Raw genomic sequence first — 115343 nt, forward strand, 5'->3', positions numbered from 1 at the left:
GAACTGACCCTCTCCGGCGCCCCGCTCGGCGTCAGTGACGGACTCACCTTCCGCGCGGGCCTCGCCGCCTGGCAGAACCCGTCGTTCGACAACGGCCTCGGGCACGCCCTGCAGCCCACGGCCCCGACCGGGCTCATGCGGGGTGTCACGCGCCCGGCCGCCGCACAGCCCACCCACACCGGCGGTGGGCCGCTGCTGCTTCGGGCCCTGCGCCCCGAGGCAGCGGAGGGGCCGCAGGGCGACGGGACCACGGACGGCACGGCTCGGACGCCGGACGGCCGGACACCACAGGTCCAGCGCCGGGCGCGGACGGGGACGGGGACGCGGGCGTCAGGTCCCGCACCGTCCGCCTCGGAGCCGCGCGTCTCGACGGAGTCCGGTCCGGTCCCGTCCGGCCCGCTGCCTTCCGCCCCCGCCCTTGCCGTACGGCCCACCGCCGGCGGCTCCGGCGGCTCCGGCGGTACGGGAGCGGCGCAAGCGGGTTCGAGCCCGGAGCCCGTACCGGCGCGTCCCGGCGGCAACAGCGTGGCGGGGGAGGGGCGTTCGAGTGGCGCTCCGCGGGCCCGTGGCCTCACGTCCGGTGATTCCCCGGCCGTGCTCTCCTCGTCACCTCCCTCCGTCCAACGCGTCGCGGTGCCGGACGCGGCCCCGGTCGTGACTCCCACCGACACCGGCCGCCCGCCGGCCGCTCGGGAGATTCCGCCGGTACGACGTGTGGCGGTGCTCCCGGACACAGCGGTCGGCGGAGGTGTGGCCCGCTCCGCGTCCGACGGGTCCGCCCCGGCGAGACGGGCCGGCGCGCCCGAGCGGGACTCCGGGAGCGCATCCCGGCCGGCGGCAGGTTCAGGAGGCCGTACGCCCTCCGGCCCCACCGTCCGGACGACGGCTCCTCCGTCCGCTCGGGGAGCCGGAGAGCCGGAGGCATCCCGCGCCTCCGCCGCCGAGGCGTCCCAACCTGCCGTCCGACTACGCTCGGTGGGGACCCGGCTGACCGTCGCACGGCGCCCGGCCGGACCCGCGCGCCGCATCTCCGCCCTGCGGCCCACCGGCACCCCGGCGACCGCGGGCGGCACCGCTCCTGACGCGCCCGGTCCCACCTCCGCCACGACCGAACCGGCCGGTACGGGCGTTTCCCCGACCGCCCCCGTACAGCGTGCCGCCACCCGTACGGCGAGCCGCGCGCCCCTCGGCGCCCCGCTGAGCGAGTTGCCCGCCACGGCCGCACCGCCGGCGCGGGCCGCCTCCGCCCCACAGCCCCCGTCCGGCACCGGATCCGTGCCCGGTCAGGCACTTCCCGTCGTCCAGCGGCATGCCGAAGGCGCAGGCGAGGCCTCGCGCCCGGCCGACGGAGGTGCGAGCGGGACGGAGCGGGGTGCCTCGCGGCCGGCTGACGGCGGCGGGAGCGGGAGCGGGCGCGGGACGAGCCAAGGCGCCCCGCGCCCGAGCGGCGCACGTGCGCGAGGTGGTCTGGGCGCGCCGCTGCCCGCGTTGCCGCCGAGCGCCGACCTGACCGGTTCAGCCGCGTCCGGCGCCCGCGCCGCTCGTACGGCACCCGGCCCGGACGTCCAGCGTGCCCCGGCCCACCGGGACAGGGGTGCTCCCGCCCACCGGGACAGGGGTGCCGGAGCCGATCCGGCGCCGTCCGCGACGGATCGCGACCGGACTCCCGGCGAGGCCGTACCCCTCGGGCGAGGAGAGGGTGGAGCGGACGCGCCGCTGCTGGGGGCCGTCGACGTCCAGCGCAGCCTCGCGGACCAGCCGACCACCGCGGGCACCACGTCACCCCGCCCCGCGAGCCATGGAGACGCGCCGGCCACACCGTTGGTGACGCCTTCTGCGGTCGCAGTGCCGGAAGGCGTTGCGGGTACGGCAGGTTCGGCAGTCCCGGCAGGGAATGCGCCACGCTCCGGTGCGACCCCCGGCGGGCCGGTCCCGGTCGCCGTGTCCCGGGCCCTGGCCGAAACAGGCGCCGAACGCACTGACCGCACCGAACGCACTGAACACACCGAGCGCAGCCGGACCCCTGCCGCCGGACCGCCGTCGGCACCGGCGGTGCCCCCCTCCCCCGGCGCCGCGGGCGACCGGCGCCGGCCCCGCGGCGCGGCCGCCCCGCGCGCGCTCACCGCGACCGGGTCCGCAGCGCACGCCGTCCCTGCGGCGTCCCGCAGCCTCCAGTTGCTCCACGCGCGCCCGCTCACCGTGAACACCCGTGCTCCGGAAGGGGTGGCACAGCCCACCGCCTCCCGCACCGGCGGCCGTCCCGTCGTGGCCGCGCGCTGGCCCGGCGCGGCTGCCGCCCCGCAGGGCGAGCCCGCGCCGCCCACCGGGGCGTCCGCGCGGCCGTCCCGCAACGCGAGCCCGTCCGCAGGCACCCCGGCGACGTCTCAGGCGCAGCGGGCCGTGACCGTGCACGGACCGGAGAACTCGGCGGCACGAGACACCAGTTCCCCGGCGACGCCCCAGGTGCAGCGGGCCGCGACCGCGTACGGGCACGGGCCGGGCGGCTCGGTGGTGCGAAGCACCGGTTCTCCGGGGAACGTCCAGCGCGTACCGGTCGTACGGCCTGCACCGCCGGGGTCGCAGACCTCCGGGGCGCCGGCAGGGGCCACCGCCGTACCGGGGCGACCCCTGCCGGTGACCGCCCCGCAGGCGCCTCCCCTCCCGGACCGCCCGCAGGCCACGTCGGCACCGGCACCGGAAGGGACTGTTCCAGTGGTCCGGCCGAGGAACGTCGCGCCAGGCCCCCGAGCGACGGCGGGAGGCCACGGGAACAGCCCGGCGGCACCCGCGGTCCAGCGCGAGGTCTCCGGCTCAGGGAAGAGCGTGCCCAAGGGCGTACCGGCCAAGGCGGCACCGTCGCGCGGCAAGCAGCAGCCGCCCGGCACGTCCGCCACGTCCTCGACGTCCACCGCCTCCTCCAAGCGCACGCCCCACCGCGCCGAGGCACCGCAGGACCCCGGCATCGACCTGGACGACCTGGCGCGCCGTCTGCTGGACCCGATGGCCCGGCTGCTGCGCACCGAGCTGCGGCGCGGCCGGGAACGCACGGGCCGCCCCTACGACGGACGCCGCTGAGGGCACGGAACGGATCGGACGGATGACGGACGAATGACGGACAACATCTTCGCGACGAGCGTGTTCTTCCGGCTCGCGATCGGCGGCAACGACCTGGGTGCCTTCCACACCTGCTCCGGCATGGGCGCCGAGGTCGAGATGGAGAGCTACGCGGAGGGCGGCAACAACGACTTCACCTGGCAGCTTCCCGGCCGCGTGACCTGGTCGAACATCACGCTCACCCGGCCGGTCACCGCCGACACGGCGAAGATCGCCCGCTGGCTCGACGAGACGCTGCGGAGGGTGGAACCCAAGGACGGCGAGATCGTGGCGCTGCGGCCCGACCTGACCCGGATCATCAGCTGGCAGGTGTTCGGGATCGTCCCGGTGCGCTGGCAGGGCCCGTCCTTCGACCCCAACAGCTCGCAGGCCGCGGTGGAGACCCTGGAGATCGCCCACGAGGGGCTTCGCCCGTCCTGACCCGCCCTCACACACCGCCCCGCTCCTCGGTTTCGCCCTCCGTCCCGGAAAGGAAGTCCCGGCATGTCCCCAGCGTCCCGCTCCAGTCGGGCCAGGGCCCAGCTGACGCTGAAGGAGCCCCCGGCCTCCGTCGGCGCCAAGCCCGGCGGGACGATCGCGCGGCTGAACCTGCAGTTCAACCCCTCCACCCTGGAGCTGCGCAAGACCACCGAGTGGCGGCGCTCCCCGTCCCGGATGGCGGGGCAGTCGGCGCTGCCCGAGTTCGTCGGCAGCGGCCCGCGCGAGCTCAGCCTCGAGGTGTTCCTGGACGCCACCGCCACTCACGACAACTCCGTGGAACTGGCGGTGGAGAAGCTGATGAAGGCGTGCGTGCCGACGCCGGCCAGCCTGGGCCGCAAGAAGCCGGCCAGCCCGTGGGTGCGGTTCGAGTGGGGCACCGCGCGGACGACCTCGTTCGACGGGGTGCTCTCCAGTCTGTCGGTGACGTACACGCTCTTCGACGTGGACGGCAAGCCGCTGCGGGCCACCTGCGCGCTGTCGATCGAGGAGGCGAGCGTCGACCCGCCGGGCCAGAACCCGACGTCCGGCGCGCGCACCGCCCGCAGCACGCACACCGTCGTGGCGGGCGACAGCCTGGCCCTGCTGGCCTGGCGGGAGTACGGCGACGCGACGGCCTGGCGGGCCATCGCCGAAGCGAACGAGATCGACGACCCGATGGCGCTCGTACCCGGCACCGAACTGGTGGTGCCGGCGCTGCGGGACGCGGGCGCTGAGGAGGAGCGGTGAGCACATCCGGGGAACAGGGCGGCCGGTCGTTCGCGGCGGACCCGATCGTGGAGGCGCCCGGCGAACTTCCACCGATCTGGGCCGCCCAGCTGGTGAGTTGTGTGGTGGACGAGAACGTGGGCCTGCCGAACGCGGCGGTGCTCACCTTCCGCGACCCCGACCACGAGTTCCTGACGGCGACCGGCATCACCATCGGCACCCCGCTGCGGGTGTCGGTCGTGACCGTGAGCGGACAGGCACGCGAGCGGCTGTTCGACGGCGAGGTGACGGCCCTGGAGGTGGACCGGGACCGCACGGGCTCGTTCACGGTGGTGCGCGCCTACTCCAAGGCGCACCGCCTCCAGCGCGGCCGGAAGGTGGTGGCATACCGGAACATGACCGCGGCGGCCATCGTCCGCAAGGTGGCCGCCGGGGCCGGACTGGCCTGCGGAACCGTGCAGGCCGCGCCCGTCACGTACCAGCAGCTCTCGCAGGCGAACGTGTCCGACTGGGACTTCCTGCAGTTCCTGGCGGCCGAGAGCGGCGCGCAGGTGCGCGTCGACGACAAGGGGCTGCTCCAGTTCACCAGGCCGGAGAAGGCGTCCGGCGCGCCCGCGCCGTCGACCTCGGCCACCCGGAACCCGATGGTGCTGGAGTACGGGCGGAACCTGCTGGCGCTGCGGGCCTCGCTGTCGGCCGCGGACGGCGCGCAGCAGGTGGAGGTGCGCGGCTGGGACGTCACCACCAAGCGGCCGCTGGTGTCCCGGCAGCCGTCGGTGAACAGTGACACCGTGGTGCCGGGCCTGAGCCCGGCCGCCGCCGCCCGGCTCGGCAAGTCGTCGAAGCTGACCGTCACCGACACCCCGTACCGCACCCAGGCCGAGACGACCGCGGTCGCCGACGCGGTGGCCGCCCAGGTAAGTGCGGGCTTCGGCGAGCTGGAGGTGGTGGCCGAGGGCAACCCCAAGCTGCGGGCGGGCAAACCCGTGGCGCTCGGCAACGTCGGGCCGGCGTTCTCCGGCAAGTACACGGCGACGGCGGTGCAGCACGTCCTCGAACCGCAGGGCGGATACCGGACGACGGTGTGGGTCAGCGCGAGTCCGGACCGCTCGCTCACCGGCCTGGTGACCGGGGCCAACGCGCCGTCCCGCGGCCCGCGCATGCCGGGACTGGCGATCGGCGTCGTGACGGACGTACGCGAACCCGGCGGCTCCCAGCGCGGCGCGGTGAAACTGAAGTTCCCCTGGCTGGACGACACGTACGTCACCGACTGGGTGCGCACCGTGCAGTGGGGCGGCAAGGGCGGCGGCGGTGTGGTGAGTCCGGAGGTCAACGACGAGGTCCTGGTGGGCTTCGAACAGGGCCTGCTGGACAGCCCGTACGTCATCGGGGGCCTCTACAACGGCGTGGACGAGCCGTCGCCGCACGACGTCCCGCTGATCGACAGGACCAGCGGGAAGGTCAACCGCCGCTCCGTCGTGTCGCGTTCGGGACACCGGGTGGAGCTGCTGGACGCGAGGGCGCCGGGACCCTCCGGGGTGCGGCTGATGACCGGTGACGAGCGCCTCGAAGTGTTCCTCGACGACCGGCAGAACCGGATCGAGCTCACGGTGTATGCCGGGAAGGGCAGATCCGTCACCTCCGTCGTGCTCGACCGGAGCGGCATCACGCTGGACGCGAAGCAGGGCGACGTGACCGTGAAGGGCCGGCAGGTGGACATCACCGGGACGAACAAGGTGCAGATCGACGGCCGTTCGGTGGGCGTCAACGGCAAGTCGGACGTCACCGTCGACGGCGGTCTTCTCGGCGTCCTCAAGGCCAAGCTCATCCGGATCAACTGACCTCGTTCCCCCCCGGGATCTCGAAAGGAGCGCCGTATGCCCGCCGCAGCCCGTACCGGCGACCCCACCAACCACGGCGGGGTGATCGCCACCCCGCCGCCCGGCGCCGCCACGGCGGTGGCGACGGTGCTGATCGGCGGCCGCCCCGCCGCCGTCGTGGGCAGCCTGCACGCCTGCCCGATGCCACCGCACGCCGCCCTGGGACCGGCCAACGTGGTCGTGCCCAACCCGGCCGGGCTCGTGTCGGGCGCCGTCCTCATCGGCGGCCTGCCCGCCGCCAAGGCGCGCGATCAGACGGCGTGCGGCGCCATGATCATGACCGGCGCCCCGAACGTCCTGATCGGCGGTGTGTGATGAGCGAGCGGTTCATCGGCCGTGGCTGGGCGTTCCCGCTGCGGGTCGGGCCGACCGGCGGGATCGCCATGGTCGAGCGGGAACGGGAGATCGAGGAGGCGATCCGCCTGGTGCTCGGCACCGCGCCCGGCGAGCGCCCCATGCGCCCCGAGTTCGGCTGCGGCATCCACGACTACGTCTTCGCCCCCGGTGACGGCGCCACCGCCGGCCGCATCGCGCAGCAGGTGCGCGAGGCCCTGGAGCGGTGGGAGCCGCGCATCGCGGTGGACGACGTGGTGGTCGCCTTCGACGCGGTCGAGGACGGCACCCTCTACATCGACGTGCACTACACGGTGCGTTCCACCAACGACCGGCGCAACCTGGTCTTTCCCTTCTACACGATCCCCTCCGAGGAGGGGGCCGAGGAAGCGGGCGCTCACTGATGGCCCTGCCCTCCCCGAACCTGGACGACCGGCGGTTCCAGCAACTCGTCGACGAGGCGAAGCGGTACGTGCAGCAGCGCGCCCCGGAGTGGACCGACCACAACGTGTCCGACCCGGGCGTCACCCTGATCGAGACGTTCGCCTACCTCGTGGACCAGTTGCTGTACCGGCTGAACCGGGTTCCGGACAAGAACTACTCCGCGTTCCTGGACCTGTTGGACATCCGTCTGTTCCCGCCGACCGCGGCCCGTGCCGACGTCGACTTCTGGCTCTCGGCGCCGCAGCCCGACACGGTCGCGCTGCCTGCGGGCACCGAGGTGACCAGCGCGCGCGGCGAGAGCGACGAGGCCGTGGTGTTCACGACCACGGACGAACTGCGGATCGTTCCCAGTGAGTTGATGCACCTGGTGACCGCGCCCCGGTCCGGCCGGCAGACCGACCGGACGGCCGTGCTCGCCGAGGGCCACGACATCCCCTGCTTCCAGGCGGCACCGGAGCCGGGCGACGCGCTGCTGTTCGGCCTGCCGACGGCGGTGCCGCGCTGCGTCGTCGCGGTGCGCCTGGACAGCCGCGTGGAGGGTGTCGGCGTGGACCCGCGCCAGCCCCCGCTCGTGTGGGAGGCCTGGGACGGCGGCGGCTGGCAGCGGTGCGAGACCGGCACCGACACCACCGGCGGGCTGAACCGGCCCGGCGAGGTCATCGTGTACGTACCGGCCGGGCACACGGCGTCGGTGATCGGCGGAACCCGGGCCGGCTGGCTGCGCTGCCGGGTCACCGAGGCGGAGCCGGGCCAGCCGTTCTACTCGGAGTCCCCGACGGTGCGCGAGGCGGCCGTGTTCACCGTGGGCGGCACCATGTCCGTCGAGCACGCGGAGACCGTGACCGATGTGCCGCTCGGCACCTCGGAAGGGGTCTCGGGGCAGACGTTCCGGCTCGCCCGCCCGCCGGTCCTCCTCGACGGCGAGCCCCCCGTGGTCGAGGTCTCCTCGGCCGAGGGGTGGCAGCGCTGGGAGGTGGTGGAGCACTTCGGCCGCTCCGGCCCCGCCGACCCGCACGTCCGCGTGGACGCCACCACCGGGGAGTTCGCCTTCCCCCCGGCGCTGCGCGAACCGGACGGCACCCTGCGGCACTGCGGCGCCGTACCGCCCAAGGGATCCCGGATACGGGTGACCCGCTACCGCACCGGCGGCGGCCCGGCGGGCAACGTCGCCCGCGGCGCGATCTCCGTGCTGCGCAGCTCCGTTCCGTACGTCGCCCGGGTCACCAACAGGGAGGCGGCCCGGGGCGGCGTCGCCGGGGAGAGTGTCGCCAACGCCAAGCTGCGGGCGCCCGAGGTGCTGCGGATGCAGGAGCGCGCGGTGACCGCGGAGGACTACGAGATCATCAGCCGCCAGGCCGCGCCCTCGGTGCGCCGGGTCCGCTGTCTGCCCGCCGCGGACGGTCCGGGCGCGGTACGGGTCCTGGTGGTGCCGGACGCGGTGGCCGACGAGGGCGACGACCGGCTCCGCTTCGAGCAGCTGATCCCCTCGGACCAGGTGCTCGAAGCGATCACCACGAGCCTCGACGAGCGCCGTCTGATCGGCACCCGCCTCGTGGTGGAGCCGCCGGTGTACCAGGGCGTCACCGTGGTGGCCCGGCTCGCGGCGGCGCCGGGCGACACCGACCGGGTGCGCGACGCGGCGCTCGACGCGCTGTACCGGCACCTCAACCCGCTGAACGGCGGCCCGGACGGCACCGGTTGGCCGTTCGGGCGGCCGGTGCAGTACGGCGACGTCTTCGGCGTCCTGCAGCGCGCCACCGGCAACGCGCTGGTGGAGGAGATCCGGCTGTTCCCCGCCGACCCGATCACCGGCCGGCGCGGCGCCCCGGCGGACCGCATCGACGTGGTCCCGGGCGCGCTGGTCTTCTCCTACCAGCACCAGGTGGTCGTCACGGCCGTCGATCCGGAGGCGCGGGGATGAGCCGCGCCGCCGTGCCCGGCCTGCCGAGCAGGTACCCGATCGGCGAGCAGCTGCCCGCCCTGTACGCCGACGACGACTTCGCGCAACGGTTCACCGCCGGTCTCGACACCGTCCTCGCCCCGGTGTTCGCGACCCTCGACAACCTGCCCGCCTATCTCGACCCCCGGCTGACCCCGACCGACTTCCTGGCCTGGCTGGCGTCGTGGGTGGGCGTCGCGGACGACCCGCAGTGGCCCGTGGAACTGCGCCGTGAGGCGGTCGCCCGCGCGGTGGAGCTGCACCGGTGGCGCGGCACCAGGCGTGGCCTGACCGAGGCCCTGCACCTCGCGCTCGGCGTGCACGCCGAGGTGACCGGCGACGGCGGTGCGACGTGGTCGAGCACCGCGGGCGCCGACCTCCCGCCGGAGCCGGACGCCGAGATCCTGGTCCGGGTGTGGCCGGCCCGCGAGGCGCGGGTGGACAGGGTCAGGCTCCGCGAGATCGTCCGGGCCATGTGCCCGGTGCACACGGCCTTCCGGGTGGAGGTCCTGCCCGCCCCGCCCGCCGACGAAGGGAGGTGACGTCATGCGCGCGTGTCCCGCGTGCGGGGCGTCCAACGACCCCACGGACGACTTCTGCGGCAACTGCGGCGCGTACCTGGGCTGGTCCGACTCCAGCACCCCCACGCCCACACCACCGGAGCCGTCCACACCGAGCACCCCTCCGGCACCGGAACCGTCGGACTCGGGCGCACCTGCGGCGGCGGGGCGGTCCGCACCGGGCACACCCCCGGCACCGGAACGGTCCGCACCGCGCACCCCTGTGGGGCGGTCGGCCTCGGATGCACCCGCGCCTGCGGGGCGGCCGAACCCGGGCGCACCGGCGACTCCGGTGCGGTCGGCCTCGGGTACGCCCACAGCACGGGAGCCGTCCGCACCGGGCACTCCACCGGCACTGGGGCGGTCCGCACCGAGCACCCCTCAGACACCGGAGCCGTCGGACTCGGGCGCACCTGAGGCGGTGGGGCGGTCCGCACCGAGCACCCCTCCGGCACCGGAGCGGTCGACCCCGGGCGTACCTGTGGCGCCGGAGCGATCGGCGCCGTCCTCGGAGTCCCCGGAATCCCGGTCCGTGACCGCCCCCACCCCGGCGCCCACCTCACGTCCGGTGGACGAGCCGGCGTCCGCCGCGCGCACCCGCACCTCATCGTTGCGAGGGCGGCTGACCGGCCGCGGCCGCGCCGGGGCGAGGGAGCCGAGCGGCGCCCCGGACACCGGGGGCTCCGGTGCCGCCCCCGACCGGACCGAGACCGCCCCTCCGCGCCGGTCCGCCGCGGACGAACCGCGTGCAGCCCGTGGCCCTGCCGCTGCCACGACGGGCGGACCGGTGGCCGCCGACGGCGAGGACGCCCCACAGGGGCCACCCGCACCCGACGACGAAAGCCGCACGGGTGGTGCGGGTGGGAACAACCCGGCCGAAGGCGCAGCCGAGGCCGCCGTACCCCCCACCCCACACGCCCCGACCATCCAGCCCCGCACGCCGCAGGCGCCCGCACCGGCCCCGGCCCGGATCGGCCCCGTACGCCCCGCGAAGCCCGTGGCCCCCCGCCCCGTCGTACGAGCCGTCGCGGCGCCGGACGAGGGGACGGGGCGCCCCTGCCCCGCCTGCGGGACCCTCAACCAGCCGGAACGCCGCTTCTGCCGCCGCTGCGCCGCCGAACTGACACCCGCCGCGAAGCCCGCACCGCTGCCGTGGTGGCGGACGGTATGGCCGTTCCGCCGCCGCACCCGGGCGGGCTCGGGCCGGGCGTTCCGGTTCTTCGTGATCCTGGCCGTGGTGCTGGCCCTGTGCGCGGGAGCCCTCCTGCTGCTGCCGGCCGGCCGCGCCCTGTTCGAGGACACCCGGGACAAACTGGGCAAGGCCAGGCCCGTGACCCCGGCCGACGTCAGGGCGAGCGCGGAGGTGCGCGGGCATCCGGCGACGGACACCACGGACGGACTGAGCAACCGCTACTGGGGCGCGCCCGGGCCGGGCGCCTCGGTGACCTACACCTTCCGCAGACCGTTCCGGCTGGTCGACGTGATCATCACCAACGGCGCGTCCTCGTCCCCGGAGGCGTACGCCGCCCAGGCACGCGCGCTCCAGCTGGACATGGAGGTGACGACACAGGACGGCGAGAAGCACCACAAGGAGGTAACCCTCAGCGACAAACCGGGCCCCCAGACGATCTCCACCGGGATCAGCGACGCGAAGACGGTACGCCTGGTGCTCGGCTCACCCGTCGGTCTGACCCGGGGCCGTCACCTGGCCCTGGCGGAGGTGGAGTTCTTCCAGCGGAACTGACGGCCACCGGGCCCGGTTCGACGGACTGGTTCGTGCCGCAGCCGGAAAGGAGCGGTCCTGAGGGTCGTCCGTACGAAGATGATCGCGGACCACGAGGGCAGGAACCGTACGACAGGGAGCCGTCAATGACCGACAAGCCGACCGTCAGTGTCCTGGGCACCGGCATCATGGGCGCCGCCATGGCCCGCAACCTCGCTCGCACCGGATTCGAGGTCCGGGCGTGGAACCGCACCCGCGAGAAGGCAGAGCCGCTGGCCGCGAACGGCATCAGGGTCATGGAAACGCCCGCCGAGGCCGTCGAGGGCGCCGACGTCGTGCTGACCATGCTGTACGACGGCAACGCCGCCCTGGAGACCATGGGCGAGGCCGCCCCGGCGCTCCGCCCGGGCATGGTGTGGGCGCAGTGCACCACAGCCGGGATCGAACTGATCGCCGACCTGGCCGCGTTCGCGGGCGAGCACGAGCTGGTGTTCTACGACGCCCCCGTCCTCGGTACCCGCCAGCCCGCCGAGGCCGGTCAGCTGACCGTGCTGGCCGCCGGGCCCGAGGAGGGCCGGGAGACGGTCACGCCCGTGTTCGACGCGGTCGGCGCCAGGACCGTGTGGACCGGTACGGACGGGGCGGCGGGCAGCGCCAGCCGGCTGAAGCTGGTCGCCAACAGCTGGGTCCTGACGGCCACCGCGGCGGCCGGTGAGGTGCTGGCGCTCTCCCAGGCCCTCGGTGTCGACCCGCAGGACTTCTTCGAACTGATCCGGGGCGGGCCGCTCGACATGGGGTACCTGCGGGCCAAGGCCACTCTGGTGCTCGACGGGAAGCTGACCCCGGCGTCGTTCGCCGTGGGCACCGCCGCGAAGGACGCCCGGCTCATCGTGCAGGCGGCCGAGCGGGGCGGGGTCCGGCTCGACGTCGCCGCCGCGACGGCCGAACGGCTCGCCCGGGCCGCCGCGCAGGGGCACGCCGACGAGGACATGGCCGCCGCCTACTTCGCCAGCTTCGACGAGAAGCCGGCCGGCTGAGCCGGTCCAAAGGCCGCGACCGGCCTCCGCATGACGTTCCGCGCGCGCGGGAGCACCCTGGTATCAGTGGTTCTCCGGAGGTGGTCGACATGATGCACACCGCTGTGGGTTGGCACGTGGAGCTGGAATTCCGGGAGGACGACACGCACACGCGTGCCGTCGCCCTGGTGCGCTTGCCCGACGGCAGCGAGGTCCGGGCCCATGGGAGCGCGAGCCGTCACCGTATCGACTCGAACCAGCCACGGGTCGGCGAGGAGATAGCGGGCGCCCGCGCGCTCAACGAACTGGCCATGGAGTTGCTGACCAAGGCACACGGGGAGATCGACGCGGCGTCCGGCCGGATCTCGCACCCGATCAACGTGTGAAGCCCGAGGGGCGCGTGCGGCGCCGCACGCGCCCTGAGCACGCGCCCTGCACGGGCGGCCTACGCGAGCGCCGTACGCACCGCCCGCACCAGCGCCTGCGCCCTCGGGTCCGCCGTCACGCTCTTCCTGAAGCCGTTGGTGACATAGCCGAAGGAGACGCCCGACTCCGGGTCGGCGAACGCGAGGGCGCCGCCCCGGCCCGGGTGGCCGAAGGAGCCGGGGGAGAGCAGCGGGGACGCGCTGCCGTGCAGCATGTAGCCGAGGCCGAACCGGGTGCCCACGACGAGGATCCGGTCGGGTCCGGCGGACTGTTCCGCGCGGGCCAGTTCCATGGTGCCGGGGGTGAACAGACGGGTGCCACCGTCCACTTCACCGATGAGCGAGCCGTAGAAGCGCGCCAGGCCGTCGGCGGTGGCGATGCCGTTGGAGGCGGGCAGGGCGGCCGCGCGGTAGGCGGGCGCGTTCTCGTCCGGGAGCGGGGTGATCGCGGCGAAGGCGCGCCGGGTGAGGGAGTCCGGGTCGGCGTAGGCCTCGGACACGGACCGCTTCGGGCGGGTCTTCAGCGCGCCCGACGTAAGGGATGCCTCCACGGGGCCGACGCGGCCCACGCGCGCCTGCTCCGCCTCGGGCAGGCCGAGCCACAGGTCGGCGCCGGCCGGCGCGGCCAGCTCGTCCGCCACCCATGTGCCCACCGGCCGCCCGGTGATCCGCCGGACCAGCTCGCCGGTGAGCCAGCTGTAGGTCTGCGCGTGGTAGCCGTGGTCCGTGCCCGGCTCCCACACCGGCGCCTGCGCGGCGACCGCCGCCGCCCCGAGGTCGGGGTCGGCCGCCTCCTCGGGGGTCAGCGGGCGGTCGAGGACGGGCACGCCGGCGCGGTGTGCGAGCAGGTGCCGGACGAGTGTGCGCTCCTTGCCGGCCGCCTTGTACTCGGGCCAGTACGTGCCGACCGGGGCGTCCAGGTCCAGTTCGCCGCGCTGGTGCAGCAGCAGGAGCGCGGCCGCGGCGACACCCTTGGTCGCGGAGCGCACGATCTGTGCGGTGCCGTGCTCCCAGGGGGCCGTACCGTCCACGTCCCTGGTGCCGCCCCAGAGGTCGACGACCTTACGGCCGTCCCGGTACACGGCGACGGCCGCGCCGCGCTCCCCGAGCAGCGCGAAGTTCGCTGCGAACGCCTCCCTGACCGGCTCGAAGCCATCGGCCACCGTGCCGTTCACATCCACATCCACGCCCGGTCCCTCCACTCGCTTGCGGCCATGAGTGAAACACGGGTGTGCGGCCTTGGATTCCTCGGCAGACGGTGATGTCCGCTACGGCCCGGCGTCCTCGGGCCCCTCCTCGTACCCGGCCGGGACCGCGTCCTGCGGCCCGCGCGCCGACCGGACGAGCTTCTCGAGCCCGGACGGGTTCCGTTCGTACCGGTAGACACGAGCCCCGTCGAGGGTGCGCAGCTCCAGCTCCTCGCGCCAGACCCGGTACTCGAACTTGTCGCCCTCCTCCGTCCAGTACCCGTGCCTCTCGGTGGTCAGTTCGGCCCAGGTGTAGGCGCGGCAGGTCCAGAACTTCCGGAGCACGACGCCCCGGCGGAAGCGGTAGAGCGCGCCCCGGTACCAGCCGATACGGAAGCCGAAGACGATCGGCAGCAGTACGGCCGGCGTGTACAGGCCGCCCGTGACGGTGCGTTCGTCCCAGTACCCCATGCACAGGCGTACGAGCACGACGACCGGCACGACCAACCAGAACGGACTGGTGGCCTCCAGGAAGAGCAGCACCGGCGGCGGGACGGTGCGTTCGCACTCGACGTACGCGCCCAGCTGCCGCTCCCGAGCGCGTGCGGTCACCCTGCGCGGCATCAACCAGTGCACGGCACCCCCCCTGCCCCGCCCGGAAAGGCGACACCGGCGTTGTACCCGGGAGGGGGCGCCGTCACCCGGCGTGGGGGCTCAGCCCAGCAGAATCGTCACGTCGATGTTCCCGCGCGTGGCGTTCGAGTACGGGCACACCTCGTGCGCCGCGTCCACCAGCTTCTCGGCGATCTCGCGGTCCAGGACCGGGAGGGAGATGCTGAGGGCGACCGCGAGGCCGTAGCCGCGGTGCTTGTTCGGGCCGATGCCGACCTTCGCGGCCACCGTGGAACCGGTGAGGTCGAAGCCCGCGCGGTTGCCGACCAGGATCAGCGCGTTGTGGAAGCAGGAGCTGTAGCCGGCCGCGAACAGCTGCTCCGGGTTGGTGCCGTTGCCGTCCCCGCCCAGCGCCGGCGGCATCGCGACCTTCAGCTCGATCTGGCCGTCCTGACTGGTGACATAGCCGTTCCGGCCGCCGTGGGCGGTTGCCTCGGCGACGTACATGATCTTCGTCGGACGGGTGTCGACAGCGGTGTCGGCGACGACATCGGTCAAGGCGGGCCTCCCCCGGAACAAGTGGCGCACAAGTACATTGCGCACAAGGTACCGGCCGGTAGGTCGGTCTGTCCCGGCAGGGGGTGGCAACCGCGGGTAACGCGAGATCAGCGCCGGTCGGCGGCCCCGTCGGCGCGCTCGGTGAGCTTCCACAGCTCCTCGCGCAACCGCGTGATCTCCTGCGTCTCCAGCCCCGTGGTCGTGAGCAGCGCGCCGGGTACGCGAGCCGCGCGCTCCTTGAGCTGCTCCCCGCGCCCGGTGCACGCGACGAGCACCGAGCGCTCGTCGTCCGCCGCGCGCTCCCGGTGCACCAGACCCGCCCCCTCCAGCCGCTTCAGCAGCGGCGAGACGGTGCCGTAGTCCAGGCGCAGGGCGCCCGCCAGCTCCTTCACGCTGGTCTCACCGCGCTCCCACAGGACCAGCAGCACGAGGTACTGCGGGTAGGTGAGACCCAGGTCGTCGAGGAGCGGGCGGTACGCGGCGGTCACGGCGCGCTGTGCGGCGTACAGCGCGAAGCACAGCTGGTCGTCCAGCAGCAGCGACCCGGCGGCCCCTTTGTCGTCTCGGTCGTCTTGACGCGTCACGCGCCCATTGTCACGGACTTCGGGTCGAAGCCGAACGGCAGCTCCAGACGGTGCGCCCGCATCAGGGCGTCGTCGGAGAGCAGCGCGCCGGTCGGGCCGTCCGCCGCGATCGCGCCGTCGCTCAGGATCAGCGAGCGCGGGCACAGCTCCAGGGCGTACGGCAGGTCGTGCGTGACCATGAGGACCGTCACGTCCAGGGAGCGCAGGATGTCGGCGAGTTCACGCCGGGAGGCCGGGTCGAGGTTGGAGGACGGCTCGTCCAGGACCAGGATCTCCGGCTCCATCGCGAGCACGGTCGCGACGGCGACCCGGCGGCGCTGGCCGAAGGACAGGTGGTGCGGCGGACGGTCGGCGAAGTCCTGCATGCCGACCCGCTCCAGGGCCGTGCGCACCCGCTCCTCCAGCGCCGCCCCCTTGATCCCGGCGGCGGCCGGCCCGAACGCCACGTCCTCCCGCACGGTCGGCATGAACAGCTGGTCGTCGGGGTCCTGGAAGACGATGCCGACCTTCTGCCGGATCGCCGCCATGTGCTGCTTGCCGACGGGCAGCCCGGCCACGGTCACCGTGCCGGTGCCGCCGCCCAGGATGCCGTTCAGGTGCAGGACGAGGGTGGTCTTGCCGGCACCGTTCGGGCCGAGCAGCGCGACCCGTTCGCCGCGCCCGATCGAGAAGTCCACGCCGAACAGGGCCTGATGGCCGTCGGGATAGGCGAACGCGAGGCCGGAGACCTCCAGGGAAGCAGTACTCACAGGACCCATCCCAGCAGACAGATGACGAGGGCGGCGCAGGGGAGTGCGAAGGCGTACGACCACTGCGCCCGGGACGCGGTCACCTCGTCGATGACCGGCATCGAGCCGGCGTACCCCCGGCTCACCATGGCGAGGTGTACGCGCTCCCCGCGTTCGTAGGAGCGGATGAACAGAGCGCCGGCCGACTTGGCCAGCACGCCCCAGTGCCGTACGCCCCGCGCCTCGAAGCCGCGCGACTCGCGGGCGATCCGCATCCGGCGCATCTCGTCGGTGATGACGTCGCCGTAGCGGATCATGAACGAGGCGATCTGCACGAGCAGCGGCGGCAGCTTCAACCGCTGCAGTCCGAGCAGCAGTTCGCGCAGCTCGGTGGTGGCGGCCAGCAGCACGGAGGCGGCGACGCCGAGCGTGCCCTTGGCGAGCACGTTCCAGGCGCCCCACAGCCCGTTCACGCTGAGCGAGAGGCCCAGCACATGCACCCGCTCGCCCTGCGCCACGAACGGCATGAGGACCGCGAACGCCACGAACGGCACCTCGATCAGCAGCCGCCCGAGCAGGAATCCGGCGGGCACGCGCGCGCGGTACGCGACGTACCCGAGCAGGACGGCGTAGGCCGCGAACGCCCACATCGCCTCGCGCGGGGTGGACACCACGACCACGACGAAGGCGAACGCGGCCGCCAGTTTGGTGTGCGGCGGCAGGGCGTGCACGGGGGAGTGCCCGTGCCGGTAGAGCCGGTGCGCGTGTCCCGCTCCCACGTCACACGCCCGTGTTCACGGGCGAGACGTCCGCGCCGCGGCGCCTGCGCACGGCCCAGAACACCGCGCTGCCCGCGACGACCGTGACGCCGACGCCGATCACGCCCGCGAGGCCGCCGGACAGCCGGGCGTCCGAGACGTCCTTGACGCCGTAGCCGGCGAGCGGGGAGCCGGCCGCCGCGTGCTGCCCGGTCTTCTTGTCGATGCCCTGGTCGTGCGCGACCTTCTCCAGGCCGTCGGGGTCGGCGGAGGCGTAGAAGCTCACGAAGCCGGCGAGCGCCAGCGACGCGACCAGTCCGGAGATCCACAGGGTGCGCCGGGAGGTGCGCGCCGCGACGGGTGCCGTGGGCGACGGAGCGTCCACCAGTGCACCGTTCACGCGCAGCTTGAGCCGCTGCTGCAGGCCGCGCGCGCCGTGCACCAGGTCCGGGCGCACGGCTATCACGGCGCTCACCGTGAGCGCCGTGATCACGGCCTCGCCGATGCCGATCAGCACATGGACGCCGATCATCGCGGTCGCCACCTTGCCGATGGCGACGTCCGTGGTCCCGCCGATCGCGTACATGAGCGTGAAGGCGACGGCGGCGGCCGGCACGGAGACCAGCGCGGCGACGAAGGAGGCGATGGTGACCGAGCGCCGCTTGCGCGGCAGCACGGCGAGCAGCGCACGGAAGAGGGCGTACGACACCACGGTCGTGACGATCGCCATGTCGGTGATGTTCACGCCGAGCGCGGTCAGCCCGCCGTCGGCGAAGAGCACGCCCTGCATGAGCAGCACGACCGACACGCACAGCACGCCCGTGTACGGGCCGACCAGGATCGCGGCCAGTGCCCCGCCCAGCAGATGGCCGCTGGTGCCGGCCGCCACCGGGAAGTTCAGCATCTGTACGGCGAAGATGAACGCCGCCACCAGCCCGGCCAGCGGCGCCGTCCGCTCGTCGAGTTCGCGGCGGGCGCCGCGCAGGCTCACCGCGAGGGCGCCGGCGGCGACCACTCCGGTGACCGCGGAGGTGGGGGCGTCGATGAATCCGTCAGGTACGTGCACCGTACGATTTTAGAGGCTTGTTGCGAACCTTTTGCAAGAGAGACGTAGTCTCGCTTCCCGTCGGGCGCGGAGGGGAAAATGTGGCACATTGGATGGAAAGCGGATGCACGACTTCCGCGTAGGTCACAGAACGTGAGAGGGCGGTCCGATGTCTGTAGTCGAGCAGTACGCGCGCGCCCATATCGTCACGGACGAGGAGGACCCGGGGACCGTACCCGTCATGCTGCGGTACGACTCCGACGACGATCCACGATCGGTCCGGGTCGGCCTGCCCGGACCGCACGAATGGACCTTCTCCCGCGCGCTGCTCGAGCAGGGGCTGCGGACGCCGGCCGAGAGCGGCGACGTACGCGTGTGGCCCTGCGGGCGCGTCCAGGCCGTCGTGGAGTTCCACTCCGCGCACGGCGTGGAGGTGGTGCAGTTCGAGTCGAAGGCGCTGCTCCGGTTCCTGCGCCGGACGTACACCGCCGAGCCCGTCGGCCGCTGACGCCTCCCGGACCGCCCGGCCGCCCGGCTCAGCCGCCCATCTTCAGCAGCGCCGCGACGATCGGCCCGGCCGTGTCGCCGCCGTGGCCGCCCGCCTGGACCACGCCCGCCGCGGCGAGGTCGCCGCGGTACGCGGTGAGCCAGCCGTTCGGCTTCTTCTGGCCGTCGACCTCGGCGGAGCCCGTCTTGGCCCCGTAGTCCGGGCCGAGGCCCGACATCGCCTTGGCCGCCGTGCCGTACGCCGCCGTGTACTGCATGACGTCCTTCAGCTGGGCCTGGGTCTTCGACGACATGGTGCGCGAGGCCTTCGCCGGCGTGCGCCGGTCCACCGTCGGGGCCACCAGGTACGGCTGGCGGAAGACGCCCGACTCCACCGTCGCCGCCACCGACGCCATGTTCAGCGGGTTCATGCGCACCCCGCCCTGCCCGATCAGCGAGGCGCCCATCTGTGCGCCGCTCTGCACCGGGACGGAGCCGTCGAACGACGGGACGCCGATGGCCCAGTTGTTCAGGCCGAGGCCGTAGACCTCCTGGGCCTCCTTCGTCAGGTCGCTGTTGGACAGCTTCGGCGCGAAATTGATGAAGGCGTTGTTGCAGGAGGCCCCGAAGCTCAGCTTGAACGTGCCCTTCTTGATCTCGGAGTCGGCGTCGTTGTGGAACGTCCAGCCGGCGAGCTTGTACGTCTTGGGGCAGGGGTGCGACGCGTCGGGCGTGACGAGCTTCTTCTCGAACAGCATCGTCGACGTCACGATCTTCATCGTGGAGCCGGGCGCCAGGGATCCCTGGAAGGCGGTGTTGAAGCCGTGCCCGCTGTTGGCCACCGCGAGGATCTCACCGGTCGACGGCCGCAGGACCACCACCGAGGCCCGCGGCCGCTTGCCGACCTGGCTCTCGGCGGCGGCCTGCAGCTTCGGGCTCAGCGTCGTCTTCACCGTGCCCGGCGTGCCCTTGCTCAGCTCCACGAGCGTCTTGTCGGACAGCTTGGCCGCCTCGGACGCCTTGCCGCGCACCACGCGCAGCTCCACGCCCGCCTTGCCGCCCGCCTTCTTGCCGTACTTCTCCCGCAGCCCGTCCAGGACCGTGCCCAGCGACGGGTACGCGGCGGTCGTCAGCTCCCCGCCGTCGCGGTCCAGCGCCTTGATCGGCGGGGTGCCGGACTCGCCGGTGACGAGCTCGTCGCCGTCCTTCAGGTCCGGGTGGACCACCGAGGCGTGCCAGTCGACCAGCGGCTTTCCGTCGCTGTGCCGCCGCACCACGGTGAGTGAACTGCTGTACGCGAGCGGCTTGCTGAGGCTCTGGTACGACACCGTCGCCTTGACCGAGAACGGCACCTTGGCGCCGGTGGCGGTGCCGGCGGTGAGCGTGACGTCCTTCAGGTGGGCGTCCTTGGTGTACCCGGCGAGCAGTGCGGTGGCGGCGGACGGGTCGTCGGTGGCGGCCGCCGCCTCGGCGGGACGGCCCTGCCGCCAGGCGGTGAGGAAGCGGGTCGAGGCCGTGCGGACCTCGGCGGCGGTGAGCGGGCCGGTCTTCACGGCCTTGTGGTCGGACGCGGACGTCCGCTCGTCGGCCGCCGCGCCGCCGTCGGTGAGCGCGTAGACGCCGAACCCGGCGCCGCCGACGACCACGGCGATCATCCCGCCGAGCACGGCGGGGTTGGTCTTCCGTCGCTCGGCGACGCGCCTTCTCTTGCCCACTTCCTCAGTTCCTCCGCGTCTTCCCCAGGGTCCCCGCAGCCCCCACACTCCCCAACGACGGCACCCACACTAAGGTCCCCGCCTTTGTGGGTGATATCAGCCCGCATTCCGTAGCACGCTTGCGACAATCGGCCCGGCTGCGTCGATGCCGTGACCGCCGTCCTGGACCATGGCCGCCGCGGCGACGTCGCCCCGGTACCCCGTGAACCAACTGTCCGACTTCGCCTGCCCGTCGGCCTCCGCCGAGCCGGTCTTCGCACCGATGTTCCCGCTGAGCCCGGACATGACACCTGCCGCGGTACCACTGGTCGCTGTGCGATTCATCATGGCGCGCAGCTGCTGGACCGTGCTCGGGGACAGCCCGCGCGCGCGTGCCGGTTCGCGGTGGTCCAGGCCCAGTGGCACGATCACGGGCTGCCGGAAGGTGCCGGTCGTCGCGGTCGCCGTCACGGAGGCCATGTTCAGCGGGCTCATCTGGACCTGGCCCTGGCCGATCAGTGCGGCGGCGGTGTCGGGGCCGCCGGCGGCGGGGACCCGGCCGTCGAAGGACGGGACGCCGATCTGCCAGTTGTTCTGCCCCAGCCCGAACCGCTCCTGGGCCTCCTTGGTGAGGGTGTCCACCTCGACCTCGTCCGCGAACTTGATGAACGCCGTGTTGCAGGAGCGCGCGAAGCTGTCGGAGAGCGTGGCGTGCTCGTCCGGGGCGAGGTCCTTGAGGTTCTGGAAGGTCTGGCTCTGCCAGACGGCGGACGGCGGGCAGGGTGCCGGTCCGTTCGCGGTGGTCAGGCCTTTGTCGATGAGGGCGGCCGCACTGATGATCTTCATGGTGGAGCCGGGCGGGCGCTCACCCAGGAGGGCCGCGTCGAAGCCGTCCTCGCGATGGTTGGCGACGGCCAGGATCTCGCCCGTGCTGGGCTTGACGGCCACGAGGGAGGAATCGGCGTACTTCTCCACGGCGGCCTCGGCCGCCGCCTGCGCGCTCGCGCTGAGCGTCGTGTGCAGCTTGCCGGGCCGCCCCTTGGCGAGGGTCAGGAGGGTGGTGTCGGCGGCGCCACTCCCTGTTTCCCCTGATCCGTCCGCTTCCCCGGCTCCTGTGTCCCCGTGGCGTATCACCAGCTCCACACCGGCCCGGCCGCCCGTCTTGTCGCCGTACCGTTTGCGCAGCTCGTCCAGGATCGGGCCGAGGGACGGGTACTTCTGCGGCGTGAGCACCTTCCCGTCCCGGTCGACGGCCTCGATCGGCGGGGTCGAGGACTCGCCCGTCGTCAGCGTGTCCCCCTTCCGCAGCCGCGGATGCACGACGGAGGGCTGCCAGTCGACCAACGGCCGGTACGAGGTCTTTCCGCGCACGACGTCCAGGCGGCTCTCGTAACTGAGCGGCCGGCTCTTCCCCCCGTACGACACCGTTGCCCTGACCGTGAAGGGAACGCTCGTGCCGGTGGCCGTACCGGGCGTGATGTGCACCTTGGTGATGTGCGCGTCGCCCCCGTACGCCGTCAGCAGCTCTCGCGCCGCCTCGGGGAAGTCGGTGTAGGCCGCCGCGGTCGAGGCGTCCCCCTTCTCCCAGGCGGCGAAGAACTTCGCGGCCGTCTCCTCGACCTCCGTGCCGCTCGGCGGACCGCTCTTCACGACGGCCGGGCCGCCGCCCGTGCCCCCGCCGCCGTTCAGCGCGGACACGAAGTTGTACGCGCCGTACCCGGCACCGCCCAGCACGACCGCACACACGCCGCCTATGACGGCACCCTTGGCTCCCCTGCGCATTGCGCGAATCCTCCCCGTTTTCCCCGTTGAACGCGTTCAAAAACACGTCGCAGAGGAACTGTAAGCGGTTGTGGGGCGCCTGTGGCCGGAGTTGCCGATTGTTGTCCGAACAGAGACGTCGGCGAAGCGGCCGCTCGGCCGCGTGCGGTGGCGACGAGGAAAAGTCGATATTCCAGGCAGCAGTGTTATCAAGGGTGTATGGAAGTATTTTCCGGGCACCCTCGGGGTCCGGAACGGCATCCGCCCGTCGGGGGCCCGCGCGCACGTCGCGCCTCCCTGCTGGACCCGCGCACCGCGGCCGGTCAGGTGTTCCTTCTCCAGGTCCTGATCGTGGTCCTGCTGGTCGTCGCCGCGGTGGTGGCCATGGCGCTCCAGGCGGCAAATGACGCCCTGCAGCAGGGGCGCAGGGAGTCGGTCATCGCGGCGCAGTCGTTCGCGAGTGCTCCAGGCGTGGCCGAGGCGCTGCAGAGCCCGGACCCGACGGCGGTGCTCCAGCCTCGGGCCGAACAGGCGCGCAAGCGCGCGGGCGTGGACTTCGTCATCGCCATGAACACGGAGGGGATTCGATATACGTATCCCTACCCGCGGGAGATCGGGAAGAAATTCGTCGGCACCATCGGACCGGCTCTGCAAGGCCGTACCGTCGTCGAGCAGGCCGGCGGGCCGCCGCTGCCCGCAGGCAGGGGGACGGACGTGCAGGCGGTGGTCCCGGTGACCGACTCGCACGGCAAGGTGGTCGGCCTGGTCTCCGCCGGAATCACGGTCAGGAACGTGGCCGGGCTGTGGCTGCCGGAGCTGCCGATCATCCTGGGCAGCGGCGTGGCCGCGCTGGCGCTGGCCGTGACCGGAACGACGCTGGTGTCCCGGCGGCTGCGGCGGCAGACGCACGGCCTGTCCCCGGTGGAGCTGGCGGAGCTGTACAGACACCATGACGCGGTCCTGCACGCGGTGCGGGAAGGAGTGCTGATCACCGACGCCGACGGACGACTGCTGCTGGCCAACGACGAGGCGGCACGGCTGCTCGGACTGCCGGCGGACGTGCGGGGGCGCCCGACGGCGGAGCTGGGACTGCCGGAGCCGATCATGCGTCTGCTGTCGTCGCCGGAGGCGGTCACCGACGAGGTCCGTCTCGCGGGGGACCGGCTGCTGGCGGTGAACAAGCGGCCGACGTACCCGCAGGCCGGCCTGGACGGCAGTGTGGTGACCCTGCGGGACACCACGGAGCTGGCGGCGGTCTCGGGGCGGGCCGAAGTCGCGCGGGAGCGGCTGCAGCTGCTGTACGAGGCCGGGGTGGGGATCGGGACCATGCTGGATGTGGAGCGTACGGCCCAGGAGCTGGCCGACGTGGCGGTGCCGCAGTTCGCCGACCTCGTGACGGTGGACCTGCTCGAAGCGGTGCTGCGGGGCTGGGAGCCCACGGCGGAGGGCTGGCGGCATCTGCGCCGGACGGCGATCGGCGGCGACCAGCGGATGCTGCCGGTGTATCCGCTCGGCGAAGTGATCACGTTCTCGCACCGCACGCCGCAGATGCGGTCGCTGCAGGAACGACGGGTCGTGCTGGAGGAGGACCTGCGGCTGGCGCACGGCTGGCGGGGACAGGATCCGGAGCGCGCCCGCAAGGCACTGGAGTCCGGGTTGCGTTCGCTGGTGGCCGTGCCGCTACGGGCGCGGAACGTACCGCTGGGCGTGGCGAACTTCTACCGGACGGCGGACTCCCCGGCGTTCGAGCCGGAGGATCTCACCTTCGCGGAGGAACTGGCCGCCCGGGCCGCGGTGGCCATCGACAACGCCCGGAGGTTCACCCGGGAGCACGCGATGGCGGTGACGCTGCAGCGCAGCCTGCTGCCGCGGCGGCAGCCGGAGCAGGACGCACTGGAGGTGGCCTGGCGCTACATGCCCGCGGAGGCGGGGGTGGGCGGGGACTGGTTCGACGTCATCCCGCTTCCGGGCGCTCGCGTGGCTCTGGTGATGGGTGATGTCGTCGGCCACGGGTTGCACGCGGCGGCGACGATGGGCCGGCTGCGCACCGCGGTGCACAACTTCTCCACCCTGGACCTGCCCGTGGACGAGGTGCTCGGGAACCTGGACGACCTCGTCGTCCGCATGGACAACGAGGAGGGCGCGGGCGATGCGGCAGAAGGCCACGAGGGGGAGGGCGTGACCGGAGCGACCTGCCTCTACGCGGTATACGACCCGGTGACGGAGGTCTGCACGATGGCCCGTGCCGGGCATCCGGAGCCTGTGGTGGTGCGCCCGGACGGGACGGTCACCTGCCCCGGGGTGCCGGCCTCGGCACCGCTCGGCCTGGGCGGCTACCCCTTCGAGACCGTGGAGCTGTCCCTGCCGGCGGGCTCGCAACTGGTGCTGTACACCGACGGCCTCGTGGAGGACCGCACCCACGACATCGACGTCGGGATGGAGCGGCTGCGCCGGGCGTTGGGCGGGTCCGGGGACCGCACGCCGGAGGAGACGTGTCAGGCGGTGATCGACTCCTTGAAGCCGGCACACACCTCCGACGACATCGCGCTGCTGGCGGCACGTACCCGGAGGTTCCCGCGCTCGGACGTGGCCATGTGGGACGTGCCGCAGGACCCGGCGGTGGTGCCCTCGGTGCGGGCGCGCTGCCGCGACACGTTGCTGGAGTGGGGGCTGGAGGAGACCGCATTCGCCACGGAGCTGATCGTCAGCGAGCTGGTCACGAACGCGATCCGGTACGGCTCGCCTCCGGTCGGCATACGGCTGCTCCACGGGCGCGCTCTGATCTGCGAGGTCTCGGACGGAAGCGGCACCTCGCCGCGCATGCGGCGGGCGGCGACCACCGACGAAGGCGGGCGGGGGCTGTTCCTGGTGGCGCAGTTCGCCCAGCGATGGGGGACGCGGTACACCACCCGCGGCAAGGTCATCTGGACGGAGCAGTTCCTTCACGACGGCGCGTCCGCTGCCGCGGGCCTCACACCGGTCGACTTCCTTCTCGAACAGTTCGATGATCCCGGCTTGTGAACCAGGTGCTCCCACGGGTCTGTGAGGGGTGCGCACTCCTTGCTCCGGGACGAATCACCACGAGACAATACGAAGTGGCGAACCGTCAGTTCTGTGATGTCGGGCGCGCCGGGGTGAGGGAGGGGTGGCACATGCCGGCATCGGGTGCCAGGGGCTGGCAGGCCCTGCGGCTGGAGGTCAAGGACTGGGCGGGCCCGTCGCGGTGGCGGTGGCTGCTGTCGGGACCGGGGGGCGAGTTCCTGGCGGATCACGAGGTGGATCTGGAGGCGCCGGGAGGACGGGACGCGCCGGGGTGGGAGGGGTTCACGGACCTGGAGTGGTTCCTGCGGTGGCGCGCCGCGATCGATCGGCGGCTGGAGCACGAGGCCGAGCTGCTGACCGAGGTCGGAGAGTGGATCACCCAGTGGGCACTCGGCCCCAGCGTGGCGCAGGAGCTGGCACGGCGTCCGGGACCGGTGCACCTGGTGGTGCCGCCGGGGCCGGGGCAGATGCTGGCGTATCGGCCGTGGCAGGCCGCCCGGGTGCACGGCCGGACGCTCGCCGAGTCGAAGGTGACGTTCGTGACCGATCCGCTCGGACGGCCACCGACGGTGAAGCGTCCGGTCGGCGAGAAGCTGCGGATGCTGGCCGTGTTCAGCCTGCCCGAAGACACCACCGCGTTGAATCTGCGCCGGGAGCGGTATGCCCTGGCTCGCTTGGTCAACGACATCGCGAAGGTGAACGACCGGGCGGTGGAGTTACGGGTGCTCCAGTACGGCGCCACCCGGCGCAGGCTGGAGGAGGCCCTGCTGGAGGCGGAGGGCTGGGACGTCCTGCACATGTCCGGGCACGGCCTGCCGGCCGGACTGGTGCTCGAGGACGACACCGGCCGTCGCGATCTGATCGAGACGGACGACCTGGTCGATCTGATCGGCGCGGCGAGTGACCATCTGAAACTGATCACGCTGTCGGCGTGCGAGTCGGCGGCACTGACCGCTGAGGATCATCTGCGCCTCCTCGGCCTGACACCCCCTGGGGACGCCGAGCCGGGGCGGGGCCCGGACGGGACGCCTCCGGGCGGCGGTGCGGAGCGCAGCTGGGGTGTCCCCGGGCATGGTCTGACCGGTTCCCGACCACCGACAGCGTCTCCGACTCATCCCGCCGATGGTCCTGGGGAGAACCCCTGGCAAGGTGACGACGCGGGGTTGTCGGTGCTGGCCACCTCGTTGGTGGACCGCGTCGATGCCGCGGTGCTGGCGATGCGCTACCCGGTCGTGGACGACTTCGCGATCGGACTGGCGGAGCGGTTCTACGACCTGGTTCTGGGCAAGGGGCAGCCGGTCGACCGGGCGCTCGGGCTGACCCTGACCCGGGTGGTCCCCCGGGAACCGACGGCAGGAGTGCCGGCGTTGTCGGCGGCCACTCCGGCGCTGTTCGGGAACCGTGCGCTGGGCCTGGAGCTGATCGCCCCGGAGGGCGAGCCGCTGGTGTTCCAGGCCGAGCGGGAAAAGCTGGCGCGGTTCCCGGACCAGCCCGCCCGGTTCGTGGGCCGGGTCGGGCCGATGACCCGGGCCGCCACCGCCCTGGCCCCGCGCTCGCAGGTGGCAGGGGTGCTCTTCCACGGGATGGCCGGGGCGGGCAAGACCGCCTGCGCGGTGGAGTTGGCCTACGCCCACCAAGAGGCCTTCCAGCTGCTGGTCTGGCATCAGGCCCCGCAGCAGGATCAGGACATCGCGGCGGCGTTCACCACCCTGGCGGCGGACCTGGAGGCGCAGATCCCCGGCCTGAAACTGCTGCACCTGGCCGACAGCGCTCCCCAGCTGACGGCGTTCCTGCCCACGCTGACCGAGTTCCTCGAACAGAACCGGGTGTTGCTGGTGCTGGACAACCTGGAGTCCCTGCTCACCAGCGATGGGAAATGGCGGGACGAGCGGTGGGGGCTGCTCATCGAGGCGGTCACGGTCCCGGGCGGCCTGTCCCGGGTGATCCTGACCTCCCGGACCTGCCCCGCCGGCCTGCCCGCGGGGGTGAGGACCGAGCCGGTGCACGCGCTGGCGTTGCAGGAGTCCGTACTTCTGGCCCGCGAGTGGCCTCACCTCAGAGCCCTGATCGACACCCCCACCCAGGGCCGTCGTGACCCGCGGTCCGGGCGGGGCTTGGCCGCTCGCGTCCTGGCGGTGGTGCAGGGGCACCCGAAGCTGATCGAACTGGCCGACGGGCAGGCCGCCGACCCGGTGACGTTGGCGGCCCGGCTGGACGAGATCGACACCGCCTGGCTGACCCGCGGCATCCGGCTGCAGGACTTCCTCGACACCGGCCACCCCCAGGCCAGCGATCAGGACTACTACCAGGTGCTGTCCACCTGGACCCGGGCTGCCGCCCAGCGGTTGCCGACGGCATCGGGGGCGTTGTTCACGCTGCTGGCCGGGCTGGAGGACGACGACCGGAACCCGGTCGTCGTCGACACGGTGTGGCCAATTCTGTGGCGGGAGTTGGGGCATCCCGACCAGCCTCCCTCCGTCGACGTGACGGTGGGGCCGTTGCTGAAGCAGGCCCTGGTCGCCGTCGACCACAGGCCCGGCACGAACGAGGTGATGCGGTATCGGATCCATCCCGGGGTCGCCGAAACCATCCGCAGCCAGACCCCACCCGACACCACACACCTGATCGACACCAAAGCGGCCAGTCTCTGGCAGCTCATACTCGTAGGGGGGTTGGAGCGGGAGCGGGAGGGATTGGGGGAGGTCATCCTGCACGCCGCCAAGGCGGCGGCCCCGTACCTGGCTCGTCACGGCGACTGGGGCGCTCTCGTCGACGTCCTGGACGAGGTGCTGATCCGTGACTTGTCGCCGGACACCGCGGCCGCGCTGCTGCCGTTCTTGCAGGCCGCTGCCGAGGCCACCGTCGGTATCGACCCTCACCTTGAGGTCCAGTGCAGGTTCACCCACGCCCGTGCCCTGGCCCGGCTGCGGCCCACCGACGCCGAACCCGAGCTCCGTCGCCTGCACGACCTGGTCCGGCAACGCGGTGAGCACGACGCCGCTGCGGTCATCGCAGGCGAACTGGCCAACCGGTACCTGGAAATGAGCCGGTTCGAGGAGGCGCTCACCCTGCTTGATCAGATGCAGGAAGACAGCGGTGCCGCCGGATACGGGCCGTGGAGCCAACTGTCGATCGAGGGTCGGCAGTTGCAGATCCGCTTGCTGCAGGGGCACAGTCGGCAGGTCCTGGACGCCATCGAGCACATCCGGGCCCACATGGCCACCCTGCCCGACCCGTCCGACGAAGTCGAGACTACCCAGCCGTGGAACGTCCGCGAGGCCGTCCTCGACACCGGCCGCTCCGCAGCCAGCGACCTGAAGAAGTGGCAGCTTGCGCTGGACCTCAACGCTGAACACTTACGGGTCATGAAAGAGCGGGGCGCCACCGAATGGAAAGTGGCCCAAGCCGCGTTCAATGACTACGGCCCGCTACGGGCCCTCGGTCGCCTGGATGAAGCCCGTGCTCTGCTGCTGTGGTGCCGAGACATCGACGAGGCCCACCACGACATCATTGGCCTCGCCAAGGACCTCGGCGCCTTGGCCGATATCGAAGACAAACTGGGACATGGTCAAGCCGCAATCGCCTTGCAAAGCGACGCTCTACGCCTGACATACACGACCGGCGACATCATCACCATCGGGGTCAGCCACCACAACCTGGCGAACTTCCTCGACAGACACACCCACCAGGCCGAACAGGCATGGGCGCACCGACTCGCCGGCGCCGTCATCGTCTATCAGACCAATTCCGGCCTGTTCCACGGACAGCTCTCCACCATCGCGAGGCTGTTGCACCGGTCCGATCCGCCACCACTGCCTGCCTCCTTCGACCAGGTATGCGCAATCGTGGACCAGATCGACGGGGTCCACCTTGCCGCCCTCTCGGCCCAGCTTCCCCGTCGCGCAGCCGATGAACAGGCCGCGCTGGACGAGGTACTGGCTCTGGCCCGTGACATACCTTCCGAGCAGGTGCTCGATGTGCCCCGGTACCTGCAGCTGTGGGAGCGGGTCATCTCCGCATTGGCGGCTACCGTCGGCACTCCCGGAAACAGGAGGGGCGAATCGGGCAGCGCCGAGGGCGACCAACGCGAGCAGGCAGCCACGTTCTTGGACCAGGCCTTGGACCTCTTTGCGCAGACCCACGACTGGGCCGGTCTGGCGGCAGTCCTGCGGCGAGTGTGGACCGGGGACCGCGACCAGGCCGTGCTTGCCGCAGGCTTGGACGAGATCGACACCGCGATCCTGGCCCGGACCCTGGCCGCGCTGGACGGCTCCGACCCGATCGACCCCATGCTCTGGGCCACTGGCGACTCCGTCGACGAGAGCGACGGCTCGAGGATGCCGGAGTTCCTGGCTACCGTGGTGGCCGCCGCCCAAGGAAGTCGGCCGGCAGCGGAGTTCGTCGGCCCGATCATCGATCAGATGAGCGAGCACGCCGAGCTGGTGGCGATGGCCGGCGCCCTGCGGGCGATCCTTGACGGTGATCGCAGCCCGACGTTGACCGCCGGACTGGATCCGGAGATGCGTCCGCTGATCGACGCAGTGCTGTCGGTGTTGGCCGAATGAGCCGTTGCGTCCCGCACCCTCCCCTGAGCAATTCCAGATGCAGGCCCTGAACCCCGCACAGGAGGCCCCTGATGCACGTGTCCGAGGTTGACGCACTCACCGATGACCAGGCGATCGCCGTGCTCGCCCTGGTCCTGGACCGCGACCGGCGGCTACCGGATCTGGCCCGGGCACGGCAGCTGGACGCCCAGATCGGCGAGGCAGCCGGGGAACCCGTCGAGGTCGAGGGGGCGACCGGGCCGAGCGTCGCCGCGGCCGACGGGCCAGTGGCTCCGGGCGCGTTGGCGCGGGACACCCTGGCATACCTGGTCGCAGAGAGGCCCGACGTGGCACCGGTGGTCGAGCGGGCGATCGCGATGACGCGGCAGGGCTTCAGCGCCCCGTCGCGGTTCGACCCGGTGACGGTCGGGGTGGGCGCGTTGGTGGTGCTGGCCCTGCAGACCGACCTGGAGCTGGAGCGCACCACCGCCGGGAAGTGGCGGTTCAAGGTCCACAAGAAGGCGCTCAGCGACAGCGTCCTGGGCAAGCTGCTGGGCAAGCTGATCGCGACGTACACCGGCGGCGGTGGCCAGTAGGCCTTCAGGGCGATGGGGAGCGGCATTCGTGGACGGCAACGGGACCGCAGGCGTACGCCAACGCCCCGCAGCCCGTGCGACCAGCCCCTCAGGCTCGGGGACGGCGTCGGGTCCCGTCGGCCTTCAGGCGGGAGGTGTCTCGCCTGCCTTCCCCTGCCAGTAGGCGAGGTTGTGGCGGGTGGTCCGGGTGTCGGGGTGGTCCTCACCCAGCACCCGCAGCCGGTCTGCCAGCAGCTCCTCGAACGCGGCTGCGGCACCGGCCGCGTCCCCCGCCTCCCCCCGCCAGTAGGCGAGGTTGTTGCGGGTGGTCAGGGTGTGGGGGTGGTCCTCACCCAGCACGCGAACTCGGTCGGCCAGTAGCTCCTCGTACGCGGCTGCGGCACCGGCCGCGTCCCCCGCCTCACCCTGCCACCGGGCGAGGTTGCTGCGGGTGGTCAGGGTGTGGGGGTGGTCCTCACCCTGCACCCGCAGCCGGTCTGCCAGCAGCTCCTCGAACGCGGCTGCGGCACCGGCCGCGTCCCCCGCCTCCCCCCGCCACCGGGCAAGTTCGTTGCGGGTGGTCAGGGTGTGGGGGTGGTCCTCACCCTGCACCCGAACTTGGTCGGCCAGTAGCTGCTCGTACGCGGCTGTGGCACCGGCCGCGTCTCCCTCCTGCCCCCGCCACAGGGCGAGTTCGTGGCGGGTGGTCAGGGTGTGGGGGTGGTCCTCACCCAGCACGCGAACTCGGTCGGCCAGTAGCTCCTCGAACGCGGCTGCGGCACCGGCCGCGTCCCCCGCCTCCCTCCGCCAGTAGGCGAGGTTGTGGCGGGTGGTCAGGGTGTGGGGGTGGTCCTCACCCTGCACCCGAACTTGGTCGGCCAGTAGCTCCTCGAACGCGGCTGCGGCACCGGCCGCGTCCCCCGCCTGCCCCCGCCACAGGGCGAGTTCGTGGCGGGTGGTCAGGGTGTGGGGATGGTCCTCGCCCAGCACCCGCAGCCGGTCGGCCAGCAGTTGCTCGTATGCGGCTGCGGCACCGGTCACGTCTCCGGCCTCCCCCCGCCAGTAAGCGAGGTTGTGGCGGGCGGCCAGGGTGTCGGGGTGGTCGGGGCCGAGGCGGTGGCTGGTGGTCTCGGACAGGCGATGGAAGTGGGCTGTGGCGGCGGTGACCTGCCCGGCTCCGCCGAGGCTTCGTCCGGCCAGGTACAGCACGGTATGCGCGTCGGGCCGGTAGAGGGCGTCTTCGGCGGTGCGGGTGAGGGTGGTGGCATTGGCGCGCAGGGCCTGGGCGAGTTCGGTGTCGCGTTCGTTGGCGGGCCAGGCGGTGGTGAGGGCGTCGGCGGTGGTGCGGGCGAGGTGGTCGTGCTGGTCGGGGGTGAGCGTGTCACGGGTGGCGCGCTGGATGAGCTGGTGGACGCGGACGGCCTGACGCGGGGTGGCGGGAGTGTGGTCGATGAGACTGAGCCGAGCCAGCGCCCGCAGCGCACCGACCGCCTCATCCGCAGTCACAGACACGGGAGTCTTACGGTGCCGGGTCAGGTGAGCGAGGGCGGGTGCGCTGGTCAGGGCGGTTTCGGGGATGCCGTTGGGGCTGAGGAACGCGGCGAGCTGGAGCATCGGGCGGGCCAGACCGGCCGGTCGGAGGGTGTCGGCGCGGTCGACGGACAGTGACCAGGCTGCAGCTGCGGTCTGGGTCTGGCCGTCGGGGAGGACCTCGGGGGCGGCATCGGTGAGAGAGGCACTGCGGTCGGCCAGCAGGCTCCGGTAGGCGGCGGCGCTGATGCCGGCGTCGATGAGGTAGGCAGCGGCTTGCGACAACGCGAGCGGCAGGTGCCCTAAGTCCTGGGCAAGCGCGGCGAGTTGTTGCTCGGGCTCACAGCGCTCGCGTGCGCCCAATGTGGCGGTGAGGTAGGCGAGGGACTCGGCCTCGGTGAACAGTCCGACCCTGATCAGGCGGCCGGCCAGGGCGGCATCCTGGCGGCGGGTGGTGACCAGGGTCCGGCCGTGCGGGCCCGCCGGCGGCCACAGCCCGTTCAGGTCGGCGGGGTCGATGACGTCGTCGAGGACGACCAGCCACCGGCACGGCTCGGCGTTCGCCTTGGGTTCCAGCCAGGCCAAAAACGCGCCCGCGGCCGCTTCCCGGTCCGCCGGGTCGGCGCCCAGGATCTCCACGGCGGCCTGCGCATACCCGGACGCGGCCGCGGTGGCGTTGCTCGCGGTGATCCACACCAGCACGTCCAGCTCACCGGCCTGCCAGGCGGTGCGGGCGTAGTCGGCGGCCAGCTGGGTCTTGCCCACCCCGCCCATTCCCGCCAGCACCTGACCGTGGACCGTGTCCTGCCCCACCAGGACCGCCGCCCGCCCACCCGTGAGCGCCTCACGCAGCCGCACCACCTCGGCCCGGGTCTGGAAACAGCCCGCCCGCGGCGGAATCACCCCCACCTGATGCGGCCACCCGGCCATGGGCCGCCGGGCCCCGTAGTAGTGGTGGTCGACCTTGCCTGCGACCGGGCCGCTGAACGAACCGCCACGGAAATCGACGTGGTCCCCACCCTCAGCGCCGTACCGCGCCTCCCCGCCCGCCACCAAAGCCCCCTCGAACACGGCCGGAATCCAGCATCCCGACCGTACCCGCGCACCCACCCCCGCCACCGGCTGTTCACGACACAGAGCAGCTGGGCCAGTCCTCGTACTGCCCAGGGCGGCGGCTGACTGGGTGGAGCCGTGGGTTTCAGCGAGGCACCCTTGGTGCATGGGGTCGCTCTTGCGCTCACCCTCGCTGCCAGGAGCAGGCGGTCATAACAGGGTCCTCTTCACACTGATGCAGTGTGTGCCCTATCTGATCGCGCTGTCCGTGCTGGTCATCGAGCTCACGCCTGCGCACTTCATCTATACCGGCCCCTTTCTCACCGCGGTGCCGGCGCTGGCGGCAGTGACGCTGGGGCCCAAGGGCACCACCGCGGCGGCGGTCCTGGCGCTGGCGATCAGTGTGACCACTGCGACCTATAACGGGGCGTGGGGCACCTTGCAGGTCTACAGCAACTTCCTTGCTCTGATCCTGGTCTCCGTGGCCGGCTTCATCACCAGCCGCGCTATGCAGGAGCGCAGGCAGGAAGAGCTCGACCGGGTCCGCCGCATCGCCGTGGCGGCCCAGGAGGTCGTGCTGCGGCCCGTGCCCGCGTGCCTGGGTCCGCTGCGGATCGGCAGCCTTTGCCTTGCGGCCGGGACCGGGGCACGGGTGGGCGGTGATCTGTACGAGGCCGTGCAGACGCGGTACGGCGTCCGGATGATCGTCGGTGATGTCCGGGGCAAGGGGCTGTCCGCGGTGCGAGCCGTCGCGGTGGCGCTGGGCGCGTTCCGGGAAGCCGTGCACTACGAGGAGGACCTGGTAGAGGTCATGAACCGCTGCTCGGATGCGCTGCGACGGGAGGTCGCCGTGCCGGGTGCGTACGGTCAGGAAGTTCTGCTGGAAGGGTTCACCACGGCGCTCATCGCGCAGGTGCCGGACGAACCCGTGGTGCAGCTGGTCAACCGTGGACATCCGCCACCGCTGCTGCTGCACCAGGGCAGGGCTACGCCGCTGATGCCGAGCTTGCCGTCGCCACCTCTTGGCCTCGAAGACCTCGTCGCAGGTCTCCCCGAGAAGCCTGAAAGCCATGCGTTCATCCCTGGTGACCGTTTGCTGCTGTACACCGACGGTGTGATCGAGGCCCGCAACCGCGACGGCGAATTCTTCGCTCTGCCGGAGGCCATGGAGGGGCTGGGCGTCGGCCCCACCCCGCCGGAATTTCTGGAGCAACTGCACCAGGCGTTGATCCGCCACACCGGCGGCGACTTGGCGGACGATGTGGCGATGATCCTGGCTGACCGGCTCAACGGCCTACCAGAGTCACCTTCCGGTGGGCCAGACGTGGGGTGACCGTCGTTGTCCGCCGCGAAACCGCAGCTCGAAGGTCGTCCCCTGCATAGTCTGTAAATCTGCCTACGCAGCTAGACCCAGGTGTCCAGCCACATCCGCGACCGCCAGCTGTCGATAGGAATCGCGGTCCCCGTGTACAGCGGCCAGAAGTAGATGAAGTTCCAGGCGATCAGCAGGACCAGGACGCCCGCTGCCGATGCGCCGATCACGCGGCGGGTCTCGGTGGAGCCCGGTGGGCCGATGATCGCGCCGATCAGCATGGCCACGGCAAGGCACAGGAACGGCAGGAAGACGACTGCGTAGAAGAGGAAGATCGTCCGCTCCTGGTACATGAACCAGGGCAGGTAGCCGGCCGCGATCCCGCAGGCGATGGCGCCGGCCCGCCAGTCGCGGCGCAGCAGCCACCGCCACAGCACGTACAGGAGCGCGAAGCAGGCCGCCCACCACAGCAGCGGTGTGCCGATGGCCAGTACCTCCCGGGCGCACTTCTGGCCGGCGTCGGCCGGGCAGCCGTCGGCGCCGGGGGAGGGGGACTCGTAGAAGTACGACACCGGGCGGCCCAGCACGATCCAGCTCCACGGGTTGGACTGGTAGGTGTGCGGGGACGACAGCCCGATGTGGAACTTGTACACCTCGTGCTCGTAGTGCCACAGGCTGCGCAGCCAGTCCGGCAGGAAGGTCCAGGTGCCGCCCCTGCCGTCGGTCGCCGCCCAGTTGCGGAAGTAGCCGCCGGTGCCGTCGGTCGGGGAGAGGATCCAGCCGGTCCAGGAGACCAGGTAGACGGTGAGCGCCACCGGCCAGGTCGCGAGGAACGTGATGCCGGTGTCGTACTTGAGCGCCGCGAGGTACGGGTGCCGGGCGCCGGCCGTCCTGCGGGCGCCCGCGTCCCAGAGGACCGCCATGACGCAGAACGCGGCCAGGATGTAGAGGCCGTTCCACTTCGTGCCGATGGCCAGGCCCAGCATCAGCCCGGCGCCCCAGCGCCAGGGCCGCCAGCCGAAGCGGAAGGTGTCGCCGACCTGGTCGTCGGGGCGTACCCGGCCGTCGGGTCCGGCCGGCAGCGCGGCGGCCAGTTTCTCCCGTGACCTGTCCCGGTCGACGACCAGGCAGCCGAACGCGGCCACGACGAAGAACATCAGCACGCCGTCGAGCAGCGAGGTCCGGCTCATCACGAAGTGCAGGCCGTCCACCGCCATCAGCGCGCCCGCCAGACAGCCGAGGAACGTCGAGCGGAACATCCGGCGGCCGATCCGGCACAGCAGCAGGACGGAGAGCGTCCCGAGGAGCGCCGTCATGAACCGCCAGCCGAACGGGTCGAACCCGAACATCAGCTCGCCCAGGCCGATGACGTACTTGCCCACCGGCGGGTGCACGACGTACGCCGCGTCCGTGGGGATCGTGAGATGGCCGTGGGTCTGCAGCACCAGGTCGTTGGCGTTCTTGTCCCAGTTGACCTCGTACCCGCGGTGGACGAGCGCCCAGGCGTCCTTGGCGTAGTACGTCTCGTCGAATATCACCGCGCGTGGGCTGCCCAGGTTCCAGAACCGCATCACGCCCGCCATCAGCGTCACGAGCAGCGGACCGATCCAGCCCGACCAGCGGGTGATCCGTTCCGCCAGGACGGGCGGGACGCCCAGCGCCTGCCACAGGCGCGGACTCGGCTCGGCGTACGGCGGCACCAGCCGGTCGCGTACGTCGCCCGAGGGAGCGTCCTCGGCGGGCGCGTAGCCGAATCGGCGCAGCCGCTGCTGCCACGACGGCCGCTGGTCGTGCGGTGCCTGGCCCTGCCGGAAGTCCGTGGAGGACGCGGTACTGGTCACCGCGCCATCGTAGGGAACCGTTCTGTGTGAGTCCCGTGCATGTGAGGTACCGGTCGGGATGCGGTCGCTTTCTCCGCTCCTCGCCGGCCCTGGGAGGATGGGGGTGTGACTGGAACCCTTGTCCTGGCAGGTACCCCCATCGGTGACATCGCGGACGCGCCGCCCCGGCTGGCCGAGGAGCTGGCGGGCGCCGACGTCGTCGCCGCCGAGGACACACGGCGGCTGCGCCGGCTCACCCAGGCGCTGGGGGTGACTCCCAAGGGCCGCGTGGTGTCGTACTTCGAGGGCAACGAGGCCGCCCGGACGCCCGAGCTGGTCGAGGAGCTGCTCGGCGGCGCGCGTGTGCTGCTCGTCACGGACGCTGGGATGCCGTCGGTCTCCGACCCGGGGTACCGGCTGGTCGCGGCCGCCGTGGAGAAGGACATCCGGGTCACCGCCGTCCCCGGGCCGTCCGCCGTGCTCACCGCCCTCGCCCTGTCCGGGCTGCCCGTCGACCGGTTCTGCTTCGAAGGCTTCCTGCCGCGCAAGGCGGGGGAGCGGCTGTCCCGGCTGCGGGAGGTGGCCGGCGAGCGGCGGACGCTCGTCTACTTCGAGGCCCCGCACCGGCTCGACGACACCCTCGCCGCCATGGCCGAGGTCTTCGGCGCCGAGCGGCGGGCCGCCGTGTGCCGTGAGCTGACCAAGACGTACGAGGAGGTGCGGCGGGGGCCGCTGGACGAGCTGGCGCGATGGGCCGCCGAGGGGGTCCGCGGGGAGATCACCGTCGTGGTGGAGGGTGCGCCCGAATCCGGTCCCGAGGAACTCGACGCGGCGGAGCTGGTCCGCCGGGTGCGGGTCCGGGAGGAGGCGGGGGAGCGGCGCAAGGAGGCGATCGCCGCGGTGGCGGTGGAGGCCGGACTGCAGAAGCGGGTTGTTTTCGACGCGGTCGTTGCTGCAAAACGCTCCGCCGGGTGACGCGGCTGTCCGGGGAGCGCCGCGGGGGTTCGGTTCGTGGCGGCCGACGGTATGCCGTAGCTGGTCGCGCCCATGTGGCGGAACCGCATATCGATACAGCCCCGCGCCCCTTTCGGGGCGCTTCCCCCGGCCTGTTGAATAGGCCCTCTGAGCAGGGGCGTTCTCGGTTGAGCATGCGCCCCATGCGAGGGCAAAAGGCCGGCGCCGAAAGCAAAGACCAGACCCCCCGACCGGGCCGATTTGGCAAGCGGCGACCAAATCGCCTCCAACACTCGACAGGCCTGATGCATTCGCTCCGGTGAAGGCGTCCACTGGTCGAAGGGACGCACCCGTCCCGTGTCCAGCGGACAAGAGGAGCTGGCATGAGTGAGATCGCAGGACAGACCGGCCTCCGCGGTACGGCCACAGCCGTCGTTCACGAGTCGTACTCGTTCGCCTGCATGCGATGCGGGCACGGCTGGGAGCAGTCGTACGAGATAGAGCACCACACGGACGCCGACGGCCATGAGTTCGTGAGGTACGTGGCCGACAAGCAGGTCGTGCCGTCCCCGCTGAGCCGGCCGACGTGCCAGAACTGCGACGGTCACGTCGTCCGGATCATGCGGCCGGGGCAGGTGTCGTCGGTGCGCAGCGCGGCGCAGCACCACCAGGCACCGCGGGCCGACGCGCCGCGGGCCGAGGCGCCGCAGGCGGCGGAGACGGCCGCGCCGGCCACGGAACACCACCACTGGCATCTGTCCGATCTCCTGCACCCGTTCCACCGCAGGGCGAGCTGAGCACATCGCCGACGTTCGAACGCATGCTCCTTTCGTAGGATCGGGGCATGCCTTCGAACGCCGACAAGAACGCGGCACCGCCGCTCCCGGCGCCCCTCCGGGTGCCCGTGGCCGACTCCCACACCCACCTCGACATGCAGTCCGGCACCGTCGAGGAGGGCCTCGCGAAGGCCGCGTCGGTGGGTGTGACGACGGTCGTCCAGGTCGGCTGCGACATCAAGGGCTCGCAGTGGGCCGCCGAGACGGCCGCGACGTACGAGAACGTCCACGCGACCGTCGCCCTGCACCCCAACGAGGCCCCGCGGATCGTCCACGGCGACCCCGACGGCTGGTCCCGGCAGGGCGCAAGGCAGCCGGGCGGTGACGCGGCGCTCGACGACGCCCTCGCCGAGATCGACCGGCTCGCCGGTCTGCCCCAGGTGCGGGGCGTCGGCGAGACGGGGCTGGACCACTTCCGCACCGGGCCCGAGGGCAAGGCCGCCCAGGAGCGGTCCTTCCGGGCCCACATCGAGATCGCCAAGCGGCACGGCAAGGCCCTCGTCATCCACGACCGCGACGCCCACGCCGACGTCCTGCGCGTCCTGAAGGAGGAGGGCGCCCCCGAGCGCACCGTCTTCCACTGCTACTCCGGCGACGCCGAGATGGCCGGGATCTGCGCCCGTGAGGGCTACTTCATGTCCTTCGCCGGCAACGTCACCTTCAAGAACGCCCAGAACCTCCGGGACGCCCTCGCCGTCGCCCCGCTGGAACTGGTCCTCGTGGAGACCGACGCGCCCTTCCTGACCCCGGCGCCGTACCGCGGACGGCCCAACGCCCCGTATCTGGTTCCGGTCACGGTGCGCGCGATGGCCGCCGTGCGCGGCATCGACGAGGACACCCTGGCGGCCGCCCTGGGGGCGAACACCGCACGCGCCTTCGATTACTGACCGCAGGTTCGGCGCGCAACAGTACGTAGTCGCGTCGCTTTGGACAGTGACATCCGCTCCGCTAGGTTCTGGGGGCCCGATCCGGACCCCTCTGGCCTTCTGGAGCGTGTCGGCGTGAGCAAGCCGCAGTACGAGACGTACGACCCGTACGGCCATGACGCCTCCGTGCACACCGCGGAGACGCTGCCCTACGGGATGTACGAGGACACCTACCGGCCCGCCTACGAGGCCCAGGCGTACTTCGTCACCGAGCCGGTGCTGCCGTTGCCGCGGCAGGTGGCGAGCGTGCACCGCGTTCCCGAACCGGTGATCCCGGAGCCCGCCGCGCCCGAGGAGGCGGTCGGGCGTGCGATGCGCCGGCGCAGGGCGCGCTCCGCCGAGCGCCCGGAGTCCGCGATGCGCCGTCTGCTGCCGCAGGCGCTGGTCGTCGCCTTCCTGGCCGGCGGCACCACCGCCTTCGTCGCCAAGGACAAGGCGATCGAGCTGAGCGTCGACGGCGAACAGCGCACGCTGCACACCTTCGCCGACGACGTGTCGGAGCTGCTGGCCGAGGAGGGCGTGCGCGTGGGAGCCCACGACGTGGTCGCCCCCGCCCCCGGAGCGGCGCTCGCCAGCGGCGACGAGGTCGCGGTGCGCTACGGGCGCCCAGTGCAGCTCACGCTGGACGGCCGGCGGCGCGAGGTGTGGACGACGGCGCACACGGTGGACGAGGCGCTCAGGGAGCTGGGGGTGCGCGCGGAGGGCGCGTACCTGTCGGCCGCGCGTTCCCGGAGCATCGGGCGTGCCGGGCTCACGCTGGACGTGCGCACCGAGCGCGCGGTCACGATCATGGCGGACGGCCGCACCCGCACGATCCGCACCAACGCGGCCACCGTCGGCGAGGCCGTCGAGGAGGCCGGCATCACCCTGCACGGCCAGGACACCACCTCCGTCCCGGCCGACAGCTTCCCGCGCGACGGGCAGACGGTGACCGTGCTGCGGGTGACCGGTGTCAGGGAGGTGCGCGAGGAGCAGATCCCCTTCGCGGTCGAGCGGACCGAGGACCCCTCCCTCTTCAACGGCACCGAGGTGATCGAACGGCCCGGACAGCCCGGGCTGCGCCGGATCACCTACCTCCTGCGTACCGTCAACGGCGTCCGGGAGAAGCCGCGCAAGGAGAAGTCCGAGGTGGTGCGGGGGCCGAGCAAGGAGCTGGTGAAGGTGGGGACCAAGCCCCGGCCGAAATCGGTGCAGGGCGCCGACCACCTCGACTGGCACGGGCTGGCCGCGTGCGAGTCCGGTGGCCGTCCGCAGGCGGTGGACCCGTCGGGGAACTACGGCGGGCTCTACCAGTTCGACACACACACCTGGCACAGCCTCGGCGGCAGCGGGCGCCCGCAGGACGCCCCGGCGGAGGAACAGACGTTCCGCGCGAAGAAGCTGTACGTACGCGCCGGCGCCAGTCCCTGGCCGCACTGCGGGGCCCGCCTGCACAGTTGAGTGCGGCTGCGGCCGGCACCGATGCCCTGGCAACCCCCGCATCCACACCCCCGTACCCTTGTCCCGTGACCAGCCCCACCCCCGACGCCCTCCTCGGCCCCGCCGACATCCGTGAGCTCGCGGCAGCGCTCGGTGTCCGTCCCACCAAGCAGCGCGGCCAGAACTTCGTGATCGACGCCAACACGGTCCGCCGTATCGTCCGAACCGCCGAGGTCCGCCCCGACGACGTGGTCGTCGAGGTCGGCCCGGGGCTCGGCTCCCTCACGCTCGCGCTGCTGGAGGCCGCCGACCGGGTCACCGCCGTCGAGATCGACGACGTGCTGGCCGCCGCGCTGCCCGCGACCGTCGCCGCGCGCATGCCGGAGCGTGCCGAGCGGTTCGCGCTGGTGCACTCCGACGCCATGCACGTGACCGAACTGCCCGGACCGCCGCCGACGGCCCTGGTGGCGAACCTGCCGTACAACGTGGCCGTACCGGTGCTGCTGCACATGCTCGAGACCTTCCCGAGCATCGAGCGGACCCTCGTGATGGTGCAGTCCGAGGTCGCCGACCGGCTGGCCGCCGCACCGGGCTCCAAGGTGTACGGCGTCCCGTCCGTGAAGGCCAACTGGTACGCCGAGGTGAAGCGGGCCGGCGCCATCGGGCGCAATGTCTTCTGGCCCGCGCCGAACGTCGACAGCGGGCTCGTCTCGCTCGTCCGGCGGGCCGAGCCGCTCACGACGACGGCCTCGAGGCGCGAGGTCTTCGCGGTCGTCGACGCGGCGTTCGCGCAGCGGAGGAAGACCCTGCGCGCGGCGCTCGCCGGATGGGCCGGGTCCGCCCCGGCCGCCGAGGCGGCGCTGGTCGCCGCCGGGATCTCGCCGCAGGCGCGCGGGGAGTCGCTGACGGTCGAGGAGTTCGCTCGGATCGCCGAGCAGAAGGAGGCGGGCAAGTGAGCGTGACGGTACGGGTACCGGCGAAGGTCAACGTCCAGCTGGCGGTGGGTGCGGCCCGCCCCGACGGGTTCCACGACCTGGCCAACGTGTTCCTCGCGGTCGGTCTGTACGACGAGGTCACCGTCACGCCGGCGGACGAGCTGCGCATCACCTGCGAGGGGCCGGACGCGAGCGAGGTCCCCCTGGACGGCACCAACCTCGCCGCGCGCGCGGCCGTCGCGCTCGCCGAGCGCCGGGGCATCGAGCCGGCCGTGCACATCCACATCGCCAAGGACATCCCGGTCGCGGGCGGCATGGCGGGCGGCAGTGCGGACGGAGCGGGCGCGCTCGTCGCGTGCAACGCGCTCTGGGGCGCCGGTGCCTCCCGTGGCGAACTCCTCGCCATCTGCGCCGATCTCGGCAGCGACGTGCCGTTCAGCCTGGTCGGGGGCGCGGCCCTCGGCGTCGGGCGCGGTGAGCGGCTGACCGCCCTCGAGGTCGGCGGCACCTTCCACTGGGTGTTCGCGATGGCCGGGCGCGGGCTGTCCACCCCGGCCGTCTTCCGCGAGTTCGACCGTCTCGCCGAGGGCCGTACGATCCCCGAGCCGACCGCCTCCGCCGACCTGCTCGACGCGCTCGCCAAGGGCGACCCCGAAGCGCTCGCGGCCGCCGTCTCCAACGATCTGCAGCCCGCCGCGCTCTCCCTCTTCCCGGAGCTGGCCGACACCCTCGACGCGGGTCGCGGCGCGGGCGCACTCGCCGCGCTCGTCTCCGGTTCGGGCCCCACGACGGCCTTCCTCGCCCGTGACGCGGAGTCCGCGTCGAAGGTCGCCGAGGTCCTGCGGGCCTCCGGCACCTGCCGCACGGTGCGCACGGCGACGGCGCCCGCGTCCGGCGCGACCGTACTGCCTGTCTGAAGGCGCTGACCTGCGGCGGGAAGGGGCACGGCCGCCGCCGACTACGCTGGAAGGTCGATCCGTCCCCCTTGGCAGGAGTGAAATGGCCGTCAACCTGGTCAATGTCGAGAACGTCAGCAAGGTGTACGGCACCCGTGCCCTGCTCGACGGTGTCTCGCTCGGTGTGTCCGAGGGCGACCGGATCGGTGTGGTGGGCCGCAACGGCGACGGCAAGACCACGCTCATCCGGATGCTCGCCAAGCTGGAGGAGGCCGACACCGGACGCGTCACCCACTCCGGCGGGCTGCGCCTCGGCGTGCTCACCCAGCACGACTCCCTCGACCCCGCGGCCACCGTCCGCCACGAGGTCATCGGTGACATGGCCGACCACGAGTGGGCCGGCAACGCCAAGGTCAGGGACGTGCTCACCGGGCTGTTCGGCGGGCTCGACCTGCCCGGCTTCCCGAAGGGGCTCGACACCGTCATCGGGCCGCTGTCCGGTGGCGAGCGGCGCCGTATCGCGCTCGCCAAGCTGCTCATCGAGGAACAGGACCTGATCGTCCTCGACGAGCCCACCAACCACCTCGACGTCGAGGGCATCTCCTGGCTGGCCCGGCACCTGCAGAACCGCCGCTCGGCGCTGGTCTGCGTGACGCACGACCGCTGGTTCCTCGACCAGGTCTGCACCCGCATGTGGGACGTGCAGCGCGGCGACGTCTACGAGTACGAGGGCGGCTACTCCGACTACGTCTTCGCGCGCGCGGAGCGCGAGCGGATCGCCGCGACCGAGGAGGCCAAGCGGCAGAACCTCGTCCGCAAGGAGCTGGCCTGGCTGCGCCGCGGTGCGCCCGCGCGTACCTCCAAGCCGCGCTTCCGGGTGGAGGCCGCCAACGAGCTGATCGCGGACGTGCCGCCGCCCCGGGACAGCAGCGAGCTGATGAAGTTCGCGTCCTCCCGCCTCGGCAAGACGGTCTTCGACCTGGAGAACGTCACCGTGCAGGCCGGGCCCAAGGTGCTGCTCAAGCACGTCACCTGGCAGCTCGGCCCCGGCGACCGCATCGGCCTCGTCGGTGTCAACGGCGCCGGCAAGACCTCCCTGCTGCGGGCCATGGCCGAGGCGGCGCGGACCGAGGGCGAGACGCAGCCGGCGGCCGGCCGGGTCGCCGTCGGGAAGACCGTCAAGCTCGCCTACCTCTCCCAGGAGGTCGCCGAACTCGACCCCGCCGTGCGGGTCCTGGAGGCGGTGCAGCAGGTCCGGGAGCGCGTCGACCTCGGCAAGGGGCGCGAGCTGACCGCCGGCCAGCTGTGCGAGACGTTCGGCTTCAGCAAGGAGAAGCAGTGGACGCCGGTCGGTGACCTGTCCGGTGGTGAGCGCCGGCGCCTGCAGCTGCTGCGTCTGCTCATGGACGAGCCCAACGTCCTGTTTCTCGACGAGCCCACCAACGACCTCGACATCGAGACCCTCACCCAGCTGGAGGACGTCCTCGACGGCTGGCCCGGCTCGATGATCGTCATCTCCCACGACCGGTTCTTCGTGGAGCGCACCACGGACCGGGTGTTCGCCCTCCTCGGCGACGGCGCCCTGCGGATGCTGCCGCGCGGTATCGACGAGTACCTGGAGCGGCGTCAGCGGATGGAGGAGGCGGTCGCCGCACAGTCCGCCGCCACGGCGCCCAAGCCGGACACGTCGGAGAAGAGCGCCGCCGACCAGCGTGCTGCCAAGAAGGAACTCCAGCGGATCGAGCGCCAGTTGGACAAGGTCTCCGAGAAGGAGTCCAAGCTGCACGCCCAGATCGCCGAGAACGCAACGGACTTCGCGAAGGTCGCCGAACTGGACGGCCAGTTGCGCGATCTGGCCACGGAGCGCGAGGAACTGGAGCTGCGCTGGCTGGAACTGGCGGAGGACGCCTGATCCCGCCCGCATCTCACGCAGGGGGCGCGTGCGCTGCGTGAAGGGGGCGTGAAGGCGCATAACGACGGCGTCACGGGCCGGTCCTCCCTTGGGAACAGGGGAGGGCACGGCCCCGTCTGCTGTCTGTCCTTGGTGATAGAAAGAGCCGTCTGAGAACTGTCTGAGTACGACCTTGGGTCCGTGAACGAACCTCAGGGCGTGGCTAAAAATCAGTGAACGAGGGGGAAGAGCGCTGATGACTCAGCCGCCCAACCAGCCGCCGCAGGGCGGCTTCGGAGCACCGCAGGACCAGCCGCCGTACGGTGGCGGATTCGGGGCACCGCAGCCGCCGCCGCCTCCGGCGGCCCAGCCGCCCCAGGCACCGGCCCAGCCTCCTCAGCCACCGCAGCCCCAGCCCGGCTACGGCTACCCGCAGCAGCCCGGCCCCTACGCCCAGCCCGGCCCGTACGGAGCCCCCGGCGCACCAGGAGCCGGCGCACCGGGCCCGTACGCCCAGCCCCAGCAGCCCGGCCCGTACGCCGCCCAGCCCGGCTACGGCTACCCGCAGCAGCCGCCCCAGTTCCCGGGCGCGCCCGGCACCGTGCCCGGTGCCCCCTACGGCGGGAAGCCGGCGTCCAAGGGGCGGACGGCGCTGATCATCGGTGCCGCGGTGGCCGCGCTGGCCGTCATCGGCGGCACCGTCTACGCGGTCACGAGCAGGGACGGCGGCGACAAGAAGCCGGTCGCCCACAAGAGCGACGACGGCAAGAAGTCCTCCGGCGATCCGGTCAACCCCGGTGACGGCAGCGGCGACGGCGGTGCGGACCCGGAGAACCTCAACGCCGGCCGCAAGCCCGGCGAGGCGAAGGTGCTCTGGTACAAGACCGCGCCCGACGCCCCCGGTTCCGGCGCCGACGCGCCCGGCATGTGGATCACCGGCAAGACGGCGGTGAAGGCGGCGTACAAGCAGCTCGTCGCCTACAACGTCGGCAACGGCAACCCGACCTGGAACCCCATCTCCTTCCCGCAGAAGATCTGCGCGGTCACCCCGGAGAAGTCCGCCGACGACAAGATCGTCGTGGCGTACATGAGCGGCGTCAGCGACCGCGCCAAGTGCAACCAGATCCAGCAGATCGACCTGAACACCGGCAAGAAGGGCTGGAGCGGCGAGGTCGCCGACGGCGCGCTGTTCGACAGCGCGATCAGCATCGAACTGAGCATCAGCGGAAAGACGCTGATGGTGAGCCGTTCGCAGTCGGGCACGGCGTACGACCTCGAGACCGGCCACAAGCTGTTCGACAAGAAGAAGTACGGCACGGACTGCTTCCCGACCGCGTTCGCGGGCGGCACGGGCCGGCTGGTCCAGGTCGCCTCCTGCGGCGCCGGCGGCAGCAACGAGCACGACGAGATCCAGGAACTCGACCCGGCCAGCGGCAAGGTGAAGTGGACGCAGCCGGTCAAGAAGGGCTGGACGGTCGCGCGCACGTACTCCCTCGACCCGCTCGTGGTCTACCTGACCAACGAGAGCAAGAAGGCCTGGAACATCTCCACCTTCACCAAGAGCGGCAAGTTCCGCTCGGAGGTCAAGGTGAACGAGAAGTTCGCCCCGCGCTGCGGCTGGGCGATCCTCGAACGCGATCTGCAGGGCTGCCAGGGCGTCGCCGTCGACGGCGACACGCTCTACCTGCCCACCGACACCACGAGCGGCGCCAACGAGATCGTCGCCGTCAGCCTGGCCAACGGCAAGCAGAAGTGGCGCGTCAAGTCCCCCGTGGACGAGTCGATGTCCCCGCTGCGGACCGAGGGCGGCAAGCTGATCGCGTATGTGCACCCGTCGTACGACGCGGGCGGCCAGATCGTGTCGATCCCGACCTCCGGCGGTTCGCACACCCCGGCCAAGGTGCTGCAGAACCCGGCGGGCACCGCGCAGATCGAGGACGGCTTCTTCGACGGTGACGTCCAGTGGGCCGACGGGCGTTTCTTCATCTCCTCCACCCGGCTGTCCGGCAACGACGACTCGAAGGAGAAGCTGATGATGGCCTTCGGCAAGTGAGTCCCGGCCCGTCTCCCGTCCTCCTTCCGCCGTCCGGCCCCGACAGCTTCACCGAGGTACCTCCGTCATGACCCAGCCGCCTCCGCCGCCCCCGAACCAGCCGCCGAACCAGCCCCCGCAGCAGGGCGGCTTCGGCCCGCCCCAGCCTGCGGCACCTCAGCCGCCGCAGCCCCAGCCCGGCTACGGCTACCCCCAGGCACCCCAGCCGCCCCAGGCACCGCAGCCCGGCTACGGCTACCCGCAGGCACCCCAGGCCCCGCAGCCGCCCCAGCCCGGCTACGGCTACCCGGGCGCGCCGCAGAATCCGTACACCCAGCCGCAGGGCTACGGCTACCCGGGCGCTCCCACGGTGCCGATGGCTCCGCAGCCCGCGCAGTCCGGCGGCGGGAAGAACAACAGCGCGCTCGTCATCATCGTGGCGGCGCTCGTCGTGATCGGCCTGATCGTCGGCGGCGGAGTCTGGTACGCCAAGTCCTCCGGGGGCGACGGCAAGAAGGACGACACCGCGAGCTCCAGCGGGGGTTCGGGCGGCAAGGACGGCTCCGGGGGCACGACCTCGGGCGGCGGCAAGGAGAAGGTGCCGGCCAACACCGCCGCCAAGGTCCTCTTCAAGGTCCCGATGCCCAGGACGAACGACTCCGTCGTCACCGCGGGCTCCTGGCTGACCGACACGGTGTACGCCAAGAGCGGGATCGCGGAGATCGTCGGCTACGACCCCGCCAAGGGCTCCAAGCTGTGGACGCTCAAGCTGCCCGGCCCGGTGTGCACGGCCAGCAAGAACGTCACCGCGGACGGCAGGACGGCGATCGTCTTCCAGCCGAAGATGCCCGCGAAGGGCTCCACCGCGGGATGCAGCCAGGTCGCGGCCGTCGACCTCGCCAAGGGCACCAAGCTGTGGACGAAGACGGTCAAGACCGGTGACTCCCTGATCAGCCTGGAGAACGTGACGGTCTCCCAGCACACCGTCGCGGTCGGCAGCACCAACGGCGGTGCCGCGTTCGACATCGACTCCGGCAAGCCGCTGTGGCAGCCGAAGCCGACGGACTCCTGCTACGACAGCGGGTACGGCGGCGGCCCCAAGCTGGTCGCGGTGCGCAAGTGCGGCAGTTACGGCAGCCGCCAGCTGCACATCCAGACCATCGACCCGGCCTCCGGGAAGGTGATCTCCGACTACCGGATGGCGACCGGCATCGAGTACGCCAGCGTCGTCTCGACCGACCCGCTGGTGGTGGCCGCCGACGTCGGCAACAGCGCGGGCGACGGCAGCGGCATCTCGGACTACTTCTCCATCGACAACAAGACCGGCAAGCTGCTCACCCGCATCTCCGCGCCCGGTGACACCTACGGCGGCCGCTGCGACGGCATCACCCGCGTCGAGGACTGCCGCGAGGTCGTCGCCGGCGCCGGCAAGCTGTACGTGCCGACCGAGCAGCACGACGGCACCGGCCAGTACAGCAAGACCAACGAGATCGTCGCCTTCGACCTGACCACCGGCAAGCAGACCGGCCAGCGCGCCGAGGCCGGTGACGGCTACACGATCTCCCCGCTGCGCATGGACGGCGGCAACCTGCTCGCCTACAAGCAGCCCCCGTACAACAAGGGCGGCCAGGTCGTCAGCATCGACGGCGGCTCCTTCAAGGCGACCAAGCTGCTGGAGAACCCGGCCGCGCAGGACGTGCGGCAGGCGGAGGCCACGATGGCCCCGGACTACGCGGAGATCCGGTACGGGCAGGGACGGCTGTTCATGTCGGCCGCGTACGCGCACAAGGTGTCGTACGGCAAGGAGTTCCTGCTGCTCGCGTTCGGCGCGGGCGGCTGATCGCACGCCCCCGGGCGCTTCGGAGCGCCCGGGGTGAATGCCAGGTATTACCAGGGAGTGCCCCGGATTTCGTCGATCCGGGGCACTTCTCCTTCATAGGGGCAGCGCGACGTCGAACAAGCGTGTAGCTTCCGGGGGGCATGAAGGCAGGGGCGCCGGGGGGCGGCCCTCTGTCGTGGTGGACCGGTGGGCGTCCATAGTGGGGCATCCATGGGGGGGACTGGGGGGTTGCTCTATGGGAGTGCGGCTCATGGTCGTCGACGACCATCGCCTGCTCGCGGAGGCGTTGGCGTCGGCGTTGAAGCTGCGCGGGCACCGGGTACTGGCGGCGGCGGCGCCGGCCGCGGGAGCGGCGGATCTGGTGATCGCGCGGGCGCCGGAGGTCTGCCTGCTGGGGACGGCGGCGCCGGCCGAACCGGGGGCCTTCGACCCGGTGGTGAAGATCAAGCGGGACCGTCCGCAGGTGGCCGTGCTGGTGCTCGGCCCGGTGCCGTCGCCGCGGGGCATCGCGGCGGCCTTCGCGGCCGGTGCGTCGGGGTACGTACGGCACGACGAGCGGATCGAGGGGGTCGAGCGGGCGATCATGAAGGCCCGCGCGGGGGAGGCGGCGGTGGCACCGCAGCTGCTGCAGGGCGCCTTCGGCGAGCTGCTCAATCCGGCGGCCCAGCCCGATGACGAGGGGCAGCGGCTGCTGCAGATGCTGACGCCGCGGGAGGTGGAGGTGCTGGTGCGGGTGGCCGACGGCGAGGACACCCGGCTGATCGCGGCGGGCATGGGCATCGCCCCGAGCACGGCCCGCACGCATGTCCAGCGGGTCCTGATGAAGCTGGGCGTGGGTTCGCGCCTGGAGGCGGCGGCACTGGCGGCCCGCACCGGCCTGCTGGACAGGGCGGGCCCCCTGACGGATCCAGGGGGGCCGGAGCTGTAGCCGGGGCACGATCCGCAGGGCAACGGCGTTACTCCGCCTGCTTCTCCTCCTGCTCCTGCGCCGGAGGCAACGGCGGGGGAGTCGGGCGCAGCTTCAGCCACGCCAGGAAGAAGATGCCGAGGAGCAGCATGCCGATGCCGGTCCACAGGTTGATGTTGATGCCCTGGGCCTTGTCGATGGCGGCCTGGGAGTCGGTGATGCCGACGATCGTGACCATGACGCCGTAGACGACGAAGAGGCCACCGATGATGCGGCGCAGGTCGAAGATGCGGGCCGCGGTCGCCGACTTGCCCTGCAGCTCGGTGACCTCCCGCTGGACGTCCTCCTCCGAGTAGTGGAAGTGCTCGTGCTCGGGACGGCGAGAGTGCTCGGTCATGGTTTCCTCATCCTCCCGCGGTCAGAACGAGAACGGGATGTAGCAGGCGGCGGCCAGTACGATCGCGCCCCAGCCCAGCAGGGCCGGCCTGCGGTACCAGGCGTCGTCGCCGGCGGCCGGCGGTTCGGCCATGCCGGGGGAGCGGGTGCCGTAGACCAGGCCCTGCAGCTCGTGGGCCGGCTTCGGCCGGGTGAACAGGGACACGATGAACATGACGACCGCGCCGGCGACGAAGCCCGCGATCGCGGAGACGAAGTTCGCGCCCTGGTCGGTGGGGATCGAGATGATGCCCTTCTTGTAGAAGACGAAGTAGTTGACCATCGCCGTGACGGTGCCGGCGAGCAGGCCCCAGAAGCCGGACTTGGCGGACGCGCGCTTCCAGAACATGCCGACGATGAAGACGACGAACATCGGCACGTTGAAGAAGGAGAACAGCGTCTGCAGGTAGGCCATGATGTTCGAGAACGACGAGGCCAGGAACGCCGTGCCGATGGAGGCGACGACGCCGATCGCGGTGATCAGGCGGCCGAAGCGCACGTAGTACGAGTCCTCGCGGCCGCGCACGACGTAGCGGCCCCAGATGTCGTTGGTGAACACCGTGTTGAACGAGGACACGTTGGCGGCCATGCCGGCCATGAACGCGGCGAGCAGACCGGTGACCGCGATGCCGAGCACGCCGTTGGGCAGCAGCTCCTGCATCAGGAAGGGGATGGCGTCGTTGTACTGGTAGCCGGAGGCGGGGGTGCCGAACCTCGGGACGATCGCGGCGGCGACCAGCCCCGGGATCATCACCAGGAAGACGATGAAGATCTTCGGGTAGGCGGCGATCAGCGGGGTGCGCTGGGAGGCGGAGAGGTTCTTCGCGGACAGGGCGCGCTGCACTTCGGCGAAGTTGGTGGTCCAGTAGCCGAAGGAGAGCACGAAGCCGAGGCCGAGGACGATGGTCAGCCAGTTGGCGCCGAGCGGGTTGGCGCTGCCGATGCCGGTGCCGCCCCACGCGGTGGTGAAGTCGTGGCCGTGGGTGACGGTGAGCTTGTCGGTCAGGCCGCTCCAGCCGCCGACCTTCTTCAGGCCGAGGACGGTGATCGGGATGAGGGCCGCGAGGATCACGAAGAACTGCAGCACCTCGTTGTAGATCGCGGAGGACAGGCCGCCCAGCGTGATGTAGGCGAGGACGAAGGCGCCGGCGACCACGATGGCCACCCACTGCGGCCAGCCGAGCAGGGCCTCGACGACGATCGCGAGGGCGTAGAGGTTGACGCCTGCGATCAGGATGGCGGCGAAGGCGAACAAGATCGAACTGAGCAGGTGGGCGCCCCGGTCGAAGCGCAGCAGCAGGAACTCGGGGACCGAGCGGACCTTGCTGCCGTAGTAGAAGGGCATCATCACCAGGCCCAGGAAGACCATGGCGGGGATGGCGCCGATCCAGTACCAGTGCACGGTGTAGGCGCCGTACTGGGCGCTGTTCGCGGCCATGCCCAGGATCTCCGTGGCAGCCAGGTTCGCCGAGACGAAGGCGAGGCCGGTGATCCAGGCGGGCAGCGAGCGTCCGGAGAGGAAGAAGTCGAGGCTGGTCTTCACCGAGTGCCGGGCTGCGAAGCCGATGCCGAGGACGACGACGAAGTAGATCGCCAGGATCGCGTAGTCCAGCCCGTTCGTGGGGAGCCGTAGCTCCGCCGCCAGTTCTGTGGGGGCATATGTAGGGGTTTGCATGAGAACTCGCTTCGTTGCGCGAACTGATCCGGAGCGGAACCTACGCCTCCGCGTTCAGCAATTGAACACTTCTGTTGATGTCCTTTGTTTGATTGTGATGGTCCAGGGTGTTGTCGGGTTGTGGTTTGTTATGTTTGGTTGTGTTGAGTGATTGGGTGCGGACACGCCCCGCGGGCTGTTCCCCGAGGGGCGCTTGATCAAGGAGTCCGGCGTGAAGAAGACCTCGACCCGGCTGGCCGACGGTCGTGAGCTGATCTACTACGACCTTCGGGACGACACCGTGCGGGACGCTGTCGACCGCCGCCCGCTGGACCGTACGGTCACCACGGCCGAGATCCGCTGCGACGTGCTGCTCGGCGACTCGGTGGCGATCGCCTCCCACCGGCAGGGCCGCACGTACCATCCGCCGGCCGACGAGTGCCCGCTGTGCCCGACGCGGGGCGAGCGGCTGAGCGAGATCCCGGAGTCCTCGTACGACGTCGTCGTCTTCGAGAACCGCTTCCCGTCGCTGGCGGGCGACTCCGGCCGCTGCGAGGTCGTCTGCTTCACCTCCGACCACGACGCCTCCTTCGCCGACCTCACCGAGGAGCAGGCCCGCCTGGTGCTGGACGCCTGGACGGACCGCACCTCGGAGCTGTCCCACCTGCCCTCCGTCGAGCAGGTGTTCTGTTTCGAGAACCGGGGTGAAGAGATCGGCGTGACCCTCGGACACCCGCACGGTCAGATCTACGCCTACCCCTTCACCACGCCCCGCACCGCACTGATGCTCAGCTCGCTCGCCGCCCACAAGGAGGCGACCGGCGGGGAGAACCTGTTCGACGCCGTCCTGGAGAAGGAACTCGCCGGGGAGCGGGTCGTCCTTGAGGGTGAACACTGGGCGGCCTTCGTGCCCCACGCCGCGCACTGGCCCTACGAGGTCCACCTGTACCCGAAGCGCCGCGTCCCCGATCTGCTCGCGCTCGACGAGGCGGCACGCACAGAATTCCCCCAGGTCTATCTGGAACTCTTGAGGCGCTTCGACCAGATCTTCGACGGGCGGGACGGAGGGAAGGAAGGGGCGCGGGACGGAGGGAAGGAAGGGGCGCGGGACGGAGGGAAGGAAGGGGCGCGGGACGGAGGGAAGGAAGGGGCGCGGGACGGAGGGGAAGAAGGGGCGGGTGAGCCCCCCACGCCCTACATCGCGGCCTGGCACCAGGCCCCGTTCGGCGCGCTGGAGGAGTTCGACGGTGTGACGCGGGACGACTTCGCGCTCCACCTCGAGCTTTTCACCATTCGCCGCACTTCCGGCAAGCTGAAGTTTCTCGCGGGTTCCGAGTCCGGCATGAGCGTGTTCATCAACGATGTGCCGCCGGAGCGCGCGGCCGAGCGACTGCGAGAGGTAGCGAGTTGATGAAGTACCTGGTGACGGGCGGGGCGGGATACGTCGGCAGCGTGGTGGCCCAGCACCTGCTGGAGGCCGGACATGAGGTCACCGTCCTCGACAACCTCTCCACCGGCTTCCGCGAGGGCGTGCCCGCCGGTGCCGCCTTCGTCGAGGGCGACATCCGCGACGCCGCCAAGTGGCTCGACGCCTCCTACGACGGCGTGCTGCACTTCGCCGCCTCCTCGCAGGTCGGCGAGTCGGTGGTGAAGCCGGAGAAGTACTGGGACAACAACGTGGCCGGCAGCATGGCCCTGCTCGGGGCCATGCGCGAGGCGGGCGTCCGCAAGCTGGTCTTCTCCTCCACCGCGGCCACCTACGGCGAGCCGGAGCAGGTCCCGATCGTGGAGAGCGCCCCGACGAAGCCGACCAACCCCTACGGCGCCACCAAGCTCGCCGTCGACCACATGATCACCAGCGAGGCGAACGCCCACGGCCTGGCCGCGGTGTCCCTGCGCTACTTCAACGTGGCCGGCGCCTACGGGGCGTACGGTGAGCGCCACGACCCCGAGTCGCACCTGATCCCGCTCGTCCTCCAGGTCGCCCAGGGCCGCCGCGACGCGATCTCCGTCTTCGGCGACGACTACCCGACCCCGGACGGCACCTGCATCCGCGACTACATCCACGTCGCGGACCTGGCCGAGGCCCACCTGCTGGCCCTCACGGCCGCACGGCCGGGCGAGCACCTGATCTGCAACCTCGGCAACGGCAGCGGCTTCTCCGTCCGCGAGGTCGTCGAGACCGCCCGCAAGGTCACCGGCCACCCGATCCCCGAGGTCGTGGCCCCGCGCCGCGGCGGGGACCCGGCGGTCCTGGTCGCCTCGGCGGACACGGCCCGCGAGAAGCTGGGCTGGAACCCGTCCCGCGCGGACCTCGCGGGGATCGTCGCGGACGCGTGGGAGTTCGCGCGGCACATCGCAAGCACGGCAAGGGAGCAGTAGTGGGGGCACAGCAGGTCCGGGAGCGCTTCGCCGAGCTGTACGGGGCCGAGCCGGAGGGAGTGTGGGCGGCGCCCGGCCGGGTCAACCTGATCGGCGAGCACACCGACTACAACGACGGCTTCGTGATGCCCTTCGCGCTGCCGCACCAGGCCACCGCGGCGGTCTCCCGCCGCACCGACGGCGTGCTGCGCCTGCACTCGGCGGACGTCGAGGGCGGGGTCGTGGAACTGCGGCTCGACTCCCTGGCCCCCGGGAGCGACGGGAACTGGACGGCCTACCCGGCGGGCGTGGTCTGGGCGCTGCGCGAGGCCGGGCACCCGGTCACCGGTGCCGACGTCCACCTCTCCTCCACGGTCCCGACCGGCGCGGGCCTGTCCTCCTCCGCGGCCCTGGAGGTCGTGATCGCACTCGCGCTGGACGACCTGTACGGCCTCGGTCTGCAGCGCTGGCGGCTGGCCCGGCTGTGCCAGCGCGCCGAGAACGTCTACGTCGGCGCGCCGACCGGCATCATGGACCAGACGGCCTCGGCCTGCTGCGAGTCCGGGCACGCCCTCTTCCTCGACACCCGCGACCTGTCCCAGCGGCAGATCCCCTTCGACCTCGCGGCCGAGGGCCTGCGCCTGCTGGTCGTCGACACGCGGGTCAAGCACGCCCACAGCGGCGGCGAGTACGGCAAGCGCCGGGCCGACTGCGAGAAGGGCGCCGCCCTGCTCGGCGTGGACGCCCTGCGCGACATCGCCTACGCCGGCCTGGACGCGGCCCTCGCCCGCCTCGGCGACGAGGAGGAGGTCGTCCGCCTGGTCCGGCACGTCGTCACCGAGGACCAGCGGGTGGAGCGGGTCGTGTCCCTCCTCCGCGCCGGCGAGACCCGGGCCATCGGCCCGGTCCTCACCGAGGGCCACGCCTCCCTGCGCGACGACTTCCGCATCTCCTGCCCGGAGCTGGACCTGGTCGTCGACACCGCCCTCGCGAACGGCGCGCTGGGCGCCCGCATGACCGGCGGCGGCTTCGGCGGCTCGGCGATCGTCCTCGCGGAGGCCACCGACGTGGACACCCTCACCAAGGCGGTCGAAGAAGCCTTCGCCGCGGCCGGGTTCACGTCCCCACGCGTCTTCGAGGCGGTGCCTTCGGCGGGGGCGCGCCGGGTCGGCTGAGTCTGCGACAGCCTCGTCGGCCCGCACGACTGTGCGGGGCCGACGGGCTTTCACGGGAGGCGTGAGCCGGATGGACGCCGACGACATACGGTCCCGCTTCGACGGGCGGGGGCAGGTCGAACTCCGGCTCGGCCCGGGGCAGAAAGCGCTGGCCGAGGAGATCGCTCACGCGCTCGGGTACCAGTTGGTCTCTGTCGAGCGGCACGGCGGCAGAATCATCCAGTTCCCTTCCTCCACGTATCGCACCCCCTCGGGCGTCGGGCTGCTCTTCCGGCGCGACGACGACCCCCGGGCCCGTCGCCGGGCCGAGCGGACCATCGAGCGGCTGCGGGCGGGCGGCCCGGTGCCGGCGGACGATGAGCCGCTGTTGCCTCCGCCGCCGGCCCCGGCCCCGGCACCGCCCCTGACGCCCCGGCCACCGGCACCCCGTCCCCGGCGGTCGATGGAGCCTCAGCCGCCTCCGCCCGCACCGGCGGGGCCGCCCGCGCCAAGGATCCCGCCCCGGCCGTCCTACCCGCCGCCGCCTCCACCGCCCCCTGCGGCGGAGTGACTCCCCGTCACCTCAGCCGCTTCGTCAGAGTGAACTCCGTGATGCCCGGCGGATAGTCGGGGATCACGCACACCACGTCGTAGCCCTGCTTCTTGTAGAACTCCGGAGCCTGGAAGTCCCATGTCTCCAGCCGGGCACTCGTGCAGCCGCGGTCCGTGCGGGCGACGTTTTCGGCCTCGGCGAGGAGACGGGAGCCGAGGCCCGTGCCGCGGTGCGCGGAGTCGACCCACAGATAGGTGACGTGCATCCAGTTCGTCCAGGTGTGGCCGACCAGACCTCCGGCCAGATCTCCCGCCGAGTCCAGTGCCCAGACGTGCAGCGGGACTTCGCGCTCCCCCGGCGTGCCCCGGAGCGCCGCCAGCACCGGTGAGGCCGCCGTGTTGGTGTCCCGCAGCCGGGAGCGGAGCAGATCACGTCGGGCTTTGTCGACTTCCGCCTCAATACGAAACATGCGGCACACCATAAACGTGCCGGACGGCCAGTTCTGCAAATCGGCTTCCGCTCTCTGCTCCCATCCGTACTCTGATGAACAGCACCGGTGGGGGCCGGTGCATATCAGGGGGCGAGACAGGCGGGTACGGCGCCTGCGGTGGGGGTAGCAGTTTCCGCAACGGCGGCGGTCGTGCGGTCGGCGTTCCTTCCGCAGGTGTCGTGCCCGCGCGAGTCGTCGTGCTCCGAACCTTGGTCATCCCCTGCTCCATGCGGAGCCCGGGGAAGGGGGTTTCGTGGTTCGTATCCGAGTCCTGGTCGTCGACGACCACCGTATCTTCGCCGAGTCGCTGGCCGCGGCGCTGGCCGCCGAACCCGACGTCGACGTCTCGGCTGCCGGCAGCGGCCCCGCCGCGCTGCGCTGCCTGGAGCGCGCGGCCGCCGAGGGCCGCCGTTACGACGTCCTGCTCGTCGACGCCGACCTGGGCGGAAATCTGCCCGGCGTGCGCCCGGCCGTGCCGGTGCAGGAGGGCAACGAGGACGGCCTGGTCGACGGGATCTCGCTGGTCGCGGGCGTTCGCACGGCGCAGCCCGCGGTGCGCACGGTGGTCCTCGCCGAGAAGGACGACCCCCGGCGCGCGGCCCTCGCGCTGCAGGCGGGTGCCTCCGGCTGGGTCGCCAAGGACTGCTCGCTCTCCCGGCTGCTCACGGTGATCCGCGGGGTGCTGCGCGACGAGACCCATCTGCCGCCCGCCCTGCTCACCGGCGTCCTCAAGGAGCTGACGGCCGCGCGCAAGCACCGCACCGAGAGCGAGCAGCTGGTGGAGTCGCTGACCCCGCGCGAGCGGGAGGTGCTGCGCTGCATGGTCGCGGGCCTCGGCCGCAAGGCCGTCGCCGAACGGCTGTTCCTCTCCCCGCACACCGTGCGCACCCACATGCAGAACGTCCTCGGCAAGCTGGGCGTCCACTCGACCCTGGCCGCCGTCGCGCTCGCCCGGCGGGCCGGAGTCGGTCCGGTGGACCTGGGGTCTGCCGGGCGGGTCATGCCGGAGGAGACCAACAGCGCCTGATCGGCCACGTGTGCGTGCCAGACCCCGCGTCTCCGGCCGGAGACGCGCGGCAAGTCCCTAGCCGGGGATGTTGTCGAACGGGGCGGTCAGCTGGCGTAGCAGGCCGGCGAGTTCGGCGCGCTGGGCCCGGGACAGCTCGGCGAGGATCGCCCGCTCCTGCTCCAGCAGTCCCGCCAGGGCCTGGTCCGCGCGGTCCCGGCCCGTGTCGGTCAGCCGGACCAGTACGCCCCGCCGGTCGCTCGGGTCGGGCAGCCGTTCCACCAGGCCCTTCTTCGCGAGCCGGTCGATCCGGTTGGTCATCGTGCCCGAGGTGACCAGGGTCTGCGTCAGCAGCTGCCCGGGGGAGAGCTGATACGGCGTCCCCGCGCGCCTGAGCGCGGTCAGCACGTCGAACTCCCAGGGTTCGAGCTGGTGCTCGGAAAAGGCGAGCCGGCGTGCGCGGTCCAGGTGCCGGGCCAGTCTGCTCACCCGGCTGAGCACTTCCAGCGGCTCCACGTCGAGGTCCGGACGCTCCCGGCGCCACGCTGCGACCAGCCGATCGACCTCGTCCTCCATGGAGATCAGTGTAGTGGTTGTGTCGACATGAAGTCTCTTGATCTCAAGTCTCTTGACATCAAGATATGCGCGACGGGAGAGTGGAGCCATGACGACGCCCACCTGGGACCCCGCCCAGTACCTCCGCCACGCCGGCCACCGCGCCCGCCCCTTCGCCGACCTTCTCGCCCGCGTCCCCGCGCTCCCGGCGGAACCGCCCGCGGGGCGACCGCGCATCGCCGACCTCGGCTGCGGCCCCGGCAACGTCACCGCCCTGCTCGCCGAACGCTGGCCCACCGCGCACATCACCGGCTACGACAACTCGCCCGAGATGCTCGACAAGGCACACGTCGACCACGAGGGCGCCACGGCCGGCGGCGGCCGCCTGGACTTCGCCCACGCCGACGCCCGCGTCTGGACCCCCGAGGGGCCGCACGACCTGATCCTCTCCAACGCCACCCTCCACTGGGTGCCGGGTCACGCCGACCGCTTCGCCGACTGGATCGCCGCCCTCAAGCCCGGCGGCACCTTCGCCTTCCAGGTCCCGGACAACATCGACGCCCCGCTGCACGCCCTGATGCGGGAACTGGCCGCCACACCCCGCTGGAAGTCCCGCCTCGCCGACGTCCTGCGCCACGAGGACTCCGTCCACACCCCCGGCACCTACCTGGACCGCCTCGCCCGCCTCGGCTGCGCGGCCGACGTGTGGCAGACGACGTACTTCCACGTCCTGGAGGGCGAGGACCCGGTCCTGGACTGGGTCAAGGGCACCGGCCTGCGCCCCGCCCTCACCGCCCTCGCCGACGACCCCGAGGCCCGCGACGCCTTCGTCACCGAGTACCGGGACCTGCTCCGCGAGGCCTACCCGAGCGCGCCGTACGGCACGGTCCTGCCCTTCCGGCGCCTGTTCGCGGTGGCTGTGAAGGGGACGTGAGGTGATCACCGCCGTGGATCATGTGCAGCTGGCCGCACCGCCCGGCTCCGAGGACGTCCTGCGGGCGTACTACGCCGACGTCCTCGGCATGACGGAGATCCCCAAGCCGCCGGTGCTCGCCGCGCGCGGGGGCTGCTGGTTCCGGGCGGGGGCCGTGCAGCTGCACCTGGGCATCGAGCAGGACTTCAGGTCGGCGAAGAAGGCGCACCCGGGACTCCGGGTGACGGACATCGAGGCGTACGCGGCCCGGCTGACGGCAAAGGGTGCGCCGGTCACCTGGGACGACAACCTCCCGGGCCACCGACGCTTCTACTCGGAGGATCCGGTGGGGAACCGGTTGGAGTTCCTGGAACCGGTCACAGTTCGTTGAGGGCGTCCAGCGTGATGTCGATGTCGATGTCGTAGGGCACACCGACTTTGAGCCGGTCATGGTACGTGCCTGTCAGGCCGTACGTCCTGTTGATCGGGTCGAGCTCGTAGACCCTGATCACCGGACGCGGGTTCGTGTCGGTCATCTCCACCAACCAGAAATGCGGGATGCCCGCGGCGGCGTACTTGCGGGGCTTGGTGTCGTGATCCCGTTCCTCGGAGTCGGGGGACACCACCTCGACGGCCAGCACGACGTCACGTGCCGCGTACCGCGTCTGATCCAGGTCTCCCTCGGCTTCCGCGCGAAGCACACTCACGTCCGGTTCCGGTCCGTTGCGTCGGTTCAGGACGACTGTCATCTCGCGGCGGACCTTCAGATGCTTCGGCACTGTGCTTCGCAGGCCCGCCATCAGCAGGTCGATCATGAGGCTGTGAAATCGCCGCCGCGGACTCACGAAGACGAGGCTCCCGTCGATCAGCTCGGTGTGCGGCGGGAGGTCGGGCAGCGTGAACAGGTCGTCCACCGTGTAGCCATCGGGCGGTGGCACGGGCCAACGGGTGCCGGGCTCGTCGACGGGCTCGGCAGTCATGGTGATTCCTCCCATGAAGGGGATTCTCGGCCTGAGTACCCACGGTAGCCGCCGGGCCCGACAAAGGTCATCACATCGGGTGATCAACACCCTGTGCTGGACCCTTCTAGCTCTTGCGGTGCCCTATCAGCCGGGGCTTCGGCTCCAGCCCGTCCAGACCGTGCCACGCCAGGTTCACCAGATGCGCTGCGACCTCCGCCTTCTTCGGGCGGCGCACGTCCAGCCACCACTGGCCGGTCAGGGCGACCATGCCGACCAGGGCCTGGGCGTACAGCGGGGCGAGCTTCGGGTCGAAGCCGCGCGACTTGAACTCGCGTCCCAGGATGTCCTCCACCTGGGTGGCGATGTCGGAGATCAGCGAGGCGAAGGAGCCCGTCGACTGCGGGATGGGGGAGTCACGGACCAGGATGCGGAAGCCGTCCGTGTACTCCTCGATGTAGTCGAGGAGGGCGAAGGCGGCCTGCTCGCACAGCTCGCGGGGATGCCCGGCCGTCAGCGAGCCGGTGACCATGTCCAGCAGCCGCCGCATCTCGCGGTCCACCACCACCGCGTACAGCCCCTCCTTGCCGCCGAAGTGCTCGTACACCACCGGCTTGGACACCCCGGCCTTCGCCGCGATCTCCTCCACCGAGGTGCCCTCGAAGCCCTTCGCGGCGAAGAGGGTGCGACCGATCTCCAGCAGCTGCTGGCGGCGCTCCGCACCGGTCATACGGGTCCGGCGCGCTCGCCGCGGCTTGTCGGTGCTGGGGGTGCTGGAGTCGGTCGCCACGGCGTCAATCATGCCGCCTTCGCGGGTTCCTTCCGGCGTCGGGAGCCGCCTTCGTCGGTGTTACGGCGCGAATCGATACGTGAGCGTGACGGCCAGCGCACGTCGTACGCCCAGCCGAGCATCTCGAACCAGCGGATGATCCGCGCCGAGGAGTCGATCTGGCCGCGCATCACGCCGTGCCGCGCCGAGGTCGGGTCGGCGTGGTGCAGGTTGTGCCAGGACTCCCCGCAGGACAGCACCGCCAGCCACCACACGTTGCCCGAGCGGTCCCGCGACTTGAACGGCCGCTTGCCCACCGCGTGACAGATCGAGTTGATCGACCACGTCACATGGTGCAGCAGCGCCACTCGTACGAGTGAACCCCAGAAGAACGCGGTGAACGCACCCCACCAGGACATCGTCACCAGACCGCCGACCAGCGGGGGCAGCGCGAGGGACAGGACCGTCCACAGGACGAACTGGCGGGAGATCGCCCGGATGGCCGGGTCCTTGACCAGATCCGGCGCGTACTTCTCCTGCGGAGTCTGCTCCTCGTCGAACATCCATGCGATGTGCGCCCACCACAGGCCCTTCATCAGCGCGGGCAGCGTCTCCCCGAACCGCCACGGCGAGTGGGGATCGCCCTCGGCGTCGGAGAACTTGTGGTGCTTGCGGTGGTCGGCCACCCAGCGCACCAGCGGGCCCTCGACCGCCAGCGACCCCATGATCGCCAGCGCGATCCGCAGGGGCCGCCTGGCCTTGAACGAACCATGGGTGAAGTACCGGTGGAAACCGATCGTGATGCCGTGGCACCCCAGGAAGTACATGAACACCAGCAGGCCCAGATCGAGCCAGCTCACCCCCCAGCCCCAGGCCAGCGGCACGGCCGCCACCAGTGCCAGGAACGGCACGATGATGAACAGGAGCAGCGTGATCTGCTCGATCGAGCGCTTCTGCTCGCCACCCAGAGTGGCGGAGGCGATGGGAGTGTCGTCGGCCGTACGGGATTCATCGATCACATCGGAACGTGAGGTCATGCGTGTCCCCTGTGGGGTTCGAGGGTCGGGACAATGTGCCGGGCCGACCGGACCGAGCGGGACTCCAGCGGTGTTTCCCTACGGTTCCGTAACCTACGGCGACGTAAGTATGGCAGCGTGCCGAGCTGCGGCAAGAGCCCCAGAGCCTGCGCGTCCGCATCGACACCTATCCTTGAAGTCGGTCGGACAGCGCGGTCCGCTCTGATTCCTTCCCGGACGTCCCGGCCCGTATGCGGCACTCTCGCCGCGTGGTGGATGGTGCCCCGGGTTCCCTCCCAGACGAGCTTCAACACTGCAAGGAGCCGCACCTGTGAGCAGTGCCGACGACCAGACCACCACGACCAGCACCGAGCTGCGCGCCGACATCAGGCGGCTGGGCGACCTCCTGGGCGAGACCCTCGTCCGCCAGGAAGGTCCCGAACTCCTCGACCTGGTCGAAAAGGTCCGCCGCCTCACCCGCGAGGACGGCGAGGCCGCCGCCGAGCTGCTGCGCGGCACCGAACTGCAGACCGCAGCCAAGCTGGTCCGCGCCTTCTCCACCTACTTCCACCTGGCCAACGTCACCGAACAGGTGCACCGCGGCCGCGAGCTGCGCGCCCGCCGCGCCGCCGAGGGCGGCCTCCTCGCCCGCACCGCCGACCGCCTCAAGGACGCCGACCCCGAGCACATCAGGCAGAGCGTCGAGCACCTCAATGTTCGGCCGGTGTTCACGGCACACCCCACCGAGGCCGCGCGCCGTTCGGTCCTCAACAAGCTCCGGCGCATTGCCGCGCTCCTGGACACCCCCGTCCTCGACTCCGACCGCCGCCGCCACGACGTCCGCCTCGCCGAGAACATCGACCTCGTCTGGCAGACCGACGAACTGCGCGTGGTACGCCCCGAGCCCGCAGACGAGGCCCGCAACGCCATCTACTACCTCGACGAGCTGCACGCCGACGCCGTCGGCGACGTCCTCGAGGACCTCACCGCCGAACTGGAGCGCGTCGGCGTCAAGCTCCCCGACGACACCCGCCCGCTCACCTTCGGCACCTGGATCGGCGGCGACCGCGACGGCAACCCCAACGTCACCCCCCAGGTCACCTGGGACGTCCTCATCCTCCAGCACGAGCACGGCATCAACGATGCCCTGGAGATGGTCGACGAACTGCGCGGCCTGCTCTCCAACTCCATCCGCTACGCCGGCGCCACCGAGGAACTCCTGGAATCCCTCCGCGCCGACCTGGAGCGGCTTCCCGAGATCAGCCCCCGCTACAAGCGCCTCAACGCCGAGGAGCCCTACCGGCTCAAGGCCACCTGCGTCCGGCAGAAGCTGGAGAACACCAAGCAGCGCCTCGCCAAGGGCACCCCGCACGAGGCGGGCCGCGACTACCTCGGCACCGGCGAACTGCTGACCGACCTCCGGCTCATCCAGACCTCCCTGCGCGAACACCGCGGCGCCCTGTTCGCCGACGGCCGCATGAGCCGCACCATCCGCACCCTGGCCGCCTTCGGCCTCCAGCTCGCCACCATGGACGTACGCGAACACGCGGACGCCCACCACCACGCCCTCGGCCAGCTCTTCGACCGCCTCGGCGAGGAATCCTGGCGCTACGCCGACATGCCCCGCGACTACCGGGCCAAGCTCCTCGCCAAGGAGCTGCGCTCCCGGCGCCCGCTGGCCCCCAGCCCGGCCCCCGTCGACGCGGCCGGCACCAAGACCCTCGGCGTCTTCGAGACCGTCAAGCGCGCCCTCGAGGTCTTCGGCCCCGAGGTCATCGAGTCCTACATCATCTCCATGTGCCAGGGCGCCGACGACGTCTTCGCCGCCGCCGTCCTCGCCCGCGAGGCCGGCCTCCTCGACCTGCACGCCGGCTGGGCGAAGATCGGCATCGTCCCGCTCCTGGAGACCACCGACGAGCTGCGCGCCGCCGACACCATCCTCGAGGACATGCTCTCCGACCCGTCCTACCGGCGCCTGGTCGCGCTGCGCGGCGACGTCCAGGAGGTCATGCTCGGCTACTCCGACTCCTCCAAGTTCGGCGGCATCACCACCAGCCAGTGGGAGATCCACCGGGCACAGCGGCGCCTGCGTGACGTCGCGCACCGCTACGGGGTCCGGCTGAGGCTCTTCCACGGCCGCGGCGGCACCGTCGGCCGCGGCGGCGGCCCCTCCCACGACGCCATCCTCGCCCAGCCCTGGGGCACCCTGGAGGGCGAGATCAAGGTCACCGAGCAGGGCGAGGTCATCTCCGACAAGTACCTCATCCCGTCCCTGGCCCGGGAGAACCTCGAACTGACGGTCGCGGCCACCCTGCAGGCCTCCGCCCTGCACACCGCCCCCCGCCAGTCCGACGAGGCCCTCGCCCGCTGGGACGCGGCCATGGACGTCGTCTCCGACGCCGCCCACGCCGCCTACCGCAGGCTCGTCGAGGACCCCGACCTGCCGACGTACTTCCTCGCCTCCACGCCCGTCGACCAGCTCGCCGAACTGCACCTGGGCTCGCGGCCCTCCCGCCGCCCGGGCTCGGGCGTCTCGCTCGACGGTCTGCGCGCCATTCCGTGGGTGTTCGGCTGGACCCAGTCCCGGCAGATCGTGCCCGGCTGGTTCGGCGTCGGCTCCGGCCTCAAGGCGCTGCGGGAAAGCGGTCTGGACACCGTGCTCGGCGAGATGCACGGGCAGTGGCACTTCTTCCGCAACTTCATGTCCAACGTCGAGATGACCCTCGCCAAGACGGACCTGCGGATCGCCCAGCACTACGTCGACACCCTCGTCCCCGACGAGCTCAAGCACGTCTTCGACACCATCAAGGCCGAACACGAGCTGACCGTCCGCGAGGTACTGCGCGTCACCGGCGAGAAGGAACTCCTCGACGCCCAGCCCGCCCTCCGGCAGACCTTCACCGTCCGCGACGCCTACCTGGACCCGATCTCCTACCTCCAGGTCACCCTGCTCAAGCGCCAGCGCGACGCCGCGGCCGCCGGAGCCGAACCCGACCCGCTGCTCTCCCGCGCCCTGCTCCTCACCGTCAACGGCGTGGCAGCGGGCCTGCGCAACACCGGCTGACCGCCACCGCACAACGAAGGTGCCCCCGAGGTCCGTACGACCCCGGGGGCACCCGCGCGTCCAGCCGCCTCAGCCCTGCCCGGTCCTGCGCCGCCGGGCCACCAGCCAGCCCCCCGCACCGGCCAGCGCGGCAGCGACGGCCGACAGCAGGCCCACCGGGGCACCATTACCGGTCTCGGCGAGGTCACCGGAGCCCTGGGCGGACGGCGCGGAGGACGGTGCCGACGCCGAGCCCGGCGACGCGGCCTGCGACGGCCTTGTGGACGGGGGCGCGGACGCGCCCGTCGCAGTACCGGGCGACGACGCCGACGGCGACGCCGAACCGGACGGGGTCGCCGCACCGCCCCCGCCGCCCTGCGAGCCGGCGCAGTCCGTCCAGAACACCTTGTGCTTGGCCGCGCCCTTCTCGCCCTCGAAGTTCCAGAACAGCTTGTAGTGACCGTCCGGCAGCGACAGGTCCTCGCTACGACCGTGACCGTCCGCGTCCAGCGTGAGGGCGCCCGACTTCACCGTCGCGCCCTTCGTCGCAGCCGTCGGCGCCCAGGCCTCGATGTGCCAGTCCACCTGCTGCACCCCGTCGAAACCGAAGGCGTCCAGGTAGAAGGTGCACACGTGCGGCTCGTTGCGGCGCAGCTCCGCGCCGGTCCGGGCGTCATGGATCTTGACGGTGCCGTTGTCACCAGGGGCACTCGCCTGGGCGGCGGGGGCGCACACGAGCGCCGCCGCGACACCGGCGGACAGCGCGCCGGCGCGGATGAGGGTACGCATGGGGTGATCCATCTTCGAGTGGCGAACAGGGAAGATGTGGAGGGGGCGGTTCAGCATCCGGTCCCGCCCGGCGGCCGGTCAATCACGAACAGGCAACACACGAGCCCCCCACAGACGTGAAGAACGCCCCAACCCCTCAGCGGGTCACGAAAACAGACGGACGCGAAACCTGACGGGCGCCAAATCGGACGAGCGGACAATCAGAGAGTCGCGACAAAAGCACCCGTCAGCAGCGCGATCCCCGACCCCGCCAGCACCCACGCCGCCCGCGTCAGACGCATACCGCCCGCCACCACCACCGACGCCAGCAGCAGCGCACCGCCCAGCGGAATCCAGGCGTACAGAATCCCCGCCGGCCCCGACCGCACCACCTCGTCGGTCCCCGCCTTCACCACCACGGCGTACGTCAGCCCCTTGCGCACCGCGACCGACTGCGAGATCTCCACGCTCGACCGCGCCCGCGCCCCCTCGGACACCGGCGTGAACGGGCCCCGGCACGTGTCCCCGGCACAGCTCGTCACCCTGATCGTGCCGCGCTCGCGCCCCTTCGTCAGCATCACGTGCTGCGCGGTCCCCCAGGAACCCCACACCCCGGTGAACACGATCAGCGCGGCGAACACACCCATCGTGGCGACCCGCCCGAACCGCAGCGCGGTCGCGGAGGCCTGGCGAGCGTTGGCAGCTGTGGCAGGCATGGCCGGGATCATTGGCCATACGCCCACGACCGGTCAACTCCAGCGGGCTCCAAGGCCGGACAAGTCAGGAGTTGTACGCGCTCTGCGCCTGCTCCAGGCCCTCGATCACCAGACACTCCACCGCGTCCGCCGCACGGTCCACGAAGTAGTCCAGCTCCTTGCGCTCCGCCGACGAGAAGTCCTTCAGCACGAAGTCCGCCACCTGCATCCGCCCCGGCGGCCGGCCGATCCCGAACCGCACCCGGTGGTAGTCCGCCCCCATCGCCTTCGTCATCGACTTCAGACCGTTGTGCCCGTTGTCGCCACCACCCAGCTTCAGCCGCAGCGTGCCGTGATCGATGTCCAACTCGTCATGCACCGCGACGATGTTCGCCACCGGCACCTTGTAGAAGTCCCGCAGCGCGTTCACCGGACCGCCGGACAGGTTCATGAACGACATCGGCTTGGCCAGGATCACCCGCCGGTTCGCCGGCCCCATCGGACCGATCCGTCCCTCCAGCACCTGCGCCTGCGCCTTGCCCGCACGCTTGAACTTCCCGCCGATCCGCTCCGCGAGCAGATCCACCACCATGAACCCGACGTTGTGCCGGTTCATGGCGTACTCCGGCCCAGGATTACCCAGCCCGACGACGAGCCAGGGGGCACTTGCGGGGGTAGTCACGTCCATGTCTCCTCACGTGCAACAGCCGCTGCTCCCCCGAGGGAAGCAGCGGCTGGAGCGTACAGCTACCGCTTTGGCGGTCGTACCAATGCGGCCGAACCGCCGGTCAGGCAGGCTCAGGCCTCCGCGGCCTCTTCGCCCTCGACGGCCTCGCCCTCGACGGCCTCCTCGACCTGCGCCTGCAGGACCTGCAGGACGACCGCGTCCTCGTCCACGGCCAGGGTCACACCGGAAGGCAGCTTGATGTCCTTGGCGAGGACGGAGGCACCGGCCTCCAGGCCCTCGACGGAGACGGTCAGCGCCTCGGGGATGTGGGTGGCCTCGGCGTCGACCGGCAGGGCGTTCAGCACGTGCTCGAGCAGGTTGCCGCCGGCGGCCAGCTCACCCTCGGCGTGCACCGGAACCTCGACCGTGACCTTCTCGCCACGCTTGACCAGCAGCAGGTCGACGTGCTCCAGGAAGCCCTTCAGCGGGTCACGCTGCACGGACTTCGGGATCGCCAGCTCGTTGGTCTTGCCGTCGATGTCCAGGGAGATCAGGACGTTCGGCGTACGCAGCGCCAGCAGCAGCTCGTGGCCCGGCAGGGTCAGGTGCAGCGGGTCCGAACCGTGGCCGTACAGGACACCGGGAACCTTGCTGTCACGGCGGATACGGCGGGCGGCACCCTTGCCGAACTCGGTGCGCGTCTGGGCGGCGAGCTTCACCTCGGACATATTGATCACTCCTCGTAGGAATCGCGAACGGACAGGGTCACCCGGCCACGAACGGCCTGCTACGAAGAGCGCGTCGATAACGGACAGCCGATACCCGTATGAACAGGTACGGCCTCCCTCGCCGAGCAACTGGAGCAGTCTACTCGGCAGGGGAGGCCATACCCAAAAGGATCTTCAGCTAGCCCGCCCGGCGGGCCTGCAGAAACCTCACTGCTCGTCGAAGAGGCTGGTCACAGACCCGTCCTCGAACACCTCACGCACCGCACTCGCGATCGTCGGAGCGATCGACAGCACCGTGATCTTGTCCAGATCCCGGCCCAGCTCCGCCGGCGTCGGCAGCGTGTTCGTGAACACGAACTCACTCACCCGCGAGTTCTTCAGCCGGTCCGCAGCCGGACCCGACAGCACACCGTGCGTCGCCGTCACGATGACGTCCTCCGCACCATGCGCGAACAGCGCGTCCGCAGCCGCACAGATCGTGCCACCCGTGTCGATCATGTCGTCCACCAGCACGCAGACCCGGCCCTTGACCTCACCCACGACCTCGTGGACGGTCACCTGGTTCGCCACGTCCTTGTCACGCCGCTTGTGCACGATCGCCAGCGGCGCACCCAGCCGGTCACACCAACGGTCCGCCACCCGCACCCGGCCCGCGTCCGGAGACACCACCGTCAGCTTGTCCCGGTCCACCTTCTGGCCCACGTAGTCCGCCAGCAGCGGAAGCGCGAACAGGTGATCCACCGGCCCGTCGAAGAAACCCTGGATCTGGTCCGTGTGCAGATCCATCGTCAGGATCCGGTCGGCACCGGCCGTCTTCATCAGATCCGCGACCAGTCGCGCCGAGATCGGTTCACGACCCCGGTGCTTCTTGTCCTGCCGCGCGTAACCGTAGAACGGCACGATGACCGTGATGGACCGCGCCGACGCACGCTTCAGCGCGTCGATCATGATCAGCTGCTCCATGATCCACTTGTTGATCGGAGCCGTGTGGCTCTGGATCAGGAAGCAGTCCGCACCACGAGCCGACTCCTGGTAACGGACGTAGATCTCGCCATTGGCGAAGTCGAAGGCCTTCGTCGGGACAACCCCGACACCCAGCTGCTGGGCGACCTCCTCGGCAAGCTCGGGGTGGGCGCGGCCGGAGAAGAACATCAACTTCTTCTCGCCGGTCGTCTTGATCCCGGTCACAGCACTATCTCCTCAGAGGTGTCTCAGCAGCGGATATGCACTCGTGCGGGTGTGCACTTATCACGGTACGCCGTGTTTGGCGCACCCGTTTCCGGTCAGTCCTCGCCCTCGCCCTTCCGGGTCGCGGCCTCAGCCGCCTTCGCGGCAGCACTCCCAGGACGCTTACGGGCCACCCAACCCGCGATATTCCGCTGCTGACCACGGGCCACAGCCAGCGAACCGGGCGGCACATCCTTCGTGATCACGGACCCGGCGGCGGTGTAAGCACCGTCCCCGACCGTGACAGGAGCCACAAACATGTTGTCCGAACCCGTCTTGCAGTGCGACCCCACGGTCGTGTGGTGCTTGCTCTCACCGTCGTAGTTCACGAACACACTTGCGGCACCGATGTTCGAGAAGTCACCGATCGTCGCATCACCGACATACGACAGATGCGGAACCTTCGTCCCCTCACCGATCGACGAGTTCTTCGTCTCCACGTACGTACCGATCTTGGCCTTCAGACCGAGACGAGTACCCGGCCGCAGATACGCGTACGGCCCCACCGACGCCTGCTCACCGATCCGCGCACCGTCCGACACCGTGTTGTCCACACGAGCCCCGGCACCCACCCGGGTGTCCTTCAGCCGGCTGTTCGGCCCGACCTCCGCACCCTCACCGAGGTACGTCGACCCCGTCAGCTGCGTGTTCGGATGCACAACGGCGTCCTGCTCGAAGGTCACGGTCACGTCGACCCAGGTCGTCGCCGGGTCCACGACGGTCACCCCGTCCAGCATCGCCCGCGTCAGCAACCGGTCGTTGAGAATCCGACGGGCCTCGGCCAGCTGCACACGGTTGTTGATACCGGCGATTTCGCGGTGGTCCGCAGCCACGGAAGCCCCGACCCGATGCCCCGCCTCCCGCAGGATCCCGAGCACGTCCGTCAGGTACTCCTCACCCTGACTGTTGTCCGTCCGCACCTTCTTCAGCGCGTCCGCGAGCAACTGCCCGTCGAAGGCGAACACCCCGCTGTTGATCTCCCGGATCGCCCGCTGGGCCTCGCCGGCGTCCTTGTGCTCCACGATCGCGGTCACGGCACCGCTCGCATCGTCACGGACGATACGGCCGTAACCGGTCGCGTCCGGGACCTCGGCCGTCAGCACCGTCACGGCGTTGCCGTCCGCGTGATGGGTCGCGGCGAGCTGCTGCAGCGTGTCGGCCGTGAGCAGCGGCGTGTCCCCACAGACGACCACGACGGTCCCGTCGACACCCCCGCCCAGCTCTTCGAGCCCCATGCGTACGGCGTGCCCCGTGCCCTTCTGCTCCGCCTGCACGGCCGTCCGCACGCCGGGATCGATCTCGGTCAGGTGCGCAGCGACCTGCTCACGGGCGTGGCCCACGACGACCACCAGGTTCGCGGGGTCCAACTCGCGGGCGGCGGCCAGCACATGGCCCACCAGGGAACGGCCGCAGATCTGGTGCAGGACCTTCGGTGTGGCCGACTTCATACGGGTGCCCTCACCCGCTGCGAGAACGACGACGGCTGCCGGGCGAATGGCGCTCACGGGGTTGCCCTTCGGCTCTGGATGGGTGGGGGTGACAGCCGAAGGATACCGGGGTGGGGTTGGCGGGATATGAGAGCGGGCCCCGACAGTGCAGTCGGGGCCCGAACCTGGGTCTTGTGTGCTGTGCGCTCCCGGAGAAGGATTCGAACCCTCATTCAACGGACCAAAACCGTTTGTCCTACCCTTAGACGATCCGGGATGGCTTGCGTGCTATGTCCGATTTGATTGATCGGCTTCGCGTGCGGCCTCCACTATGCCGTACCAAGACCCTTCGATGCGACGGTACAAGTCGGCTCCTTTCAGGACTTTGATCACGAGGTAGCCGCGGTAGCTGTCGCCGGTGTTCTTGCGGACAGTCTTGGGGTTGTGCTTCTTGAGGGTCGTCTTGTTGAAGGCGGAGGGGGCGGCGCCGACCAGGTCGGCCCAGTACCGTTCGGTGCCGGGTACGTCGGCGGATTCGTGGATCATGACTGTGTATCGGATGCGCTCCCGCTCGACGCCGAGAAGGTCGAGCCACTTCAGGAACACCTCGATCATTCCCGGGTCGCTGTTGACGAAGGCGACGTTCTCTCGGCGGTCGTACGGTTTGTCCTTGCCGCCTTCGGCCCAGTAAAGGCTCACGCCCACCAGGAAGAGTTCGCGGGCGGAGAGGCCTCCGATCGCCTGCTTGGCCGCATCCTTGGTCTGTTGTCGCTCCTCGTCGCGAATCCGCAGCTTCGCCTCCCATCCCCGCCTGGCGATCGCTGCGGCTTCTTCGGGGCTCCGCCTGCGTTCCGGCTTCGGCAGATCCCGTACCCACAGCGAGATGGAACTCTTCGAGCACCCCAACGCCACCTGGATCTGGTCGTACGTCCACCCCTGGAGCCGTAGCTCCCGCGCCTTCTCCCTGAGGTCGTCCTTGGCGTTCGGCCGCTTCGTCCACTCGGGCGGCGGCTCACCTTCCAGTAGTCGGTTGAGGATGTCGTGGTTGTCGACGTGCAGTCGGTCCCGGATCTGCCGCCGGCTGAGCCCCTCCCGTCGCAACGCGACCGCTCGCTCCCGCAACCCCTCGAAGTCCTCGTACTTGCCGCCCTTGCCGGGTGAATGTGTCATACGCATACCGTCCGGGCGGAATGTTCGGCTCCGGGTGTGAACGGGTGACGTTCAGTAGTTCGAGGGATACCGGCGGGTTTCGATGCCATTCGATTACGGAGTGTGGTCCGCGCCGGTAGGCGAAAGTCACCGGAAATGCCGTTGCCCGCGCCCGTAGGCTGGAGGCATGACCGCGACGGGGGAAGAGCATGCCAGGGCCCTGACCGGCCCATGGTGGTGGGGCAGGCGGCGCAGTGCGGTGCTCGACGGGAGTCTCGCGCTGGTGTCCGCGGTGGAGTGCGGCGCGGAGGGTATTCCGTTCGCGAGGGATGCCGGGATCCCGGTGTCGGTGGGGATCGTTTTCGGTCTGATCGCCGGTTCGGTTCTGCTGGTGCGCAGGAAGTGGCCGATCGCCGTGGTGCTGGTCGCGATCGCGATCACGCCGGCCCAGATGGGCTTCCTGATGGGCATCGTCGGGCTGTACACGCTGGCGGCGTGCGAGTTGCCGCGGCGGATCATCGTGGCGCTGGCGGGGATGTCGTTGCTGGGCACGATGATCGTGACGTTCGTGCGGGTGCGGCAGGACATGGCGCGGGGTGATCTGACCCTGGGTGACTGGTTTGTGCCGTTCGCTTCGATCACGACGTCTCTGGGGCTGACGGCGCCGCCGGTGCTGCTCGGGTTGTACGTGGGGGCGCGCCGTCGGTTGATGGAGAGTCTGCGGGAGCGGGCGGACAGTCTGGAGCGGGAGCTTCAGTTGCTCGCGGAGCGGGCGGAGGAGCGGGCCGAGTGGGCGCGTAACGAGGAGCGGACGCGGATCGCCCGGGAGATGCATGACGTGGTCGCGCATCGGGTGAGTCTGATGGTGGTGCATGCGGCGGCGTTGCAGGCGGTTGCGCGGAAGGATCCCGAGAAGGCCGTGCGGAATGCGGCGCTGGTGGGTGACATGGGGCGGCAGGCGTTGACCGAGTTGCGGGAGATGCTCGGGGTGCTGCGGGCGGGTGACGGTGCGGGGCGGCGTGCGGCGTCGGTGTCGTTGGCCGTGGTGGGGGTGGCGGCCGCGGAGGCGGTGTCGGAGGCGGTTTTTGAGGAGGCGGCCGGGGACGGTCCGTGTCTGTCGGAGCTGGAGGAGCTGGTCGGGCAGTCGGCGGCGGCCGGGATGGTGGTGGATCTCTCGGTCGAGGGGGAGGTGCGGCTGTATGCGTCGGAGGTCGAGCAGACGGCGTACCGGGTGGTGCAGGAGGCGTTGACGAACGTCCACAAGCATGCGGCGGGTGCGAAGACGTATGTGCGGCTGGCGCATCGGGGGGTGGAGATCGCGATGCAGGTGGAGAACGAGCCGCCGGAGCCCGGGTCGGGGTCGGCGGCGCGGTTGCCGTCGGGTGGCAACGGCCTGGTGGGGATGCGGGAGCGGGTCGTGGCGCTGGGTGGTGTGTTTGTGTCGGGGCCGACGGATGCGGGCGGTTTCCGGGTGTCGGCGGTGATTCCGGCGGCGTAGCCCGGGGCGTGGCGTGGGTCAGGCGACGGTGAGGCGTACGGGTTCGGTGCCGGCGATGAGGGTGGACAGGGCGTGGTCGATGTCGGGGCCGGCGTACCAGTCGCCGGTGTGGTCGAGGGTGTAGACGCGGCCTTCGCTGTCGATGGCGAGGAGGGCCGCGGTGTCGGCTTCCTCGCCGAGGGGGCTGACTTCGGTGCCGAGGGCGCGGCCGAGGTCGCCGAGGGTGCGGGCGTGGTGGAGGCCGTGCAGCGGGTCGAGGTGGAGGGTGGCGGGAGCGACCTGGCGGCCGGGGCCGCCGGGTTTGATGTGGAGTCCGCCGAATTCGGCCCAGGCTTCGACGGCGGCGGGGAAGACGGTGTGCCGGTGTCCGGCGGGTGAGGTGTGTTCGCGCAGGGCGTCGGCCCAGATCTCCGCCTGCTTTATGTCCCAGCGTCCGGGTTGCCAGCCGGCGGCGCGCAGGGCGGCGTCGACGGGTACGGGGAAGCGGGTGGACGAGGTGCGGTCGGGGTGCATCGGCCCTTCGATCGTCGTGCCGGTTCGTGCCGGCTGGGTGGTTCTGGTCGGTGCCGGGGTGGGCCGGGGTGTCAGTCGGTGGTGGCCGGGTCGACGATGTGGACGCCGAAGTGGGCGCTGAGGGCGGTGCAGGCGCGGCAGGGGGTGGCGAAGCTGCCGTGGAGGGGGTCGCCGTCCTCGCGTATGCGGCGGGCGGTGAGTTTGGCCTGTCGGAGGACTTTGCGGGCTTCGCCGTTGGTCATGGGTTTGCGGGCGGCGCGTCTGCTGCGGGTGGCGTCGGCGGCGGCGATGTGCCGGGAGATGAGGATGGTTTCGGCGCAGCGGCCGGTGAAGCGGTCGCGTTGGGTGCTGGTGAGGGTGTCGAGGAAGTCCTGGACGAGGTGGTGGAGGGGTGGGGGCTGGTCGCCGCGAGCAGCGGTGCCGGTGAGGGTGGAGCCGCGTACGGAGAGGGCTGCGGCGACGGTGGGGAGGATGCCGTCGCGGCGGTGCAGGAGGGTGGGGGCGGGGGGTGTGTCGGTGCCGCTCCAGCCGATGCGAGGGTCACCGGCCCGCACGTCGTTGCCTCCGGTCTGCAAGGTATTCATGATCGTCTTCCCCTCCCCGGGCATCCCCCCGAAGGACACAGAGTGCCAAATGCCGTGGCTGGTGCGGAAGCTGGGGCGGCGCGACACGCCCGGGTTTGGGCGGGCTGTCACGAGGGGGTGACGGCTGGTCACGAAAGGGGAGGCGGGAAGTGCAGGTGTGGGGTGGAGGGCCGGTGACCGGGGTTCGTGTACCGCATAGGCTGTGGCCATCCGCGATCGACACCGCCGTTCAGGCCAGAGAGAACGCCGCAGGGGGCAACCGCCATGACGACAGGTCGGCTCGGGCAGCAAGCCGCGCCGCCGAACGCGGCCTACGCCGGGCAGGTCGTGCACTTCCCGGATCCGGTCCGGGCGGCACGTCACCCGAGAGGGGTACGGATCGACGAGCGCGGTTACCCGGATTTCTCGCCGTACGCGCGCGCGGCGGCGGAGATCGCCGATCCGCCGGAGGGTTTCGGCGTCGACGAGTTGCGGCTGACGGACTATGTGTCGGCGAACGCGGTTCTCGCGGCGTCGGGGCACGAGTTGTGGGACACGGTGCCTGCGGTGGCGACGCCGCACGGCTGGACGTGGCATCACGTGGTGGGTTCGCGGCGGCTGGAGTTGGTTCCGGTCGAGGTGAAGGCGTTGCTGCGGCATCACGGTGGTGTGGCGACGGCTCGGGTGGACCAGGGCAAGCGTGGTACGCGGCCGTTGCAGGAGACGCGGCCGGCGCACTTCGGGCTGTCGAAGTCGGGTGTGGCGGTGACGGAGTCGCAGGTTCAGGGTGTGGAGGAGGACCTGGGCTATCGCCTGCCGGGTGCCTACCGTTCGTTCCTGAAGGCGGCGGGTGGTGCCGCGCCGGTGGGTGCCGCGCTGGACGCCGAGTTGGGGCTGTTGCTGGATCAGCCGTTCTTCACGGTGCGGGACGAGGCGGCGGTCAATGACCTGGTGTACGTCAACAAGTGCCTGCGTGACCATCTGACGAAGGACTATCTGAGCGTCGGTTTCGTACAGGGTGGTCTGCTCGCGGTGAAGGTGAAGGGCGAGCGGATCGGTTCGGTGTGGTTCTGTGCGTACGACGATGCGCGGGACGTGGATCCGTCGTGGTCCCCGGCGGAGCGGGTCGAGCGCCTGTTGCTGCTGTGCGGTGACGACTTCGACGCGTTCCTGTCGCGGCTGGCGGGCAATCCGCCGGAGTTGGAGACGGTGGCGAATCTGATGGTGGACGGCGGTTTCGCGCGTGCCGTTCCGGTCTCTTCGGCTGGGGAGTGAGCTTCGCGATGGTGACGTTCGCACAGGCGCAGGAGCGCGCCGAGGAGTGGATCAACGGTGATGTTCCCGCATATCAGCATCGTGAGGTGCGGGTGCGGGAGTTCGAGCTGGGCTTCGTGGTCTGGGGTGAGGACCGTGCGGAGGGCCCGCGTTCGGACGCGGGTGCGCAGCGGCTGGTGATCGCCCGGGACAGTGGTGAGGCGACGCTGTGGCCTGCGTTGCCGGTGGGTGAGGTGATCCGCCGGTACGAGGAGGAGTACGGCCGCGCCGAGGTCGAGGACGCGGTGCCGGTGCCGGCGGCTGCCCGGGTGGACCTGAACCAGACGTCGTTCCTGCTGAGTCCGCCGGAGTGGTTGCAGGAGGCGGCGGACAAGCTGGGGATTCCGGACCGTCGGGCGGGGTCGGCGCAGGACGCGGATGCTGCGGCTGCTCCCGGCTCCGGTGCCGGTGGCGGGTCCGGTTCTTCGGGCGGGGGTTCCGTCGGGGGCGGGGCGCTTGCCGAGACGCAGGCCGGGGTGCCTGCGGCTGCCGACGCGCGGGCCGGGGCCGATGGTGCGGGTACGGCCGGTGGGTCCGGGAGCGGTAGCGGTGCGTCGTGGCCGGCTGCCGGGGCGGCGGCCGGTGCCGGTGCGCCGGGCGTGGGTGCGCCCGGTGGGGTGCCGGGCGTGGCGGAGGTGCCGGACGGGGCTACGCCGTGGGCCGGTACGGACACCAACGGGGATGCGGGTGAGGACCGTTCGGTGCCGTTGCCCGCGACGGTGTTCGCGCCGCCGTTGAGCGATGTGGACGTCGAGCCTTCGCGGCCGCCGGCGGTGGCGCCGGACGCGAAGACGGCGCTGATGTCCGGGGGCAGCCAGCTGCCGCCGACGGCGGTCGCGCCGGTGCTCGGCGGTTCGAACGGGCCGGGTGCGCAGAACTTCCCGTCGGGAGCGCAGGGCGGTGCGCCCGCTCCGGGTGCTGCTCCGGGAGCGCCCGGCTTCGCGCAGGCGCCGGGCGGGCCTGGCATGGCGCCCGTTCCGGGTGCGTCCGGTGTGCCCGGGGCGCCCGCTGCTCCTGGTGTGCCGCAGTACAGCACGCCGCCGCCTCCGGGTGCGTCGTCGTACGGCTATCCGCAGGGTCCGGCGGGCCAGGGCACGCCCCCGCCGGGTGCGCCTGCCTACTCCCCGGCGCCGGGCACTGCGCCCGCGCCTCCTGCAGCGCCTGGTGTGCCGGGTGTTCCGCAGGGCAGCACGCCTCCGCCGCAGCCTCCGGGCGCTCCGCAGTACGGCTATCCGCAGGGCCCGGGCGCGCCGGGTGCTCCCGGTGGTCCGCAGGGTGTCCCCGGGTACGGGTATCCGCAGGCGCCGGGCGCCGTCCCGAACGCGCCGCAGCCGCCGGCCGGCCCGGGTGTCCCGGGGCGTCCGCTCGCGCCGCATGCCGGGGACATCGCGGACGCCGCGACGAGCAAGGCCGCGCCGCCGCCGCGCAAGGGGCGCGGTGGACCGGGTGCGCCGCCTCCGCCGCCGGGTGTTCCCGGTGCTCCGGGTACGCCGGGAGCACGCCCGGGGAGCACGCCTCCGCCGCCCGCGCCGGGTGCTCCGGGTGCGCCTGCGGGCGGGTACGTGCCGACGCAGCTGATGTCGTCGCTCGGGCCCCAGGGGCCTGAGGCGCCGGGTGCTCCGGGCGTTCCCAGTGCGCCGGGGGGCGTGGATGCGCCGCAGGCGCCGGGCGCCGTCCCGAACGTGCCGCGTGCCCCCAACCCGCCCGGTGCGCCGGGCGTTCCCGGTGGCACGCCTCCGGGCAACGTGCACCACGCGGCCACGATGCTGGCCGACCCGAATCAGATGGGAGGGGGCGCGCCGCAGCCTCCGGGCGTCCCGGGCATGCCGTACCCGCCCGGCGCTCCCGCGGCACCGGGCGCCCCTGGTATGCCTCCGGCCCCCGGCGCACCGCAGTCCCACGGCGCCCCCGGCGCACCCCAGCCCCCGGGTGCCCCGGGCATGCCCGGCGCCCCCGGCGTTTCCGGAGGCGGGCGTGGTGCTGTGCACCATGCGGAGACCGTGCTGGCCGCGCCTCCCGTGGGCGGTCCGGGCGTGCCCCCGCCGCCGCCCGCCCCCGGCGCACTCGGCGCGCCGGGCGCTCCCGGCATGCCGCCCGGCGTCCAGGGTGCCCCGCAGCCGATGCCGCCGGGTGCCGTGCCGCCGGGTGCGATGCCGCCGCCGGGCGGGCCCGTGCCGGGGCAGCCTCCGGCGTACGGCTACCCGCAGCAGGGGCAGCCGACGGTGGGCCCGGGCTATCAGGCCGTGCTGCGGTACCGCGCGCAGGACGGTTCGGAGCAGCAGCTGATCCGGCGTTCGGCGCCGGGTACGCCGCACCCGGAGTGGCAGATCTTCCACGAGCTGCGGGCCATGAACGTGCCGCCGGACCAGGTGCTGGAGCTGCACACGGAGCTGGAGTCGTGCGAGCTGCCGGGTGCGTACTGCGCGAGGATGATCCGGGAGCAGTGGCCGCAGGCGCGGATCACGAGCATCGCGCCGTACGGCACGGATCACGCGAGCCGGCAGCAGGGCATGCAGCAGTTGCTGGCGCACCAGGGCGAGCTGCACCAGGTGGCGGACGGTCCCGCGCGGCCAGCGCCGGTGCGGGCGCCGCTGGCGCCGGTGCAGGCCGTGCCGCCCGTCCCGCCGGAGGGCATCGCACAGGAGCTGGCGGCGGCGTTCGGACCGGGGGTCTTCCGGTTCGAGCAGCAGGCGGTCTCGCGCCAGGGTGTGCCGCCGGTCGTGGCGCACACGCTGGTGGTGGCCGGACTGCCGACGGACATGGCCCCGTTCTTCTGGGCGCAGGCCCAGCCGGGCCGTCCGGTGCCGACGCTGGCGGAGCTGGCGGCCGAGCGTGGGGTGCAGCCGGCCTCGGACGCGGGCTCGTACCTGGTGATGGGCACGGACTTCGGCCGGGCGATCTGTGTGCAGTACGGGACGGCGAACATCGTCGCGGTGCCCGTGGAGGCGGGCCCGGGCGGTGCGCCGGTGCCGCCGCAGTTCGTGAACACCGGACTGCCGGAGTTTGCGCGCTGCCTGGCGCTGCTGGGCCGGATGTGGCGGCTCAGGTTCGGGCTGAACCAGGAGCAGGCGGGCCGCTGGACCGTCGACTTCCAGGCCCAGCTGGCCTCCCTGGACCCGGCGGCGCTGGGTTCGCCGGAGAGCTGGTGGTCGGTGCTGCTCGAGCAGATGTGGGACGGGCTGCTGTAGGGCCTGTCCGAGGAGTCCGACGCATCATGCCCTTCACGCGCGCGTGAAGGGCATGATGGGCGGGTGGACTTGGAGCCGTTCCGGGGTGAGCTGGTGGCGTACTGCTACCGCATGCTGGGCTCGTTCCACGAGGCCGAGGACGTCACGCAGGAGACGATGCTGCGGGCCTGGAAGGCCCGGGACCGGTACGACCCCGCGCGCGCCTCGGTGCGGACCTGGCTGTACCGGATCGCGACCAACGCCTGCCTGACCGCCCTCGAGGGCCGCGCCCGCCGCCCGCTGCCGTCGGGGCTCGGGGCGCCGGGCGAGGATCCGGGCGCACCGCTCACGCCGGCGCTCGACATCCCCTGGCTGGAGCCGTTCCCCGAGGCCCGGTTCGACGTGGAGGCGCGCGCGGATCTCAGGCTCGCGCTGGTGGCCGCGCTGCAGCTGCTGCCGCCCCGGCAGCGGGCCGTCCTGGTGCTGCGCGAGGTGCTGGAGTTCTCCGCCGCCGAGGTCGCGGGCCAGCTGGAGACGTCCGTTGCCGCCGTGAACAGCGCACTGCAGCGGGCGCGCGCCGCGGTCGCGGGCGCCGGTGGGGCGGGTGAGGTCACCGAGCCGGACGATCCCGAGGTGCGGGCGGTGGTGCAGCGGTATGTGCGCGCCTTCGAGGCCGCCGATGTACCCGCGCTCGTCCGGCTGCTCACCGAGGACGCGGTCCTGGAGATGCCGCCGGTGCCGCTGTGGTACCGGGGCGGCCGGGAGTACGGCCGGTTCATGGAGCGGGTGTTCGTGCTGCGCGGCACGGGCTGGCGTGTGCGCCCGGTGGCGGCCAACGGGCAGCCGGCGTTCGCGGCGTACGCGCCGGCGCCCGAGGGCGGCCATGTCCTGCACACCGTGCAGGTGCTGACGGTCACCGGCGGCCGGGTCGCGCGCAACGTGGTGTTCGCCGACCCGCGCGTGCTGGCCGCGTTCGCGCCGCCCGCTCCGTAGCTTTCTTCGGCCTTCTCCGGCTTTTTCGGAGCAGTTCCCTTCGGAGCGATGAGTCCCGTGGACGGCGCCGGTACGTACCGGTGAAGCATCCGAGCGAAGGGACAAGCGCCGTGAGCGTGATCGTCATCGAGTTCATCACCCTGGACGGGATCGTGTCCGACCCGGACGGGTCCGCGGGCACCGCCTACGGCGGCTGGATCTTCCGGGACGGCCCCGAGGCGGTCGCCGGGGACAGGTTCCGCCTCGGCCGCCTCCTGGACGAGGGGGTCCTGCTGCTGGGCCGTACCACCTGGGAGCTTTTCGCGGGGCTGTGGCCCGGGCGGGACGATCCGTTCGCCGCGCGGATGAACGCCGCGCCGAAGCTGGTCGCCTCCCGCACGGCGCCCGACGTGTCCGCGTGGTCCGGCTCGCGCCTTCTGGAGGGCGATCTGCTGGAGGCCGTACGGGCCGAGCGGCGGGACGTGGTCGTCAGCGGGAGCCTGGCGGTCGTCCAGGCGCTGAGGGCCGCCGACCTGGTCGACGAGTACCGGCTGATGACCTTCCCGGTCGTCCTGGGCGAGGGGCGGCGGCTGTTCCCCGCGGGGAGTCCGCCCGCCGACCTCGAGTGTCTGTCGGCCGAACAGGCCGGGACCGCCGTCCTCACGCGGCACCGGAGGGTGAAGCGATGACCGTCCGCTTCCTCGCCCTCTACGACAGGCCGGCCGACCCGGAGGCGTTCGAGCGGCACTACCGGGAGGTCCACATCCCGCTCGCCCGCGACCTGCCCGGGCTGCGCCGCTACACGGTCGGACGCGACCTCGCCCCCGTTCGCGGCGGTGAACCCTACTACCTGGTCGCGGCGCTGGAGTGGGACTCGCTCGACGATCTGCGCGCCGCGTTCGCTTCTGCCGAGGGAAGTGCGACCGCCGCCGACGCGGCGCACCTCCAGCGGCTGGCGCCCGTCCGCAGCATGATCGTCCCCCTGGAGGAGGACGTGCTCTAGACACCCCGCCCCGTGCCCCGGACGGCCGCAGACATCGAGAAGTACGGCATGCCGCGAGATTCCGACCGTGACATGTCTGCGGAGTGTCGCGTTATGCCCACTTACATCCGATCCATCAAGATGTGCGCCACATCGTCCTGTCGTGTATGTCCGGTGGAGAGGGGTTCCCAGGGTGAGCAGCGCATCGATGACGCCGCACGGCTTCCCGACCGTGCGGGGGCGCGCCTACCGCCCCGGCCAGGTCGACGCGTTCATGGAGGTGTTGTCGCTGGACCGGGACGCCGCGTGGGAGCGCGCCGCGCGGCTGACCGTGCTCGCCAAGGACATGGGTGCGCAGGCCGCGCGGCTGCGTGAGGCGGTCGCGCGGCTCGCTCCCCAGACCTACGAGACCCTCGGAGAGCAGGCTCAGCACCTCCACCAACTCGCGTTGCAGGAGGAGGCGGACGTCCGTGACCGTGCGCGGCGCGCGGCGGGCGAACAGGTCGCGCAGGCCGAAGCGGAAGCCCTCGGCCTGTGCCAGGAGGCGCAGGAAGCGGCGGACGCGCTCCGCGCGGACGCGGACGAACGTGCCCGCCAGCGCCTCCTCGCGGCGCGCGCGGAGGCCGACGACCTGCGCGTCGGTGCCCGGCTCGAAGTGAAGGAAGCGCGCGGGGAGGCGCTCGCCGCGCTGCGGGAGGTACGGCAGCGCACCGCCTGCATGCTCGGCGAGCAGTCCCGGGAGCTGGCCGAGCGGTGGGAGGCCACGCAACGCGAGGACGCCGAGCGGGCGGCCGCGCTGGAGGCCGAGGAGGCCGAGCGGCTCACCCGCGCCGAGTCCGCCCTCGCCGAGGCGGAGCACGCCCTCGGCGAGGCGGAGGAGTTCGGGCGCCGCTGCCAGGAGGAGGCGCGCGTGCGGGCCGCGGACATCGTCGCCGAGGCGCACGCGCGCGAGGAGCGCATCGCCCTGGACACCGAGCGGGTGCTGCGCGAGCACAGCGAGACCTGGGACGACGTCCAGGCGCACATGGACTACGTGCGCAGCAGCCTCATCTCGCTGACGGGCAGGGCGACCCTGGAGTAGCCCCCCCCGCGCGGACGTCGTCAACCGCCTCTGCGTACCGCCCCGGCGAGGATCCAACCCTCCACGGCCTCGTACTGGCGCCGCTGTTCCTCCGCCTTCCGGCGGCCCGAGACGACCGTGCCCAGCCAGCCGAAGAAGAAGCCGGCCGGGATGGAGACGATGCCCGTCGTGGTGAAAGGGAACCAGTTGAAGTCGGCGTGCGGGAACGCCGACACGGGCGAGCCGGAGACGAGGTTGGTGCCCGGCATGAGCAGCAGCACGGTCAGCGACCCCCCCAGGAGCGTGCCCATCAGCCCGCTGCGGGTGTAGCGGCGCCAGAAGAGGCCGTACACCAGGGCAGGTGCCAGGGCGGAGGCACCCAGACAGAAGGAGAGGGTGACCAGGGGCTGCAGGCTGTACTTCTGCACCCTGGTGGCCAGCAGGATCGTCGGGACGCCTATGGCGAGCGCGGACAGCCGGGCCAGGGTCATCTCCCTGCGGGCCGGCATCTCCTGGACCCGGGCGGCGAACACGTCGTGGGCGAGGGAGTTGGCACAGGCGAGGATCATCCCGGCCACTGAGGCGAGCAGGGTCAGGAAGATCGCCGTGGTGACCATGGTGAACAGAAAGGTCTCCGCGGTCGACACGCCGGCACCGAACGCCGCCCGCGAGCCCAGCAGGTAGGCCGTGTTGCCCTGCGGGTCGGCCGCCGCGATCGCGCCGCGGCCGACGAGCGCCGTGGCGCCGAACCCGATCACCGTGATGACCAGGACGAACAGCGCCACGATCGACACCGCCCAGGACAGCGAGCGGCGCACCTGGCGGGCGCTGGAGGCGGTGTACATGCGCATGGTGATGTGCGGCAGGCAGGCGCCGCCGAGCACGATGGTCAGCTCGGAGGTGATCATGTCCAGGCGGGCGCGCGGGTGTCCGGCGAACTCGAGCCCGGAGTGCAGGAAGGCCGGTCCGGCCCCGCTCTGCCGGGCCGCGGCGCCGAACAGGGCGCCCGGGTCCCAGTCGAAGCGGCGCAGGATCAGTACGGCGATCACGGCGCCCGATCCGACCAGCATCACGATCTTCAGGATCTGGATGAGGGCGGTGCCCTTCATGCCGCCGATCGCCGCGTAACTGATCATCAGCCCGCCGAGGCCGACGACGCAGCCGGTCTTCAGCGACTCGTTCGAGAAGCCGAGGATGAACGCCATCAGCTGTCCGGTGCCCGCGAGCTGGACCAGCATCAGCGGCAGCAGCGAGGCGATCGTGACCGCACAGATGGTGATCCGCACGCTGCGGCCCGGCATCCGGCGGGCCAGCGCGTCACCCATGGTGAACCGGCCCGCGTTGCGCAGCGGTTCGGCCAGCAGGAACATCAGCAGCATCAGCGACAGCGCCGTGCTGAGGGCGAGCACGACACCGTCGTAGCCGCACAGGGCGATCACCCCGCTGGTGCCCAGGACGGTCGCGGCGGAGATGTAGTCGCCCGCTATGGCCAGGCCGTTGCGCAGCGGGGACAGGGAGCCGTAGCCGGTGTAGAACTCGTCGAGGTCGTCGCGGTCCGGACCGGCCATCACGCACAGCAGCAGCGTGAGGGTGGCGACGGCGGAGAAGGCGACCAGCGACATGGTCTGCGCGGAGCTGCTGAAACCGGTGAAGCCGGAGAGGTCCGGGGCGGCGCCGGCGGTCATCGGGCCGCTCCTCGCCGTGCGTCCAGTTCGGCCTCCTTGCGGATGCGGTCCGCGAGCGGGTCGACATGGCGGCGTGCGGTGTGCTCGTACAGCGCGATCGCCAGCCAGGTGACCGGGAGTTGGAGGAGGGCGAGCAGCAGGCCCGCCGGGATGCCGTCGACGGCCGTTTTCGTCATGACGTCCGGTGCGAACGCGGACAGGACGAGGAACAGGGTGAAGTAGCCGAGCGCGGTGAGGGCGGCGGTGCGGCGCTGCCAGCGGTAGGCACCGCGCAGGATGCGCAGGTCGCTGTGGTGGCCGAGGGGTTCGCGGGGCGGAGTGCGGCGTGGGCGGGGCGGTTCGGGGGGCGGGGGCTGCCAGGGGTAGGTGAGGTACGACGGAGGGTGCGGCGGGTCGTAGGACATCCCGGGGCTCCTTGCGTGGCTCGGGTCCGTGGCGGCGGACCGCAGGGAGGTGGGGGGTGGGGGGAAACGGAGTCACGCACGTTACTCGCCGGTCCCGAGGCGCGCGGGGTTTTCGCCAAACTGGACGGTCGGTATGCGCTTACTGCACGGAAACGCGTCCGACCTCGGGTGTCACCCGCGTTAACCGAGCGGGTCGGGGAGGGCCGCGCCGCTTCCCGTGCGGTTACTCCTGCCGCACCGGGAACTTCCGCGGCGCCACCACCAGCAGCACCAGGAAGGCCAGCGCAGCGGCCCCGGCCGCGCCGAAGTACACCGCGTGCACCGCCGCGGCGATCGCCCGCCGCGTCGCCTCCGGAGCCGTACCGCCGTCCCACGCGCGCGTGACGGACTCCAGGTCGCCCGCCCCGCCCAGCCTGGCCGCCAGCACCCCGTTGGCGACCGCGCCGAACAGGGAGGCGCCCAGGGTCTGCCCGGTCTGCCGGCAGAACAGCACCGACGCGGTCGTCGTCCCCCGCTCCGACCAGCCCACCGTCGACTGCACCCCGATGATCAGCGGCAGCTGGAACAGCCCCAGTACGGCGCCCAGCGCCAGCATCAGCAGCATTGGCTGCCACCAGGACCCGGGATACGGCAGGAACGGGAACGCGAGCAGGACCAGCGTGCCCATGCCGATGCCGATCAGCGCGGTGTCACGGAAGCCGATGCGCCGGTACACGTGCTGACTGAGCGCCGCCGACCCGGACCAGGTCAGCGTCCACACACACAGCACGAGACCTGCGGCCGCCGGTCCGAGCCCGAGCACCGACTGGGCGTACGTGGGCAGGAACACCGACGGCGCCACCATCAGCAGCCCCAGCGCGCCGAACGCCAGATTGACGGCCGCGATCGTCCGGCGCCGCCACACCCACCCCGGGATGATCGGCTCCGCCGCCCGCCGCTCCACCCACACCACCACGCCCACCAGTGCGAACCCCGCACCGAACAGCGCGAGCGAGGGCGCCGACAGCCACGCCCAGGCCACCCCGCCCTGCACCAGCGCGGTCAGCAGCACCCCGCCGCACGCGAACACCGCGAGCGCGCCCGCCCAGTCCACGCGCGCGCGTGCCGCCTTCTCCCGCTCGGGCTCGTGCAGATGACGGACGATCAGCCACAGCGCGGCCGCCCCGATCGGCAGGTTGACCAGGAAGATCCAGCGCCAGTCGGCGTACGCGGCCAGCACCCCGCCCAGCCCCGGCCCGGCCACCGCCGACACCGCCCACACCGTGGACAGCCTGGCCTGTATCTTCGGACGCTCCGCCAGCGGGTACAGGTCGGCGGCCAGCGTCTGCACCGTCCCCTGCAACGCGCCGCCGCCCAGCCCCTGCACGATCCGGAACGCGATCAGCGCCCCCATGTTCCACGCACCGGCGCACAGCAGCGAGCCCAGCAGGAACACGGCGGCGCCCGCGACCAGGACCGGCTTGCGGCCGAAGGTGTCGGACAGCTTGCCGTAGACGGGCAGGGTGACGGTGACGGCGAGCAGATAGCCGGAGAACAGCCAGGAGAAGACGGAGAACCCGCCGAGGTCGCCGACGATCTGCGGCACGGCGGTGGAGACGATCGTGGCGTCCAGCGCGGCCAGCGCCATCGACAGCATCAGCGCGGCGACGACCGTGCCTCTCCTGCCGGTGCGCTGCTCCGTCGCGGCGCCGTCGCGTATCGCGGGTGTCGTACTCCCCACCGGATTCCCCTCCCGTGCCCCCTGCACCTATCTCCGGTACGACAGCTTCCCACGGCCCGCGTGACTTGACCCTGACGCGACGGGAGGGTGGAGGCTTTCTGGGCCGGAGGGTGGAGCCGACCCTGAGAGGGACTCCACCCGGCGGTGGACCACCCCTAGGGGTATCTCCGTACTACGACCTGGGGAGGGTTCGTACCGCCGGAGGAGGAGACGGGCCGGGTGCCGTCCTTAATCTGGCTTTACGCCGTCGGGGGGCGGCTGACCGAACCGGCGGGGGTGGGGTTTTCCCCCGCACAAGAGGGGGCTTCGCACCAGCGCGGGGCGCACCCCTCGCAGGCGAGACTCGACGCCGTACCCAGGACGACGCACCGGCACACCAGGGCGCGACGGCACATCTGCCAACCGATTTAGGAGACATACCGTGACATCGGCTGTTACCACTACCAGGCACGGGGGAACTGGCGGGCGTACGGCCGTTGCCGCGCGAGCGCGTCAGGTCGTCAAGGCGTACGGGTCCGGCGAGACCCGTGTCGTCGCCCTGGACCATGTGGACGTGGACATCGCCCGGGGCCAGTTCACCGCGATCATGGGCCCCTCGGGTTCCGGCAAGTCCACCCTGATGCACTGCCTCGCCGGCCTCGACACCGTGACCGGCGGGCAGATCTACCTGGACGAGACCGAGATAACCGGCCTGAAGGACAAGAAGCTCACCCAGCTGCGCCGGGACCGGATCGGGTTCATCTTCCAGGCGTTCAACCTGCTGCCCACGCTCAACGCGCTGGAGAACATCACGCTGCCCATGGACATCGCGGGCCGCAAGCCGGACCGGGAGTGGCTGGACCGGGTCGTGGAGACCGTCGGGCTCGCCGGACGGCTCAAGCACCGGCCCACCCAGCTCTCCGGCGGCCAGCAGCAGCGCGTCGCCGTGGCCCGTGCACTCGCCGCCCGACCGGAGATCATCTTCGGTGACGAGCCGACCGGAAACCTCGACTCGCGCGCGGGTGCGGAGGTCCTGGGCTTCCTGCGCCGCTCGGTGGACGAGCTGGGCCAGACCATCGTGATGGTCACCCACGACCCGGTCGCCGCCTCCTACGCGGACCGCGTGCTCTACCTCGCGGACGGCAGGATCGTGGACGAGATGTACCAGCCGACGGCCGATCAGGTCCTGGACCGCATGAAGGACTTCGACGCCCGGGGGCGCACGTCATGACCGTCCTGAAGACCTCGATGCGCAACTTCCTCGCGCACAAGGGCCGCATGGCGCTGTCGGCGGTCGCCGTGCTGCTGTCGGTCGCCTTCGTCTGCGGCACCCTGGTGTTCACCGACACGATGAACACCACCTTCGACAAGCTCTTCGAGGCGACGGCCTCGGACGTCACGGTCACGGCCAAGGACGCGTCCGACACCGGCGAGACCACCTCCCGCACCGGCAAGCCGCCGGTCATGCCGGCCTCCGTGCTCGGCGAGGTCCGAAAGGCCCAGGGCGTCACGAAGGCCGAGGGCACGGTGTTCTCGACCTCGGTGACCGTCGTCGACCACGACCTGGACAAGCTCTCGCCCAAGAGCGGCGCCCCGACCATCGTCGGCAGCTGGAACGGCAACGACGCCCGCACCATGAAGATCACCTCGGGTGCGGCGCCCAAGGGGCCCGACCAGGTCATGGTCGACGCGGACACCGCTGACAAGCACCATCTGAAGCTGGGCGACGAGATCGGCATCATCTCCGTCGTGGGCACCCACCACGCGCGCGTGTCCGGCATCGCCACCTTCACCGTCACCAACCCGGGCGCGGCGATCTTCTACCTGGACATGAAGACCGCCCAGCAGACCCTGGTCGGCCGCACCGGTGTCTACACCAACGTCAACGTCACCGCCGCCAAGGGCGTCACCGACGCCCAGCTGAAGAAGAACGTGGCGGCCGGACTCGGCCACGGCTACCAGGTGCAGACCGCCAAGGAGGTCGCCGACGCCAACCAGAAGGACGTCAAGTCCTTCCTGGACGTCATGAAGTACGCGATGCTCGGCTTCGCCGGGATCGCCTTCCTGGTCGGCATCTTCCTGATCGTCAACACCTTCTCGATGCTGGTCGCCCAGCGCACCCGCGAGATCGGCCTGATGCGCGCCATCGGGTCCTCCCGCAAGCAGGTCAACCGTTCCGTGCTCGTCGAGGCCTTGCTGCTCGGCCTCATCGGGTCCGCCCTCGGTGTCGGCGCGGGGGTCGGCATCGCGGTCGGCCTGATGAAGCTCATGGGCACCATGGGCATGCACCTGTCCACCGACGATCTGACCGTCGCCTGGACCACTCCGGCCCTCGGTCTGCTCCTCGGTGTCGTCGTCACCGTCCTGGCCGCCTACCTGCCCGCCCGGCGCGCGGGCAAGATCTCCCCGATGGCCGCCCTGCGCGAGGCGGGCGCCCCGGCCGACGCCAGGGCAGGTGTCGTACGGGCCCTGATCGGTCTGGTCCTGACCGGGGCCGGCGGCTGGAGCCTGCACGTCGCCGCCACCGCCGACCAGGCCAAGGACGGCTCGGCGTGGCTGGGCCTGGGCGTGGTGCTGACCCTGATCGGCTTCGTCGCCATCGGCCCCCTGCTCGCCGGCGGCCTGGTGCGCGTCCTCGGCGCGGTCATGCTGCGGATCTTCGGTCCGGTCGGCCGGATGGCCGAGCGCAACGCGCTGCGCAACCCGCGCCGCACTGGCGCCACCGGCGCGGCGCTGATGATCGGCCTGGCCCTGGTGGCCTGCCTGTCGGTCGTGGGCTCCTCGATGGTGGCCTCGGCCACCGACGAGCTGGACAAGTCGGTCGGTGCCGACTTCATCATCGAGGCGAGCGGCGGCAGCAAGCCCCTCACGCCGGCCGCAGTGAAGGCCATCCAGGGCACTCCCGGCCTCGCCCACGTCTCCCGCCTCAAGGAGGTGCCTGCCGAGCTGACCCTGCCGAACGGCAGCGCTCACAAGCAGAAACTGTTCGCCACCGACCCCGCCTATCCGCAGGACGTGCGCCGCACGACCCTCTCGGGCAGTCTGTCCGCCGTCTACGGGCGCGACGCGATCTCCGTCGGGTCGGACTTCGCTCACGAGAACGGCGTCAAGGTCGGCGACACCCTGAAGGTCGCCTTCGACGGGGGGCGCACGGCCCGGCTCCGGGTGGCCGCCGTGACCTCGGACGACACCGCGATCGACAAGGGGAAGATGTACACCGCCGTCACCACGGTCGGCAGGTACATGCCCGCGGACCGGATGCCGCTGGACATCGCGGTGCTCGCCGGGCACAGCGGTGACGAGCACCAGGTCTACGCCGCGCTCAAGAAGGCGGTGGCCGCGGACCCGTCGGTGACGGTCATGGACCGGTCCGACTACAAGAAGGACCTGCGCGACCAGGTGGGGCAGCTGCTCAACATGGTGTACGGCCTGCTCGCCCTCGCGATCGTGGTCGCGGTCCTGGGCGTGGTCAACACCCTGGCGCTGTCGGTGGTGGAGCGGACCCGGGAGATCGGCCTCATGCGGGCCCTCGGCCTCTCCCGGCGCCAGATGCGCCGCATGATCAGGCTGGAGTCGGTGGTCATCGCCCTGTTCGGCGCGCTGCTGGGGCTTGGCCTGGGCATGGGCTGGGGCGCGACCGCGCAGAAGCTCCTCGCCCTGGAGGGCATGAAGGTCCTGGAGATCCCCTGGCCGACGATCACCGGGGTCTTCATCGGCTCGGCCTTCGTGGGCCTGCTCGCGGCCCTGGTGCCGGCGTTCCGGGCGGCGCGGATGAACGTACTGAACGCCATCGCGACGGACTAGGCCACCCGCAACGGGGGAACGGGGGGAAAACGGCGGGGCGCGGAGATCAACTCCGCGCCCCGCCGTCCGCGTGCTCGTCACCGGTCACGGCTGGCGGCGCGGATCCCGGTGGATCAGCCGGCGGCGCGAACCGCGTCGTAGTACTTCTGCGCGGTCCTCAGGCAGGACTGCTTCAGCAGCTTCCGCTGCGCCGGCGGGTACGGGTCGGCCCAGGGCTTCCAGTTGCACGCAGCCTTCAGGTCCCTGAGGAGGGCCTTATCGATGCGCAGCTTGTGGTCCCTCTTGAAGTAGTAGTTGCCCACGAGGCCCTTGTAGTTGCGGTAGCCGAAGTCGTGGCGGTAGCAACCCCACTTGAAGGTGTAGCCGCCGGGCAGCGTGTCCGGAGAGTAGGTGCAGTAATCGGTGTGCCAGTTGAACTTGTACTGCTCGATCGCCTGCTTGTGCTGAAGGTGCAGAGTGAGTGCCTCGCTCCACTTCTGCGCCGAGGCGTCTGAATCCAGGGTGAGGGACTTCAGCTTGGCGAGCTTCTGCGCCTTGGTCACAGCGGAGGTCGCCGAGTGGGAAACGTTTCCGGTGGGTGCGGAATCCGCCAGGGCGGGCGCCGCGCCAGAGGCGAGGAGAACGCCCGAAAGGGCGATTCCGGTCAGTGTGGCACGCAACTTGGTCAAGGCTGCTTTCCCTTTCCGGTTGAGGTGGCGGCAACGATGGCATGTCCGCTCCATGGGGGCAATTGACTTTCTGGCGGCCGGTCCGTCGAGGAATGCGGAATTTGTTACTCCGGGTCTACTGACCTCGCCATATATGGCAGTCGATCGGCTGTATACCAGTCTCGCTATATGTCGTGGACGGAATGGTCCGGGCATCGGTCGGCAGGGGTGGGGAGAGGCTCAGATCTTGCTCAAGCGGGCGTCGGCCGAGGCCGCGCTTCGGCTATCCTTCGGATGTGCATCTGTTCCGAGGCTCGTCGGTGTCGAGCGATCCGGGAGTGAAGATGCGTCATCAACGGGGGTGGCTTTGGAGTGCGTCGAACGCAGGAGAATTCCTGACGAAAGACTGGAGGAAACTCTTGGGCGAGCCGTGCGTGAATGGCGCGGAAAAACCGGAATGACGCAAACCCGGCTCGCGGAACTTTCCGGTCTGACGCAGGCGGCAATTTCCCGGCTGGAGCATGGAAAATGTATGCCGACATTCCCTTTGCTGGAACGGATCGCCCGGGCCTTCGGCTCGGCGCTGCTCGTCGCGGTCGAACCGGGCCGCGGCGTGACCGTCACCTTCGTCACCGGCGGTGACACCGTCTAGGGGTGTCTAGGGGCACCCGTCGGGAGGGCGGAGCGGTCCGGGCGCGGCACCGGCGCCGTCGGCGTCGTAGGCTGGCAACCCCGGCCCGTGAGACGTGTCGGGCTGTTTGCGTTGCCCCCTCCCCGGGATGGATGCCCTCATGAGCCTGCACGGTCTGCTCGACTCCGTAGTCAAGGACCCCGCCCTCGCGCAAGCGATCACGGCAGCCGCGGACGGCAACCGCATGCACGTCGACCTCGTCGGCCCGCCCGCCGCCCGCCCCTTCGCGATCGCCGCCCTCGCCCGCGAGGCCGCCCGCCCGGTGCTCGCGGTGACGGCGACGGGCCGCGAGGCCGAGGACCTGGCGGCGGCCCTGCGCTCGCTGCTGCCGCCCGAGGGCGTCGTGGAGTACCCCTCCTGGGAGACCCTCCCGCACGAGCGCCTCAGCCCGCGCAGCGACACCGTCGGCCGCCGCCTCGCGGTCCTGCGCCGCCTCGCCCACCCCCGCCCCGACGACCCCGAGACCGGCCCGGTCTCCGTGGTCGTGGCGCCCGTACGCTCCGTGCTCCAGCCGCAGGTCAAGGGCCTCGGCGACCTGGAGCCGGTGTCCCTGAGGACGGGCCGGACGGCGGATCTGAACGAGATCGTGGAAGCCCTCGCGGCCGCCGCCTACGCGCGCGTGGAGCTGGTGGAGAAGCGTGGCGAGTTCGCCGTGCGCGGCGGCATCCTCGACGTGTTCCCGCCCACTGAGGAACACCCCCTGCGCATCGAGTTCTGGGGCGACGACGTCGAGGAGATCCGCTACTTCAAGGTCGCCGACCAGCGCTCCCTCGAAGTCGCCGAGCACGGCCTGTGGGCCCCGCCCTGCCGTGAGCTGCTGCTGACGGACAGCGTCCGTACGCGCGCGCGTGCCCTCGCCGAGGAGCACCCGGAGCTGGGCGAACTGCTCGGCAGGATCGCCGAGGGCATCGCGGTGGAGGGCATGGAGTCCCTGGCGCCGGTGCTGGTGGACGACATGGAGCTGCTGCTCGACGTCCTGCCCAAGGACGCCATGGCCGTCGTGTGCGACCCGGAGCGGGTCCGCACGCGTGCCGCGGACCTGGTGGCGACGAGCCAGGAGTTCCTGCAGGCCTCCTGGGCGGCCACGGCAGGCGGCGGCGAGGCCCCGATCGACGTCGGCGCCGCCTCCCTGTGGTCCATCGCCGACGTCCGCGACCGCGCCCGCGAACTGGACATGATGTGGTGGTCCGTCTCGCCCTTCGCCGCCGACGAGGAGCTCGACGAGGACACCCTCAAGCTGGGCATGCACGCCCCCGAGACCTACCGCGGCGACACCGCCAAGGCCCTCGCCGACACCAAGGGCTGGCTCGCCGACGGCTGGCGCACGGTCTTCGTCACCGAGGCCCACGGCCCGGCCGCCCGCACCGTGGAGGTGCTCGGCGGCGAGGGCATCGCGGCCCGCCTCGACGCCGACCTCGGCGAGCTGAACCCCTCCGTCGTGCACGTCTCCTGCGGCTCGATCGACTTCGGCTTCGTCGACCCGGCGCTCAGGCTGGCCGTCCTCACCGAGACCGACCTGTCCGGCCAGAAGGCCGCCGGCAAGGACGGCGCCCGCATGCCGGCCCGCCGCCGCAAGACCATCGACCCGCTCACCCTGGAGCCGGGCGACTACATCGTCCACGAACAGCACGGTGTCGGCCGCTACATCGAGATGGTGCAGCGCACCGTCCAGGGCGCCACCCGCGAGTACCTGGTCGTGGAGTACGCCCCCGCCAAGCGCGGCCAGCCCGGCGACCGGCTCTACATCCCCACCGACCAGCTGGAGCAGATCACCAAGTACGTCGGCGGCGAGGCCCCCACCCTGCACCGCCTCGGCGGCGCGGACTGGACGAAGACCAAGGCGCGCGCCAAGAAGGCCGTCAAGGAGATCGCCGCCGACCTGATCAAGCTCTACAGCGCCCGCATGGCCGCCCCGGGCCACGCCTTCGCCGGTGACTCGCCCTGGCAGCGCGAGCTGGAGGACGCCTTCCCGTACGCGGAGACCCCCGACCAGCTCACCACCATCGCCGAGGTCAAGGAGGACATGGAGAAGTCGGTCCCGATGGACCGCCTGGTCTGCGGCGACGTCGGCTACGGCAAGACCGAGATCGCGGTCCGCGCCGCCTTCAAGGCCGTACAGGACGGCAAGCAGGTCGCCGTCCTCGTGCCCACGACCCTGCTGGTCCAGCAGCACTTCGGCACGTTCTCCGAGCGGTACTCGCAGTTCCCGGTGAGCGTTAAGGCCCTCTCCCGCTTCCAGACCGACACGGAGGCGAAGGCGACCCTGGAGGGCCTCAAGGACGGCGCGGTGGACGTCGTCATCGGCACCCACCGCCTGTTCTCCTCCGAGACCAGGTTCAAGGACCTCGGCCTGGTCATCGTGGACGAGGAGCAGCGCTTCGGCGTCGAGCACAAGGAGCAGCTGAAGAAGCTCCGCGCCAACGTCGACGTGCTGACCATGTCGGCCACCCCGATCCCGCGCACCCTGGAGATGGCGGTCACCGGCATCCGCGAGATGTCCACGATCACCACACCCCCGGAGGAGCGGCACCCGGTGCTCACCTTCGTCGGGCCGTACGAGGAGAAGCAGATCGGTGCGGCCATCCGCCGCGAACTGCTGCGCGAGGGCCAGGTCTTCTACATCCACAACCGGGTCGAGTCCATCGACCGCGCGGCGGCCCGGCTGCGCGACATCGTCCCCGAGGCGCGCATCGCCACCGCCCACGGCCAGATGTCCGAGTCGGCCCTGGAGCAGGTCGTCGTCGACTTCTGGGAGAAGAAGTTCGACGTGCTCGTCTCCACGACGATCGTCGAGTCCGGCATCGACATCTCCAACGCCAACACGCTGATCGTGGAGCGCGGCGACACCTTCGGCCTCTCCCAGCTGCACCAGCTGCGCGGCCGCGTGGGACGAGGCAGGGAGCGGGGCTACGCCTACTTCCTGTACCCGCCGGAGAAGCCGCTCACGGAGACCGCGCACGAGCGGCTCGCCACGATCGCCCAGCACACCGAGATGGGTGCGGGCATGTACGTGGCCATGAAGGACCTGGAGATCCGCGGCGCCGGAAACCTCCTCGGCGGCGAGCAGTCCGGGCACATCGCGGGCGTCGGTTTCGACCTGTACGTGCGCATGGTCGGCGAGGCCGTCGCCGACTACCGGCGGCAGCTGGAGACGGGCGAGATCGAGGAGGAGCCGCCGCTCGAGGTCAAGATCGAGCTGCCCGTCGACGCACACGTCCCGCACGAGTACGCCCCCGGCGAGCGGCTGCGTCTGCAGGCCTACCGTGCCATCGCCTCCGCCAACACCGAGGAGGACATCAAGGCGGTCCGCGAGGAACTCACCGACCGCTACGGCAAGCTGCCCGAGCCGGTGGAGAACCTGCTGCTGGTGGCCGGGCTCAGGATGCTCGCGCGCGCGTGCGGCGTCGGGGAGATCGTCCTGCAGGGCACCAACATCCGCTTCGCGCCGGTGGAGTTGCGCGAGTCGCAGGAGCTGCGCGTCAAGCGGCTGTACCCGGGCACGGTCATCAAGCCGGCCGTGCACCAGGTGCTGGTGCCCCGCCCGAAGACCGCGAAGGTGGGCGGCAAGCCACTGGTCGGCCGCGAACTGCTGGGCTGGGTCGGGGAGTTCCTCGCCTCCGTCCTGGGCTCGTAGGCGACGAGGAGGGTTTCGGGGTCGCAGGCCTTCAGAGGGCGTGCGACCCCGCAGCCCCGCGCTCCGTTCCGGGCGTCGCGTGCCCCCGCACAACACCCACTGCACGGAATCTCCTCGGCGGCCCCCGTCGGAGAGACGCCGTACGGCCGTTACGGTGGTGGGCGGAACGATCCGCCCCGCATGTGAGGGCGGACCCGGGGCGAACCAGGGGGGACGCGCGTGAGGCGTCTGAGGGGTGGGGCGGTCACCGCTGCGGTCGTGATGGTCGCGGTGGCCGGCTGCAAGGCAGAACAGGACAAGGGGGCCTCCGGGCCCGAGCGGACGGGAGGCGGGGGCGCCGCCCTCACGGCCGCCGAGTCGCTGCCCGTCAAGGGCCGCGCCCCGAAGACCGGTTACTCCCGGGCCCGGTTCGGCTCCGCCTGGGCCGACACCGACTCCAACTCCTGCGACACCCGCGACGACATACTCAAGCGCGACCTGAAGGACGTGAAGTTCACCGGCGGCAGCTGCAGGGTCACCTACGGGCTCCTGGAGCCCGACCCCTACTCCGGCAAGGACATCACCTACCGGCGCGGCCGCAGCCAGGTCGACATCGACCATGTCGTCGCCCTCTCGGACGCCTGGCAGAAGGGCGCCAAGTACTGGGACCCCAGCAAGCGCATAGCCCTGGCCAACGACCCCCTCAACCTGCTCGCGGTCGACGCGAGCACCAACCGGGGCAAGGGCGACGGCGACACCGCCACCTGGGTGCCGCCCAACCAGGCCTACCGCTGCACCTATGTGGCGGCCCAGGTGGCCGTCAAGCAGAAGTACGGCCTGTGGGTCACCGCCGCCGAGAAGGCCGCGATGAAGAAGGTCCTCACCGCCTGCCCGAACCAGAATCTCCCCACGGGCGGCAACCCGACGAAGGCCCCGGAGCGGTTCCGGGCGCGCTGAGCGGGGCCCGCCCCCGGCTCCGGCTGAACCACCGTCCCCCGGCACCCGGTTGAATTCGCTGTCCCCGCGGGTGTGTGCCGCATACGGTGACCTGCATGGACGTACAGGTAAGCACGCTCGCCGAGCGGCCCGACCGGCTGCAGGCGGTGCTCGGGATGGCCGACACCTGGCCCGAGTTCGTGACCAACGACCCCGTGGGCAGCGCCCACTACGGCCGTATCCCCACCGAACTGCCGCAGTACGCGCTGTTCGCCGAGGACGAGCGGGGCGACGTCGTGGCGCACGCCTTCAGCGTGCCCTTCTCCCTCGCCGCCGAGGGCCGGGGCACCCTGCCGGCCCGGGGCTGGGACGAGATCCTGCTGTGGGCCTTCGCCGACCGGCGCAGCGGCACCCGCCCGGACACGGTCAGCGCGATCTCCGTCGTCATCGCCCCGCACGCCCAGGGCCACGGCCTGTCCGCCGTCATGCTCTCGGCGATGCGGGACAACGCCCGCGGCCACGGCTTCAGCGAGGTCGTCGCCCCCGTCCGCCCGAGCGCCAAGCACCGCGAACCGCACACCCCGATCACCGAGTACGCCCACCGGCTCCGCCCCGACGGCCTGCCCGAGGACCCGTGGCTGCGTGTCCACGCCCGGGCCGGCGCCACCATCGACTCGATCGCCCCGGCCTCCATGACCGTGGGCGCCTCGCTGGAGGAGTGGCGCCGCTGGACCGGACTGCCCTTCGACACCCCGGGGGACGTCGAGGTGCCCGGCGCGCTGGTCCCGGTCCGCTGCGAACCGGAGCGGGGGTACGCCGTCTACGTCGAACCCAACGTATGGATGCGGCATCCGCTGTGACCTTGCGCCGGGCCCAGCGGCACCGGCCGTCCGGCCTCAGCCGCCCAGCGCGTCCAGGTCGATGACCTTCCCGGCGGGCTTCTTCGCCGGGACCGGCTTCTCGTAGTCGGTGAAGGACAGGTGCACCGGCTCCTTGACGCCGGCCGAACTGTCGACCCGCAGCAGATACGGCTTGCCCTGGGCCGCCACGTACAGCGTGTAGCGGTCCTTGCCGTCCTTCTCGTGCAGCACGATCGCCGGGGTGCCGTCGACGGTGGTGGTCTTCCCGCGGGTGGCGTCCGAGTTGACGTCACCCGCGCCGCCGAGGACCGAGTTCAGGTCGCAGAAGCCCGCGATGTCCTTGGCGTCCTTGCCCTTCGCCGACATCTTGGTCCACTTCCCGGCCAGCATCGACACGGCCGCGTCCGTGTCCTCCTTGGACTCGCCCTTGCTCTGGGCGCGCAGGAACGCCTCGTCGTACTTCATGTAGACGGTGTCCCCGGTCTTGATCAGGTCGGCCTTGCCCTGGCCGCCCATGCTCATCGTGCCGGCGCACTCGCCCTGCTTGTCCAGGGCCATGTCGAGGCTGATGGTGCCGGTGCTCTCGTCGTCGGCGACATCGCCCTTCATCCGCAGCGACGAGGCCCCCGTAGTGGCCTTCACCGCCCGGTCGGCGATCTGGCCGCCGCTCAGCCCGGTGAACGGGCCCTTCGGCTTGCTGTCCGCCTTGTCCTGCCCCGGCAGACAGCCGGTGAGTCCCGCGGTGGCCGCGGCGGCGAGACAGAGGGCGGCGATTGCGGTACGGCGCATGGCAGTTCCTTGCTGAGAGAAGTGAGGTGAAGCGGAACGTGGGGGTGACGCGATGTGGTGCGTGGTGATGTGCCGCGGATGCGGCGGGGCGGCCCGGGCGCACCCGGCCACGGGTCTGCCCCGTGTCTGCGGTGGAGGCGGCGACCCCTCGGGTCAGCCCGTCTTCTTCCAGCCGCCGCAGCCGGTCGTCTTGAAGTAGGCGTCCGTGGACCTGATGGTGACGACGGCCGTGCCGGAGGCGTTGTCGTTGGCCAGCACCGAGTCCGTGTCGCCCGAGGCGTCCTTGGCGCGCTCCCAGTAGCAGGAGTCGTCTTTGTTCCCGGAGGACTTGTAGGTGCCCGGCGCGATGTCCGTGCCGACCTTGAACATGCCGCCGTCGCCGTCCATCGAGGCGGCGGGCGTGCCCTTCGCCTTCGGGCCCACGGCCTGCCAGTCCTTGCAGTCGGTCGACTTGAACAGCTTGTCGCCGGCCTTGACGGTCACGTAACTCGTGCCGGTGACGTTGTCGTTGGCCAGCACCGAGTCCGTGTCACCGGAGGCGTCCTTGGCGCGCTCCCAGTAGCACATGCCGTCGGTGTTGCCGGAGGAGCGGTAGGTGCCGGGCTTGATGTCGGAGCCGACCTGGTAGTCGCCGGTCCCGTCGAGGGCCGCCTTCTTCCTCTCGGCGGCCTCGGCACCCCCCGGGTCCTTCTTGCCGCCGGGCTGGTGCGCGGCGGAGGCCGAAGAGTCCTTGCTCCGGGAACCGGCGTTCTTGCCGTCGCTGCCGGCGTTCGCGGACACGACACCGATGACGACGACCCCTACGACGGCGCCCAGCGCGATCTTGCCCTTCATCCCCATGACGGGACCCCCTCCCCTGGCGTGGCGACCGCCCCCTCCGGCTGGCCGCTCGTTCGCTGGGTCAATAAGACCAGAGCGTGTGAACCGAGTCAACACGATTCACATCATTGGTTGTGTACACGTGCGTGAAGGCAGGGATCTTGTGTACGCCGGTATGCTCGGCGCACACACGGGACGAGGGGGAGTGGGGCCGGTGCAGGACAACGCGACAGAGGTGACCGCGGCCGGTATCGCCCGGCTCGCCGGGGTGGGCCGGGCCGCCGTCAGCAACTGGCGCCGCCGGCACGCCGACTTCCCCAAGCCGGTCGGCGGCACCGAGACCAGCCCGTCCTTCGCGCTGGCCGAGGTGGAGGCCTGGCTGCGCAACCAGGGCAAGCTCGCCGAGGTCCCGCTGCGGGAACGGGTCTGGCAGCAGCTCGCCGGCCATCCCGAGGGGCCGGTCACCGCCCTGGTGCACGCGGGTTGCGCCCTGCTGCTCATCCATGAGCGCCCCACTGTCTGGCTCGACGTGAGCGCCGGCTCCGACGAGCGGCTGGCCGCGATGCTGCCCGGCGCGCTGGACCGGGTGCTCACGCCGCGCTTCGGCGCCGCATCCGCCCGCGGTGTTCACACCGACCGTTCCGCGGGCTCCTCATCGGCTGTTGACGGTCCGCTTCCTGTGAACACCGATACGGCGGCTCACAGCGAGGCCGGCTCCCCGGCCACTCACACCGCACCCGCCTTCCAGACCCCGACCGGCCCCCAGCTCCTCCCCTCCGCCCCTCTCCTGCGCGGCGCCGCCGAGCTGGCCGCCGAGACGGGGGCGCGGCAGACCTTCGAGTTCCTGCTGGGCCGGCATCTGGACGCGAACCCGCGCCAGTACACGCTCACCCCGGCCGAACTCGCCCGGCTCATGGCGGACCTCGCCGGTCCCGCCCGCACCGCCCTCGACCCGGCCTGCGGCACCGGCGCCCTGCTGCGCGCCGTGGACCCCCGCCCCGACCAGGAGCTGTACGCCCAGGACAGCGCGCCCGACCTCGCCGCGCTGACCGCGCTGCGGCTCGCCCTCAACACCCGGGCCACCGTGCGCGGCGCCGTCGGCGACACCCTGCGCGGCGACGCCCACCCGCAGCTGCGCGCCGACGCCGTCCTGTGCCATCCGCCGTTCAACGAGCGCAACTGGGGCCACGACGAACTCGCCTACGACCCACGCTGGGAGTACGGCTTCCCCGCGCGCACCGAGTCCGAGCTGGCCTGGGTGCAGCACGCGCTGGCCCGGCTGGCCGACGGCGGCACCGCCGTCCTGCTGATGCCGCCGGCCGCGGCCTCCCGCCGTTCCGGGCGCCGGATCCGCGCCGACCTGCTGCGCCGGGGCGCGCTGCGGGCCGTGCTCGCGCTGCCGGTCGGGGCGGCGCCGCCGTACAACATCCCGCTGCACGTGTGGGTGCTGCGCCGCCCGGACCGGACGCCCGCGGCGCCCGAGGTGCTGCTGGCCGACACCGGACGGTTCGCGGGCGAGGCGCGGGGCGGGCCGGACTGGCAGGCGGTACGGGACGCCGTCCTGGACGCCTGGCGGACCTTCGAGCGCGCGGGGCGGCTGGAGGAGCGGCCGGGGCTGGCGCGTTCCGTGCCGGTCATCGAGCTGCTCGACGACGACGTGGACCTCGCCCCCGCCCGCCATCTGCCGCCCCCGGCCGTGGCCGACGGCGTGGAGCAGCTCGCGGCGGTGCGCGAGCGCCTCGGCGAGACCCTGCGGCTGACCGCCGACCTGACCCCGCCCCCCGCCGGCCCGGTGCCGCCCGCACGCCGGCCGCTCACCACCGTCGGCGAACTCGCGCGCGGGGGCGCGCTGGTGCTGCGCACCGGCGGAAACGGCGGTCGCGCGCGCGTGCCCGTTCTCACCGACCATGACGTGCTCGCCGGAACGGCACCCTCGGGGACGCTTCCGGAGAGCGAAGAGGAGGCCGTGCTGACCGAACCGGGCGACGTCGTCGTACCGGTGCTCGGGGGTGGTTCGGTGGCGCGCGTCATCGACGAGGCGACGGGGGGCGCCGCCCTGGGGCGCAGTCTCGTGCTGCTGCGCCCCGATCCCACGGCGCTCGACCCCTGGTTCCTCGCCGGATTCCTGCGCGGTACGGCCAACCACCGCCAGGCCAGCAGCTACGCGTCCACGGCCACCCGCCTGGACGTGCGCCGCCTGCAGCTGCCCCGGCTCCCGCTCGACGAACAACGGCGCTACGGGGCGCGTTTCCGCGCACTCGACGAGTTCGAACGGGCGCTGCGCCATGCGAGCCGGCTCGGGGAGCAGCTCGTGCGCGGGATGTACGACGGGCTCACGGACGGCATCGTCGCGCCTGATTGACGGCGGCGCCCGGACAACGGTTCGGTACAACCCGGGCCGGTTGTCCGCGCCGGGCCATATGCTCGAAGCGACCATCGCACGAGTGGTGTTGTCCGCCCGGCCGAGCGCATCGGGCGGGCACGTACACCCATGTCAGGCATCAGGAGCAGTCATGCAGGGCCACGGCTACGCACGGCCGGTGAAGCAGCCGCCCCACATCGGGTGGCTGGTCTTCATGCGTGTGCTGTTCGTGGCGATCGGGATCTTCAGCCTCGGCTTCCTGACCTGGGCGATACTGCTGCGGCTGGCCGTCGTCACGCGCAAGTCGCTGGACTGGGGCCTGTTCGTGGCGGTGCTGGCGGCCGACTTCCTCGCCATCGTGCTGCTGGGCAGCGAGCCCGGCGAGGAGGTCCACACCACGGGCGGCTACCTGGGGATGGCCCTGATCCTCGGCGTCCTGCCCATCGTGCTCGTGTACTACCTGGTGGCGGACTCCCGGCACTTCCAGAACCTGCAGAAGGCGTACGAGGCGAGCCGCGGGCTGTCCGGGTACGGCTATCCGCAGCCCGCGTCGCCGTTCACGGCGACGATCGGGGCGCGGACCCCGGCGCCCGCCCCGTCCCCGCCCGCCATGCCCCCGGCGGCGCACACGCCCGTCCCGCGGCCCCCGTTGACGACCCCGCCGCCCCAGCGTCCGGCGCCCGCCCGGATCGAGCAGGTGCGGGCCGAGCTGGACGAGCTGAGCGACTACCTGCGCAAGCACGACGGCCACCAGGACGGCCGTGACGAGGGCAGGCAGGACGCCGGCCACGAGGGCGGACGGTGACCGTGGCGACAGGACGTGTCGTCGCCGGTCGGTACGAGCTGTCCACGCTCATCGGACAGGGCGGCATGGGCCAGGTCTGGACGGCGTACGACCAGCGGCTCGACCGGCGCGTGGCGGTGAAGCTGCTGCGCCCGGACAAGGTGGCCGGGCAAGAGGCGGACGAGCTGCGCCGCCGCTTCGTGCGCGAGTGCCGGGTCACCGCACAGGTGGACCACCCGGGCCTGGTCACCGTGCACGACGCGGGCAGCGAGGGCGAGGAGCTGTTCCTCGTCATGCAGTACGTCGACGGCGCCGACCTCTCCGACCACCTCGCCGAGCACGACCCGTACCCGTGGCAGTGGGCGGTCGCGGTGGCCGCGCAACTGTGCGCCGTGCTGAGCGCCGTGCATGCCGTGCCGATCGTGCACCGCGACCTCAAGCCGCGGAACGTGATGGTGAAGCAGGACGGCACGGTCACCGTGCTCGACCTGGGCGTGGCCTCGGTCATGGACACCGACACCACCCGCCTCACCCACACCGGCTCGCCGATCGGCTCACCCGCCTACATGGCGCCCGAGCAGGCGATGGGCGGCGCGGTCGGCCCGTACACCGACCTGTACGCGCTCGGTGTGCTCATGCACGAACTGCTCAGCGGGGACGTGCCGTTCGCCGGATCCACGGCGCTCGGCGTGCTGCACCGGCACCTGTACGAGCCCCCGCTGCCCGTGCGCCGTATCCGCCCCGAGGTCCCCGAGGCGCTCGAGGCACTGGTGCTGCGCCTGCTCGCCAAGGACCCGCAGCACCGGCCGGCCTCCGCACAAGAGGTGTACGAGCACCTGGCGCTGCTCCTGCCCGCGCGCGGGACGCCCACCGGGGCGCCTCTGGACCCCACGCGCCCATTCCTGCGCCCGCACGCCCCGTGGCCGGACCGGGCGCGGACGCCCGCGCCCCAGCCCGCCCCCGTGACGCCCGTGCCGAACACGGCCGAGAAGCCCGACGTCGCCGCCGCCGTCGACGAGGTCAAGCGGCTCCTCGGGGAGGGCCGGATCACCCAGGCCGTCGACATACTCGGCGCGATCCTGCCCGCCGCGGCCGAACAGCACGGCGAGCACTCCCCGGTCGTGCGCACCCTGCGCAAGCAGTACGCGGCCACCCTCATGGACGACGGCCAGTACCGGCGCGCACTGCCCGAACTGCGCCGCCTCGGCGACGAACGCGCCGCCGAGGCCGGCCAGGCCGACCCGCAGTCCCTGCGCTTCCGCTACGAGGCCGCCCAGTGTCTGGAGCAGCTCGGCGAACCGGCGGCGGCGCTCGCCGAGTACCGCGCGCTGCTGCCGTACTACGAGAACCAGTACGTATCCGGCGACCCGCAGCTCGCCCACGACGTGCGGCGCCGCATCGGCCACCTGCTGCTCGCGCTCGGCGACCGCCCGGCCGCCCACGACACGCTCGCGCGGCTGCTGATGGATGTCGAACGCTTCCAGGGCCCGGGACACCCGCTGGCCGCCGAGATCCGCCGCACCCTGCAGTGGCTGGGGCAGGTGCGCGGCTAGATTTTGCTGTTCCCTGAGGGATTCTTGTGATCTTCGGGGGATTGCGTTTCCCGAAGGCAGGGGCGGCGCCTTATAGGTTGCGCTTCGCTTTTCGCCAGGCACGTACGAGCAGGGGTGGGGTTTCATGGCCGGTCATCGGCAGTCGAAGAAGCGCAGGTACACCACGTGGGCAGTGGCCGGAGCGGCCGTCGTCGCCGGTGCCGGCATCGCCGCGCAGACCTCCATGGCCGCCACCGCCTGGCCCGCGCAGAAGACGTTCACCGGCCGTGCCTTCGACACCTGCACGGCGCCCTCCGAAGCCACGATGAAGGCCTGGCACACCGGCTTCTACGGCGCCGCCGCCGTCTACGTGGGCGGCAAGAACCGCGGCTGCAACCAGCCCAACCTCACGTCCAAGTGGGTCACGGACGTCACCGCCATGGGCTGGAAGCTCATCCCCCTGTACGTCGGCTCCCAGCCGTCCTGCGGGTCCGGCGGGTCCGTGAAGATCAGCGCCGCCACCGCCGCGTCCGTCGGCAGGTCCGAGGCGGACGACGCGGTGGCCAAGGCCTCGGCGCTCGGCATCAAGGCCGGCAGCCCGATCTACCTGGACATGGAGGCGTACGACACCACGAACACGTCGTGCAACGACGCCGTGCTGACGTACGTCCGCGCCTTCGACAAGGAACTGCACGCGAAGACGTACCGCGCCGGCTACTACGGCTTCACCAGCTCCAGTGCCAAGGCCGTCGCCACCGCCACCGACAAGACGGACCTGCCCGGCAACCTCTGGTACGCGCTGTGGGACAAGCAGAACACCACCACCGCGGACTGGCCGTGGGGCGCCACCCAGTTCACCGGTCACAGCCGCGCCCACCAGTACATGGTCAACAGCAAGGAGGCGCACGGCGGCGTCACGCTCACCGTCGACCGTGACGCATGGGACGCGCCGGTGGCCGTCACCGGCTGACGGCGGGACCGCCGGCGCGCGCGGCGGTGCCTGAAGTCGTGGTGAATCGTTGGTCGAATGGCTTGGCCAGAGCTGAGCCGCTGCCTACCATCGATCACCGCAAGACTTTGTGCACCGTCGCACAATCTCCTCGGGAGGTTTCCTTGCACCGCCGCCGTCGCACCGCGCTCGTCCTCTCCGCCGCGATCGCCGCCGCGGCCCCCCTTCTTGCCGCCTGCGGAAGCGATGCGCACCCCGGCGCGGCCGCCGTCGTGGGAGGGCAGCGGATCACCGTCGCGCAGCTGGAGAACCGGGTCAACGAGGTACGCAAGGCGCAGCGGGCCGCGGTGCCGGACGAGACCCAGTACCAGCAGGTCCTCTCCTCCACCAGCAGCCTCACCCGCGACACCCTGCACAACATGGTCCTCGACCGGGTGCTGCACCGCGCCGCGCAGGACGGGGGGATCACGGTCACCCGCAAGGAGGTCCTGCAGATGCGCAGCGGCCTGGAGCAGCAGGCCGGCGGCACCAAGGGGCTGGAGACGGCCTGGCTGCAGAAGTACGGCATCGCGCCCGCGCGGCTCGACGACAACCTCCGCCTCCAGCTGGAGGCGCAGAAGCTCGCCGCGAAGCTCGGCACCGACACCGCTCAGCCCGCCTTCTGGAAGGCCCTGTCCAAGGCCTCCGAGGAACTCCACGTCGACCTCAACCCGCGCTACGGCTCCTGGGACGTGCAGAAGAGCAGCCGGGTGGACGCCAAGACGCCGTGGGTGCGGGAGGTCACGGCGGGCGGACAGCAGCAGACGGCCTAGCGGGCGGTCTCCGGGGTGCCGTAACGGTACGGCTGGCGGCCTGTGGACGACCGCCGGTCATACGATCACACGGCACCCCTGCCCCTGTGGACAACCGATCCCGTCCCTCTTCACCGTGGGTTAGGTTCGGATCGTGAACGCAACCAGCCCCGAAGCCGCCCCCGGCCGCATCGTCCTGCTCACCACCAGCCACCGTGTCGCGCCCGGCCTGCTGTCCTGGCCCGCCTGGCAGGCGCTGCGCGCCGCCGACGCGGTGCTGTGCGCGGACGGTGCGCACCCGCAGCTGCCGTATCTGCGGGAGGCCGGGATATCGGTGGCGCAGGAGTCCCCCTCCGCTCAGGAGCTGGTCGACGCCTGTGCCGGCGGGCGGACGGTGGTGGTCGTGGCCACCGGTGAGGGAGAGCCCGCCCTCACCGACGGCCTGGCCCGCCTGGCCGGCTCCGGCCGGGTGCGGATGCCGGAGCTGGAGCTGCTGCCCGCCTCCTACGACCTGCCCGGCGCCCGTCTCCTCGACCTCGTCCAGGTCATGGACCGCATCCGTCTCGAATGCCCCTGGTCGTCCCGGCAGACCCACCAGGGCCTGGCGAAGTACGGCATCGAGGAGGCGTACGAACTGGTCGAGGCGATCGAGGCCGGCGACCGCGACGAACTGCGGGAGGAGCTGGGCGACGTCCTGCTCCAGGTCGTCTTCCACTCCCGCATCGCCGAGGAGGACCCGGAGACGCCGTTCTCGATCGACGACGTGGCCGGCGGCATCGTCGCCAAGCTGATCCACCGCCACCCGCACGTCTTCGGCGACGAGAAGGCCGAGACCCCCGAGGACGTCAAGGAGCACTGGCTCCGTACCAAGGCCGAGGAGAAGCGGCGCACCTCGGTCACCGAGGGGGTCCCCCTCGGCCAGCCCGGCCTCGCCCTCACCGCCAAACTCGCCTCCCGCGTCCGCACGGCGGGCCTGGACGTCGCGCTGCCGAAGGGGGAAGGCATCGGCTATGAGCTGCTGGCCATGGCGGTACGGGCCGAGGCGGAGGGCGTGGACCCGGAGGCGGCGCTGCGGGCGGCGGCCCGGGTGTACCGGGACACGATCAAGGAGACGGAGGGCTGATTGCCCACAGGGCGTCAGAGCCCTTGTGCCTCAGTACCGTTGACCTGAACGTGGTCGTGAGGTGTGGGGGCGTGCGTGAGGCTGGAGTCGGAGCTGGCGAGCGTTGGGGCCGAGGTCCTCGTGGCGAGGCGGGACCCGGTGGAGTGGACCCGGGTGAGGAAGGCGTTCGCGGCCTGGTTCAAGGACAACGGCGCTCCCGGCTACGAGACCGAACTCCGCGTCGACCCGTGGCCCGCGGCCGGTCTCACGGACCTGGAACGGAAGGTCTGGTTCACGCGGGTACGCATGACGCTCGACCATGCACCGGACAAGGGTGCGGCGGCTGAGCAACTACGCGGCCTCATAGGGGAGTTCGCTCCGGCTTCGGACGAAGGACGCGCCCCCGCTCCGGGCCCGGAGCAGCGCGCACCTCGCCTCTCGGACCACGTCGACTTCCGGCGCGGCACCTTCCAGGGGCCGGTTGTCGGCGTCCAGAACAACTACGGCACGCAGCCGGGTGCCGGGTACGCAGACCCCGACAACTGGCCGACCGTGGAGGAAGTCGACCTGATGAGGCTCGGGGTGCGGCGCACCCGGCGGTTCGGCACCGAGACCGGTGTCCCGGGCTACGTCCCGCGGGATGTGGACGAGATGCTGCAGGGCTGGCACGAGCGTGACGGCCTCCTCGTCGTCACCGGCGGCCCGTCGTCCGGCAGGACGAGGACCGCCTGGGCCGCCATGTTCGACCACCTGCCGCTGCACGCCCGGGTCTACGTGCCCCCGCCGAGCGCGGACCTCCGGGGCCTCCCCGGACTGCTGCGCGGACGCGACGACCCCCATGTCCTCTGGCTCGACGAGCTGGAGCGCCATCTGGGGGACCACGGGCTCGACCTGGGCCTGCTCGCCGAGCTGGCCCGTCTGCGGGTACCGGTGGTGGCCACGATGAGCGACGAGGAGTACGACAGACACCGGTTCGGCGCCGGACCGGCGTCCCGGCTGCTGAGCCAGGCCAGGACGGTGCCGTTGAGTTCCCGGTGGAGCGAGGGCGAACTCCGGCGGCTCGCAGGGCTGGCTCCCGGCGACACCCAGCTGGCCGACGCCCTCCGGTGGCGCGGCGACAGCGGAGTCACCCAGTACCTCGCCGTCGGCCCCGAACTGTGGGAGCTGTGGCGCCGCGCCGCCCTTTCCAACAGCCGCCATCCGCGTGGGCACCTGGTGGTGAGAGCCGCCATCGATCTCGTGCGCTGCGGTGTCACCGGAGACATTCCCAGGCAACTGCTGGAAGCCGCGTGCGTCTGCTACGGAGCTGCCCAAGTGGCCGGGCTGCCGGAGACCGAGTCGTTCGAGGACGGGCTGGCCTGGGCGGCCGAGCGGCGGCAGGCGGTGACCGGCATGCTGGTGCGGGGAGTGCCGAGACACGTGGGGGACAGCGACGAGACGTGGCGGCCGTACGGCTCGCTGGTCGCGGACGTGATGCGGGACCCGTCCTCGGCGCCGGTCCCGCTCGCCGTATGGCGCTGCGCGCTGGACGGGACCCGGTACGACGCCGACGTGCGCCGGGGAGTGCTGGTCAGGGCGTACGAGGTGGTCGAGCCCCGCGCGGAGGGCGGCGATGCCGAGGCGATGCACGTGATGGGGCTGGTGGGTGAGGCCGCGGGGGACGAGGCGATGACGCTCGCGTGGTTCCGCAGGGCGGTGGACGCGGGGAGGACACAGCCGGCGGGACGCGTCGGAGAAATTCTTCTCGGCCAGGGGAAGGCGGAGCAGGCGCTTCCGTATCTCCGGACGGCTGCCCAGGACTGCCCCGAGGGCTCGGAGGGCCCCACGGCCAGGCTTCTCGGGCAGGCCTACCTGACACTGGCCGAGCAGTGGTTGGGAAAGGCCGCGAAGGCCGATGATGCGGAGGCGTCCCACCAGCTCGGTGATCTGCTGCTCGGCAGGGGAGACCTCGAGGAGGTGGGAGATCTCTACGTGACCGCCGAGTCCCATGGACACGCTCCGGCCGCCAGGAGCGTGGGTGTGCACCATCTGCTGCAGGGTGAGGGAGAGGCGGCCCAGGTCTTCCTGAGCCGCGCGGCCGACACGGGGGACGAGCGGGCGGCCGCCCTGCTGCACATGATCACCGGCAAGGCCCAGACGGTGGCGGAGGCCGAGGCGTCCTTCGTGGAGGCCATGGAAACGACTCTTTACCCGTGGGACCACACGAACCTCGGCGTCGTACTGGAGAAGCAGGGACGCGAGAGTGAGGCCCTGCGCCACTACGAACAGGGCTATGAGCGGGGCGACGCCCACGGTGCCTACCGGCTGGCCCTCCTCCTCGAAGCGGACGGCAACGCCGACCGGGCGAAAGCCTGGTACCGCAAAGCCGCGGCCCTGGGCCACTGCGCTGCCCTGAAGGCGCTCGGCCAGACGTCCGGGAAGCCGGATACCGTCAAGGAGTGACCAGCCAGCCCAGCCACCCCCACCCCCCGACGGCCCCCGACCTCTTCACCTGGGAGTTCGCAAGCGATCCCTATCCCGCCTACGCCTGGCTCCGCGAGCACGCCCCCGTGCACCGGACCCGGCTGCCCAGCGGGGTCGAGGCCTGGCTGGTCACGCGGTACGCCGATGCCAAGCAGGCTCTCGCCGACCAGCGGCTGAGCAAGAACCCGGCGCATCACGACGAGCCCGCGCACGCGAAGGGGAAGACCGGTATCCCCGGCGAGCGCAAGGCCGAGCTGATGACGCACCTGCTGAACATCGACCCGCCGGACCACACCCGCCTGCGCCGGCTGGTCAGCAAGGCGTTCACGCCCCGCAGGGTCGCCGAGTTCGCGCCCCGGGTGCAGGAGCTGACCGACCACCTCATCGACCAGTTCGCCGAGCGGGGCTCGGCCGACCTCATCCACGAGTTCGCTTTCCCGCTCCCCATCTACGCCATCTGCGACCTGCTCGGCGTCCCGCGCGAGGACCAGGACGACTTCCGGGACTGGGCGGGAATGATGATCCGGCACGGGGGAGGGCCGCGGGGCGGGGTCGCACGGTCCGTCAAGAAGATGCGCGGCTATCTCGCCGAACTCATCCACCGCAAGCGCGAGGCGCTGCCCGCCGAGCCGACCCCGGGCGAGGACCTGATCTCCGGCCTCATCCGCGCCTCCGACCACGGTGAGCACCTCACCGAGAACGAGGCCGCCGCGATGGCCTTCATCCTGCTGTTCGCCGGGTTCGAGACGACCGTGAACCTGATCGGCAACGGCACCTACGCCCTGCTCACCCACCCCGAGCAGCGCCACCGCCTGCAGCGGTCCCTGGCCGCCGGGGAGAGGGACCTCCTGGAGACCGGGGTCGAGGAACTCCTGCGCTACGACGGCCCGGTGGAGCTGGCCACCTGGCGGTTCGCCACCCGGCCGCTCACCATCGGCGGGCAGGACATCGCCGCCGGGGACCCGGTGCTCGTCGTACTCGCCGCCGCCGACCGGGATCCGGAGCGGTTCGCCGACCCGGACGTCCTGGACCTGTCCCGCCGGGACAACCAGCACCTCGGGTACGGCCACGGCATCCACTACTGCCTCGGCGCCCCGCTCGCCCGTCTGGAGGGCCAGAACGCGCTCGGCACCCTCCTCACCCGCCTGCCCGACCTGCGGCTCGGGGCGGACCCGGCCGAGCTGCGCTGGCGCGGCGGGCTCATCATGCGGGGCCTGCGCACCCTCCCCGTGGAGTTCACGCCCGTTCCCTGAGTGCGGCTCGAACGGGCCGGACGCGGGCAGAGGTTCGCCCGGTCGAACATGACAGGCACTCTCTTCTGTGATCTTCACGTGATCTGCGCGGCATTAACTTGTGACAAGTGATCGTCTGCCTATACGTTCACTCATCAGCGTGGCCCCCGAGTTCCATCGGCCACGCCGGCCCCGCTGTCGCACGAAAGGCTTCCGCATGCTCTCCGGGAACGGTCGTCACCGTCGCCCCCGTCAGGCTCCGGCCCTCCTCGTCGCGGCCGGCGTGACCGGCTCCGCCATCGCCATCCCGCTCCTCGGCGCGGCCAGCGCCAACGCGGCCGACGGCACCACGTGGGACAAGGTGGCCGAGTGCGAGAGCGGCGGCTCCTGGAGCGCCGACACCGGCAACGGCTACTACGGCGGCCTGCAGATATCCCAGGACGACTGGGACAAGTACGGCGGCACGACGTACGCCTTCAGCGCCGACCAGGCCAGCCGTTCGCAGCAGATCGCCGTCGCCGAGAAGATTCTCGCCGACCAGGGCACCACTCCCTGGGCCACCTGCGCCCTGCTCTCCGGCATGACCTCGAAGTCCGGCTCCGTGGACGTCGACACGGGCGTCTCGGGCTCCGACTCGGGCTCCGGTCACTCCGGTGACTCCTCCAAGTCCTCGGACTCGTCCAGCTCGGACGACAACTCCGACTCCGACGAGAATTCCGACTCGTCCGGACTGCCGGATTCGCCCTCCTCGTCACCCTCGTCCGACTCCTCCTCGGATGCGAAGGGCAAGCCGTCCCCGAGTGCCGACAAGGGTGCCGACTCCAAGGGTTCCAGCAAGGGTGCAGACACCCCCAAGTCCGACAAATCCGCATCGCCCGGGTCGGGGCAGGCTCAGGATGGCGAGTCCGTCACCACGGATCCCGCAACGGAGGACTCGGACAATTCGTGGCAGACCAGCAGCTCTTGGAGCCTGGTCGACACCGGCGCCCTCGGCAGTGGCGGGCGCCACCGCGGTGGCAGTGCGGATGAAAGTGCGGCAAACGGACAGAATGACGCCCCGTCGGGCCGTCACGCCGGCCGAGAGGCGGGCACCTACGTCGTCCACGAGGGCGACACCCTCGTCTCCATCGCCGACTCCCTTGACCTCGACGGCGGATGGCACGCGCTCTACGCCGAGAACAAGAAGGCCATCGGCGCCGACCCGAACCACATCAGTGCCGGTCAGACCCTGAAAGTCGGTACCGAAAAGGGCGACGAGTAGCGGGAGTTGACGCCCCGCTTCGCTCACTAATGTCCGTTTTGGTGAAAGTGTGGGATGAGTCTCAGAAGCCCTGATCGTCTTTGAAATTCCGCCGATCGCCTGTCTACGGTCAAGGCCGCTCGTCACCACGAGCCCCGGCATCCGCAACGCCGAGTCCTGCCAGCGGTCGCCCGGGAACAGTCGTCGCGTCATGCGCCGTAGGCAGGAGCGGGGGACCCAAGGTAAGCGCCAGGAACGGCAGTTGATGCCGGCACTGGCTTGGGGTGAAGCCGCGTCCCGTGAGGGTCGCGGCCGGGCAACTCAACCGGCCCGAATCCGACAGCTCACCTCGCAGGCGTCGGTGAGGGGATCGATCCATGCTGTTTTCCGGCAAGGGCAAGCACCGTCGTCCGTTCAAGGCCACCCGTGCCATCGCGCTCGCCGGTGTCACCGGCGCCGTCGTCGCCGCCCCGCTGATGGCGGCCGGCAACGCCTCCGCCGCCACCGCCTCCGAGTGGGACGCGGTCGCCCAGTGCGAGTCCGGCGGCAACTGGTCGATCAACACCGGCAACGGCTACTACGGCGGCGTGCAGTTCTCCGCCTCCACCTGGGCCGCCTACGGCGGCACGGCCTACGCCGCCCGCGCCGACCTGGCCACCAAGCAGCAGCAGATCACCGTCGCCGAGAAGGTCCTCGCCTCCCAGGGCAAGGGTGCCTGGCCGGTCTGCGGCACGGGCCTGTCGAGCACCCCGTACAGCGGTACCGCGGCGGCCCCGTCGAGCGGCAGCTCCTCGAAGACCACCACGACCACCACCCGCGCCGCCGAGCCGCAGGCCGCCTCCCGCTCCGCCGAGCGTCCGGCCGCGAGCCAGACCGTCACCACCCCGACCGGCAAGAAGGTCAAGAAGGGCGACGGCGAGTACAAGGTGGCCAAGGGCGACACCCTCAGCACGATCGCCGAGAAGCACAAGGTCAAGGGCGGCTGGAAGAAGCTGTTCGAGCTGAACAAGGACATCGTCCAGGACGCGAACCTCATCTACCCGGGCCAGCAGCTGCACCTGAAGTGACACCTGGCTCCCACCGGAACCACAGTGCTCTCACAAGGCCTGCCCCCAATCTGAAGGCCTCGTGAGGGGCATCCCCCCGTCCCCACGGGCTCCCCGCCCCGGCGCGTTTTCCCCCGTACGCGCCGGGGCGGGGTTGTTTGTGTCCCCAGCCTGCTCCCCGCCCCGATTCCTCTCCGTCTTCCCGCCCGTTTCCCACTCTTCGGCCGGGCCTCATCCACAGGCCTCTTTGTTCCGAGCCTGAACAATAGGTACGGTCTCCCTGTTCCTACCTGTCCACGGGACGGTCGGTCGGTGGCCGAAGCCCCCGGGACGGTTAGGCTCTAGGCGCAAGGCACACAAGCCCCGCACAACCAGCGTCACATCCACGAAGGAGATGCTCGTGCCGTCCATCGACGTCGTCGTAGCCCGGGAAATCCTGGACTCCCGAGGCAACCCCACGGTCGAGGTCGAGGTCGGCCTCGACGACGGCAGCACGGGTCGTGCCGCCGTCCCGTCCGGCGCCTCCACCGGTGCCTTCGAAGCCATCGAGCTGCGCGACGGTGACCCGAACCGCTACCAGGGCAAGGGTGTCGAGAAGGCCGTCCTCGCCGTCATCGAGCAGATCGGCCCGGAGCTGGTCGGCTACGACGCCACCGAGCAGCGCCTGATCGACCAGGCCATGTTCGACCTGGACGCCACCGACAACAAGGGCTCCCTCGGCGCCAACGCCATCCTCGGCGTCTCCCTCGCCGTGGCCCACGCCGCCTCCGAGGCCAGCGACCTCCCGCTCTTCCGCTACCTGGGCGGCCCGAACGCGCACCTGCTGCCGGTGCCGATGATGAACATCCTGAACGGCGGCTCGCACGCCGACTCCAACGTGGACATCCAGGAGTTCATGATCGCCCCGATCGGCGCGGAGTCCTTCTCCGAGGCCCTGCGCTGGGGCACCGAGGTCTACCACACCCTCAAGAAGGTCCTGAAGGGCAAGGGCCTGTCCACCGGTCTCGGCGACGAGGGCGGCTTCGCCCCGAACCTCGGCTCCAACCGCGAGGCCCTCGACCTCATCCTCGAGGCCATCAAGCAGGCCGGCTACATCCCCGGTGAGCAGATCGCGCTCGCGCTCGACGTCGCCGCGTCCGAGTTCTACAAGGACGGCAAGTACGAGTTCGAGGGCAAGTCCCGCTCGGCCGCCGAGATGACGGAGTACTACGAGGAGCTCGTGGCGGCCTACCCGCTCGTCTCCATCGAGGACCCGCTGTTCGAGGACGACTGGGCCGGCTGGAAGGTCATCACCGACAAGCTCGGCGACAAGGTCCAGCTGGTCGGCGACGACCTGTTCGTCACCAACCCGGAGCGCCTGGCCCGCGGCATCGAGGAGGGCACCGCCAACGCCCTGCTCGTGAAGGTGAACCAGATCGGTTCGCTGACCGAGACCCTGGACGCCGTCGAGCTGGCCCAGCGCAACGGCTTCAAGTGCATGATGTCCCACCGCTCCGGCGAGACCGAGGACGTCACCATCGCCGACCTGGCCGTCGCCACCAACTGCGGCCAGATCAAGACCGGCGCCCCGGCCCGCTCCGAGCGCGTCGCCAAGTACAACCAGCTGCTGCGCATCGAGGAGATCCTCGACGACGCCGCGGTCTACGCGGGCCGCTCGGCCTTCCCCCGTTTCAAGGGCTGACCCATCTCGGGCTAAGCCTTAGCCAGTCGTACGTACGTCCCCGTACCCGGTCCCGTACCGTGTGCGGGGACGTACGCACGTGTGAAGGGGAGGCGGGGACATGGCCGTGAAGGACCGGGACCGGTTCTCCACCGCGACCAGGCTCAAGCTGCTCGGCGAGCAGACGGCGGCCCGCGTCTACCGCTCCCAGACCAAGCGGCAGGCTCGCCGCTCCCGCCTCACCGGCCGCGCGGCGCTGCTCGCGCTCGTGCTGTGCTCGCTGATCGTCGCGCTCGCCTATCCGATGCGGCAGTACGTCTCCCAGCGCGCCGAGATCGCCGACCAGCAGCGGCAGCAGGAACAGGCCCGCAAACGGGTGGAACAGCTGCGCGACCTCAAGGCGCGCTGGCAGGACGACGCCTATGCCGAGCAGCAGATCCGGCGCCGGCTGCACTATGTGATGCCCGGTGAGACCGGGTACGTCGTGATCGACCCGGGTGCGGCCAAGCAGGCCCGCGCCGACCTCGGGGCCGCCCACCGGCCCTGGTACGCGAACGTCTGGGACGGGGTCGACAAGTCCGACGCCTCCGACCAGTGAACCGACAGAAAGACAGCTGAACACAGTCATGGAAACGCCTCCGCCGCCCACTCCGCGTACCGAGCCGACCGACGCGGACGTCGAGGCCTTCAAGCAGCAGCTCGGGCGTCCGCCGCGCGGGCTGAGGGCGATCGCGCACCGGTGCCCGTGCGGGCAGCCGGACGTCGTGGAGACCGCCCCGCGGCTGCCGGACGGCACGCCCTTCCCGACGACGTACTACCTGACGTGCCCGCGCGCCGCCTCGGCGATCGGCACGCTGGAGGCGGACGGCGTCATGAAGGAGATGACGGAGCGACTGCAGAACGACCCCGAGCTGGCCGCCGCGTACCGGGCCGCGCACGAGGACTACATCCGGCGCCGGGACGAGATCGAGGTCCTGGAGGGCTTCCCGAGCGCGGGCGGCATGCCGGACCGGGTGAAGTGCCTGCACGTGCTGGTGGGCCACTCGCTGGCCGCCGGCCCGGGCGTGAACCCGCTCGGCGACGAGGCGATCGCCATGCTGCCGGAGTGGTGGCGCAAGGGGCCGTGCGTGCAGCCGCTCGTGGCGCCCGACCCGGCGGACGAGCACCCGGGCGAGGAGGGCGCGGTCCTCGACCCCGCCGAGGTCCGCAGCGGCTTCTACGCCGGCAGGCCGCCGGTCGCCGAGGGCTTCTCGCGTGTCGCGGCCGTCGACTGCGGTACGAACTCGATCCGGCTGCTCGTCGCCGACGTGAACCCGGCGACCGGTGAGCTGCTGGAGCTGGACCGGCGCATGACGATCGTGCGGCTCGGCCAGGACGTGGACCGCACCGGCCGGCTGGCGCCCGAGGCGCTGGAGCGGACCTTCGCGGCCTGCCGCGAGTACGCGGACGTCATTCGTGAACTCGGCGCCGCCAAGGTGCGGTTCGTCGCCACCTCGGCCTCCCGGGACGCGGAGAACCGGGACGACTTCGTGCGCGGTGTCGTCGACATCCTCGGTGTCGAGCCCGAGGTCATCAGCGGCGACCGGGAGGCCGAGTTCTCCTTCACCGGTGCCACGAAGGAGCTCAAGGGCCGCGAGGACCTCGCCAAGCCCTACCTGGTCGTCGACATCGGCGGCGGCTCCACCGAGTTCGTGGTGGGCGAGGACCACGTACGGGCCGCGCGGTCCGTCGACGTGGGCTGCGTGCGGATGACCGAGCGGCATCTGGTGCAGGACGGCAAGGTGAGCGACCCGCCCACCGCGGAGCAGATCGCCGCGCTGCGGGCCGACATCGAGGCCGCCCTGGACCTGGGCGAGGAGAGCGTCCCGCTGCGCGAGGCGCGGACCCTGGTCGGCCTGGCCGGCTCGGTCACCACCGTGTCCGCGATCGCCCAGGACCTGCCCGAGTACGACTCCGCGCGCATCCACCACTCCCGCGTCTCCCGCGACCGCGTCCGCGAGATCACCGAGTGGCTGCTGCGCTCCACGCATGCCGAGCGCGCCGCGATCGCGTCCATGCACCCGGGCCGGGTCGACGTCATCGGCGCGGGCGCCCTCGTGCTGCTCGCGATCATGGAGCGGACCGGGGCCGAGGAGGTCGTCGTCAGCGAGCACGACATCCTCGACGGCATTGCGTGGTCGGTGGCGTAGCTCTCTTTTGTTACTGGTCGGTAGCTGTCGGCTGAGCAGGTCGGATAACGTCTGAGCGGGACTGAGGGGCCCTCGAGGGTCCCTCGGTGACGGCCGGTCGGAAAAGTTCGTGAAGTTCTTCACAAGGAATTCCGTCTCGCGGAACCATGAAAAGGGGCCGGTTGGCCCTTCCGGGGGCTTCCAGGCCGTTTGAACATGTTCAGACGGTGGGTGGAGCAAGGGTCCGGAGGGGGGTGCTCCAGGGGTGTTGCGAGGTGCTCACAACCATCCCGGTCACCCAGAGAGGCAGCTCACGCGGCCTTGACAACGGGTCAGACCGCCCAGGTGTTCACCCTCGGCACCATGACCTGCGTCACGCGGGTCGCGGAGTTTAGCACAGGGCCTGTCGGACCTTGTGAAGGGGCGCACGAGCACCCCTCCCGGGCCGGGTGGATACTCGATGGCATGAGCACCACGGAGCGTCCCAGGATCCTCGTAGTAGGCGGTGGGTACGTAGGCCTGTACGCAGCTCGGCGCATTCTCAAGAAGATGCGCTACGGCGAGGCGACCGTCACGGTCGTCGACCCCCGGTCGTACATGACCTACCAGCCCTTCCTCCCCGAAGCCGCCGCCGGCAGCATCTCCCCTCGGCATGTCGTCGTCCCGCTGCGACGCGTGCTGCCGAAGGCGGAGGTCCTCACCGGCCGGGTCACCACCATCGACCAGGACCGCAAGGTCGCCACGATCGCCCCGCTGGTGGGCGAGGCGTACGAGCTGCCTTTCGACTACCTCGTCATCGCGATGGGCGCGGTCTCCCGCACCTTCCCGATCCCCGGCCTCGCCGAGCAGGGCATCGGCATGAAGGGCATCGAGGAGTCCATCGGCCTGCGCAACCACGTCCTCGAGCAGCTGGACAAGGCCGACTCCACGACCGACGAGGAGATCCGGCGCAAGGCGCTCACCTTCGTCTTCATCGGCGGTGGCTTCGCGGGTGCGGAGACCATCGGCGAGGTCGAGGACATGGCCCGGGACGCGGCCAAGTACTACACGAACGTCTCCCGCGAGGACATGCGCTTCGTCCTCGTCGACGCCGCCGACAAGATCCTTCCCGAGGTCGGCCCCAAGCTCGGCCAGTACGGCAAGGAGCACCTGGAGAGCCGGGGCGTGGAGATCTACCTCTCCACCTCCATGGACTCCTGCGTCGACGGCCACGTGGTGCTGAAGAACGGCCTCGAGGTCGACTCCAACACCATCGTCTGGACCGCCGGTGTCAAGCCGAACCCGGCTCTGGCCCGCTTCGGCCTGCCCCTCGGCCCCCGCGGCCACGTCGACTGCGAGCCCACGCTCCAGGTCGCCGGCACCGACTACATCTGGGCCGCGGGCGACAACGCCCAGGTGCCCGACCTCGTCGGCCGCAAGGCGGGCAACGAGAACGCCTGGTGCCCGCCGAACGCCCAGCACGCGCTGCGCCAGGCGCGCGTCCTCGGCGACAACGTGATCTCCGGTATGCGGGGCTTCCCGCAGAAGGAGTACGAGCACGGCAACAAGGGTGCGGTGGCCGGTCTCGGCCTGCACAAGGGCGTGGCGATGATCGTCATGGGCAAGATGAAGATCAAGCTCAAGGGCCGCCTCGCCTGGTACATGCACCGTGGCTACCACGGTCTGGCGATGCCGACCTGGAACCGCAAGATCCGCGTCTTCGCCGACTGGACCCTCGCCATGTTCCTCAAGCGCGAGGTCGTCTCCCTGGGCGCCATGGAGAACCCGCGCGAGGAGTTCTACGAGGCTGCCAAGCCGGCGCCGGTCGCCGCCAAGACCGAGGAGAAGGCCAAGGCCTCCTGACCTCCGGTCGTCCGACAGCCCGAAGGGGCCGCCCGCCATCCGT

General features: G+C 71.5%; 95 protein-coding genes, 1 tRNA gene, 1 pseudogene and 1 riboswitch (1 of these 98 only partly in view). Of the genes and pseudogenes, 63 read left to right on the plus strand and 34 right to left on the minus strand.

The window, feature by feature from the left end; translation table 11 throughout:
- The 12 genes from AC07DS_RS12555 to AC07DS_RS12610 form a co-directional block, all read left to right on the plus strand.
- Positions 1–3075 carry the 3' portion of a hypothetical protein gene (locus AC07DS_RS12555; RefSeq protein WP_479144550.1) on the plus strand. Its footprint begins 225 nt before the window's first position, so the window shows 3075 of its 3300 coding nt (coding positions 226–3300); the start codon falls outside the window, past its left edge; the stop codon is at positions 3073–3075.
- Positions 3076–3108: 33 nt separating this feature from the next.
- Positions 3109–3534, plus strand: a complete 426-nt coding sequence (locus tag AC07DS_RS12560) for a phage tail protein (RefSeq protein ID WP_145876481.1) — start codon at positions 3109–3111, stop codon at positions 3532–3534.
- A 63-nt stretch (positions 3535–3597) separates the two neighbouring features.
- A complete protein-coding gene (locus tag AC07DS_RS12565; protein ID WP_145876483.1) occupies positions 3598–4320 on the plus strand; it encodes a CIS tube protein in 723 nt (240 codons plus the stop codon).
- Positions 4317–6140, plus strand: coding sequence for a VgrG-related protein (locus tag AC07DS_RS12570; protein WP_479144552.1), 1824 nt, complete (start codon positions 4317–4319; stop codon positions 6138–6140). The genes AC07DS_RS12565 and AC07DS_RS12570 overlap by 4 nt, the downstream gene beginning before the upstream one ends.
- Positions 6141–6176: 36 nt before the next feature.
- The gene (locus AC07DS_RS12575; RefSeq protein ID WP_145876487.1) at positions 6177–6494 is read left to right on the plus strand and encodes a PAAR domain-containing protein; all 318 of its coding nucleotides are present in this window, start codon (positions 6177–6179) and stop codon (positions 6492–6494) included.
- On the plus strand, positions 6494–6916 hold the full coding sequence (locus tag AC07DS_RS12580; RefSeq protein ID WP_097254132.1) for a GPW/gp25 family protein: 423 nt from the start codon (positions 6494–6496) through the stop codon (positions 6914–6916). Before AC07DS_RS12575 ends, AC07DS_RS12580 begins: the two co-directional genes overlap by 1 nt.
- A complete protein-coding gene (locus AC07DS_RS12585) occupies positions 6916–8877 on the plus strand; it encodes a putative baseplate assembly protein (protein ID WP_479144554.1) in 1962 nt (653 codons plus the stop codon). Before AC07DS_RS12580 ends, AC07DS_RS12585 begins: the two co-directional genes overlap by 1 nt.
- Positions 8874–9437 (plus strand): phage tail protein, encoded by a 564-nt coding sequence (locus AC07DS_RS12590; protein WP_479144556.1) that lies wholly within the window; start codon positions 8874–8876, stop codon positions 9435–9437. The genes AC07DS_RS12585 and AC07DS_RS12590 overlap by 4 nt, the downstream gene beginning before the upstream one ends.
- A gap of 12 nt (positions 9438–9449) precedes the next feature.
- Positions 9450–9872, plus strand: coding sequence for a hypothetical protein (locus AC07DS_RS12595; RefSeq protein WP_479144558.1), 423 nt, complete (start codon positions 9450–9452; stop codon positions 9870–9872).
- 115 nt (positions 9873–9987) lie between these two features.
- A complete protein-coding gene (locus tag AC07DS_RS12600) occupies positions 9988–11199 on the plus strand; it encodes an NADase-type glycan-binding domain-containing protein (protein ID WP_479144560.1) in 1212 nt (403 codons plus the stop codon).
- 125 nt (positions 11200–11324) lie between these two features.
- Positions 11325–12215 carry an NAD(P)-dependent oxidoreductase gene (locus AC07DS_RS12605; RefSeq protein WP_479144562.1) on the plus strand — a complete coding sequence of 297 codons (891 nt, stop codon included), beginning with the start codon at positions 11325–11327 and terminating at the stop codon, positions 12213–12215.
- A gap of 89 nt (positions 12216–12304) precedes the next feature.
- Entirely contained in the window at positions 12305–12580 is a 276-nt protein-coding gene (locus tag AC07DS_RS12610; RefSeq protein WP_479144564.1) for a DUF1876 domain-containing protein, read from the plus strand.
- Between the two features lie 59 nt (positions 12581–12639).
- On the opposite strand, the gene AC07DS_RS12615 is transcribed toward AC07DS_RS12610, so the two are convergent.
- From AC07DS_RS12615 to AC07DS_RS12645, 7 genes are all read right to left on the minus strand, one after another.
- Positions 12640–13800 carry a serine hydrolase domain-containing protein gene (locus tag AC07DS_RS12615; RefSeq protein WP_479144753.1) on the minus strand — a complete coding sequence of 387 codons (1161 nt, stop codon included), beginning with the start codon at positions 13798–13800 and terminating at the stop codon, positions 12640–12642.
- 87 nt (positions 13801–13887) lie between these two features.
- Positions 13888–14418 (minus strand): hypothetical protein, encoded by a 531-nt coding sequence (locus AC07DS_RS12620; protein ID WP_479144566.1) that lies wholly within the window; start codon positions 14416–14418, stop codon positions 13888–13890.
- A 102-nt stretch (positions 14419–14520) separates the two neighbouring features.
- Entirely contained in the window at positions 14521–14925 is a 405-nt protein-coding gene (locus AC07DS_RS12625) for an organic hydroperoxide resistance protein (RefSeq protein WP_479144755.1), read from the minus strand.
- 158 nt (positions 14926–15083) lie between these two features.
- On the minus strand, positions 15084–15560 hold the full coding sequence (locus tag AC07DS_RS12630; protein ID WP_479144568.1) for a MarR family winged helix-turn-helix transcriptional regulator: 477 nt from the start codon (positions 15558–15560) through the stop codon (positions 15084–15086).
- The gene (locus AC07DS_RS12635) at positions 15557–16318 is read right to left on the minus strand and encodes an energy-coupling factor ABC transporter ATP-binding protein (RefSeq protein WP_479144570.1); all 762 of its coding nucleotides are present in this window, start codon (positions 16316–16318) and stop codon (positions 15557–15559) included. Before AC07DS_RS12635 ends, AC07DS_RS12630 begins: the two co-directional genes overlap by 4 nt.
- Positions 16306–17067 (minus strand): cobalt ECF transporter T component CbiQ, encoded by a 762-nt coding sequence (cbiQ, locus tag AC07DS_RS12640; RefSeq protein WP_479144572.1) that lies wholly within the window; start codon positions 17065–17067, stop codon positions 16306–16308. The genes AC07DS_RS12635 and cbiQ overlap by 13 nt, the downstream gene beginning before the upstream one ends.
- Position 17068: 1 nt before the next feature.
- Positions 17069–18112, minus strand: coding sequence for an energy-coupling factor ABC transporter permease (locus AC07DS_RS12645; RefSeq protein WP_479144574.1), 1044 nt, complete (start codon positions 18110–18112; stop codon positions 17069–17071).
- A 148-nt stretch (positions 18113–18260) separates the two neighbouring features.
- On the opposite strand from AC07DS_RS12645, the gene AC07DS_RS12650 reads away from it, so the two are divergent.
- Positions 18261–18599 (plus strand): SsgA family sporulation/cell division regulator, encoded by a 339-nt coding sequence (locus tag AC07DS_RS12650; RefSeq protein ID WP_479144576.1) that lies wholly within the window; start codon positions 18261–18263, stop codon positions 18597–18599.
- A 28-nt stretch (positions 18600–18627) separates the two neighbouring features.
- Here AC07DS_RS12650 and AC07DS_RS12655 read toward each other — a convergent pair whose 3' ends face one another.
- Both AC07DS_RS12655 and AC07DS_RS12660 read right to left on the minus strand, forming a co-directional pair.
- On the minus strand, positions 18628–20292 hold the full coding sequence (locus AC07DS_RS12655; protein ID WP_479144577.1) for a penicillin-binding transpeptidase domain-containing protein: 1665 nt from the start codon (positions 20290–20292) through the stop codon (positions 18628–18630).
- 96 nt (positions 20293–20388) lie between these two features.
- Positions 20389–22053, minus strand: coding sequence for a penicillin-binding transpeptidase domain-containing protein (locus tag AC07DS_RS12660; protein WP_479144579.1), 1665 nt, complete (start codon positions 22051–22053; stop codon positions 20389–20391).
- Positions 22054–22251: 198 nt separating this feature from the next.
- On the opposite strand from AC07DS_RS12660, the gene AC07DS_RS12665 reads away from it, so the two are divergent.
- From AC07DS_RS12665 to AC07DS_RS12675, 3 genes are all read left to right on the plus strand, one after another.
- Positions 22252–25053, plus strand: a complete 2802-nt coding sequence (locus AC07DS_RS12665) for a SpoIIE family protein phosphatase (protein WP_479144581.1) — start codon at positions 22252–22254, stop codon at positions 25051–25053.
- The gene (locus AC07DS_RS12670; protein WP_479144583.1) at positions 25050–29639 is read left to right on the plus strand and encodes a CHAT domain-containing protein; all 4590 of its coding nucleotides are present in this window, start codon (positions 25050–25052) and stop codon (positions 29637–29639) included. Before AC07DS_RS12665 ends, AC07DS_RS12670 begins: the two co-directional genes overlap by 4 nt.
- 77 nt (positions 29640–29716) lie before the next feature.
- Positions 29717–30214, plus strand: coding sequence for a hypothetical protein (locus AC07DS_RS12675; protein ID WP_479144585.1), 498 nt, complete (start codon positions 29717–29719; stop codon positions 30212–30214).
- A 123-nt stretch (positions 30215–30337) separates the two neighbouring features.
- Here AC07DS_RS12675 and AC07DS_RS12680 read toward each other — a convergent pair whose 3' ends face one another.
- Positions 30338–32794 carry a tetratricopeptide repeat protein gene (locus tag AC07DS_RS12680; RefSeq protein ID WP_479144587.1) on the minus strand — a complete coding sequence of 819 codons (2457 nt, stop codon included), beginning with the start codon at positions 32792–32794 and terminating at the stop codon, positions 30338–30340.
- 217 nt (positions 32795–33011) lie between these two features.
- Between AC07DS_RS12680 and AC07DS_RS12685 the strand changes: the two genes are divergently transcribed.
- Positions 33012–34109 carry a PP2C family protein-serine/threonine phosphatase gene (locus AC07DS_RS12685; RefSeq protein ID WP_479144757.1) on the plus strand — a complete coding sequence of 366 codons (1098 nt, stop codon included), beginning with the start codon at positions 33012–33014 and terminating at the stop codon, positions 34107–34109.
- Between the two features lie 71 nt (positions 34110–34180).
- On the opposite strand, the gene AC07DS_RS12690 is transcribed toward AC07DS_RS12685, so the two are convergent.
- Positions 34181–35929, minus strand: a complete 1749-nt coding sequence (locus AC07DS_RS12690) for a dolichyl-phosphate-mannose--protein mannosyltransferase (protein ID WP_479144589.1) — start codon at positions 35927–35929, stop codon at positions 34181–34183.
- 105 nt (positions 35930–36034) lie between these two features.
- Here AC07DS_RS12690 and rsmI point away from each other — a divergent pair, with 105 nt between their 5' ends.
- The 10 genes from rsmI (at position 36035) to AC07DS_RS12740 (ending at position 48565) form a co-directional block, all read left to right on the plus strand.
- Complete coding sequence (gene rsmI / locus AC07DS_RS12695; protein WP_145876522.1) at positions 36035–36883, plus strand: 16S rRNA (cytidine(1402)-2'-O)-methyltransferase; 849 nt, start codon at positions 36035–36037, stop codon at positions 36881–36883.
- A 362-nt stretch (positions 36884–37245) separates the two neighbouring features.
- Positions 37246–37659 carry a hypothetical protein gene (locus tag AC07DS_RS12700; RefSeq protein ID WP_479144591.1) on the plus strand — a complete coding sequence of 138 codons (414 nt, stop codon included), beginning with the start codon at positions 37246–37248 and terminating at the stop codon, positions 37657–37659.
- Between the two features lie 47 nt (positions 37660–37706).
- The gene (locus AC07DS_RS12705; RefSeq protein WP_479144593.1) at positions 37707–38585 is read left to right on the plus strand and encodes a TatD family hydrolase; all 879 of its coding nucleotides are present in this window, start codon (positions 37707–37709) and stop codon (positions 38583–38585) included.
- Positions 38586–38699: 114 nt separating this feature from the next.
- On the plus strand, positions 38700–40064 hold the full coding sequence (locus AC07DS_RS12710; RefSeq protein ID WP_479144595.1) for a ubiquitin-like domain-containing protein: 1365 nt from the start codon (positions 38700–38702) through the stop codon (positions 40062–40064).
- Between the two features lie 65 nt (positions 40065–40129).
- Positions 40130–40999 (plus strand): 16S rRNA (adenine(1518)-N(6)/adenine(1519)-N(6))-dimethyltransferase RsmA, encoded by an 870-nt coding sequence (gene rsmA / locus AC07DS_RS12715; protein WP_145876528.1) that lies wholly within the window; start codon positions 40130–40132, stop codon positions 40997–40999.
- Positions 40996–41895: a 4-(cytidine 5'-diphospho)-2-C-methyl-D-erythritol kinase gene (locus AC07DS_RS12720; protein ID WP_479144598.1), complete on the plus strand. Its 900-nt coding sequence runs from the start codon at positions 40996–40998 to the stop codon at positions 41893–41895. The genes rsmA and AC07DS_RS12720 overlap by 4 nt, the downstream gene beginning before the upstream one ends.
- Positions 41896–41977: 82 nt before the next feature.
- Positions 41978–43786 carry an ABC-F family ATP-binding cassette domain-containing protein gene (locus tag AC07DS_RS12725; RefSeq protein WP_479144600.1) on the plus strand — a complete coding sequence of 603 codons (1809 nt, stop codon included), beginning with the start codon at positions 41978–41980 and terminating at the stop codon, positions 43784–43786.
- Between the two features lie 235 nt (positions 43787–44021).
- Complete coding sequence (locus tag AC07DS_RS12730) at positions 44022–45818, plus strand: outer membrane protein assembly factor BamB family protein (RefSeq protein ID WP_479144602.1); 1797 nt, start codon at positions 44022–44024, stop codon at positions 45816–45818.
- Between the two features lie 67 nt (positions 45819–45885).
- Positions 45886–47637 (plus strand): outer membrane protein assembly factor BamB family protein, encoded by a 1752-nt coding sequence (locus tag AC07DS_RS12735; protein ID WP_479144604.1) that lies wholly within the window; start codon positions 45886–45888, stop codon positions 47635–47637.
- A gap of 235 nt (positions 47638–47872) precedes the next feature.
- The gene (locus AC07DS_RS12740; RefSeq protein ID WP_479144606.1) at positions 47873–48565 is read left to right on the plus strand and encodes a helix-turn-helix transcriptional regulator; all 693 of its coding nucleotides are present in this window, start codon (positions 47873–47875) and stop codon (positions 48563–48565) included.
- A gap of 28 nt (positions 48566–48593) precedes the next feature.
- Here AC07DS_RS12740 and AC07DS_RS12745 read toward each other — a convergent pair whose 3' ends face one another.
- A complete protein-coding gene (locus AC07DS_RS12745) occupies positions 48594–48941 on the minus strand; it encodes a hypothetical protein (RefSeq protein ID WP_479144608.1) in 348 nt (115 codons plus the stop codon).
- Positions 48942–48962: 21 nt separating this feature from the next.
- On the minus strand, positions 48963–50654 hold the full coding sequence (locus AC07DS_RS12750; protein WP_479144610.1) for a sodium:solute symporter family protein: 1692 nt from the start codon (positions 50652–50654) through the stop codon (positions 48963–48965).
- A 211-nt stretch (positions 50655–50865) separates the two neighbouring features.
- On the opposite strand from AC07DS_RS12750, the gene AC07DS_RS12755 reads away from it, so the two are divergent.
- From AC07DS_RS12755 to AC07DS_RS12770, 4 genes are all read left to right on the plus strand, one after another.
- Positions 50866–52044 carry a galactose-1-phosphate uridylyltransferase gene (locus AC07DS_RS12755; RefSeq protein ID WP_479144611.1) on the plus strand — a complete coding sequence of 393 codons (1179 nt, stop codon included), beginning with the start codon at positions 50866–50868 and terminating at the stop codon, positions 52042–52044.
- The gene (gene galE / locus AC07DS_RS12760; protein WP_145876544.1) at positions 52044–53015 is read left to right on the plus strand and encodes a UDP-glucose 4-epimerase GalE; all 972 of its coding nucleotides are present in this window, start codon (positions 52044–52046) and stop codon (positions 53013–53015) included. Before AC07DS_RS12755 ends, galE begins: the two co-directional genes overlap by 1 nt.
- The gene (gene galK / locus AC07DS_RS12765) at positions 53015–54169 is read left to right on the plus strand and encodes a galactokinase (RefSeq protein WP_479144612.1); all 1155 of its coding nucleotides are present in this window, start codon (positions 53015–53017) and stop codon (positions 54167–54169) included. The genes galE and galK overlap by 1 nt, the downstream gene beginning before the upstream one ends.
- 70 nt (positions 54170–54239) lie before the next feature.
- Complete coding sequence (locus AC07DS_RS12770) at positions 54240–54719, plus strand: hypothetical protein (RefSeq protein ID WP_479144614.1); 480 nt, start codon at positions 54240–54242, stop codon at positions 54717–54719.
- Between the two features lie 7 nt (positions 54720–54726).
- Here the strand turns inward: AC07DS_RS12770 and AC07DS_RS12775 are convergent, their stop codons facing one another.
- Entirely contained in the window at positions 54727–55182 is a 456-nt protein-coding gene (locus AC07DS_RS12775; RefSeq protein ID WP_479144615.1) for a GNAT family N-acetyltransferase, read from the minus strand.
- A 262-nt stretch (positions 55183–55444) separates the two neighbouring features.
- Here AC07DS_RS12775 and AC07DS_RS12780 point away from each other — a divergent pair, with 262 nt between their 5' ends.
- Positions 55445–56218, plus strand: a complete 774-nt coding sequence (locus AC07DS_RS12780; RefSeq protein ID WP_479144617.1) for a LuxR C-terminal-related transcriptional regulator — start codon at positions 55445–55447, stop codon at positions 56216–56218.
- Positions 56219–56275: 57 nt separating this feature from the next.
- Here AC07DS_RS12780 and tamR read toward each other — a convergent pair whose 3' ends face one another.
- A complete protein-coding gene (gene tamR / locus AC07DS_RS12785) occupies positions 56276–56773 on the minus strand; it encodes a MarR family transcriptional regulator TamR (RefSeq protein ID WP_053661755.1) in 498 nt (165 codons plus the stop codon).
- Positions 56774–56861: 88 nt separating this feature from the next.
- Here tamR and AC07DS_RS12790 point away from each other — a divergent pair, with 88 nt between their 5' ends.
- On the plus strand, positions 56862–57686 hold the full coding sequence (locus tag AC07DS_RS12790; protein WP_479144619.1) for a trans-aconitate 2-methyltransferase: 825 nt from the start codon (positions 56862–56864) through the stop codon (positions 57684–57686).
- 1 nt (position 57687) lies between these two features.
- Positions 57688–58056 carry a VOC family protein gene (locus AC07DS_RS12795; protein WP_479144621.1) on the plus strand — a complete coding sequence of 123 codons (369 nt, stop codon included), beginning with the start codon at positions 57688–57690 and terminating at the stop codon, positions 58054–58056.
- On the opposite strand, the gene AC07DS_RS12800 is transcribed toward AC07DS_RS12795, so the two are convergent.
- The 3 genes from AC07DS_RS12800 to AC07DS_RS12810 form a co-directional block, all read right to left on the minus strand.
- Complete coding sequence (locus tag AC07DS_RS12800; protein WP_479144623.1) at positions 58043–58645, minus strand: Uma2 family endonuclease; 603 nt, start codon at positions 58643–58645, stop codon at positions 58043–58045. The two genes, AC07DS_RS12795 and AC07DS_RS12800, sit on opposite strands and share 14 nt — an antisense overlap.
- A 106-nt stretch (positions 58646–58751) precedes the next feature.
- On the minus strand, positions 58752–59426 hold the full coding sequence (locus tag AC07DS_RS12805) for a TetR/AcrR family transcriptional regulator (protein WP_235458709.1): 675 nt from the start codon (positions 59424–59426) through the stop codon (positions 58752–58754).
- Positions 59423–60430, minus strand: coding sequence for an acyl-CoA desaturase (locus AC07DS_RS12810; protein WP_479144624.1), 1008 nt, complete (start codon positions 60428–60430; stop codon positions 59423–59425). Before AC07DS_RS12810 ends, AC07DS_RS12805 begins: the two co-directional genes overlap by 4 nt.
- A gap of 310 nt (positions 60431–60740) precedes the next feature.
- On the opposite strand from AC07DS_RS12810, the gene ppc reads away from it, so the two are divergent.
- The gene (gene ppc / locus AC07DS_RS12815; protein ID WP_479144626.1) at positions 60741–63473 is read left to right on the plus strand and encodes a phosphoenolpyruvate carboxylase; all 2733 of its coding nucleotides are present in this window, start codon (positions 60741–60743) and stop codon (positions 63471–63473) included.
- A 69-nt stretch (positions 63474–63542) separates the two neighbouring features.
- Here the strand turns inward: ppc and AC07DS_RS12820 are convergent, their stop codons facing one another.
- The 8 genes from AC07DS_RS12820 to AC07DS_RS12855 all read right to left on the minus strand — a co-directional run bounded on the left by AC07DS_RS12820 (position 63543) and on the right by AC07DS_RS12855 (position 70134).
- Entirely contained in the window at positions 63543–64241 is a 699-nt protein-coding gene (locus AC07DS_RS12820; RefSeq protein WP_479144628.1) for an LPXTG cell wall anchor domain-containing protein, read from the minus strand.
- Between the two features lie 200 nt (positions 64242–64441).
- Positions 64442–64948: a hypothetical protein gene (locus AC07DS_RS12825; RefSeq protein WP_479144759.1), complete on the minus strand. Its 507-nt coding sequence runs from the start codon at positions 64946–64948 to the stop codon at positions 64442–64444.
- A 52-nt stretch (positions 64949–65000) separates the two neighbouring features.
- Positions 65001–65603: an aminoacyl-tRNA hydrolase gene (pth, locus tag AC07DS_RS12830; RefSeq protein ID WP_479144630.1), complete on the minus strand. Its 603-nt coding sequence runs from the start codon at positions 65601–65603 to the stop codon at positions 65001–65003.
- A 110-nt stretch (positions 65604–65713) separates the two neighbouring features.
- On the minus strand, positions 65714–66310 hold the full coding sequence (locus AC07DS_RS12835; protein ID WP_479144632.1) for a 50S ribosomal protein L25/general stress protein Ctc: 597 nt from the start codon (positions 66308–66310) through the stop codon (positions 65714–65716).
- Positions 66311–66517: 207 nt separating this feature from the next.
- Positions 66518–67498: a ribose-phosphate diphosphokinase gene (locus AC07DS_RS12840; RefSeq protein WP_479144634.1), complete on the minus strand. Its 981-nt coding sequence runs from the start codon at positions 67496–67498 to the stop codon at positions 66518–66520.
- 95 nt (positions 67499–67593) lie between these two features.
- Positions 67594–69042: a bifunctional UDP-N-acetylglucosamine diphosphorylase/glucosamine-1-phosphate N-acetyltransferase GlmU gene (gene glmU / locus AC07DS_RS12845; protein WP_479144635.1), complete on the minus strand. Its 1449-nt coding sequence runs from the start codon at positions 69040–69042 to the stop codon at positions 67594–67596.
- 128 nt (positions 69043–69170) lie between these two features.
- Positions 69171–69241 (minus strand) — tRNA-Gln (locus tag AC07DS_RS12850).
- A gap of 11 nt (positions 69242–69252) precedes the next feature.
- Positions 69253–70134 carry a hypothetical protein gene (locus tag AC07DS_RS12855; RefSeq protein WP_479144637.1) on the minus strand — a complete coding sequence of 294 codons (882 nt, stop codon included), beginning with the start codon at positions 70132–70134 and terminating at the stop codon, positions 69253–69255.
- Between the two features lie 166 nt (positions 70135–70300).
- On the opposite strand from AC07DS_RS12855, the gene AC07DS_RS12860 reads away from it, so the two are divergent.
- Positions 70301–71611 (plus strand): sensor histidine kinase, encoded by a 1311-nt coding sequence (locus tag AC07DS_RS12860; protein WP_479144639.1) that lies wholly within the window; start codon positions 70301–70303, stop codon positions 71609–71611.
- Positions 71612–71629: 18 nt separating this feature from the next.
- Here the strand turns inward: AC07DS_RS12860 and AC07DS_RS12865 are convergent, their stop codons facing one another.
- Together AC07DS_RS12865 and AC07DS_RS12870 are read right to left on the minus strand one after the other, a co-directional pair.
- Positions 71630–72124, minus strand: coding sequence for an SUKH-3 domain-containing protein (locus AC07DS_RS12865; RefSeq protein ID WP_479144640.1), 495 nt, complete (start codon positions 72122–72124; stop codon positions 71630–71632).
- A 71-nt stretch (positions 72125–72195) separates the two neighbouring features.
- Positions 72196–72708 (minus strand): YwqJ-related putative deaminase, encoded by a 513-nt coding sequence (locus AC07DS_RS12870; protein ID WP_479144642.1) that lies wholly within the window; start codon positions 72706–72708, stop codon positions 72196–72198.
- A gap of 264 nt (positions 72709–72972) precedes the next feature.
- Here AC07DS_RS12870 and AC07DS_RS12875 point away from each other — a divergent pair, with 264 nt between their 5' ends.
- From AC07DS_RS12875 to AC07DS_RS12900, 6 genes are all read left to right on the plus strand, one after another.
- Positions 72973–73962, plus strand: coding sequence for an SMI1/KNR4 family protein (locus AC07DS_RS12875; protein WP_145876575.1), 990 nt, complete (start codon positions 72973–72975; stop codon positions 73960–73962).
- Between the two features lie 8 nt (positions 73963–73970).
- On the plus strand, positions 73971–77189 hold the full coding sequence (locus AC07DS_RS12880) for an SUKH-4 family immunity protein (RefSeq protein ID WP_479144644.1): 3219 nt from the start codon (positions 73971–73973) through the stop codon (positions 77187–77189).
- A gap of 3 nt (positions 77190–77192) precedes the next feature.
- On the plus strand, positions 77193–78161 hold the full coding sequence (locus AC07DS_RS12885; protein WP_479144761.1) for an RNA polymerase subunit sigma-70: 969 nt from the start codon (positions 77193–77195) through the stop codon (positions 78159–78161).
- Positions 78162–78271: 110 nt separating this feature from the next.
- Positions 78272–78829, plus strand: a complete 558-nt coding sequence (locus AC07DS_RS12890) for a dihydrofolate reductase family protein (protein WP_479144646.1) — start codon at positions 78272–78274, stop codon at positions 78827–78829.
- Complete coding sequence (locus tag AC07DS_RS12895) at positions 78826–79143, plus strand: EthD family reductase (protein ID WP_479144648.1); 318 nt, start codon at positions 78826–78828, stop codon at positions 79141–79143. Before AC07DS_RS12890 ends, AC07DS_RS12895 begins: the two co-directional genes overlap by 4 nt.
- 172 nt (positions 79144–79315) lie before the next feature.
- Positions 79316–80203 (plus strand): cellulose-binding protein, encoded by an 888-nt coding sequence (locus AC07DS_RS12900; protein ID WP_479144650.1) that lies wholly within the window; start codon positions 79316–79318, stop codon positions 80201–80203.
- Positions 80204–80223: 20 nt separating this feature from the next.
- Here the strand turns inward: AC07DS_RS12900 and AC07DS_RS12905 are convergent, their stop codons facing one another.
- The 3 genes from AC07DS_RS12905 to AC07DS_RS12915 all read right to left on the minus strand — a co-directional run bounded on the left by AC07DS_RS12905 (position 80224) and on the right by AC07DS_RS12915 (position 83991).
- Complete coding sequence (locus tag AC07DS_RS12905) at positions 80224–81867, minus strand: sodium/solute symporter (protein WP_479144652.1); 1644 nt, start codon at positions 81865–81867, stop codon at positions 80224–80226.
- Positions 81864–82271, minus strand: a complete 408-nt coding sequence (locus tag AC07DS_RS12910) for a DUF485 domain-containing protein (RefSeq protein WP_479144654.1) — start codon at positions 82269–82271, stop codon at positions 81864–81866. Before AC07DS_RS12910 ends, AC07DS_RS12905 begins: the two co-directional genes overlap by 4 nt.
- Before the next feature lie 223 nt (positions 82272–82494).
- Entirely contained in the window at positions 82495–83991 is a 1497-nt protein-coding gene (locus AC07DS_RS12915) for an MFS transporter (RefSeq protein ID WP_479144656.1), read from the minus strand.
- Positions 83992–84412: 421 nt separating this feature from the next.
- Here AC07DS_RS12915 and AC07DS_RS12920 point away from each other — a divergent pair, with 421 nt between their 5' ends.
- Positions 84413–85201, plus strand: a complete 789-nt coding sequence (locus AC07DS_RS12920) for an ABC transporter ATP-binding protein (RefSeq protein ID WP_145876588.1) — start codon at positions 84413–84415, stop codon at positions 85199–85201.
- Entirely contained in the window at positions 85198–87774 is a 2577-nt protein-coding gene (locus AC07DS_RS12925; RefSeq protein ID WP_479144658.1) for an ABC transporter permease, read from the plus strand. The genes AC07DS_RS12920 and AC07DS_RS12925 overlap by 4 nt, the downstream gene beginning before the upstream one ends.
- A gap of 113 nt (positions 87775–87887) precedes the next feature.
- Here the strand turns inward: AC07DS_RS12925 and AC07DS_RS12930 are convergent, their stop codons facing one another.
- The gene (locus AC07DS_RS12930) at positions 87888–88442 is read right to left on the minus strand and encodes a phospholipase A2 (protein ID WP_479144660.1); all 555 of its coding nucleotides are present in this window, start codon (positions 88440–88442) and stop codon (positions 87888–87890) included.
- A 133-nt stretch (positions 88443–88575) separates the two neighbouring features.
- Between AC07DS_RS12930 and AC07DS_RS12935 the strand changes: the two genes are divergently transcribed.
- From AC07DS_RS12935 to AC07DS_RS12950, 4 genes are all read left to right on the plus strand, one after another.
- Entirely contained in the window at positions 88576–89073 is a 498-nt protein-coding gene (locus tag AC07DS_RS12935) for a helix-turn-helix domain-containing protein (RefSeq protein ID WP_479144662.1), read from the plus strand.
- Positions 89074–89212: 139 nt separating this feature from the next.
- Entirely contained in the window at positions 89213–92746 is a 3534-nt protein-coding gene (gene mfd / locus AC07DS_RS12940; RefSeq protein ID WP_479144664.1) for a transcription-repair coupling factor, read from the plus strand.
- Positions 92747–92965: 219 nt separating this feature from the next.
- Positions 92966–93682 (plus strand): HNH endonuclease family protein, encoded by a 717-nt coding sequence (locus AC07DS_RS12945; protein ID WP_479144666.1) that lies wholly within the window; start codon positions 92966–92968, stop codon positions 93680–93682.
- A gap of 95 nt (positions 93683–93777) precedes the next feature.
- A complete protein-coding gene (locus tag AC07DS_RS12950; protein ID WP_479144668.1) occupies positions 93778–94521 on the plus strand; it encodes an N-acetyltransferase in 744 nt (247 codons plus the stop codon).
- Between the two features lie 36 nt (positions 94522–94557).
- On the opposite strand, the gene AC07DS_RS12955 is transcribed toward AC07DS_RS12950, so the two are convergent.
- Complete coding sequence (locus AC07DS_RS12955) at positions 94558–95310, minus strand: hypothetical protein (protein WP_479144670.1); 753 nt, start codon at positions 95308–95310, stop codon at positions 94558–94560.
- 153 nt (positions 95311–95463) lie between these two features.
- Positions 95464–96150 (minus strand): hypothetical protein, encoded by a 687-nt coding sequence (locus tag AC07DS_RS12960; protein WP_479144672.1) that lies wholly within the window; start codon positions 96148–96150, stop codon positions 95464–95466.
- Positions 96151–96343: 193 nt separating this feature from the next.
- Here AC07DS_RS12960 and AC07DS_RS12965 point away from each other — a divergent pair, with 193 nt between their 5' ends.
- The 15 genes and pseudogenes from AC07DS_RS12965 (at position 96344) to AC07DS_RS13035 (ending at position 115300) form a co-directional block, all read left to right on the plus strand.
- Positions 96344–98491 (plus strand): N-6 DNA methylase, encoded by a 2148-nt coding sequence (locus AC07DS_RS12965; protein ID WP_479144674.1) that lies wholly within the window; start codon positions 96344–96346, stop codon positions 98489–98491.
- A 151-nt stretch (positions 98492–98642) separates the two neighbouring features.
- Positions 98643–99296, plus strand: a complete 654-nt coding sequence (locus tag AC07DS_RS12970; protein ID WP_479144676.1) for a hypothetical protein — start codon at positions 98643–98645, stop codon at positions 99294–99296.
- A 38-nt stretch (positions 99297–99334) separates the two neighbouring features.
- Complete coding sequence (locus tag AC07DS_RS12975; RefSeq protein WP_261386188.1) at positions 99335–100828, plus strand: serine/threonine-protein kinase; 1494 nt, start codon at positions 99335–99337, stop codon at positions 100826–100828.
- 124 nt (positions 100829–100952) lie between these two features.
- Positions 100953–101777, plus strand: coding sequence for a glycoside hydrolase domain-containing protein (locus tag AC07DS_RS12980; protein ID WP_479144678.1), 825 nt, complete (start codon positions 100953–100955; stop codon positions 101775–101777).
- Between the two features lie 143 nt (positions 101778–101920).
- Positions 101921–102568: a SurA N-terminal domain-containing protein gene (locus tag AC07DS_RS12985; RefSeq protein WP_479144680.1), complete on the plus strand. Its 648-nt coding sequence runs from the start codon at positions 101921–101923 to the stop codon at positions 102566–102568.
- Positions 102569–102701: 133 nt separating this feature from the next.
- Positions 102702–103670, plus strand: a complete 969-nt coding sequence (locus AC07DS_RS12990) for a nucleoside triphosphate pyrophosphohydrolase (protein ID WP_479144681.1) — start codon at positions 102702–102704, stop codon at positions 103668–103670.
- A 75-nt stretch (positions 103671–103745) separates the two neighbouring features.
- On the plus strand, positions 103746–106091 hold the full coding sequence (locus tag AC07DS_RS12995; RefSeq protein WP_479144683.1) for a tetratricopeptide repeat protein: 2346 nt from the start codon (positions 103746–103748) through the stop codon (positions 106089–106091).
- Complete coding sequence (locus AC07DS_RS13000) at positions 106088–107365, plus strand: cytochrome P450 family protein (RefSeq protein WP_479144685.1); 1278 nt, start codon at positions 106088–106090, stop codon at positions 107363–107365. Before AC07DS_RS12995 ends, AC07DS_RS13000 begins: the two co-directional genes overlap by 4 nt.
- A gap of 196 nt (positions 107366–107561) precedes the next feature.
- A complete protein-coding gene (locus AC07DS_RS13005; protein ID WP_479144687.1) occupies positions 107562–108605 on the plus strand; it encodes a transglycosylase family protein in 1044 nt (347 codons plus the stop codon).
- Positions 108606–108788: 183 nt separating this feature from the next.
- Positions 108789–108957: riboswitch (cyclic di-AMP (ydaO/yuaA leader) on the plus strand.
- 4 nt (positions 108958–108961) lie between these two features.
- Positions 108962–109651, plus strand: a complete 690-nt coding sequence (locus AC07DS_RS13010) for a transglycosylase family protein (RefSeq protein ID WP_479144689.1) — start codon at positions 108962–108964, stop codon at positions 109649–109651.
- 373 nt (positions 109652–110024) lie between these two features.
- The gene (gene eno / locus AC07DS_RS13015) at positions 110025–111311 is read left to right on the plus strand and encodes a phosphopyruvate hydratase (RefSeq protein WP_145876615.1); all 1287 of its coding nucleotides are present in this window, start codon (positions 110025–110027) and stop codon (positions 111309–111311) included.
- Positions 111312–111411: 100 nt separating this feature from the next.
- Positions 111412–111888, plus strand: a complete 477-nt coding sequence (locus AC07DS_RS13020) for an FtsB family cell division protein (RefSeq protein ID WP_479144691.1) — start codon at positions 111412–111414, stop codon at positions 111886–111888.
- A gap of 28 nt (positions 111889–111916) precedes the next feature.
- Positions 111917–112318 (plus strand): annotated as a pseudogene (locus AC07DS_RS13025) (DUF501 domain-containing protein); the annotation flags it as partial.
- A 258-nt stretch (positions 112319–112576) separates the two neighbouring features.
- Entirely contained in the window at positions 112577–113479 is a 903-nt protein-coding gene (locus tag AC07DS_RS13030; RefSeq protein WP_479144763.1) for a Ppx/GppA phosphatase family protein, read from the plus strand.
- Positions 113480–113923: 444 nt separating this feature from the next.
- The gene (locus AC07DS_RS13035; protein WP_479144693.1) at positions 113924–115300 is read left to right on the plus strand and encodes an NAD(P)/FAD-dependent oxidoreductase; all 1377 of its coding nucleotides are present in this window, start codon (positions 113924–113926) and stop codon (positions 115298–115300) included.
- Positions 115301–115343: the final 43 nt, after the last annotated feature.

The sequence above is a fragment of the Streptomyces sp. NPDC044064 genome (genome assembly GCF_056434245.1).

Bases quoted from the DNA above. Each gene is read 5' to 3' on its own strand.
- AC07DS_RS13005 (WP_479144687.1), top strand. From the start codon at position 107,562: ATGCTCTCCGGGAACGGTCGTCACCGTCGCCCCCGTCAGGCTCCGGCC.
- AC07DS_RS12660 (WP_479144579.1), bottom strand. From the start codon at position 22,053: ATGCGCAGGGGAGCCAAGGGTGCCGTCATAGGCGGCGTGTGTGCGGTC.
- AC07DS_RS12610 (WP_479144564.1), top strand. From the start codon at position 12,305: ATGATGCACACCGCTGTGGGTTGGCACGTGGAGCTGGAATTCCGGGAG.
- AC07DS_RS12725 (WP_479144600.1), top strand. From the start codon at position 41,978: ATGGCCGTCAACCTGGTCAATGTCGAGAACGTCAGCAAGGTGTACGGC.
- AC07DS_RS12565 (WP_145876483.1), top strand. From the start codon at position 3,598: ATGTCCCCAGCGTCCCGCTCCAGTCGGGCCAGGGCCCAGCTGACGCTG.
- AC07DS_RS12635 (WP_479144570.1), bottom strand. From the start codon at position 16,318: ATGGGTCCTGTGAGTACTGCTTCCCTGGAGGTCTCCGGCCTCGCGTTC.
- AC07DS_RS12925 (WP_479144658.1), top strand. From the start codon at position 85,198: ATGACCGTCCTGAAGACCTCGATGCGCAACTTCCTCGCGCACAAGGGC.
- AC07DS_RS12685 (WP_479144757.1), top strand. From the start codon at position 33,012: ATGCAGTGTGTGCCCTATCTGATCGCGCTGTCCGTGCTGGTCATCGAG.
- AC07DS_RS12580 (WP_097254132.1), top strand. From the start codon at position 6,494: ATGAGCGAGCGGTTCATCGGCCGTGGCTGGGCGTTCCCGCTGCGGGTC.
- tamR (WP_053661755.1), bottom strand. From the start codon at position 56,773: ATGGAGGACGAGGTCGATCGGCTGGTCGCAGCGTGGCGCCGGGAGCGT.
- galE (WP_145876544.1), top strand. From the start codon at position 52,044: ATGAAGTACCTGGTGACGGGCGGGGCGGGATACGTCGGCAGCGTGGTG.
- AC07DS_RS12775 (WP_479144615.1), bottom strand. From the start codon at position 55,182: ATGGTGTGCCGCATGTTTCGTATTGAGGCGGAAGTCGACAAAGCCCGA.
- AC07DS_RS12950 (WP_479144668.1), top strand. From the start codon at position 93,778: ATGGACGTACAGGTAAGCACGCTCGCCGAGCGGCCCGACCGGCTGCAG.
- AC07DS_RS12705 (WP_479144593.1), top strand. From the start codon at position 37,707: ATGCCTTCGAACGCCGACAAGAACGCGGCACCGCCGCTCCCGGCGCCC.
- AC07DS_RS12665 (WP_479144581.1), top strand. From the start codon at position 22,252: ATGGAAGTATTTTCCGGGCACCCTCGGGGTCCGGAACGGCATCCGCCC.
- AC07DS_RS12625 (WP_479144755.1), bottom strand. From the start codon at position 14,925: ATGTACGTCGCCGAGGCAACCGCCCACGGCGGCCGGAACGGCTATGTC.
- AC07DS_RS12740 (WP_479144606.1), top strand. From the start codon at position 47,873: ATGGGAGTGCGGCTCATGGTCGTCGACGACCATCGCCTGCTCGCGGAG.
- AC07DS_RS12980 (WP_479144678.1), top strand. From the start codon at position 100,953: ATGGCCGGTCATCGGCAGTCGAAGAAGCGCAGGTACACCACGTGGGCA.
- eno (WP_145876615.1), top strand. From the start codon at position 110,025: ATGCTCGTGCCGTCCATCGACGTCGTCGTAGCCCGGGAAATCCTGGAC.
- AC07DS_RS12650 (WP_479144576.1), top strand. From the start codon at position 18,261: ATGTCTGTAGTCGAGCAGTACGCGCGCGCCCATATCGTCACGGACGAG.
- AC07DS_RS12895 (WP_479144648.1), top strand. From the start codon at position 78,826: ATGACCGTCCGCTTCCTCGCCCTCTACGACAGGCCGGCCGACCCGGAG.
- AC07DS_RS12805 (WP_235458709.1), bottom strand. From the start codon at position 59,426: ATGATTGACGCCGTGGCGACCGACTCCAGCACCCCCAGCACCGACAAG.
- AC07DS_RS13020 (WP_479144691.1), top strand. From the start codon at position 111,412: ATGGCCGTGAAGGACCGGGACCGGTTCTCCACCGCGACCAGGCTCAAG.
- AC07DS_RS12800 (WP_479144623.1), bottom strand. From the start codon at position 58,645: ATGACTGCCGAGCCCGTCGACGAGCCCGGCACCCGTTGGCCCGTGCCA.
- AC07DS_RS12820 (WP_479144628.1), bottom strand. From the start codon at position 64,241: ATGCGTACCCTCATCCGCGCCGGCGCGCTGTCCGCCGGTGTCGCGGCG.
- AC07DS_RS12865 (WP_479144640.1), bottom strand. From the start codon at position 72,124: ATGCACCCCGACCGCACCTCGTCCACCCGCTTCCCCGTACCCGTCGAC.
- AC07DS_RS12575 (WP_145876487.1), top strand. From the start codon at position 6,177: ATGCCCGCCGCAGCCCGTACCGGCGACCCCACCAACCACGGCGGGGTG.
- AC07DS_RS12810 (WP_479144624.1), bottom strand. From the start codon at position 60,430: ATGACCTCACGTTCCGATGTGATCGATGAATCCCGTACGGCCGACGAC.
- AC07DS_RS12970 (WP_479144676.1), top strand. From the start codon at position 98,643: ATGCAGGGCCACGGCTACGCACGGCCGGTGAAGCAGCCGCCCCACATC.
- AC07DS_RS12835 (WP_479144632.1), bottom strand. From the start codon at position 66,310: ATGTCCGAGGTGAAGCTCGCCGCCCAGACGCGCACCGAGTTCGGCAAG.
- AC07DS_RS12770 (WP_479144614.1), top strand. From the start codon at position 54,240: ATGGACGCCGACGACATACGGTCCCGCTTCGACGGGCGGGGGCAGGTC.
- AC07DS_RS12875 (WP_145876575.1), top strand. From the start codon at position 72,973: ATGACGACAGGTCGGCTCGGGCAGCAAGCCGCGCCGCCGAACGCGGCC.
- AC07DS_RS12955 (WP_479144670.1), bottom strand. From the start codon at position 95,310: ATGCGCCGTACCGCAATCGCCGCCCTCTGTCTCGCCGCCGCGGCCACC.
- AC07DS_RS12735 (WP_479144604.1), top strand. From the start codon at position 45,886: ATGACCCAGCCGCCTCCGCCGCCCCCGAACCAGCCGCCGAACCAGCCC.
- AC07DS_RS12880 (WP_479144644.1), top strand. From the start codon at position 73,971: ATGGTGACGTTCGCACAGGCGCAGGAGCGCGCCGAGGAGTGGATCAAC.
- AC07DS_RS12700 (WP_479144591.1), top strand. From the start codon at position 37,246: ATGAGTGAGATCGCAGGACAGACCGGCCTCCGCGGTACGGCCACAGCC.
- AC07DS_RS13035 (WP_479144693.1), top strand. From the start codon at position 113,924: ATGAGCACCACGGAGCGTCCCAGGATCCTCGTAGTAGGCGGTGGGTAC.
- AC07DS_RS12960 (WP_479144672.1), bottom strand. From the start codon at position 96,150: ATGGGGATGAAGGGCAAGATCGCGCTGGGCGCCGTCGTAGGGGTCGTC.
- AC07DS_RS12860 (WP_479144639.1), top strand. From the start codon at position 70,301: ATGACCGCGACGGGGGAAGAGCATGCCAGGGCCCTGACCGGCCCATGG.
- AC07DS_RS12750 (WP_479144610.1), bottom strand. From the start codon at position 50,654: ATGCAAACCCCTACATATGCCCCCACAGAACTGGCGGCGGAGCTACGG.
- AC07DS_RS12745 (WP_479144608.1), bottom strand. From the start codon at position 48,941: ATGACCGAGCACTCTCGCCGTCCCGAGCACGAGCACTTCCACTACTCG.
- AC07DS_RS12790 (WP_479144619.1), top strand. From the start codon at position 56,862: ATGACGACGCCCACCTGGGACCCCGCCCAGTACCTCCGCCACGCCGGC.
- AC07DS_RS12855 (WP_479144637.1), bottom strand. From the start codon at position 70,134: ATGACACATTCACCCGGCAAGGGCGGCAAGTACGAGGACTTCGAGGGG.
- AC07DS_RS12935 (WP_479144662.1), top strand. From the start codon at position 88,576: ATGGCAGTCGATCGGCTGTATACCAGTCTCGCTATATGTCGTGGACGG.
- AC07DS_RS12870 (WP_479144642.1), bottom strand. From the start codon at position 72,708: ATGAATACCTTGCAGACCGGAGGCAACGACGTGCGGGCCGGTGACCCT.
- AC07DS_RS13010 (WP_479144689.1), top strand. From the start codon at position 108,962: ATGCTGTTTTCCGGCAAGGGCAAGCACCGTCGTCCGTTCAAGGCCACC.
- AC07DS_RS12605 (WP_479144562.1), top strand. From the start codon at position 11,325: ATGACCGACAAGCCGACCGTCAGTGTCCTGGGCACCGGCATCATGGGC.
- pth (WP_479144630.1), bottom strand. From the start codon at position 65,603: ATGGACGTGACTACCCCCGCAAGTGCCCCCTGGCTCGTCGTCGGGCTG.
- AC07DS_RS12825 (WP_479144759.1), bottom strand. From the start codon at position 64,948: ATGATCCCGGCCATGCCTGCCACAGCTGCCAACGCTCGCCAGGCCTCC.
- AC07DS_RS12905 (WP_479144652.1), bottom strand. From the start codon at position 81,867: ATGACCGCCGGCGCCGCCCCGGACCTCTCCGGCTTCACCGGTTTCAGC.
- AC07DS_RS12910 (WP_479144654.1), bottom strand. From the start codon at position 82,271: ATGTCCTACGACCCGCCGCACCCTCCGTCGTACCTCACCTACCCCTGG.
- AC07DS_RS12585 (WP_479144554.1), top strand. From the start codon at position 6,916: ATGGCCCTGCCCTCCCCGAACCTGGACGACCGGCGGTTCCAGCAACTC.
- AC07DS_RS12730 (WP_479144602.1), top strand. From the start codon at position 44,022: ATGACTCAGCCGCCCAACCAGCCGCCGCAGGGCGGCTTCGGAGCACCG.
- AC07DS_RS12590 (WP_479144556.1), top strand. From the start codon at position 8,874: ATGAGCCGCGCCGCCGTGCCCGGCCTGCCGAGCAGGTACCCGATCGGC.
- mfd (WP_479144664.1), top strand. From the start codon at position 89,213: ATGAGCCTGCACGGTCTGCTCGACTCCGTAGTCAAGGACCCCGCCCTC.
- AC07DS_RS12560 (WP_145876481.1), top strand. From the start codon at position 3,109: ATGACGGACAACATCTTCGCGACGAGCGTGTTCTTCCGGCTCGCGATC.